At 67.7% G+C, this 110,421-nt stretch carries 107 protein-coding genes, 1 pseudogene and 1 CRISPR repeat array (1 of these 109 only partly in view); of the genes and pseudogenes, 65 read left to right on the top strand and 43 right to left on the bottom strand.

What is annotated here, in order from left to right:
* The first annotated feature begins 243 nt into the window (after positions 1-243).
* Positions 244-2,700, top strand: coding sequence for an FAD-dependent oxidoreductase (locus J0J01_RS21545; RefSeq protein WP_296384417.1), 2,457 nt, complete (start codon positions 244-246; stop codon positions 2,698-2,700).
* Here J0J01_RS21545 and J0J01_RS21550 read toward each other — a convergent pair.
* Positions 2,690-3,556 (bottom strand): LysR substrate-binding domain-containing protein, encoded by an 867-nt coding sequence (locus J0J01_RS21550; protein WP_296384418.1) that lies wholly within the window; start codon positions 3,554-3,556, stop codon positions 2,690-2,692. The two genes, J0J01_RS21545 and J0J01_RS21550, sit on opposite strands and share 11 nt — an antisense overlap.
* A gap of 72 nt (positions 3,557-3,628) precedes the next feature.
* Between J0J01_RS21550 and J0J01_RS21555 the strand changes: the two genes are divergently transcribed.
* The 6 genes from J0J01_RS21555 (at position 3,629) to J0J01_RS21580 (ending at position 11,174) form a co-directional block, all read left to right on the top strand.
* A complete protein-coding gene (locus J0J01_RS21555) occupies positions 3,629-4,813 on the top strand; it encodes a 2-aminoethylphosphonate--pyruvate transaminase (RefSeq protein ID WP_296384419.1) in 1,185 nt (394 codons plus the stop codon).
* 4 nt (positions 4,814-4,817) lie between these two features.
* Entirely contained in the window at positions 4,818-6,059 is a 1,242-nt protein-coding gene (phnA, locus tag J0J01_RS21560; RefSeq protein WP_296384421.1) for a phosphonoacetate hydrolase, read from the top strand.
* A 1-nt stretch (position 6,060) separates the two neighbouring features.
* A complete protein-coding gene (gene phnY, locus J0J01_RS21565) occupies positions 6,061-7,509 on the top strand; it encodes a phosphonoacetaldehyde dehydrogenase (RefSeq protein WP_296384423.1) in 1,449 nt (482 codons plus the stop codon).
* Positions 7,510-7,575: 66 nt separating this feature from the next.
* On the top strand, positions 7,576-8,400 hold the full coding sequence (locus tag J0J01_RS21570) for an isocitrate lyase/phosphoenolpyruvate mutase family protein (RefSeq protein WP_296384425.1): 825 nt from the start codon (positions 7,576-7,578) through the stop codon (positions 8,398-8,400).
* Positions 8,401-8,404: 4 nt separating this feature from the next.
* Positions 8,405-9,610, top strand: a complete 1,206-nt coding sequence (locus J0J01_RS21575; RefSeq protein WP_296384427.1) for an MFS transporter — start codon at positions 8,405-8,407, stop codon at positions 9,608-9,610.
* A gap of 112 nt (positions 9,611-9,722) precedes the next feature.
* Complete coding sequence (locus tag J0J01_RS21580; protein ID WP_296384429.1) at positions 9,723-11,174, top strand: NAD(P)/FAD-dependent oxidoreductase; 1,452 nt, start codon at positions 9,723-9,725, stop codon at positions 11,172-11,174.
* Between the two features lie 210 nt (positions 11,175-11,384).
* Here the strand turns inward: J0J01_RS21580 and J0J01_RS21585 are convergent, their stop codons facing one another.
* Positions 11,385-12,164, bottom strand: coding sequence for a fumarylacetoacetate hydrolase family protein (locus tag J0J01_RS21585; RefSeq protein ID WP_296384431.1), 780 nt, complete (start codon positions 12,162-12,164; stop codon positions 11,385-11,387).
* Positions 12,165-12,209: 45 nt separating this feature from the next.
* Positions 12,210-12,668: an ester cyclase gene (locus J0J01_RS21590; protein ID WP_296384435.1), complete on the bottom strand. Its 459-nt coding sequence runs from the start codon at positions 12,666-12,668 to the stop codon at positions 12,210-12,212.
* A 52-nt stretch (positions 12,669-12,720) separates the two neighbouring features.
* On the opposite strand from J0J01_RS21590, the gene J0J01_RS21595 reads away from it, so the two are divergent.
* Genes J0J01_RS21595 through J0J01_RS21610 form a run of 4 tightly spaced genes read left to right on the top strand, consistent with a single transcriptional unit; the run spans position 12,721 to position 17,010 of the window.
* Positions 12,721-13,197: a MarR family transcriptional regulator gene (locus J0J01_RS21595; RefSeq protein ID WP_296384436.1), complete on the top strand. Its 477-nt coding sequence runs from the start codon at positions 12,721-12,723 to the stop codon at positions 13,195-13,197.
* A gap of 38 nt (positions 13,198-13,235) precedes the next feature.
* Positions 13,236-14,270 (top strand): putative 2-aminoethylphosphonate ABC transporter substrate-binding protein, encoded by a 1,035-nt coding sequence (locus J0J01_RS21600; RefSeq protein ID WP_296384439.1) that lies wholly within the window; start codon positions 13,236-13,238, stop codon positions 14,268-14,270.
* The gene (locus J0J01_RS21605; RefSeq protein ID WP_296384441.1) at positions 14,267-15,325 is read left to right on the top strand and encodes a putative 2-aminoethylphosphonate ABC transporter ATP-binding protein; all 1,059 of its coding nucleotides are present in this window, start codon (positions 14,267-14,269) and stop codon (positions 15,323-15,325) included. Before J0J01_RS21600 ends, J0J01_RS21605 begins: the two co-directional genes overlap by 4 nt.
* The gene (locus J0J01_RS21610) at positions 15,322-17,010 is read left to right on the top strand and encodes a putative 2-aminoethylphosphonate ABC transporter permease subunit (protein WP_296384443.1); all 1,689 of its coding nucleotides are present in this window, start codon (positions 15,322-15,324) and stop codon (positions 17,008-17,010) included. The genes J0J01_RS21605 and J0J01_RS21610 overlap by 4 nt, the downstream gene beginning before the upstream one ends.
* A 69-nt stretch (positions 17,011-17,079) precedes the next feature.
* Here the strand turns inward: J0J01_RS21610 and J0J01_RS21615 are convergent, their stop codons facing one another.
* Complete coding sequence (locus tag J0J01_RS21615; protein ID WP_296384445.1) at positions 17,080-17,271, bottom strand: hypothetical protein; 192 nt, start codon at positions 17,269-17,271, stop codon at positions 17,080-17,082.
* A gap of 57 nt (positions 17,272-17,328) precedes the next feature.
* Between J0J01_RS21615 and J0J01_RS21620 the strand changes: the two genes are divergently transcribed.
* The 6 genes from J0J01_RS21620 to J0J01_RS21645 all read left to right on the top strand — a co-directional run bounded on the left by J0J01_RS21620 (position 17,329) and on the right by J0J01_RS21645 (position 23,475).
* Positions 17,329-18,378, top strand: a complete 1,050-nt coding sequence (locus J0J01_RS21620; protein WP_296384447.1) for an alpha/beta fold hydrolase — start codon at positions 17,329-17,331, stop codon at positions 18,376-18,378.
* Positions 18,379-18,384: 6 nt separating this feature from the next.
* Positions 18,385-19,116, top strand: coding sequence for a methyltransferase domain-containing protein (locus tag J0J01_RS21625; RefSeq protein ID WP_296384449.1), 732 nt, complete (start codon positions 18,385-18,387; stop codon positions 19,114-19,116).
* On the top strand, positions 19,113-20,246 hold the full coding sequence (locus J0J01_RS21630; protein WP_296384451.1) for an FAD-binding oxidoreductase: 1,134 nt from the start codon (positions 19,113-19,115) through the stop codon (positions 20,244-20,246). Before J0J01_RS21625 ends, J0J01_RS21630 begins: the two co-directional genes overlap by 4 nt.
* A gap of 29 nt (positions 20,247-20,275) precedes the next feature.
* Positions 20,276-21,613 (top strand): aminotransferase class III-fold pyridoxal phosphate-dependent enzyme, encoded by a 1,338-nt coding sequence (locus tag J0J01_RS21635; RefSeq protein ID WP_296384452.1) that lies wholly within the window; start codon positions 20,276-20,278, stop codon positions 21,611-21,613.
* Positions 21,614-21,631: 18 nt separating this feature from the next.
* Positions 21,632-22,615 (top strand): agmatinase, encoded by a 984-nt coding sequence (speB, locus tag J0J01_RS21640; protein ID WP_296384453.1) that lies wholly within the window; start codon positions 21,632-21,634, stop codon positions 22,613-22,615.
* A gap of 128 nt (positions 22,616-22,743) precedes the next feature.
* Complete coding sequence (locus J0J01_RS21645) at positions 22,744-23,475, top strand: FkbM family methyltransferase (protein WP_296384454.1); 732 nt, start codon at positions 22,744-22,746, stop codon at positions 23,473-23,475.
* A 30-nt stretch (positions 23,476-23,505) separates the two neighbouring features.
* On the opposite strand, the gene J0J01_RS21650 is transcribed toward J0J01_RS21645, so the two are convergent.
* Positions 23,506-23,886: a VOC family protein gene (locus tag J0J01_RS21650; protein ID WP_296384455.1), complete on the bottom strand. Its 381-nt coding sequence runs from the start codon at positions 23,884-23,886 to the stop codon at positions 23,506-23,508.
* 71 nt (positions 23,887-23,957) lie between these two features.
* On the opposite strand from J0J01_RS21650, the gene soxR reads away from it, so the two are divergent.
* Together soxR and J0J01_RS21660 are read left to right on the top strand one after the other, a co-directional pair.
* The gene (soxR, locus tag J0J01_RS21655) at positions 23,958-24,437 is read left to right on the top strand and encodes a redox-sensitive transcriptional activator SoxR (RefSeq protein ID WP_296384458.1); all 480 of its coding nucleotides are present in this window, start codon (positions 23,958-23,960) and stop codon (positions 24,435-24,437) included.
* 142 nt (positions 24,438-24,579) lie between these two features.
* Positions 24,580-25,758 (top strand): glycosyltransferase family 87 protein, encoded by a 1,179-nt coding sequence (locus J0J01_RS21660; protein WP_296384460.1) that lies wholly within the window; start codon positions 24,580-24,582, stop codon positions 25,756-25,758.
* On the opposite strand, the gene J0J01_RS21665 is transcribed toward J0J01_RS21660, so the two are convergent.
* From J0J01_RS21665 to J0J01_RS21685, 5 genes are all read right to left on the bottom strand, one after another.
* Positions 25,694-26,104 (bottom strand): GtrA family protein, encoded by a 411-nt coding sequence (locus J0J01_RS21665; RefSeq protein ID WP_296384462.1) that lies wholly within the window; start codon positions 26,102-26,104, stop codon positions 25,694-25,696. The two genes, J0J01_RS21660 and J0J01_RS21665, sit on opposite strands and share 65 nt — an antisense overlap.
* On the bottom strand, positions 26,104-26,796 hold the full coding sequence (locus tag J0J01_RS21670; RefSeq protein WP_296384464.1) for an HAD family hydrolase: 693 nt from the start codon (positions 26,794-26,796) through the stop codon (positions 26,104-26,106). The genes J0J01_RS21665 and J0J01_RS21670 overlap by 1 nt, the downstream gene beginning before the upstream one ends.
* Positions 26,793-27,767, bottom strand: a complete 975-nt coding sequence (locus tag J0J01_RS21675) for a UbiA family prenyltransferase (RefSeq protein WP_296384466.1) — start codon at positions 27,765-27,767, stop codon at positions 26,793-26,795. Before J0J01_RS21675 ends, J0J01_RS21670 begins: the two co-directional genes overlap by 4 nt.
* 54 nt (positions 27,768-27,821) lie before the next feature.
* Positions 27,822-28,658: a glycoside hydrolase family 25 protein gene (locus J0J01_RS21680; protein WP_296384467.1), complete on the bottom strand. Its 837-nt coding sequence runs from the start codon at positions 28,656-28,658 to the stop codon at positions 27,822-27,824.
* A gap of 122 nt (positions 28,659-28,780) precedes the next feature.
* Positions 28,781-29,926 (bottom strand): iron-containing alcohol dehydrogenase, encoded by a 1,146-nt coding sequence (locus J0J01_RS21685; RefSeq protein WP_296384469.1) that lies wholly within the window; start codon positions 29,924-29,926, stop codon positions 28,781-28,783.
* 138 nt (positions 29,927-30,064) lie between these two features.
* Between J0J01_RS21685 and J0J01_RS21690 the strand changes: the two genes are divergently transcribed.
* The 6 genes from J0J01_RS21690 (at position 30,065) to J0J01_RS21715 (ending at position 35,593) form a co-directional block, all read left to right on the top strand.
* On the top strand, positions 30,065-31,456 hold the full coding sequence (locus J0J01_RS21690) for a M20 family metallopeptidase (protein ID WP_296384471.1): 1,392 nt from the start codon (positions 30,065-30,067) through the stop codon (positions 31,454-31,456).
* A 107-nt stretch (positions 31,457-31,563) separates the two neighbouring features.
* Positions 31,564-32,013 (top strand): sigma-70 family RNA polymerase sigma factor, encoded by a 450-nt coding sequence (locus tag J0J01_RS21695; RefSeq protein ID WP_296384473.1) that lies wholly within the window; start codon positions 31,564-31,566, stop codon positions 32,011-32,013.
* Positions 32,010-32,672, top strand: a complete 663-nt coding sequence (locus tag J0J01_RS21700) for a ChrR family anti-sigma-E factor (protein ID WP_296384476.1) — start codon at positions 32,010-32,012, stop codon at positions 32,670-32,672. The genes J0J01_RS21695 and J0J01_RS21700 overlap by 4 nt, the downstream gene beginning before the upstream one ends.
* Positions 32,673-32,698: 26 nt before the next feature.
* Entirely contained in the window at positions 32,699-33,247 is a 549-nt protein-coding gene (locus J0J01_RS21705; protein ID WP_296384478.1) for a carboxymuconolactone decarboxylase family protein, read from the top strand.
* A gap of 136 nt (positions 33,248-33,383) precedes the next feature.
* A complete protein-coding gene (locus J0J01_RS21710; RefSeq protein WP_296384480.1) occupies positions 33,384-34,907 on the top strand; it encodes a M81 family metallopeptidase in 1,524 nt (507 codons plus the stop codon).
* Positions 34,904-35,593: a dihydrofolate reductase family protein gene (locus tag J0J01_RS21715; RefSeq protein WP_296384482.1), complete on the top strand. Its 690-nt coding sequence runs from the start codon at positions 34,904-34,906 to the stop codon at positions 35,591-35,593. The genes J0J01_RS21710 and J0J01_RS21715 overlap by 4 nt, the downstream gene beginning before the upstream one ends.
* A 116-nt stretch (positions 35,594-35,709) precedes the next feature.
* Here J0J01_RS21715 and J0J01_RS21720 read toward each other — a convergent pair whose 3' ends face one another.
* Together J0J01_RS21720 and J0J01_RS21725 are read right to left on the bottom strand one after the other, a co-directional pair.
* Complete coding sequence (locus J0J01_RS21720; RefSeq protein ID WP_296384485.1) at positions 35,710-36,186, bottom strand: PaaI family thioesterase; 477 nt, start codon at positions 36,184-36,186, stop codon at positions 35,710-35,712.
* A gap of 21 nt (positions 36,187-36,207) precedes the next feature.
* A complete protein-coding gene (locus J0J01_RS21725) occupies positions 36,208-37,149 on the bottom strand; it encodes an IclR family transcriptional regulator (protein ID WP_296384487.1) in 942 nt (313 codons plus the stop codon).
* Positions 37,150-37,405: 256 nt separating this feature from the next.
* Between J0J01_RS21725 and J0J01_RS21730 the strand changes: the two genes are divergently transcribed.
* The 3 genes from J0J01_RS21730 (at position 37,406) to dxs (ending at position 40,569) form a co-directional block, all read left to right on the top strand.
* Positions 37,406-37,645, top strand: a complete 240-nt coding sequence (locus tag J0J01_RS21730; protein WP_296384683.1) for an exodeoxyribonuclease VII small subunit — start codon at positions 37,406-37,408, stop codon at positions 37,643-37,645.
* Between the two features lie 21 nt (positions 37,646-37,666).
* Positions 37,667-38,587 (top strand): polyprenyl synthetase family protein, encoded by a 921-nt coding sequence (locus J0J01_RS21735; RefSeq protein ID WP_296384489.1) that lies wholly within the window; start codon positions 37,667-37,669, stop codon positions 38,585-38,587.
* Between the two features lie 65 nt (positions 38,588-38,652).
* The gene (gene dxs / locus J0J01_RS21740) at positions 38,653-40,569 is read left to right on the top strand and encodes a 1-deoxy-D-xylulose-5-phosphate synthase (protein ID WP_296384491.1); all 1,917 of its coding nucleotides are present in this window, start codon (positions 38,653-38,655) and stop codon (positions 40,567-40,569) included.
* On the opposite strand, the gene J0J01_RS32745 is transcribed toward dxs, so the two are convergent.
* From J0J01_RS32745 to J0J01_RS21765, 6 genes are all read right to left on the bottom strand, one after another.
* Positions 40,454-40,933, bottom strand: a complete 480-nt coding sequence (locus J0J01_RS32745; RefSeq protein WP_365737874.1) for an HNH endonuclease signature motif containing protein — start codon at positions 40,931-40,933, stop codon at positions 40,454-40,456. The two genes, dxs and J0J01_RS32745, sit on opposite strands and share 116 nt — an antisense overlap.
* Before the next feature lie 376 nt (positions 40,934-41,309).
* Positions 41,310-42,272: a CRISPR direct-repeat array (repeat unit 36 nt; unit sequence GCCGTGGTTTCCCTACCGACTTCCCATTGGTAGGCT).
* 57 nt (positions 42,273-42,329) lie between these two features.
* The gene (gene cas2, locus J0J01_RS21745; RefSeq protein ID WP_296384493.1) at positions 42,330-42,635 is read right to left on the bottom strand and encodes a CRISPR-associated endonuclease Cas2; all 306 of its coding nucleotides are present in this window, start codon (positions 42,633-42,635) and stop codon (positions 42,330-42,332) included.
* 20 nt (positions 42,636-42,655) lie between these two features.
* Positions 42,656-43,549, bottom strand: a complete 894-nt coding sequence (cas1, locus tag J0J01_RS21750) for a type II CRISPR-associated endonuclease Cas1 (RefSeq protein WP_296384495.1) — start codon at positions 43,547-43,549, stop codon at positions 42,656-42,658.
* On the bottom strand, positions 43,525-46,563 hold the full coding sequence (gene cas9 / locus J0J01_RS21755; protein WP_296384497.1) for a type II CRISPR RNA-guided endonuclease Cas9: 3,039 nt from the start codon (positions 46,561-46,563) through the stop codon (positions 43,525-43,527). The genes cas1 and cas9 overlap by 25 nt, the downstream gene beginning before the upstream one ends.
* Positions 46,564-46,947: 384 nt before the next feature.
* Complete coding sequence (locus tag J0J01_RS21760; RefSeq protein WP_296384499.1) at positions 46,948-47,607, bottom strand: peroxiredoxin; 660 nt, start codon at positions 47,605-47,607, stop codon at positions 46,948-46,950.
* Between the two features lie 54 nt (positions 47,608-47,661).
* Positions 47,662-48,402, bottom strand: coding sequence for an SDR family oxidoreductase (locus J0J01_RS21765; protein ID WP_296384501.1), 741 nt, complete (start codon positions 48,400-48,402; stop codon positions 47,662-47,664).
* A gap of 33 nt (positions 48,403-48,435) precedes the next feature.
* Here J0J01_RS21765 and J0J01_RS21770 point away from each other — a divergent pair, with 33 nt between their 5' ends.
* Together J0J01_RS21770 and J0J01_RS21775 are read left to right on the top strand one after the other, a co-directional pair.
* Entirely contained in the window at positions 48,436-48,897 is a 462-nt protein-coding gene (locus J0J01_RS21770; protein WP_296384503.1) for a VOC family protein, read from the top strand.
* Positions 48,898-48,901: 4 nt separating this feature from the next.
* Positions 48,902-49,642 (top strand): TlyA family RNA methyltransferase, encoded by a 741-nt coding sequence (locus J0J01_RS21775; RefSeq protein ID WP_296384505.1) that lies wholly within the window; start codon positions 48,902-48,904, stop codon positions 49,640-49,642.
* 89 nt (positions 49,643-49,731) lie between these two features.
* Here J0J01_RS21775 and J0J01_RS21780 read toward each other — a convergent pair whose 3' ends face one another.
* Positions 49,732-50,703, bottom strand: a complete 972-nt coding sequence (locus J0J01_RS21780) for a class I SAM-dependent methyltransferase (RefSeq protein ID WP_296384506.1) — start codon at positions 50,701-50,703, stop codon at positions 49,732-49,734.
* Positions 50,700-51,752, bottom strand: a complete 1,053-nt coding sequence (locus J0J01_RS21785; RefSeq protein ID WP_296384507.1) for an alcohol dehydrogenase — start codon at positions 51,750-51,752, stop codon at positions 50,700-50,702. The genes J0J01_RS21780 and J0J01_RS21785 overlap by 4 nt, the downstream gene beginning before the upstream one ends.
* Positions 51,753-51,805: 53 nt before the next feature.
* Here J0J01_RS21785 and J0J01_RS21790 point away from each other — a divergent pair, with 53 nt between their 5' ends.
* From J0J01_RS21790 to J0J01_RS21845, 12 genes are all read left to right on the top strand, one after another.
* Positions 51,806-52,972, top strand: a complete 1,167-nt coding sequence (locus J0J01_RS21790; protein WP_296384509.1) for an ABC transporter substrate-binding protein — start codon at positions 51,806-51,808, stop codon at positions 52,970-52,972.
* A 7-nt stretch (positions 52,973-52,979) separates the two neighbouring features.
* Positions 52,980-53,837, top strand: a complete 858-nt coding sequence (locus J0J01_RS21795; RefSeq protein WP_296384511.1) for a branched-chain amino acid ABC transporter permease — start codon at positions 52,980-52,982, stop codon at positions 53,835-53,837.
* Between the two features lie 7 nt (positions 53,838-53,844).
* Complete coding sequence (locus tag J0J01_RS21800; RefSeq protein WP_296384513.1) at positions 53,845-54,813, top strand: branched-chain amino acid ABC transporter permease; 969 nt, start codon at positions 53,845-53,847, stop codon at positions 54,811-54,813.
* Entirely contained in the window at positions 54,810-55,559 is a 750-nt protein-coding gene (locus J0J01_RS21805) for an ABC transporter ATP-binding protein (protein ID WP_296384514.1), read from the top strand. The genes J0J01_RS21800 and J0J01_RS21805 overlap by 4 nt, the downstream gene beginning before the upstream one ends.
* Entirely contained in the window at positions 55,552-56,259 is a 708-nt protein-coding gene (locus J0J01_RS21810) for an ABC transporter ATP-binding protein (protein WP_296384515.1), read from the top strand. The genes J0J01_RS21805 and J0J01_RS21810 overlap by 8 nt, the downstream gene beginning before the upstream one ends.
* Before the next feature lie 157 nt (positions 56,260-56,416).
* Positions 56,417-57,592, top strand: coding sequence for an amino acid ABC transporter substrate-binding protein (locus tag J0J01_RS21815; protein ID WP_296384516.1), 1,176 nt, complete (start codon positions 56,417-56,419; stop codon positions 57,590-57,592).
* A 7-nt stretch (positions 57,593-57,599) separates the two neighbouring features.
* The gene (locus tag J0J01_RS21820) at positions 57,600-58,451 is read left to right on the top strand and encodes a branched-chain amino acid ABC transporter permease (protein ID WP_296384519.1); all 852 of its coding nucleotides are present in this window, start codon (positions 57,600-57,602) and stop codon (positions 58,449-58,451) included.
* Positions 58,448-60,319 (top strand): branched-chain amino acid ABC transporter ATP-binding protein/permease, encoded by a 1,872-nt coding sequence (locus tag J0J01_RS21825; protein WP_296384521.1) that lies wholly within the window; start codon positions 58,448-58,450, stop codon positions 60,317-60,319. The genes J0J01_RS21820 and J0J01_RS21825 overlap by 4 nt, the downstream gene beginning before the upstream one ends.
* Positions 60,309-61,016, top strand: coding sequence for an ABC transporter ATP-binding protein (locus J0J01_RS21830; protein ID WP_296384522.1), 708 nt, complete (start codon positions 60,309-60,311; stop codon positions 61,014-61,016). Before J0J01_RS21825 ends, J0J01_RS21830 begins: the two co-directional genes overlap by 11 nt.
* A 5-nt stretch (positions 61,017-61,021) precedes the next feature.
* Positions 61,022-61,777 carry an FCD domain-containing protein gene (locus tag J0J01_RS21835; RefSeq protein ID WP_296384524.1) on the top strand — a complete coding sequence of 252 codons (756 nt, stop codon included), beginning with the start codon at positions 61,022-61,024 and terminating at the stop codon, positions 61,775-61,777.
* A complete protein-coding gene (locus J0J01_RS21840; protein ID WP_296384525.1) occupies positions 61,774-62,730 on the top strand; it encodes a tripartite tricarboxylate transporter substrate binding protein in 957 nt (318 codons plus the stop codon). Before J0J01_RS21835 ends, J0J01_RS21840 begins: the two co-directional genes overlap by 4 nt.
* Positions 62,731-62,740: 10 nt before the next feature.
* Positions 62,741-65,074, top strand: a complete 2,334-nt coding sequence (locus tag J0J01_RS21845; protein ID WP_296384526.1) for a xanthine dehydrogenase family protein molybdopterin-binding subunit — start codon at positions 62,741-62,743, stop codon at positions 65,072-65,074.
* A gap of 125 nt (positions 65,075-65,199) precedes the next feature.
* Here the strand turns inward: J0J01_RS21845 and J0J01_RS21850 are convergent, their stop codons facing one another.
* Positions 65,200-66,147: a VOC family protein gene (locus J0J01_RS21850; RefSeq protein WP_296384528.1), complete on the bottom strand. Its 948-nt coding sequence runs from the start codon at positions 66,145-66,147 to the stop codon at positions 65,200-65,202.
* A 53-nt stretch (positions 66,148-66,200) separates the two neighbouring features.
* Here J0J01_RS21850 and J0J01_RS21855 point away from each other — a divergent pair, with 53 nt between their 5' ends.
* A complete protein-coding gene (locus tag J0J01_RS21855; RefSeq protein WP_296384530.1) occupies positions 66,201-66,539 on the top strand; it encodes a carboxymuconolactone decarboxylase family protein in 339 nt (112 codons plus the stop codon).
* Complete coding sequence (locus tag J0J01_RS21860) at positions 66,536-67,465, top strand: fumarylacetoacetate hydrolase family protein (RefSeq protein ID WP_296384532.1); 930 nt, start codon at positions 66,536-66,538, stop codon at positions 67,463-67,465. The genes J0J01_RS21855 and J0J01_RS21860 overlap by 4 nt, the downstream gene beginning before the upstream one ends.
* 19 nt (positions 67,466-67,484) lie before the next feature.
* Here the strand turns inward: J0J01_RS21860 and J0J01_RS21865 are convergent, their stop codons facing one another.
* Both J0J01_RS21865 and J0J01_RS21870 read right to left on the bottom strand, forming a co-directional pair.
* Positions 67,485-67,883, bottom strand: a complete 399-nt coding sequence (locus tag J0J01_RS21865; protein WP_296384535.1) for a VOC family protein — start codon at positions 67,881-67,883, stop codon at positions 67,485-67,487.
* 98 nt (positions 67,884-67,981) lie between these two features.
* Positions 67,982-68,428 (bottom strand): Hsp20 family protein, encoded by a 447-nt coding sequence (locus J0J01_RS21870; protein WP_296384537.1) that lies wholly within the window; start codon positions 68,426-68,428, stop codon positions 67,982-67,984.
* A gap of 334 nt (positions 68,429-68,762) precedes the next feature.
* On the opposite strand from J0J01_RS21870, the gene cysG reads away from it, so the two are divergent.
* The 4 genes from cysG to J0J01_RS21890 are packed head-to-tail and all read left to right on the top strand — an operon-like array spanning position 68,763 to position 72,429.
* Positions 68,763-70,061: a siroheme synthase CysG gene (gene cysG, locus J0J01_RS21875; protein WP_296384539.1), complete on the top strand. Its 1,299-nt coding sequence runs from the start codon at positions 68,763-68,765 to the stop codon at positions 70,059-70,061.
* Positions 70,061-70,375: a DUF2849 domain-containing protein gene (locus J0J01_RS21880; RefSeq protein WP_296384541.1), complete on the top strand. Its 315-nt coding sequence runs from the start codon at positions 70,061-70,063 to the stop codon at positions 70,373-70,375. Before cysG ends, J0J01_RS21880 begins: the two co-directional genes overlap by 1 nt.
* The gene (locus J0J01_RS21885) at positions 70,368-72,041 is read left to right on the top strand and encodes a nitrite/sulfite reductase (RefSeq protein WP_296384543.1); all 1,674 of its coding nucleotides are present in this window, start codon (positions 70,368-70,370) and stop codon (positions 72,039-72,041) included. The genes J0J01_RS21880 and J0J01_RS21885 overlap by 8 nt, the downstream gene beginning before the upstream one ends.
* The gene (locus J0J01_RS21890; RefSeq protein WP_296384545.1) at positions 72,028-72,429 is read left to right on the top strand and encodes a DUF934 domain-containing protein; all 402 of its coding nucleotides are present in this window, start codon (positions 72,028-72,030) and stop codon (positions 72,427-72,429) included. The genes J0J01_RS21885 and J0J01_RS21890 overlap by 14 nt, the downstream gene beginning before the upstream one ends.
* Here the strand turns inward: J0J01_RS21890 and J0J01_RS21895 are convergent.
* The 6 genes from J0J01_RS21895 to J0J01_RS21920 all read right to left on the bottom strand — a co-directional run bounded on the left by J0J01_RS21895 (position 72,426) and on the right by J0J01_RS21920 (position 76,630).
* Entirely contained in the window at positions 72,426-72,803 is a 378-nt protein-coding gene (locus J0J01_RS21895; RefSeq protein ID WP_296384546.1) for a hypothetical protein, read from the bottom strand. The genes J0J01_RS21890 and J0J01_RS21895 overlap by 4 nt on opposite strands.
* A 3-nt stretch (positions 72,804-72,806) precedes the next feature.
* Positions 72,807-73,157, bottom strand: coding sequence for a hypothetical protein (locus J0J01_RS21900; RefSeq protein ID WP_296384547.1), 351 nt, complete (start codon positions 73,155-73,157; stop codon positions 72,807-72,809).
* Positions 73,158-73,221: 64 nt separating this feature from the next.
* Positions 73,222-73,575: a nuclear transport factor 2 family protein gene (locus J0J01_RS21905; protein ID WP_296384549.1), complete on the bottom strand. Its 354-nt coding sequence runs from the start codon at positions 73,573-73,575 to the stop codon at positions 73,222-73,224.
* Positions 73,568-74,086 (bottom strand): methylated-DNA--[protein]-cysteine S-methyltransferase, encoded by a 519-nt coding sequence (gene ogt, locus J0J01_RS21910; RefSeq protein WP_296384550.1) that lies wholly within the window; start codon positions 74,084-74,086, stop codon positions 73,568-73,570. The genes J0J01_RS21905 and ogt overlap by 8 nt, the downstream gene beginning before the upstream one ends.
* Positions 74,079-75,191, bottom strand: a complete 1,113-nt coding sequence (locus J0J01_RS21915; RefSeq protein ID WP_296384552.1) for an AlkA N-terminal domain-containing protein — start codon at positions 75,189-75,191, stop codon at positions 74,079-74,081. Before J0J01_RS21915 ends, ogt begins: the two co-directional genes overlap by 8 nt.
* On the bottom strand, positions 75,191-76,630 hold the full coding sequence (locus tag J0J01_RS21920; protein WP_296384554.1) for an amidohydrolase family protein: 1,440 nt from the start codon (positions 76,628-76,630) through the stop codon (positions 75,191-75,193). The genes J0J01_RS21915 and J0J01_RS21920 overlap by 1 nt, the downstream gene beginning before the upstream one ends.
* Before the next feature lie 42 nt (positions 76,631-76,672).
* Between J0J01_RS21920 and J0J01_RS21925 the strand changes: the two genes are divergently transcribed.
* From J0J01_RS21925 to J0J01_RS21955, 7 genes are all read left to right on the top strand, one after another.
* Positions 76,673-78,238 (top strand): ABC transporter substrate-binding protein, encoded by a 1,566-nt coding sequence (locus tag J0J01_RS21925; protein ID WP_296384558.1) that lies wholly within the window; start codon positions 76,673-76,675, stop codon positions 78,236-78,238.
* Between the two features lie 301 nt (positions 78,239-78,539).
* Complete coding sequence (locus J0J01_RS21930) at positions 78,540-78,851, top strand: putative quinol monooxygenase (protein ID WP_296384560.1); 312 nt, start codon at positions 78,540-78,542, stop codon at positions 78,849-78,851.
* A gap of 106 nt (positions 78,852-78,957) precedes the next feature.
* On the top strand, positions 78,958-79,572 hold the full coding sequence (locus J0J01_RS21935; protein WP_296384562.1) for a TRAP transporter small permease: 615 nt from the start codon (positions 78,958-78,960) through the stop codon (positions 79,570-79,572).
* Positions 79,572-80,876, top strand: a complete 1,305-nt coding sequence (locus tag J0J01_RS21940; protein ID WP_296384564.1) for a TRAP transporter large permease — start codon at positions 79,572-79,574, stop codon at positions 80,874-80,876. The genes J0J01_RS21935 and J0J01_RS21940 overlap by 1 nt, the downstream gene beginning before the upstream one ends.
* Positions 80,877-80,894: 18 nt before the next feature.
* The gene (gene dctP, locus J0J01_RS21945) at positions 80,895-81,926 is read left to right on the top strand and encodes a TRAP transporter substrate-binding protein DctP (protein WP_296384566.1); all 1,032 of its coding nucleotides are present in this window, start codon (positions 80,895-80,897) and stop codon (positions 81,924-81,926) included.
* Positions 81,927-82,123: 197 nt separating this feature from the next.
* Positions 82,124-83,317: an ABC transporter substrate-binding protein gene (locus J0J01_RS21950; RefSeq protein ID WP_365737896.1), complete on the top strand. Its 1,194-nt coding sequence runs from the start codon at positions 82,124-82,126 to the stop codon at positions 83,315-83,317.
* Between the two features lie 185 nt (positions 83,318-83,502).
* Entirely contained in the window at positions 83,503-83,907 is a 405-nt protein-coding gene (locus J0J01_RS21955) for a nuclear transport factor 2 family protein (RefSeq protein WP_296384570.1), read from the top strand.
* Here the strand turns inward: J0J01_RS21955 and J0J01_RS21960 are convergent.
* On the bottom strand, positions 83,894-84,553 hold the full coding sequence (locus J0J01_RS21960; RefSeq protein ID WP_296384573.1) for a metalloregulator ArsR/SmtB family transcription factor: 660 nt from the start codon (positions 84,551-84,553) through the stop codon (positions 83,894-83,896). The two genes, J0J01_RS21955 and J0J01_RS21960, sit on opposite strands and share 14 nt — an antisense overlap.
* A gap of 86 nt (positions 84,554-84,639) precedes the next feature.
* Between J0J01_RS21960 and J0J01_RS21965 the strand changes: the two genes are divergently transcribed.
* Positions 84,640-86,034: an MFS transporter gene (locus J0J01_RS21965; protein WP_296384575.1), complete on the top strand. Its 1,395-nt coding sequence runs from the start codon at positions 84,640-84,642 to the stop codon at positions 86,032-86,034.
* Here the strand turns inward: J0J01_RS21965 and J0J01_RS21970 are convergent.
* Together J0J01_RS21970 and rpmE are read right to left on the bottom strand one after the other, a co-directional pair.
* The gene (locus J0J01_RS21970; protein WP_296384577.1) at positions 86,031-88,073 is read right to left on the bottom strand and encodes a molybdopterin-dependent oxidoreductase; all 2,043 of its coding nucleotides are present in this window, start codon (positions 88,071-88,073) and stop codon (positions 86,031-86,033) included. The genes J0J01_RS21965 and J0J01_RS21970 overlap by 4 nt on opposite strands.
* 148 nt (positions 88,074-88,221) lie before the next feature.
* Positions 88,222-88,425: pseudogene (rpmE, locus tag J0J01_RS21975) on the bottom strand (50S ribosomal protein L31); the annotation flags it as partial.
* Between the two features lie 131 nt (positions 88,426-88,556).
* Between rpmE and cyaY the strand changes: the two are divergent.
* The 4 genes from cyaY (at position 88,557) to J0J01_RS21995 (ending at position 91,343) form a co-directional block, all read left to right on the top strand.
* Entirely contained in the window at positions 88,557-88,853 is a 297-nt protein-coding gene (gene cyaY / locus J0J01_RS21980; RefSeq protein WP_296384580.1) for an iron donor protein CyaY, read from the top strand.
* Positions 88,850-90,604: an ABC transporter transmembrane domain-containing protein gene (locus J0J01_RS21985; RefSeq protein WP_296384583.1), complete on the top strand. Its 1,755-nt coding sequence runs from the start codon at positions 88,850-88,852 to the stop codon at positions 90,602-90,604. The genes cyaY and J0J01_RS21985 overlap by 4 nt, the downstream gene beginning before the upstream one ends.
* A gap of 62 nt (positions 90,605-90,666) precedes the next feature.
* Positions 90,667-91,062, top strand: coding sequence for a hypothetical protein (locus J0J01_RS21990; RefSeq protein WP_296384584.1), 396 nt, complete (start codon positions 90,667-90,669; stop codon positions 91,060-91,062).
* Positions 91,063-91,190: 128 nt separating this feature from the next.
* On the top strand, positions 91,191-91,343 hold the full coding sequence (locus J0J01_RS21995; RefSeq protein ID WP_296384586.1) for a hypothetical protein: 153 nt from the start codon (positions 91,191-91,193) through the stop codon (positions 91,341-91,343).
* Here the strand turns inward: J0J01_RS21995 and J0J01_RS22000 are convergent.
* Positions 91,340-92,980, bottom strand: a complete 1,641-nt coding sequence (locus tag J0J01_RS22000; protein ID WP_296384588.1) for an AMP-binding protein — start codon at positions 92,978-92,980, stop codon at positions 91,340-91,342. The two genes, J0J01_RS21995 and J0J01_RS22000, sit on opposite strands and share 4 nt — an antisense overlap.
* Complete coding sequence (locus J0J01_RS22005) at positions 92,977-94,167, bottom strand: hypothetical protein (RefSeq protein WP_296384591.1); 1,191 nt, start codon at positions 94,165-94,167, stop codon at positions 92,977-92,979. The genes J0J01_RS22000 and J0J01_RS22005 overlap by 4 nt, the downstream gene beginning before the upstream one ends.
* A gap of 45 nt (positions 94,168-94,212) precedes the next feature.
* Between J0J01_RS22005 and J0J01_RS22010 the strand changes: the two genes are divergently transcribed.
* Entirely contained in the window at positions 94,213-96,321 is a 2,109-nt protein-coding gene (locus J0J01_RS22010; RefSeq protein WP_296384593.1) for a molybdopterin oxidoreductase family protein, read from the top strand.
* A 405-nt stretch (positions 96,322-96,726) separates the two neighbouring features.
* Positions 96,727-97,650, top strand: a complete 924-nt coding sequence (locus J0J01_RS22015) for a division plane positioning ATPase MipZ (RefSeq protein WP_296384594.1) — start codon at positions 96,727-96,729, stop codon at positions 97,648-97,650.
* On the opposite strand, the gene J0J01_RS22020 is transcribed toward J0J01_RS22015, so the two are convergent.
* Together J0J01_RS22020 and J0J01_RS22025 are read right to left on the bottom strand one after the other, a co-directional pair.
* Entirely contained in the window at positions 97,565-98,806 is a 1,242-nt protein-coding gene (locus J0J01_RS22020; protein ID WP_296384596.1) for an MFS transporter, read from the bottom strand. The two genes, J0J01_RS22015 and J0J01_RS22020, sit on opposite strands and share 86 nt — an antisense overlap.
* Positions 98,807-99,039: 233 nt before the next feature.
* Entirely contained in the window at positions 99,040-100,572 is a 1,533-nt protein-coding gene (locus tag J0J01_RS22025) for a hypothetical protein (protein WP_296384598.1), read from the bottom strand.
* 60 nt (positions 100,573-100,632) lie between these two features.
* On the opposite strand from J0J01_RS22025, the gene J0J01_RS22030 reads away from it, so the two are divergent.
* A complete protein-coding gene (locus tag J0J01_RS22030; RefSeq protein WP_296384600.1) occupies positions 100,633-101,316 on the top strand; it encodes a VWA domain-containing protein in 684 nt (227 codons plus the stop codon).
* On the opposite strand, the gene J0J01_RS22035 is transcribed toward J0J01_RS22030, so the two are convergent.
* Positions 101,309-103,768, bottom strand: coding sequence for a hypothetical protein (locus tag J0J01_RS22035; RefSeq protein WP_296384602.1), 2,460 nt, complete (start codon positions 103,766-103,768; stop codon positions 101,309-101,311). The two genes, J0J01_RS22030 and J0J01_RS22035, sit on opposite strands and share 8 nt — an antisense overlap.
* A 95-nt stretch (positions 103,769-103,863) precedes the next feature.
* Entirely contained in the window at positions 103,864-104,616 is a 753-nt protein-coding gene (locus tag J0J01_RS22040; protein ID WP_296384603.1) for an SDR family NAD(P)-dependent oxidoreductase, read from the bottom strand.
* Positions 104,617-104,678: 62 nt separating this feature from the next.
* Between J0J01_RS22040 and J0J01_RS22045 the strand changes: the two genes are divergently transcribed.
* Both J0J01_RS22045 and gmk read left to right on the top strand, forming a co-directional pair.
* Complete coding sequence (locus J0J01_RS22045) at positions 104,679-105,563, top strand: YicC/YloC family endoribonuclease (RefSeq protein WP_296384604.1); 885 nt, start codon at positions 104,679-104,681, stop codon at positions 105,561-105,563.
* Entirely contained in the window at positions 105,553-106,200 is a 648-nt protein-coding gene (gene gmk, locus J0J01_RS22050) for a guanylate kinase (RefSeq protein ID WP_296384606.1), read from the top strand. The genes J0J01_RS22045 and gmk overlap by 11 nt, the downstream gene beginning before the upstream one ends.
* Here the strand turns inward: gmk and J0J01_RS22055 are convergent.
* The 5 genes in view from J0J01_RS22055 to J0J01_RS22075 are tightly spaced (at most 26 nt apart) and all read right to left on the bottom strand, a layout consistent with a single transcriptional unit that may run on beyond the window.
* Complete coding sequence (locus tag J0J01_RS22055; RefSeq protein WP_296384609.1) at positions 106,183-106,977, bottom strand: lysophospholipid acyltransferase family protein; 795 nt, start codon at positions 106,975-106,977, stop codon at positions 106,183-106,185. The genes gmk and J0J01_RS22055 overlap by 18 nt on opposite strands.
* A 26-nt stretch (positions 106,978-107,003) precedes the next feature.
* Positions 107,004-108,554: a hypothetical protein gene (locus J0J01_RS22060; RefSeq protein ID WP_296384611.1), complete on the bottom strand. Its 1,551-nt coding sequence runs from the start codon at positions 108,552-108,554 to the stop codon at positions 107,004-107,006.
* Positions 108,551-109,378 (bottom strand): 16S rRNA (adenine(1518)-N(6)/adenine(1519)-N(6))-dimethyltransferase RsmA, encoded by an 828-nt coding sequence (gene rsmA, locus J0J01_RS22065; protein WP_296384613.1) that lies wholly within the window; start codon positions 109,376-109,378, stop codon positions 108,551-108,553. Before rsmA ends, J0J01_RS22060 begins: the two co-directional genes overlap by 4 nt.
* A 2-nt stretch (positions 109,379-109,380) precedes the next feature.
* The gene (pdxA, locus tag J0J01_RS22070; RefSeq protein ID WP_296384615.1) at positions 109,381-110,376 is read right to left on the bottom strand and encodes a 4-hydroxythreonine-4-phosphate dehydrogenase PdxA; all 996 of its coding nucleotides are present in this window, start codon (positions 110,374-110,376) and stop codon (positions 109,381-109,383) included.
* Positions 110,373-110,421, bottom strand: the final stretch of a protein-coding gene (locus J0J01_RS22075; RefSeq protein ID WP_296384617.1) for a peptidylprolyl isomerase. It continues 1,223 nt past the right edge of the window; only the last 49 of its 1,272 coding nucleotides appear in the window; the start codon falls outside the window, past its right edge; it ends in the stop codon at positions 110,373-110,375. Before J0J01_RS22075 ends, pdxA begins: the two co-directional genes overlap by 4 nt.

Below are 110,421 nucleotides of genomic sequence, written 5' to 3' on the forward strand. Positions count from 1 at the left end.
CGAAGACAACGGCCGGGGCCCAAGCTCCCCAACGACGTGCAGTCTTGGTGCCAGACGGGCTCTCCTGCCGCGCCAGAGGATCGGGTGCGAGCCGATCCTCTGGCGACCGCAGTCTGCACCCATTCCAAGACACAAGGTGTCAGCGTCTTGCGCTGACCGAGGGGTCATGAGGCTGCGGCGGGGGCTTATGACCCCTCCGTCGCGGTGTGACCGCGCCACCTCCCCATATGAATGGGGAGGAACATGATTCCCTCCCACGCCCGGGTCGTCATCGTCGGTGGCGGCATCATGGGCTGCTCGACGGCCTATCACCTGGCCAAGAACGGCTGGAAGGACGTCGTGCTGCTGGAGCAGGGGCGGCTGAGCGGCGGCACGACCTGGCACGCGGCGGGCCTCGTGGGCCAGCTACGTGGCTTCCAGAACCTCACGCGGCTCATCCAGTACAGCACCCGGCTCTATGCCGGCCTCGAGGCCGAGACCGGCCTGGCGACCGGCTGGAAGCAGTGCGGCTCGATCTCCGTGGCGCGCACGCCCGAGCGCATGACCTATCTGCGCCGCTCGGCGGCGACCGCCAACAAGCAAGGCGTCGTCTGCGAGGAGCTGACGCCGAAGCAGGCCGGCGAGAAGTACCCGATCATGCGCACCGACGACCTGGTCGGTGCGGTCTGGCTGCCGGGCGACGGCAAGGCCAATCCGGCCGACATCACCCAGGCGCTGGCCAAGGGCGCGCGCAACAACGGCGTGCGCATCGTCGAGAAGACGCGCGTGACGGCGATCGACACCAAGGATGGCCCCAAGGGACCGAGAGTCACCGGTGTGCAGACGACCGACGGTCCAATCGCCGCCGAGATCGTCGTCAATTGCGCCGGCCAGTGGGCGCGCCAGGTCGGGCGCATGGTCGGTGTGACGGTGCCGCTCTATTCCTGCGAGCACATGTACATCGTCACCGAGAAGATGGAGGGCGTGCCGCGCGACCTGCCGGTGATGCGCGACCCCGACGGCTACATCTACTTCAAGGAGGAGGTCGGCGGCCTGCTGATGGGCGGCTTCGAGCCCGAGGCCAAGCCGTGGAACAAGGACGTCATTCCCGACGACTTCGAGTTCGGCATGCTGCCGGACGACTGGGACCAGTTCCAGATCCTGATGGACAACGCCCTGATCCGCGTCCCGGCGCTGGAGGAGGCGGGCATCAAGACCTTCATGAACGGGCCGGAGAGCTTCACGCCCGACCTCAACTACATCATGGGCGAGGCGCCGGGTCTGAAGGGCTTCTTCGTCGGCGCCGGATTCAACTCGATGGGCATCGCGAGCTCGGGCGGCGCCGGCATGGCGCTGGCCGAATGGATCATCGCCGGCGAGCCCACCCTCGATCTGTGGCCGGTCGACATCCGCCGCTTCGCCAACTTCCACGGCAACGACGCCTGGCTGCGCGACCGCGTCGCCGAGACGCTCGGCCTGCACTACAAGATGCCGTGGCCGCAGCGCGAGAACGAGAGCGGCCGGCCGTTCCGCCGCTCGCCGCTCTACGATCGCCTCAAGGTGCGCGGCGCCTGGTTCGGCAACAAGATGGGCTGGGACCGGCCCAACTGGTTCGCGGGCGCGGGCAAGACCCCGGACATGCAGTACGCCTGGGGCCGCGGTGCCTGGTTCGACGCGGTTGCCGCCGAGCACAAGGCGACGCGCGAGGCGGTGACGGTCGCCGACGAGACCTCGTTCGGCAAGTTCCTGGTCCAGGGCCGCGACGCTGAACAGGCGCTGCAGCGGCTTTGCACCAACGACATCGCCGTGCCGGTCGGCCGCTCGGTCTATACCGGCCTGCTGAACGAGCGCGGCACTTACGAGAGCGACCTGACGATCGCCCGGCTGGCGCGTGACAGGTTCATGGTGATCACCGGCTCGGCGCAGGTGATGCGCGATGCCGACTGGATCACCCGCAACGTCGCCGAGGATGCGCACGTCACCCTGACCGACGTCACCGGCGCCTGGACCGTGCTGTCGGTGATGGGCCCGAACAGCCGCGCCCTGCTGCAGAAGGTCAGCAAGGCCGACTTCTCGAACGCCGCGTTTCCGTTCGCCACCATCCGCGAGATCGGTGTCGGCTACGCGACCGTGCTGGCCTCGCGCCGCACCTACATGGGCGAGCTGGGCTGGGAGCTCTACGTGCCGGCCGAGTTCGCGGTCACGGTGTTCGAGACGCTGCATGGCGCGGGCGCCGAGATCGGCCTGCGCGACATGGGCTACTACGCCATCGAGGGCCTGCGCATCGAGAAGGCCTATCGCGCCTGGGGCCGCGAGCTCACGCCCGACGACAATCCCTGGCAGGCGGGGCTCGGCTGGGCGGTGAAGCTCGACAAGCCGGGCGGCTTCATCGGCCGGCAGGCGCTGGTCGATGCCAGGGCCAAGCCTCTGTCGCGGCGGCTGGTGTCGGTGGTGCTGCAGGACCGCGAACCGCTGTTGTGGGGCGGCGAGGCGCTGCTGCGCGACGGCAAGCCGGTCGGCGATCTCACCTCGGCCGCCTACGGTCATACGATCGGCGCAGCTGTCGGACTGGGCTACGTGACGCGCGACGACGGCGAGGCGATCGACGCGGCGTGGCTGGAAGCCGGCAAGTTCGAGGTCGATCTGGCCGGCGTACGGCTCGCCGCCAAGGTCAGCTTGAAGGCGCCCTTCGATCCCATGGGAACGCGCATCAAAGGCTGACCTTCGCGGCTTCCTCCATGAAGGCGCGGACCAGCGCCACGCGGCGCCGCTCCTGCAGGCAGACGGCGTACTCCGCAACGTCGAGATCGGTGTCGGCGACGGCGACCGCCCGGAAGCGCCGGTTGTCGCCGAGCTCGCTCTCGAACACCGCGCCGATGCCGAAGCCGGCCGCTACAGCTTCGCGAACGCCCTCGCGGGTCTGGACTTCGACGATGGCGCTGGGGCGGATGTCGGCGGCCGCCATCACCTGCTCGACCACCTCGCGGGTGATCGAGCCGCGCTCGCGCAGCACCAGCTCCTGGTCGCGCAAGGCGGCCAGCGGCACACGGCGGCGCCCCGCCAGCGCATGGCGTGCCGGCACGAACAGCACGACGCGGTCGGTGCGCAAGTGCTGCGCATGCAGCCGAGGGTCGGAGACGGACTTCGCCATCACCGCGACGTCGGCCTCGTGGCGCAGCAGGCGCTCGAGGACGATTGCGGAATTGTCGATCGAGAGCGCGAAGGTGAGCGAGGCGGCGCGCTTGCGCAGCGCCGCCATGATCGGCACGACGTGGTGCGCCGAGTCGGCGGCGATGCGCAGATGGCCGCGCGTCAGCGCCTGCTCGCCGGCCAGCAGCGCCTGCGCCTCTTCCTGGGCGGCGAACAGGCGGCTGGTGATGCTCTGCAGTTGCCGGCCCGTTTCGGTGGGCACGACGGAGCGGCCACGCCTGTCGAACAGACGCAAGCCGTAGGCCTTTTCCAGCGCCGTGACCTGGCCCGACAGGTTGGGCTGGCTGAGGCCGGAATCGCGGGCGGCGGCGGAGAAGGAGCCGGCCTCGGCGACGAGATGGAAGGCGCGGAGCTGGCTGGGCGTCATATCAATGAAACCGATACTTGGTATTCGGAATATATACTGGACGGATAGGGTAAGCGAGACGATCTTCACGCCATGCCGACCTTCACCTCTGCCGCCTCCGAAACCGGCGATCCGTTGCTGCTGACGCCCGGTCCGCTCACCACCTCGGCTACGGTCAAGCAGGCCATGGTGCACGACTGGGGCTCGCGCGATGCGGGCTTCATCGCCATCAACAAGATGGTGCTGGAGAAGATCGTCGAGCTGGCCGGCGCCCCCGATACGGACGGGCAGGGCACCCACGTCACGGTGCCGGTGCAGGGCTCCGGCACCTTCGCCGTCGAGGCGATGATCACCACCTTCGTGCCGAAGAGCGGCAAGCTTCTGGTGCTGATCAACGGCGCCTACGGGCAGCGGGCGAAGAAGATCGCGGAGATCGCCGGCCGCGCCGTATCGGTGCACGAGACGCCGGAGGACCGGCCGCCGGACCTCGCCAAGCTCGACGCGATGCTCGCCGCCGACACCGCGATCACCCATGTCTTCGCGGTCCATTGCGAGACCACGTCGGGCATCCTGAACCCGATCGTCGAGGTGGCGGCGCTGGTGGCCAGGCACGGCCGCCGCCTGCTGGTCGATTCGATGTCGGCCTTCGGCGCGCTGGAGATCGATGCGCGTGCGGTTCCGTACGACGCGCTCGCGGCCTCCTCGAACAAGTGCCTCGAGGGCGTGCCGGGCCTGGGCTTCGTGGTCTGCCGCAAGACGGCGCTGGCCGAGTGCAAGGGCAACGCCACCACCCTGGTGCTTGACCTGCACGACCAGGCCGAAGGCTTCGCCAAGACCGGCCAGTATCGCTTCACGCCGCCGATCCACGTCATCGTCGCGCTGGGCAAGGCGATCGAGGAGCATGCGGCTGAGGGCGGCGTCGCGGGCCGCGGCCTGCGGTATCGCGACAACGCCAAGGTGCTGATCGACGGGATGCGGGCGATGGGCTTCCGCACTTTGCTCGGCGAGAAGCTGCAGGCGCCGATCATCGTCACCTTCCACATGCCGAGCGACCCGCGCTTCGTGTTCCAGACCTTCTATGACGGCTTGAAGGAGCGGGGCTACGTGATCTATCCCGGCAAGCTCACGGTCGCGGATTCCTTCCGCATGGGCTGTATCGGCCGGCTGGACCCCGAAGATATGAAAGGTGCGCTGGCCGCCGTGCGCGAGGTTCTCGATGAGATGCGGGTCAGCAACGGCGGCCCGGCCCTTGTATCGGAGCAGGACGCAGCGGAGTAACCCGATGGACACAATCAGCACGATCGGCGACGTCACGGTCAACGGCCGGACCTATCGCCTGCCGCAACGCCCCACCGTCGTGGTTTGCATCGACGGCTCGGAGCCCGGCTACATCGAGGCCGCGGTCGCCGCCGGCCGCGCGCCGTGGTTCGGCAAGATCCTGAAGGACGGCACCAGCCTGATCGCCGACTGCGTGGTGCCGAGCTTCACCAATCCCAACAACCTGTCGATCGTCACCGGCCGGCCGCCCGAGGTGCACGGCATCAGCGGGAACTACTTCCTCGATCCCGAGTCGGGGAAAGAGGTGATGATGAACGACCCGAGGTTCCTGCGCGTCGAGACGCTGTTCCCGGCCTTCCAGCGCGCCGGCTGCCGCATCGCCGTGGTCACCGCCAAGGACAAGCTGCGCGGCCTGCTCGGCAAGGGCCTCACCCTGGCGCCCGGCAAGGCCTGCAGCTTCTCGTCGGAGAAGTCGGACCAGGCAGGCATCGCCGAGAACGGCATCGACCACGTCAACGAGCTGGTCGGCATGCCGGTGCCGGACGTCTACAGCGCCGGCCTGTCGGAGTTCGTGTTCGCCGCGGGCGTCAAGCTGATGGAGCGCGACCGGCCGGAGATCATGTATCTCTCGACCACCGACTACATCCAGCACAAGCACGCGCCCGGCACGCCGGTCGCCAACGACTTCTACGCCATGATGGACGGCTACATGGCGAAGCTCGACGCCATGGGCTGCACCATCGTCCTGACTGCCGATCACGGCATGAACGCCAAGTTCGGCTCGGACGGCCAGCCCGACGTGATCTACCTGCAGGACGTCTTCGACTGTTGGGTCGGCAAGGACAAGGCCCGGGTCATCCTGCCGATCACCGATCCCTACGTCGTGCATCACGGCGCGCTGGGCTCGTTCGCTGTGGTCTATTGCGACGACGCACCGAAGTGGAAGGCCAAGCTCGAGGCCATGCCGGGCATCGAGGCCGCGCTGACCAAGGAAGAGGCCGCGAAGCGCTTCGAGCTGCCGGCCGATCGGCTGGGCGACCTCGTCGTCGTCTCGACCAGGCACAAGGTGCTGGGCACCTCGGCGGCGCGGCACGACCTGTCCGGTCTGACCGAGCCGTTGCGCAGTCACGGCGGCATCTCCGAGCAGCATGTGCCGCTGATCTGCAATCGCAAGCTCGCGCAGCCGGCAAACCGCCCCTGGCGCAACTTCGATGCTTTCGACCTCGCTCTGAACCTGGTGGCCTGACATGGATACGATGGTCCGCAACGATGTGCGGCATGAGCAGCTGCGCATTGCCGGCAAGAAAGTCGATACGGCCAACCGCCTCGAGGTCCGCTTCCCGTGGGACAACCGGCTGGTCGGCACCGTGCCGCGTGCCACGCCGGGGCTGGTCGCCGAGGCCTTCGCCATCGCGCACGCCTACAGGCCCAAGCTGACGCGCTATCAGCGCCAGCAGATCCTGCTCAAGACCGCCGAGCTGCTGGTCGCGCGCAAGGAGGAGCTGTCGCGGCTGATCACGCTGGAGTCGGGCCTCTGCCTCAAGGACTCGGCGTACGAGGTCGGTCGCGCCTACGACGTCTTCACCTTCGCGGGCCAGCTCTGCCTGATGGATGACGGCCAGACCTTCTCCTGCGACCTCACCCCGCACGGCAAGCCGCGCAAGATCTTCACCTTGCGCCAGCCGCTGAACGCGATCTCGGCGATCACGCCGTTCAACCATCCGCTGAACATGGTGGCGCACAAGCTGGCGCCGGCCTTCGCGACCAACAACTGCGTGGTGCTGAAGCCGACCGAGCTGACTCCGCTGACCGCACTGTTCCTGGCCGATACGCTCTACGAGGCCGGCCTGCCGCCGGAGATGCTGTCGGTGATCACCGGCAATCCGTCGGACATCGGCGACGCCATGATCGTCGATCCGCGCGCCGACCTGATCACCTTCACCGGCTCGGTGCGGGTCGGCAAGTACATCGCCGAGAAGGCGGGCTACAAGCGCATCGTGCTCGAGCTCGGCGGCAACGACCCGCTGATCGTCATGGAAGATGCCGACCTCGACAAGGCGGCCGAACTGGCGGTCGCCGGCGCGACCAAGAACTCGGGCCAGCGCTGCACCGCGGTGAAGCGCATCCTCGTCGTGGAAAAGGTGGCCGATGCCTTCGCCGAGCGCGTGCTCGCGAAGGCAAAGAAGCTCAAGGCCGGCGATCCGCTCGATCCCGAGACCGACGTCGGCACGGTGATCCACGAGCGGGCTGCGACCCTGTTCCAGAACCGGGTCAGCGAGGCGGTGGCCAAGCATGGCGCCAGGCTACTGCACGGCAACGACCGGCGCGGCGCGCTGTTTCCGCCGACCGTCGTCGACCACGTCGACCCGGCCTGCGAGCTGGTGCGCGAGGAGACCTTCGGCCCGGCGATCCCGATCATCCGCGTCAAGGACATCGACGAGGCGATCCGCGTTTCGAACGGCACCGCCTACGGCCTGTCGTCGGGCGTCTGCACTGACCGGCTGGACTACATCACCCGCTTCGTCGACGAGCTGCAGGTCGGCACGGTCAACATCTGGGAAGTGCCGGGCTACCGCATCGAGATGTCGCCGTTCGGCGGGATCAAGGATTCCGGCCTCGGCTACAAGGAAGGCGTGCTCGAGGCCATGAAGAGCTTCACCAACGTCAAGACGTGGTCTTTGCCCTGGCCTGCATAAAATCTCCGTTGCGGTGACGCAGGCGGCGTGGAGAGATTCGCGAACGCCAATGCGACGGAGGAAATCATGACAGTCAGCCAGGCCGACAAGGCAAAGAAGCTGCGCGCCCTGCACGAGGCGCCCGGCGCCTTCGTCATTCCCAATCCCTGGGATGCCGGCTCGGCCCGCCTGCTGCAGGGGCTGGGCTTTCAGGCGCTCGCCACGTCGAGCGGTGCCAAGGCCGGCGTACTCGGCAAGCGCGACGGTCAGGTGACGCGTGAGGAGGCTCTGGCCAACGCGCGGCTGATCGCGGGCGCCGTCGATCTGCCGGTGATCGGCGATCTGGAAAAGGGATTCGGCGACACGCCGGACGCGGCGGCGCTGACGATCAAGGGGGCGGCGGAGGCCGGGCTGGTCGGCGGCTCGATCGAAGACGCCACCGGCAACAAGGACGCGCCGCTGTTCGACGTCGAGACGGCCGCGGTCCGGGTGAAGGCCGCGGTCCAGGCCGCCCACGCGTTGTCGTTCCCGTTCGTCGTGACGGCGCGCGCCGAGGGCTTCCTGCGCGGCAAGCCCGACCTCGACGATGTCATCAAGCGCCTGCAGGCCTACGAGGCGGCCGGTGCCGACGTGCTGATGGCACCGGGCCTGCCCGACCTCGCGGCGGTGAAGAAGGTCACCGGCGCGCTCAAGAAGCCGTTCAACTTCATGGTCGGCATCAAGGGCAAGTCGTTCAGCAAGGCCGAGCTCGAGGCGGCGGGCGTGAAGCGCATCAGCCTGGCGACCTCGCTCTATCGCGCCGCCATGACCGGCCTGCTCGATGCGGCGAAGGAGGTGCAGGACAAAGGCACCTTCGCCTATCTCGACCACTCGATCCCGACACCGGACCTGAATGCCTTCATGAAGGGATAACCGGGTGTTCCACGGCTGGCGGGTGGTGACGGCGTGCTGCGTCATCGCCACCGTCGCCTGGGCGCTGGGAACCTTCGGCGCGAGCGTCTACCTGCAGGCGGTGACGGCGGCGCACGGCTGGCCGATCGCCGACGTCGCCTTCGCCGTCACCCTGTTCTACCTGGTGAGCGCGCTCGTGCAGCGCTCGGTCGGTCGCGCCATCGACCGCTGGGGGCCACGGCCGGTGATGCTGCTCGGCGCGGTGTCGATGATGCTGGGCGTCGCCGGCATCGGCCAGGTCGCGGCGCGCTGGCAGCTCTATCCCTGCTTCATGCTGATCGGCCTCGGCTGGGCGACGCTGTCGACCACCGGCATCGCCGCCGCCGTGGCACCGTGGTTCGAGCGCCATCAGGGCCGCTCGATGGCGCTCGCCATCATGGGCGCCAGCATCGGCGCGATCGTCGGTGTGCCGACGCTGCAATTCGCCATCCGGCAGCTCGGGCTCGGGGAAGGGCTGGCGGTCGTCGCCGTGGCGGCCGCGGCGCTGCTGCTGCCGCTGATCGCCCGCGTGCTGCGGTTCCGGGGGCCGCAGGAGATCGGGTTGCAGCGCGACGGCGGTGCCACCCTCGCCGAGGCCGCGCCGCTGCCGATCAAGCCGATCGCGACGGCCGCGAATCGGCCGCTGCTGCTGTGGAGCGCCGCGCCAGCCTTCGCGCTCGGCCTGGCGATGCAGATCGGCTTCATCACCCATCACGTCACGCTGGCGGAGCCGCTGCTCGGGACGGTTGGCGCCGGCCTGCTGGTCAGCGCGACCGGCGGCTCGGGCTTCGCCGGCCGCCTGATCCTGGCGCGCATCGTCGACCGCACGAACGTGCGGCGGCTGGCCTGCCTGGTGATGATCGCGCAGGCCGCGGCGCTGCTGTCGCTGGCGCTCTGGCCGACCGTGCCGGTGCTGATCGTGGCCTCGCTGGTTTACGGCTACGGCATCGGCCACATCACCACGCTCGGGCCGATCGTCGTGCGGCGCGAGTTCGGCGCCGCCGCGTTCGGCGCGACCTACGGCACGGCGGCGAGCGTGATCCAGCTCACCTCGGCCTTCGGTCCGGCGGTCATCGGTGTGCTGCGCGACAGTTTCGGCGGCTACCGGCCGGGCCTCGCCATTGCCGCGGCCGTCACCCTGGCGGCGTGTGCCATCATGTTCGCCGGCGGCCGTCTGGCGGTGCGAACCTGAGCCGCAGCCGTGCCGGCGGATCGCAATCGGGGCCGTAACCCGCAATTTCGGGCCCTTCCCGCGGGGCGAAATGCGAGTTGCGCGGAGCGGTCGGTTCGGCCATCTACCGCTCATGATTGAGCATTTCGACGTGTTGGTGGTCGGCGCAGGCCTGTCGGGCATCGGCGCCGCCTGGCATCTGCAGGACCGCTGCCCGGGCAAGACCTACGCCATCCTCGAAGGCCGCGCGGCGAGCGGCGGCACCTGGGACCTGTTCCGCTATCCCGGCGTGCGCTCGGATTCGGACATGTACACGTTGGGCTATCGCTTCCGGCCGTGGAAGGAAGCCAAGGCGATCGCCGACGGTCCGGCGATCCTGAAGTACATCCGCGAGGTCGCCGGCGATCACGGCATCGACCGCAGGATCCGCTTCCAGCACCGCGTCGTGGCGGCGTCGTGGTCGAGGCCCGATGCGCGCTGGACGGTCGAGGTCGAGCGTGGCGAGGCGAAGGAGCGGGCGACCTTCACCTGCACCTTCCTGTGGATGTGCAGCGGCTACTATCGCACCGACGAGGGCTACCTGCCGCAGTTCCCCGGGCTGGAGCGCTTCAAGGGCCGCGTCGCCCATCCGCAGAAATGGACCGACGACATCGACTACCAGGGCAAGAAGGTGGTGGTGATCGGCAGCGGCGCGACCGCCGTGACGCTGGTGCCGGCGATGGCCGATTCGGGGGCGGCGCACGTCACCATGCTGCAGCGCTCGCCGACCTACATGGCGGTGCGGCCGTCGCAGGATCCGTTCGCGACCAAGGTGCGCCGGCGGCTGCCGCTCGGGCTCGCCTACGCCGTCACGCGCTGGAAGAACGTGCTGCTCGGCATGTACTTCTACCAGATGTGCAAGCGGAAGCCGGAGAAGGTGAAGAACCTGCTGCTCGGCTACGTGCGGAAGATGCTGGGACCGGATTACGACGTCGGCACCCACTTCACCCCGCGCTACAACCCGTGGGACCAGCGGCTGTGCCTGGTGCCCGACGCCGACTTCTTCCGCGCCATCCGCCGCGGCAAGGTCACGGTCGTCACCGATCACATCGAGACCTTCACCGAGACCGGGATCAAGCTGAAGTCGGGTGCCGAGCTCGACGCCGACCTGGTCGTCACCGCGACCGGGCTTGTGCTGATGCCGGTCGGCGGCGCCGAGCTTTCGGTCGACGGCCAGCCGGTCGATCTCTCCCGGCGCTTCATCTACAAGGGCATGATGTATTCCGACGTGCCGAACCTGGCGTCGGTGTTCGGCTACACCAATGCGTCGTGGACGCTGAAGGCCGACCTGGTCTGCGAGTATGTCTGCCGGCTCCTGAACCACATGGACCGCCACGGCTGGCGCGTGTGCACGCCGCACAACGGCGATCCGACCCTGCAGGAGGAGCCCTGGGTCAACTTCTCCTCGGGCTACATCCAGCGCGCGCTGGCGCACCAGCCCAAGCAGGGTTCCAAGCGGCCGTGGAAGCTCTACCAGAACTACGCGCTCGATCTGCTGAGCCTGCGCTTCGGCCGGTTGCGCGATGCCATGGTGTTTTCGCGCTAACCACCGGCATCACCGGGGCTCCAGAGGCGTCCAGGACTGGCACCGCGATCCGCAGCAGCCGGTCTATTTCCCGCCTCAGGCCGGCGTCTGTGAGTTATCCACAGATTCTCGGAAGGGGGAGCGGGAAAGTGGGAAGAATCTCGGAAAAGCCTTATGCCATTGACATCGGAGGCTTCCCACGGACGTGGGAAGTGCCCGGGAAGTGGGCCTCTAGGTGAAGTCTAGCGTCACCGATCCGAACGGCCCGAAATCGGCGACATAAACCTCGCCGGCTTTGGGCGCGAGCATGCCGGTCAGTGTGCCGGTGCTGACCATCTGTCCTGCTCGCATGCCGACGCCGGTGCGGGAGAGCTCGTTGGCGAGCCAGGTGAGCGGCACCATGGGATGGTCGAGGGCGGCGGCGGCCGTGCCCTTGCGGCGCAGCTTGCCGTTCGACGACAGAGTCACCTCCTGGCCGGCGATGTCGCGCCGCTGCCAGTCGGCGATCGCCGGACCGTAGACGATGGTGCCCGAGCCCGCGCCGTCGGCCAGGATCGCCGGCAGGGGCGGGAAGGCCGCGTCGTGGACGAACCGGCATTCCGCCATCTCGACGCCGGGATGGAGCGAGGCGACGGCATCGGTGACTTCCTCGATCGTGTAGGGCCGGTCGCGCGGCGGCAGGTTGGCGCCGAGCCTCGCCTGGTATTCGACCTCGGGGATCGGGCTCACGAGCTTCGCGTGGGTGAAGGTCGCGGGCGCCTCGCGCAGGAAGAACGTGCGGCCGTAGATCGGCGAGTCGGTGCGCAGCGCCTTCTGCATCTCCTCTTTCGCGGCGGCGATCTTCCAGCCGAGCACCGGCCAGTCCAGCTCCTCGGCCACCATGCCGGCGATGTGATAGGCGATGGCATTGTCCGGCGGCACGAGGCGCGGATCGAGGCCGCTCTGCTGCCGGCCATCGCGGCGCAAGTGCGCGAGCAGGCGCGCGAGTTCCCGCTGAGAAGCTGTGTCCATGCGCGCTGCCATAGCAGAACGCCGCTACAGCGCCGAGCCCGGTGTTCAGGTGGCAGGCCGATGCGGCAGCCCGGCCAGCGCCGGGATCGGATCGGCGCCGATCTGGCGCATTAGCGAGGCGAGGTCGTAGTGGAAGCGCTCGCCCGACATCAGCCCATCGCGGAAGCTCAGGATCACCACGAAGGGCTGCACGAAGGGGCGGCCGCTCGGCGGCAGCCCGAGGAACGGCCCGACATGCTTGCCGTGCCAGGTCGCCTCGGCGACGTAGAACGCGTCGGTGGCGACGTACGGGCGCTGGCCGGGGCCGCGGCGCACCTCGACATCGAAAGTGTTCCACCACTGCCGGTAATGGTCTGATGCGCCGGCATGGCCGCGCCAGCGCTGGCCGGTGGCGAAGTCCTCGAACTCACACTCGGGATGGAGGGTGGCCAGCGTGCCTTCGAGGTCGTGGGCGTTCTCGGCCTCGAGGTGGCGGCGGACGAGGGCGGCAAGGTCTGGGTTCATGAGGGACCGTCCGTGCTATGATCGAGTTCTGACAAGATATAAGAACCCTGATATGTCCCACAAGCCCGTTCCTGCGATCCCCAGGCCCGGCGAGGGCAAGCGTGGCCCCGACGGGTATCTCGGCTACCTGCTGCGCCAGGCGAGCGTCGCCCTGCGTACGGCGATGGACCGCGCCCTGGTCGACCAGGGGCTGACCTCGCCGCAGTTCGCGGTGCTGACCATGATCGTCGCCTACCCCGGGGCGTCTGGCGCGGACCTTGCACGCCTCGCCTTCCTGACGCCGCAGACGATCAACGTCATCGTGCGCAACCTCGAGCGCGACGGCGCGATCGAGAAGACCGCGCATGCCACGCACGGCCGCATCCTGCGGCTGAGCGCGACGGCCAAGGGCCACGCCCTGCTCAAGCGCTGCCGGGCGCGGGTCGCCGAGCTGGAGGCCGAGCTGGCCGGGCTGCTGGGCAGGGACGAGCAGCGGACCGTGCGACGGTGGCTGAGTTCCGTCGCGGAGAAGCTGGCGGAGGACCGCTGACGCCGCTAGGCTTTTGGAAGTCGAAGGGGGATAAAAACATGACGTTTGGAAGACTGATCCGGCGGGCTGCCCTGGCGGGCCTTGCGGCTGCCGCCGTTGCCACGCCTGCGTTGGCGCAGAAGACCAAGCTCACCGTCTACACCGCGCTGGAGAACGACCAGCTCGATCCGTTCAAGAAGGCGTTCGAAGCCGACAACCCGACGATCGAGATCGCCTGGGTGCGCGACTCGACCGGCGTCGTGGCGGCCAAGCTGATGGCCGAGAAGGACAACCCGCGCGCCGACATCATCTGGGGTCTCGCCGCGTCGAATGTCGGCCTGATGGCCTCGGTGGGCATGCTCGAGCCCTATACGCCCAAGGGTGCAGAGGCGCTGAAGCCTTCCTTCCGCAGCGGCAAGTCGCCGGACACCTGGGCCGGCATGGACGCCTATCTCTCGGTCGTCTGTTTCAACACCGCCGAGGCAGCCAAGGGCAAGAAGGCCAAGCCCGCGAGCTGGGCCGATCTCACCAAGCCCGAGTACAAGGACTCCATCGTGATGCCGAACCCTGCCTCGTCGGGCACCGGCTATCTGACCGTCGCCGCCTGGCTGCAAAGCATGGGCGAGGAGGCGGGTTGGAAGTTCATGGACGGGCTGCACCAGAACATCGCGCAGTACATCCATTCCGGCTCGGCGCCCTGCGTGCAGGCGGCCAAGGGCGAGCGGCTGATCGGCATCGGCCTCGACACCCGCGGCGCCTCGGAGAAGACCAAGGGCGCGCCGATCGAGCTGATCCTGCCGAAGGAGGGCCTGGGCTCGGAGCTCGAGGTCACGGCGATCGTCAAGGGCACCAAGAACCTCGAGGCGGCCAAGAAGCTCGCCGACTGGGCGGTGACCAGGAAGGCCAACGAGCTCTACGCCAAGACCTATCCGATCGTGGCGCTGCCGGGCATCGTCAACCTGCCGCCCAACTATCCGGCGGACATCGAGAAGGCGGCGGTCAAGAACGACGTCGAGTGGATGGCCAAGAACCGCGACCGCATCCTGGCGGAGTGGACCAAGCGCTACGACGGCAAGTCCGCGCCGAAGAAATGAGCTACCTGGAGGTCCGTAACCTCCACAAGCGGTTCGGCGATTTCACCGCCCTCGGCGACGTCTCGCTCGATGTCGGCGAGGGCGAGTTCGTCTGCTTCCTGGGACCGTCGGGCTGCGGCAAGACCACCCTGCTGCGCGCCATCGCGGGCCTCGATCCGCAGACCTCGGGCACGATCCGCCAGAAGGGACGGGACGTGTCGGCGCTGCCGCCTGCCGCGCGCGACTTCGGTATCGTCTTCCAGTCCTACGCGCTGTTCCCCAACCTGACGGTTGGCGACAATGTCGGCTACGGGCTGGTGAGCCGGCGCCAGAAGAAGGCCGAGATCGCCAAACGCGTCAGCGAGCTGCTGGCGCTGGTCGGCCTGCCCGACGCCGGCCCGCGCTATCCGGCGCAGCTTTCGGGCGGCCAGCAGCAGCGCGTCGCCCTGGCCCGGGCGCTCGCGACCTCGCCGGGGCTGCTGCTGCTCGACGAGCCTCTGTCGGCGCTCGACGCGCGCGTGCGGCTGCGCCTGCGCCACGAGATCAAGGCGCTGCAGCGGCGGCTTGGCGTCACCACCATCATGGTGACGCACGACCAGGAGGAGGCGCTGACCATGGCCGATCGCATCGTGGTGATGAACCAGGGCGAGATCGAGCAAGTGGGAGCGCCGCAGGAAATCTATCGCCAGCCGATGACGGCGTTCGTCGCGGACTTCGTCGGTGCCATGAACTTCCTCGACGGCGTCTTCGCCGCGCCTGACCGGGTCCAGGTCGGCAGCGTGTCCCTCGCCTGCCCGCCGCAGGACGGGCTCGCGCCGGGAAACAAGGTCCGCCTTTGCATCCGGCCGGAGGATGTGCGCGTGCGCGACCTGCCGGCCGACGTGCCGAACCGACTGACGGTGGAGGTCGGCGAGCTCGATTTCGTCGGCGCCTTCTGCCGCGCCATCCTGCAGGCGAACGGGGTGGCGTTGACCGCCGATTTCTCCAGCAACCTGATGCGCGATCTCGGCGTCGAGCGCGGCCGCACGCTCGACATCGCCCTGCCGATCGACCGGCTGCGGGTATTCGCCGCGTGAGCCTCGCGGCGCCGATCCAGCGGGTGCGGCTGTCGCGCGACGACCTGCTGATGCGGATCGGCGTTTGCGTCGTCGCGGTTGCGCTCCTGGTCATTGTCGGCCTGCCGCTGTGGTCGCTGCTGGTCAAGGGCTTCGAGGACCGCGACGGCAAGTTCGTCGGACTGGCCAACTACATCGCCTACTTCTCGACGCCGGCATTGTTCGCCTCGGCCTTCAACAGTCTGTACGTCGCGCTGGTCTGCACCCTGATCGTGGTGCCGATCGCCTTCCTCTACGCCTATGCCCTGACCCGTGCCGTGCTGCCGCTGCGCTGGCTGTTCCAAGGTGTGGCGCTGATCCCGATCTTCGCGCCGTCGCTGCTGCCCGGCCTGGCGCTGATCTACCTGTTCGGCACCCAGGGCTTCTTCAAGTCGTGGCTGGGTGGGGGACAGATCTACGGCTTCGAGGGCATCGTCATTGCCCAGGTCTTCTATTGCCTGCCGCACGCCATGCTGATCCTGGTGACGGCGCTGGCGACCGCCGACGCGCGGCTCTACGAGGCCGCCGATGCTCTGGGCGCGTCCAAGCTCCGCGTCTTCTTCACCGTCACCTTGCCGGGCGCCAAGTACGGCGTGATCAGCGCCGCGCTGGTCGTGTTCACCCTGGTGATCACCGACTTCGGCATCGCCAAGGTGATCGGCGGCAACTTCAATGTGCTGGCGACCGACGTCTACAAGCAAGTAATCGGCCAGCAGAACTTCTCGATGGGCGCGGTGGTCGGCATGGTGCTGCTGGCGCCGGCCGCGCTCGCCTTCGCGGTCGACCGCTTCGTGCAGCGCAAGCAGGTGGCGCTGCTCACCGCCCATGCCGTGCCGCTGGTGCCGCGGCCCAAGCTCGGCCGAGACGTCTTCTACACCCTGCTCTGCGCCGTCGTGGCGGCCGGCATCCTGCTGATCCTCGGCATGGCGGTGTGGGGCTCGTTCATCAAGTACTGGCCGTACAACCTCGAGCTGACCTGGGCGAACTACAAGTTCGAGGCTTTCGATGCCAACGGCTGGGACAGCTACTGGAATTCGATCGTCATGGCGCTGGGGGCGGCGGCGTTCGGCACGGCGCTCACCTTCACCGGCGCCTGGCTCGCCGAGAAGACCCGGGGCTTCTTCCTGCTGCGCGACCTGGTGCGGCTGCTCGCCTTCCTGCCGATGGCGGTGCCGGGGCTGGTGCTGGGCCTGGGCTACATCTTCTTCTTCAATGCCGCGGCCAACCCGCTGAACGTCATCTACGGCACCATGGCGATCCTGGTGGTCAACACCGTGGCGCATTTCTACACGGTCGGCCATCTCACCGCGACGACGGCGCTGAAACAGATCGACCCCGAGTTCGAAGCGGTGTCGGCCTCGCTCAAGGTGCCGATCTGGCGCACCTTCGCCCGCGTCACCGCGCCGATCTGCCTGCCGTCGATCCTCGACGTCGCGATCTACCTGTTCGTCAACGCCATGACGACGGTGTCCTCGGTGATCTTCCTCTACTCGCCCGACACCAAGCTTGCCTCGGTGGCGGCGGTGAACATCGAGGAGGCCGGCACCACGGCGGCGGCGACGGCGCTGTGCGTGGTGATCGTGGCGACCTCGGCCGCGGTGAAGGCGCTGCATCTGCTGTCCGACCGCTTCCTGCTCGGCCGCCTGCAGGCCTGGCGTCGGCGCTAGAGCATATTCCATCCGGCCGGAATCGGCCGGACGGAATATGCCTGCTGCAACAGGCAACACCCGTGCGCTCTAGCGGTCTCTGTACCAGAAGCCGAGCAGGAAGCGGTCGTCCCTGCGGCCGCCACCCTTGCGGCCCTGTGCCTGAACCTCGTTCAGGTGCTCTCCGTGCCGCGCCATCCATCTGTCGAGCAGGCGCTTGGCCACGTAGCCTATGGACAGGAACGTGCCGAAGTAGACGACGGCCGTCACCAGTGCGCGCATGACCGGCGGATTTTACCGCGTTTTGCGCTAGGGTGCGACCGGACAGGGAGGACGAAAATGCGCCGACTTCTCGCCGTGCTGGCGATCCTGCTCGCGGCTCCCGCGGCGGCGGCCGACTATCCCAAGCCGCAGGAAGGCAACTGGGTCGCCAAGGACTTCAAGTTCCACACCGGCGAGGTGATGCCCGAGCTGAAGCTGCATTACCGCACGATCGGCGATCCCAGGAACCCGGTCGTGCTGATGCTGCACGGCACCGCCGGCTCGGGCGCCAGCCTGCTGACGGCGGGCTTCGCGGGCGAGCTGTTCGGCGCCGGCCAGCCGCTCGATGCCACGAAGTACTTCATCGTGCTGCCCGATGGCATCGGCCACGGCAAGTCGAGCAAGCCGTCGGACGGCCTCAAGACCAAGTTCCCGAAGTACGACTATGCCGACATGGTCGACGCGCACCACCGCCTGCTGACCGAGGGCCTCGGCATCAAGCGTGTGCGGCTGGTAATGGGCAATTCGATGGGCGGCATGCACGCCTGGCTGTGGGCCGGCATGTATCCCGGCTTCATGGATGCCGCCGTGCCGATGGCCTCGCAGCCGACGCCGATGGCGGCGCGCAACTGGATGATGCGCCGGCTGATCATCGACACCATCAAGAACGATCCCGACTGGCACGGCGGCAACTACACCAGCCAGCCCAGGAGCGTGCAGCGCGCCGCGGTGTTCTATGCCACCGCCACGTCCGGCGGCACGCTGGCCTATGCCAAGCTGGCGCCGACGCGCGAAGCGGCCGACAAGATGCTCGACGAGCGGCTGGCCGCGCCGTTCACCGCCGACGCCAACGACTATCTCTATCAGTGGCAATCGTCGGGCGACTATGACCCGACGCCGCTTCTGCCGCGCATCACTGCAAAGGTGCTGCTGATCAACTCGGCGGACGACGAACGCAACCCGCCCGAGACCGGCGCGGCCGAGCAGGCGATGAGGCAGGTGAAGAACGGCAGCGTGTATCTCATCCCGGCGAGCACCGAGACGCGCGGCCACGGCACCACCGGCAACGCGACGTTCTACACCAAGCCGCTGGCGGAGTTCCTGCAGGGCCTGCCGGCGGTGCGCTGACGCAAGATGGAACAGCGCCTCGCGCCAATGCCGCTCTACACCAACCTCGATCGCATCGAGCTGGGACTGGCGGCGCAGGGCATCGGGCCGCGGGCCGCGATCCGACCCGAGCAGCTCTTCGCGCTCGACCAGTGGCACTATCACGGCACCGAGGCGATCGCGGCGGCTGCGCGTGCCCTCGGCCTGACCGCGCGCAGCCGCGTCCTCGACGTCGGGGCGGGGGTGGGCGGCCCGGCGCGCTATCTTGCCCATACGGTCGGCTGTCATGTGACGGCGCTCGAGCTGCAGCCGGAGCTGCATGCGATCGGTGCCGATCTGACGCGGCGGACGGGGCTCGGCGATCGCGTCACGCATGTCTGCGGCGATGCGCTGACCTACGTTTTTCCCGACGGCTGCTTCGACGCGGCAGTGAGCTTCCTCGCCATCGTGCACATGTCCGACCGGCCAAAGCTGTTCGGCCGGCTGGCCAATGCGCTGCGCCGCGGCGGCGGCTACATCGAGGATCTCTGCCAGCGTGCGCCCTTCGCACCGAGCGATCTCGCCGACCTGCGCGATGTCGTCTGCGCCAACACCATCACCAGCCAGGACGACTACGGATGCGATCTTCGGGATGCGCGCTTCGGCGATATCTCGGTGACCGATCTCACGCCGGACTGGGCGCCGTTCGCCATCGAGCGTCTCGACGGCGCAACCCTCGCCTGCCTGGGCGGCGTCAGGCTCCTGGCACACCTCGCATGAGGCCTATCGTCATCGTCGGCGGCGGCGTGATGGGATCGTCGATCGCCTGGCATCTCGCCGGCCTGGGCGAGAGCAACGTGGCCGTCGTCGAGCGGGACCCGACCTATGCGCAGGCGTCATCGGCACTATCGGCCAGCTCGATCCGGCAGCAGTTCTCGACGCCGCTCAACATCCATCTGTCGCGCTACGGCATCGGCTTTCTGCGCCAGGCGAAGGAGCTGCTGGACGTCGATCTCGGCCTCAAGGAGCCGGGCTATCTGTTCCTGGCCAGCCCGGCGGGGGAGGCGGTGCTGCGGGCGAACCACGCCGTCCAGAAAGGCGAGGGTTGCGCCGTCGAGCTGCTCGATCCGGCGACTCTGGGCCGGCAGTTTCCGGCTATTTCGAGCGAGGGCGTGGCGCTGGCCTCGTACGGTACGGCCAACGAGGGCTGGTTCGACGGGCCGGCGCTGATGCAGGCGTTCCGGCGCAAGGCGCGGGAGCGGGGCGTCGAGTATGTCCATGACGAGGTCGTAGGCTTGGCGCCGCACAAGGTGACGCTGCGCTCCGGCCGCACGATCGAGGCGCGCACCATCGTCATCGCCGCCGGACCTTGGTCGGGCGAGGTCGCGGCACGGGGGGACATCGCGCTGCCGGTCGAACCGCGGCGGCGCTCGGTGTTCGTGTTCGACTGCCGAGAAAGTGTGCCGCCGCTGCCGCTCACCATCGATCCGTCAGGCGCATGGTTCCGGCCCGAGGGCCGGTTCTGGATCGGCGGCACGACGCCGGCCGAGGGCAACGACCCCTCCGGCGCCCCGCTCGAGGTCCAGCACCAGGAATGGGAGGAGATGGTATGGCCGGTGCTGGCCGAACGCGTGCCGGCCTTCGAGGCGGCCAAGGTGGTGAACGCCTGGGCCGGCTATTACGAGTACAATACCTTCGACCAGAACGGCATCGTCGGCCGCCATCCGGAAATCGACAGCATTGTCTTCGCCACCGGCTTCTCGGGCCACGGCATCCAGCAGTCGCCGGCGGTCGGCCGCGCCGTGGCCGAGCTGATCGTCCACGGCGACTACAGGACCCTGAATCTTTCTCCGTTCGGCTATGAGCGGATATCCGCAGGACGGCCGGTACGGGAGCTGAACGTGGTGTGATAGGCTCTGGGCTCGTCAGGGAGTACGCCGTGCCCGATTCGCCGCTCGTCAATTCGGACCTGCAATCCGCGCTCGCCGAGGCGCGCCAGGCCTATACCGATCGCAACCCCAAGAGCCTCGCCCGCCAGCACGAGGCGGTGGAGGCGATGCCCGGCGGCAATACCCGCACCACGCTGCACAACGCGCCGTTCCCGCTCACCGTGGTGCGCGGCGAGGGCTGCCGGCTGTGGGATGCCGACGGCCACGAATACATCGACGTGCTGGGCGAATACACCGCCGGCATCTACGGCCATTCCCACCCGGTGATCCGAGCCGCCATCGACAAGGCGCTGAACCACGGCTGGAACTACGCCGGCCGCAATCCGAACGAGGCGAGGCTCGCCAAGCTGATCGTCGACCGCATCCCGTCGATCGACCTGGTGCGCTTCACCAACTCCGGCACCGAGGGCAACGTCATGGCGCTCGCCGGCGCCCGCGTCTTCGCGCAACGCAAGGGCCGCAAGAAGGCGACCAAGGTGATGGTCTTCCACGGCGGCTATCACGGCGGCGTGCTGTACTTCGTGTCGGGCGGCAGCCCGGTGAACATGCCGTACGAGTACATCGTCGGGACCTACAACGACGTCGAGGGCACGCGCGCGCTGCTGCGCCAGCACGCCCAGGAGATCTTCGCCGTCCTGCTCGAGCCGATGCAGGGCAGCCACGGCTGCCTGCCGGGCGATCCGGCGTTCCTCCACATGCTGCGCGAGGAGACCTGGTCGCACGACATCACGCTGATCTTCGACGAGGTCATGACCTCGCGCCTGTCGCCGGGCGGCCTGCAGGCCAAGCTCGGCGTCACGCCCGACATGACGACTCTCGGCAAGTATATCGGCGGCGGCATGTCGTTCGGCGCCTTCGGCGGCCGGCGCGAGATCATGGAGCTGTTCGACCCGACCAAGCCCGACCACCTGCCGCACGCTGGCACCTTCAACAACAACGTGCTGACCATGGCGGCGGGCGCCGCGGGCTATGGCGAGGTCTACACGCCCGAGGCCGCCAATGCGCTCAATGCCCGCGGCGAGAAGATCCGCGAGCGGCTGAACGCGATCTGCCGGAAGGCGGGCGTGGCGTTCCAGTTCTCCGGCATCGGCTCGATGATGACGGCGCACGCCACCACCCGGCCGATCAAGAGCGCCGCCGACATCGCGACCTCCAACCAGGATGCCAAGGAGCTGTTCTATTTCGACATGGTCGCGGCCGGCATCTGGATCGCCCGCCGCGGCTTCGTCGCCCTCAACATCATGATCGGCGACGACGAGGCCGACCGCTTCGTCGCCGCGGTCGACGAATTCGTCTCGGCGCGAAAGGCCCTGTTACGGCCACAATGAATATTAGATAGGTAGGGCATGAACGACTCTTCCTCGAAGAGCTTCCCCCAGCCCGTCTCCGGCACGGTGACGCCGCGCTTCGGCGATGTCGCGACCTTCATGCGGCTGCCGCTGTTCCGGAACCCGGCGGAGGTCGAGATCGGCATGGTCGGCGTGCCGTGGGACGGCGGCACCACCAACCGCCCGGGCGCCCGCCACGGCCCGCGCCAGATGCGCGACCTGTCGACCATGATGCGCCGCGTCCATCACGTGACCGGCATCGCGCCCTACGAGCTCTCCAGGTGCGGCGACCTCGGTGACGCCCCGGTCAACCCGGCGAGCCTCGAGGATTCGCTGGAGCGCATCGAGCACTTCTATTCCAAGATCCACGCCGCCGGTGTGGTGCCGCTGTCGGCCGGCGGCGACCATCTGATCACGCTGCCGATCATGCGCGGCATCCGCAAAGGCCTGCCGCCGCTCGGCATGGTGCATTTCGACGCCCACAGCGACACCTGGGACAGCTATTTCGGCGGCTACAAGTACACCCACGGCACGCCGTTCCGCCGCGCCGTCGAGGAGGGGCTGCTCGATCCCAGGCGGGTGGTGCAGATCGGCATCCGCGGCTCGCTCTACAAGCGCGACGACAACGACTGGGCGGTCGAGCAGGGCATGCGGGTGATCACCATCGAGGAGTATTTCGACCTCGGCGTCGACAAAGTGATCGCCGAGGCCCGCCGCGTGGTCGGCGACGGCCCGACCTATGTCAGCTTCGACGTCGACGGCCTCGATCCGGCCTATGCGCCGGGCACCGGCACGCCGGAGATCGGCGGCTACACCCCGCACGAGGCGCAGCGCATGCTGCGCGGGCTGCGGGGGCTGGACCTGGTCGGCGGCGACGTCGTCGAGGTCTCGCCGCCGTTCGACCAGAGCGGCAACACCGCGTTGGTCGGCGTCACGATGATGTGGGAAATTCTCTGCCTGCTGTCCGAGGCGGTGGCCAAGCGTAAAGGCCGCGTTGCCTAGTTGGCGACGGTAGTTTGCGTTATCTATGGAAATATATCCGCTCGCCGGGCCATTTTCATGCACGTTTGATGTAAGGCACGGGTAAGGAGGCGAAACTACATCGGATCGACATTGCTCATGAAGATTAAGTGACCCTTCGCACGTTCACGAAACGGCTGCTGACCTTTACTCCGTATCGACTTTCGCGAACGGCCTCCAATCGGTTCGACGGAATCGAGGAGTGCTTGCGACAGTTGGCCAGGGGCGGCTACCGGCCCCGGTGCATCATCGACGGGGGTGCTCATCTCGGCTGGTTCGCCCGGTGCGCCCGCGCTGTCTTTCCGGGGGCCGAGATCCACCTGGTCGACCCCCAACCTGCCTGTGCGCCCACCCTCCAGAGATTGGCGGAGACGCCCGGCTTCCATTTTCATCCTGTTGCGCTCACGTCGGAGCGAAAGATCGCCCGCATGGTTTGCGATTCCGGACCCGACACGGGGGCGCACGTGGCGTGGGACGGCAATTTGCATCGCGCCAACACCGACGTGCAGGGCGAGACGCTGGACTCGCTGTTCGCCTCCCACGTCGATGCCGATAGCCGCGCTTTGCTGAAGCTCGACCTTCAGGGGCACGAGTTGCTTGCCCTCGCGGGCGGGCGCCAGATCCTCAAGCATGTCGAGGTCGTGCTGGCCGAGTTCTCGTTCTTCGGTCAACTCGGCGAGGCCCCGGTCAGCGATCTGGTGCGTTTCATGGACGAAGCCGGGTTCGACCTGTTCGACATCGCGAGCGTCGCCGGACGCCGCCGCGACGGCCGTGCGCGCCACGGTGACTTCGTCTTCGCCCGTCGCAATACGCCGCTGTGGACGGACCGCGGCTGGGAGTGACGGCGGCAGGGTGTCGCCGCAGAGGCTGCCTCAGCGGTAGCTCACGACCTCGTACTCGATGCCATCGGGATCGAGGAAATAGAACCGGTGGCCTGGATCGTAGTCGCCGTGATTGAACGGCCGGAGGCCCGCCGCCACCACCTTGGCTTCGACGGCTGCGAGATCGTCGACCTCGACGCCGATGTGGTTGAGTGGCCGCCCCTTGGCGAAATCGTCGGCAGCGTAGGAGACTCCGCGGCCGGTGTAGAGCGCCAGATAGTGGCGTTCCGAGCCGATATGGATGGTGCGGCCGCCGTCGCGCGCCGGACCGCGCCAGCGCACATGCCAGCCGAACAGCGTTTCCATGAGCTTCGCGGCACGTTCGGGGTCGCTGACGGTGACGTTGACGTGTTCGATCCGAGGTTCGGACATGGCTGAACTCCTGTCTTGATCGTCCCAGGCTAAAATCTCAACCTCACTTGAGGTCAAGCATGGAGAAGGTCATGGCGTTGCCGCCCCTGCTGTCGATCGGCGAGCTGTCCCGCCGCACCGGGCTGTCGGTCTCCGCCATCCGCTTCTACGAGGCTCAGGGGCTGGTGCGGGCGGTCCGCTCCGGCGGTAACCAGCGACGCTTCGCGCGCGCCGACATCCGGCGGCTGTCCTTTGCGCAGATTGCCCAGACGCTCGGCCTGTCGATCGCCGAGATCGCGGCCGAGCTCGCCAGCTTGCCGCTGGGCCGCGCGCCGACCCGTCAGGATTGGCAGGCGATCAGCCGGCGCATCCGCGGCAGGCTGCAGCAGCGCATCGCGATGCTCGAGCGCACGCGCGACAAGCTCGACGGCTGCATTGGCTGCGGCTGCCTGTCGCTCGACCGTTGCGCCCTCTACAATCCCGGCGACCGCGCCGGCCGGGCGGGCGCCGGTCCGCGCTTCCTCTTGGGGGATCGGCCGCCGATGAAGGGGCGGGCAACAACGCCCCACTAGCCGCATCCGCCGTGTCGATGTAGATCGGAGGCGGGATGGGGCGTTACATCGATACCAGTCGCGCATCTGACTGGACGCGGGAGCAGTGGCGTCGCGCGTGCGGCCGCGAAGCTCACGCCGGCATGAGCTTTCCACCATGGTGATGTCGCGGCGCCTTTATTCCTGGCTTGCGATCCTGTTCTGCGGCCTGATCGGTCTCTACGAGGTGCTGTACGTCGCCTCGTTGCTGCTGGGCGGCCCGAGGTTGGGGCCGGCGCAGTGGGTGATGTTCCCGGATTTCCTCACCCCATACGCCGCCGTGCGCGCCTTCTTCGATGGCAAGCTGGCGACGGTCTACGGCAATATCGACCTGTTCACCGAATACCAGAACGGGCTCTTCGCCGACCGCTTCCCGACCGCCGTCTACCACCGGCCGTTCCTCTATCCGCCGTTCTGGCTGATGCTGCTGTTGCCGCTCGGCCTGCTCGCCGTCGACAAGGCGGCCGCCGTCTTCTTTGCCGTGACGGCCGGCGCCTCGGCCGTCGAAAGTCGGCGCGACCCGTGGGTTTGGCTGGCGATGGCGACCTCGCCAGCGGCGGTGCATACGATCGTCTCGGGCCAGGCGACGTTCCTCGCGGTCGCGCTGGCCTACGGCGGACTGCGGCTGCTCGACCGCGCGCCGGCGGTGGCCGGCATCCTGTTCGGCCTGCTCGCCTACAAGCCGCAGATCTGCCTGCTGATCCCGGTGGCGCTGATCGCCGCGAAGCAATGGCGTGCCTTGATCTCGGCGGCCCTCACCGGCGCGGTGCTGGCGCTGGCCAGCCTCGCCGTGTTCGGGCTGCAGACCTGGCTCGACTTCATCGAGATGACTCAGGCGATCCGCGGCGAGCGCATGCACGCCTACGTGACCGAGGTGCTGATCAACTACATGATCACGCCCTATGCCTCGGGGCTGGGCATCGGGCTGCCGCGCAGCGCCGCGAGCCTGCTGCAACTCGGCTGCGCGGCGCTCGCCGTCGCGGCGACGTGGTACGCCTTCCGCCATTTCCGCACCGGCGCGGCGCGCACGGCGGTGCTGCTGTCGGCCACCTTCTTCGTCTCACCCTACCTGTTGAACTACGACCTGCTGCTGCTGATGCCGGCGGCGCTGGTGCTCTATCGTCGCGGCGCCAAGACCGGCTTCTATCCGCTCGAGCCGTTGGTCTATGCCGCGCTCTGGGTGATCCCGACCCTGACGCTCGGCCTGTCGCGCCACCACTTGCCGGTGGCGCCGCTGGTCATCGCGGCGTTCCTTGTTGCGGCGCTGCTGCGCCTGAAGGACGAAACACGATCCGCAGGTTGAGCGCGAAGTTGACCAGGAAGGCGACGCCGATGCCGGCGATCTTGGCCGCCAGCGGCGGCAGGCCGAGCCAATAGACGCCCGCCAGGGTGACGCCGAGATTGACCGCCAGTCCGATCAGCGCGACCACGAAGAACAGGGCGAAGCCCTGCGCCGATGCGCGGCCGGCGAAGACGAAGCAGCTGGACAGGGCATAGTTCACGACCGCCGCGGCGCAGAAGCTCACGGCGCCCGCCGCCGCGACGCCGAGCCCCGTGTGCAGGAGCAGGGCGAAACCGCCGGCGTCGACGATGGCAGCGATGCCGCCCGTCACGCCGTAGCCCATCAGTTTCGCCAATAGCGCGCGCATCAGGCGAGCATCGGCGCGAACAGCGCCTCGTCATAGCGTGCGATCGTCTGCCAGTCGTCGATCGGTCGCGAGGCGCGCAGCAGGACCCGGGCGCCCGCCGCGCGCGCCGCCAGCCCGTCGCGCTCGGCCCGGTCGCCGATCAGCAGGGTGGTGGCGGGCGTGGTGCCGGCCTGTCGGATCAGCGTTTCGAGGCCGCGCGGGTGCGGCTTCAGGATGCCGATGCCGGGATCGTCGGCCGTGATGACATGGTCAGCCGTGAGCTCCAGGGCGGCGAGCTTGGCCGCCGCCGGGTAGTCGGACAGCACGCCGATCGTCTTACCGTGGCGGCGCAGCCCGGCGAACAGCTCGCCCAAGCCGTCGTAGCGGCAGGCGCGCAGGTAGGGCAGCGGATGGCGGTCGATCCACTGGCTGACGATCGCCCGCACCCGCTCCGGTGGGCATCCAATCGCGGCCGCTGTCCGGGCGACCAGCGGCCCGGCGAAGTCCTCGACCCGCTCATCGCCCATCTGCTCGCGCAGACGGCGGTACTTGCGCAGCACCAGGAGGGTGGCGAGGTCGCGCCGCAGCAGCGCGTGCAGCAGCAGGTCGCGCGCCATGCGCAGCCGGAGCGGGCGCTGGCGGTAGAGCGTGCCGTCGACGTCGAACACGACCAGACGGAGGCCGTGCCAGTCGGACGGGCCGAAGGCGGTCATCGGATCGAGATGTAGCGCTGACTGGCCAAGGGCTCGAGCAACGGGATGTCGACGAAGGTCAACAGCAGGAACAACACGCCGAGCAGAGCCACCAGCACCATCAGGCCGCGCTCGCGGAACAGCTTCTCGGGCTTCTGCGCCGTCGAGCCCGGCCGCATCGACAGGCCCAGGTACCAGCCGAACAGCAGGATCACCACCGGGACGGTCAGCAGATACTCGATGCGGTACTTCATCAGGAACACCGCCAGCACGAAGGTGGAGGCGAGCGCATACGCGAAGCAGCACACCGTGAGCCTGATCTCGGAATAGCCGGCGAAGCTCGCGCGATAGCGCGCCAGCAGCTCGTGGCCGTGGCTGGCCGTGATCTCGCGATACTCCGACAGGCGTTTGGCGGTCATCAGGAAGGCGCCGCCCGCCCAGTACAGCAGGATGATCGACGACGGCGGCAGGGTCGTCGGATCGAGCATCGCCCAGCCGATCATCAGCCGCACCGGGTTGTTGATCGATTCGGAGATGACGTCGAGGTAGGGCTTGTCCTTGGTGCGCAGCGGCGGAACGTTGTAGAAGATGCCCTGCAGGCCGAAGATGACGGCGGCCAGCAACATGAGCGGGCCGCCTGCGGCGGCGAAGGCGAGACCGGCGACGATCAGGATCGCCCATTCGAGGAAGACGAAGCCCGCCTTGAGGTCCTTGCGGACGGCGGAGCGCTGCGACTTGGTCGGGTGGAATTTGTCGAACTCGCGGTCGAGGAACTCGTTGATGACGTAGTTGGCCGAGGCGATGCAGACCGCGGTCGCCAGCCCGAGCACCACGCTCAGCGCCAGCATGTCGGTGTGGACGCTGCGCAGCAGATAGGCGAACACCGCGCCGGGAACGATCAGGACATGCTTGGTGACGTGATCGAGGCGCGCGATCGCTACATAGTCAGCGAAGGTCGCAGCGGTGCGCGGCCCACTTTCGGACCGGTCCATTCCCCTACCGTTTGCCATACCCCAAACCCCGCTGGCACACCCGCAGGGGCACTATCACGCCCTCGTCCGGCCCGCACCCCAGAATCGGTAGAGTTCCGTCGAGTCGCCCGCGAATAGGTTGCGATCACAATGGGTTACGCCGGGGACCGCCCGCGACACAGTGCCGTAGGCGGCATTGGCGTCGGTCTCGTCGGCGAGGTACTGCCAAAGCTTCCAGCCGCGATTGGCCCAGGCGTAGGGCAATTCCGGCTCCTCGCGGTGGTCGGCCAGCCACAGATCGCAGCGCGCCAGGATCGAGTTGGGGCCGACCGGCTCCTTCAGGCGGAGGCCGCGCCGACCGGACTTCTCGCCGTTGGCCCAGCGGGCATGGGTGTAGACCATCGGCAGCCGGCCGGTCGCCTGCTGGACGACGCGCACGAATTCCTCGGCCTGCGCCAGGGTCATGGTGTTGTTGGGATTGGGATCGTTGTACTCGAAGTCGAGCGCGATGAGGGTTCGCGATGTGGGCCGGACCACGTTGAGGAAGGACTGGGCCTGCCGGGCGCCGGAATACTGCCGGGTGCCGAAGTGATAGGCGCCCCACAGCAGGCCCGCCGACTCGGCCTGCACGCGGCGCTCCGAGTAGGAGGGATCGATCCAGTCGCCGCCCTCGGTGGCTTTGTGGATCACCGCAAGGATCTCGTTCCTGCGCACCAGGTTGAAGTCGCTGACGCGCACGTTGTGGCTGATGTCGATCACCGCATCGAGGCCGTTGGCCGAGGGTTTCCAACTGCCACCGCCGGGCGGCGCATAGGCGAAGGAGGGAGCGGGAGGGTGGCGACTGCCGCATCCGGCGAGCGACAGGCCCGATAGTCCGGTGAAACCACCGAGCAGACCGCGACGAGAAATCATCCAGCCTCCTGTAGGGGGAGGCCCACCATACCGCAACCGGTTGAAGCGTGCGACCTTTCGGTGACAAAAAACGGTGCGTAATCAACGGGCTGTGACGATTTCCTCAATCTCTTTCCGCAACTCTATATGGCGAGTTCGAGAATCTCCTTCACCTGCTCGGGGCCGGGAATAGGGCGCGGATTGCGCGGCACCCACGGCGTGCCCATCGCCTGCTTGGCGATGCGATCGAAATGGTCGCGGCCGATCTTCACCTCGTGCAGGCTGCGCGGCATGTCGAGGCCGCGGATGAAGGCGTCGAGCACGTCGCCCGCATCCTTGCCGGGCTGGCCCATTGCCGCCGCGACCAGCGTCTGGCGCGGCGCGTTGACCGATTTGTTCCAGCGCATCACCGACGGCAGCATGATGCACGAAGTGTGGCCGTGCGGGATGTCGAACACCGCGCCCAGCACGTAGCCGATGCCGTGGCTCGCGCCCATCGGCACGCCGGCGACCAGCGGCGCCATCGAGAGCCACGAGCCGAGCTGGCAGTCGAGCCGTGCGTCCAGGTCACTGGGATCGGCCTTTACCTTGGGCAGGCCGCGCGCCAGCAGCGACAGGCCGTGCAGCGCCGAGGCGTCGCCGTAGGCGGTGGCTTCGTTGGAACAAGTTCCTTCTACGCAGTGATCGACCGCGCGGATGCCTGTCGACAGCCATAACCATTGTGGCGTGTGACGAGTAACTGCTGGATCGAGGGCCACTGCGCGCGGCACGATGTCGGGATGGCGGAACAGTTCCTTCACCTTGGTGCGCTCGTCGGTGACGCCGGCGATCGGCGAGAATTCGCCGGCCGACAGCGTGGTCGGGATCGAGATCTGCGACACCGTCGGCGGCTTCACGGGATGAGGCGCGCGCACGGCGTCCATCGCTTCCGGTGTGCGGATGTCGTTGGCGAGGCAGAGCTGCACCGCCTTGGCGCCGTCGGTGATCGAGCCGCCGCCCAGCGTGACGATCAGGTCGGCGCGTGCCGCGCGGGCCTGCTCGCTGGCCGCGATCACCGCCGCCCGCGGCGTGTGCGGCGGCATTTTGTCGAAGGTGCCGACGCACTTGTTGCCCAGCGCCCGGCGCAGCTTGTCGATCTCGTCGGTGGTGCGGTTGAGCGTGCCGCTCACCATCAGGAACACCCGCTCGGCGCCGCGCTTCTGCGCCAGCGCGGCGACCGTTTCGGCAGCCGGCTTGCCCCAGACGACTTCTTCCATCCTGCTGAAGACAACCTGGCCGGCCTGCGTCATGACGCTCCTCCCTCTTCCTCCTCCCCCGGTCATCCGGGGAAGGCCGGGAGGGGGAAAGCCAAGGCATGTCTCGTTGCCTTCCCCCACCTGTATCCTCCCCCGTATGACGGGGGAGGATGTTGAGGTAGCCTAGACGCCATGAGCGGATCACGGAACGGCGCCATCGCGCGCGCAGAGAAATATTTCGACGACGGCGGCTTCCTGGCGGACCTGCAGCGCCGCGTCGCCATTCCCACCACCAGCCAGGAGCAGGGCTCGATGCCTGCCCTGCAGCAGTACGTCTCGGACGAGATGACCGAGTCGCTGAGCAAGCTCGGCTACGATTGTACCGTGCTGCCCAATCCGCGGCCCGAGTACGGCCCGTTCCTGATCGCCCGCCGGGTCGAGGACGAGAAGAAGCCGACCGTGCTGACCTACGGCCATGGCGACGTGATCCGCGGCCAGGAGGATCAATGGCGGCAGGGCCTGTCGCCGTGGAACATCGTGATCGAAGGCGAGAAGATGTATGGCCGCGGCACCGCCGACAACAAGGGCCAGCACACGATCAACATCGCCGCCCTTGCCTGCGTGCTCGAGGAGCGCGGTGCGCTGGGCTTCAACTCGACCATCCTGATCGAGACCGGCGAGGAGACCGGCTCGCCGGGCCTCGCCGAGTTCTGCAAGGCCAACAAGGCGGCGCTCAAGGCCGACGCGCTGATCGGCTCGGACGGCCCGCGGCTCGACCATCGCCGGCCGTGCATCTTCGGCGGCACGCGCGGCACGATGAACTTCAACCTCAAGCTCAGCTATCGCGAGGGCGGCCACCACTCGGGCAACTGGGGCGGCTTGCTCGCCAATCCCGGCATCGTCATGGCGCACGCGCTGGCGACCATCACCGACGAGCGCGGCCAGATCAAGGTGCCGGAATGGCGTCCGAAGACGCTGACCAACTCGGTGCGTGCGGCACTCGCCGACGTCTCCATCGATGCCGGCGAGGGCGCGCCGAAGATCCATGAGGACTGGGGCGAGAAAGGCCTGACGCCGATCGAGCGCGTGTTCGGCTGGAATTCCTTTGAAGTCCTGGCATTCAAGACAGGCAATCCCGACCGGCCGGTCAACGCCATCCCGCCGTCGGCGATCGCCTATTGCCAGCTCCGCTTCGTGGTCGGCACCGATCCGCACGACATCGTGCCGGCGCTGCGCCGTCATCTCGAGAAGCACGGCTTCGGCGACATCGCGGTCGAGCCGGCGCGCGAGGTGATCATGAACGCCACCCGCCTCGATCCCGACAGCCCGTGGGCCAAGTTCGCCGCGAAGTCGCTGGAGCAGACCGCCGGCGCCAAGCCGCACATCCTGCCCAACCTCGGCGGTTCGCTGCCGAACGAGGTGTTCACCGACATCCTGGGCCTGCCGACCGTCTGGGTGCCGCATTCCTACGCCGCCTGCTCGCAGCATGCGCCGAACGAGCATCTGCTGGCCCCGGTGGCGCGCGAGGGCCTGCGCCTGATGACCGGGCTGTTCTGGGACCTCGGCGAGGGACGGCCCGCCTGACCGCGGACGAAGCCGCCGACCTCATCCAGGCGATCGCCGACCGACAGGATCGCGCGGCCTTCGCCAACCTCTTCCGGCACTACGCCCCTCGCATCAAGGCCTTCATGATGAAGGGTGGCGCCGACCCTGAATCCGCGCAGGAGATCGCGCAGGAGGCTCTGATCATGGTGTGGCGCAAGGCGGCGAGCTTCGACCGCACCAAGGCCTCGGCCGCGACCTGGATCTACACCATCGCGCGCAACAAGCGGATCGACCTGATGCGCCGCAGCGGGCGGCCGGGCCTCTCGGAGGAGGATTGGCTCACGGTCTATGCCCCGGACGAGGTCGACGCCGACCAATCCGTCCTCGCCGGGCAAACGTACATGCGGATGAAGGAGCTGATGGAAGGTCTCTCTGCCGACCAGCGGGTCGTTCTCCAGAAGGCATTCTTCGAGGACAGGACGCACACGGCCATCGCCGAGGACCTGGGGTTGCCGCTCGGCACGGTGAAGTCACGGATTCGCCTCGCGCTCGCCAAGCTGCGCGAAGCAATGGAACGGGAAGAGAAGGAGACATGAGCCGCCATCGCGCGCCCGACGAGCTGCTGCTCGACTACGCCGCCGGCCTGCTGGCCGAAGGGCCGGCGCTGGCGGTGGCGCTGCATGTCGCGCTCGATGCCGAGGCGTGGCGCGCCGTCCGCCGGCTGCGCGGGCTGGGTGGTGCGCTGCTCGAGAGCGAGGTCGGCGCCGAGATGGGCGAGGCGGCGCTCGAACAGGCGCTGGCGCGACTGGACGACGTGCCGGTCGACGACCCGCGGCCGACTGCGGCGCGGCAGCCGGACTTCACCCCTGGCTTCGACTGGGCGCCGGCGCCGTTGCGGCCCTACCTCGCAGGCAAGAGCTGGCGGCGCGCCTTCGGCGGCTTCGAGGAGATCCGGCTCGACCTGCATGGCGACCACCATCGCGTCGCGCTCTTGAAGCTCGAGCCAGGGCGCGGCCTGCCGGTCCATCTTCATGTTGCCGACGAGTACACGGTCGTGCTGCAGGGCGGTTACACCGACAACACCGGCAACTACGTCGTCGGCGATTTCGCGGTCGGGCCGGGGCCCGTCGCGCACGAGCCGATCGCCGATCCGGGCGAGCCCTGCATCGCGCTGATCGTGCTCGAGAAGCCGATCGTGCTGACCGGCTTCTGGGCGCGGCTGTTCAACCCATTATTGCGCCGCGGCTGGATGTAATTCAGGCTCGGGTCAGAGGGAGACCCATGCCGCGCATTCCATATTTCGACGTCGATCAGGCTTCGGGCAAGCACGCCGAGTTCCTGGACAAGCTCAAGCCGCATCTCAACATCTATCGCATGCTCGCCAACTCCGAGGCCGGCCTGAAAGGCTTCATCCGGATGGGCAACGCGCTGCTCTACCGCTGCGAGCTCGATGCGGGCCTGCGTGAGCTCGCGATCGTCCGGGTCGGGCGGCTGAGCCGCGCCGCCTACGAAGTGTTCCAGCACGAGCGCATCGGCCGAGAAGCCGGCGTCGACGAGGCCAAGATCGCGGCGCTGCGCGAGGCGACGATCGAGGCGCCGGTCTTCGCCGACAACGAGAAGGCCGTGCTGCGCTTCACCGACGACGTGGTGCGCAACGTCAAGGCGTCGGACAGGAACCTGAAGGCCGTGCAGGCCTTCCTGTCGCCGGGCGCGGTGGTCGAGCTCACGCTGACCGTCGGCTACTACATGATGGTCTGCCGCTTCCTCGAAACCACTGGCGTCGAGGGCGAGGAGGGGCAGGCGGAGTGGCTGAAGACGGCGAAGCTGTAAAATTCCTCCCCATTCATATGGGGAGGTGTCCCCGAAGGGGACGGAGGGGTCAGGGCAACAGTCGCGATGCTTTTGACCCCTCCGCCCCGTATGACGGGGCACCTCCCCCGATGACGGGGGAGGAGAAGGAGAGGCAATGGCGTACCGCGTCCTGATCGCGCAGTTCATGCACGAGACGAACACCTTCAGCAAACTCAAGACCACGCTCGACGACTACCGCCGCCGCTGGCTGATCGACGGCGAGGAGATGGTTCCGCGTTTCAAGGGAACGCGGAACGAGGTCGGTGGCTACATCGATTCGGCAGACAAGTACGGCTGGACGCCGGTCTATGCGGCGGCGGCGAACGCGACGCCGTCTGGCGCGCTGACCAGGGAGACCTGGGAGACGATCCGCGACAAGATCCTCGATGCGGCGAAGAAGGCGGGCAAGCTCGACGCGGTGTGCCTGTCGCTGCATGGCGCGATGGTGACGGAGACCGAGGACGACGCCGAGGGCGCGCTGCTCGAGGCGCTGCGGAGGATCGTCGGGCCCGACGTGCCGATGGTCGCGACGCTCGACTTGCACGCCAATGCCACGGTGAAGATGGCGAAGAACGCCAATGCGCTGGTGAGCTTCCGCACCTATCCGCACATCGACGGCTACGAGCGCGCGGTGCAGGCGGCGGCACTGGTGCAGGAGGCGCTGACCGGCAAGAAGAAGCCGCGCTGCCTGCTCAGCCAGCCGGCGATGCTCGAGGGCGCCGACCATGGTCGCACGACGCAGCCCGGCGAGATGCGCGACCTGCTGGCCAAGGCCGACGTCTACGAGAAGGAGCCGGGGATCAACGTGGTCAGCATCCAGGTCGGCTTCACCTGGTCGGACATTCCCTACACTGGCCCCTCGATCGCCGTCAGCCATGAGCCGGAAGCCGCCGGGCGGGCCGGCGAGATTTGCCGGGCGCTGATCGACGAGATCTGGCGGCGACGCGACGAGACCTTGTCGGCTCGCAAGAATGGTTATCGCAGCGTCGCCGACGGCATCGCCGCGGCGCGCGCCAAGACCGACAAGCAGGGGCCGCTGGTGCTGGCCGACGGCACCGACAATCCGGGCGGTGGCGGCTACAACGACACCACGCCGGTGCTGCGGGCGCTGCTCGACGCCGGCATCCGGAACGCCGCGGTCGGCACGATCTACGATCCGGACACGGTGCAGCAGGCGATGAAAGCCGGCGTCGGCGCCGAGATCGACGTCGAGCTGGGCGGGCACACCGACGAATCGATGGGCAAGCCGGTCAAGGCGAAGGCCGTCGTGAAGATGCTGTCCGACGGCGTGTTCAGGAACGACGGACCGATGAATGCCGGCGTCGAGAGCAACATGGGTCCGACCGCGGTGCTGCGCATCGGCGGTATCGATGTCGTCACCATCTCCAACCGCATCCAGACCATCGACCTGCAGACCTTCCTGAGCCAGGGCATCGACCCGCGCGCCAGGGACGTGCTGGTGGTGAAGAGCGTGCAGCACTTCCGCGCCGCCTACGCGCCGATCGCGCGCGAGATCGTGCTGGTCGATTCAGGCGGCATCTGCTCGCCCGACATCTCGCGGCTGAAGTTCAGGAAGCTGCGCCGCCCGATCTGGCCGCTCGACGGCGTCAACGATCCCTATGCCGGAGCGCGCGCATGAGGCCCTACGTCATCTGCCATATGGTCAGCAGCGTCGACGGCCGCATCTGGGGCAGCCGCTGGCGGCCGAAGGCCAACGTCGTGCCCAACCTGTTCGAGACGCTGCACGACCGGATGGGCGGCGGCTCGTGGCTGTGCGGCCGGGTGACAGCGGAGGAGTTCGCCAAGGGCAAGGGGCAGGTCTATCCGCCGACCGACCAGAAGCTCCCGCGCGAGAACTGGTACGCCACGCGCGACGCCAGGACCTGGGGCATCTTTCTCGACGCGCACGGCAAGGCGGTGTGGCAGCGCGCCGACATCGGCGGTGATGCGATCCTCGTGATCCTGACCGAGCAGGTGCCGGATTCGCACCTCGCGGGGCTCAGGAGCGACGGCGTCTCCTACATCTTCGCCGGCAAGACCGAGATCGACCTCGCGGCGGCGCTCGAGACGCTGAACCGCGAGCTCGGGATCGAGCGGCTGATGCTGGAGGGCGGCGGCGGGGCCAACGGCGCGCTGCTGCGGGCGAGCCTGGTCGACGAGCTGAGCCTGGTGATCACCGCCGCAATCGACGGCAGTTCGGGGGCGCCGACCGTGTTCAACTCCGGCGATACCGATCTTGGCCCGGCGCCGATCGAGAGCATGACCCTGATCGGCCACGAGGTCCTGGAGAAGGGCGCGGTCTGGCTGCGATACAAACTGGGTTAGTCGTCCATTGCACATCGTCTTGTCGATCGCGACCGCCATTAACGAGGCCCGCCAGAAATGGAGAAAATGGGCGAAAATGGTCGGACATGTCAGACGCGCTTCCGACCGCGCGGCAATCAGTCGGCGGCTTCCCTGTCGAGGAAGTGGAGCACGCCGTCGCTGCGCTCGCCCTTGAGGTAGCGGAACGTGCCGGCGCCTGTCGCGATGAGGTCGCCGTGCTGGTCGTAGATCTCGGTCTCGGCCGCGAAGGTGCTCTGGCTGGTCGACGGCCGCCAGGCGCCGAGGATGCTGAGCACGTCGCCGTCGCGCGCCGCCTTGATGAACTGCGTGGTGAAGGCCAGCGTGACGCTGAGCCGCCGCGCCGTTCCCGTCTCGTTGAAGGTGCAGGCGAAGCCCGAGGCGCTGTCGAGCAAGGTCATCAGCACGCCGCCATGCAGCAGGCCGTTGGCGTTGCACAGCTCGGGCCGAATTTTCAGTCGCATCTCGACGAAGCCGTGGCGCCACGCCACGACCTCGTGCCCGATCAGTCCGTTGAAACCGCGGAACTCGTGAGACGCGACCGGCCGAGCATCGGCCGGTCGTTGGATTGCCATCTGTCGGTCGTCGCCGTGGCTTTAGCGGCGGGCCATGGCGGACATCGGCGGGCGATGGCCGTTGCCGTTGCCGTTGGTCATCGGACGGCCGGCCGGCGCGACGGCAGCGCCGGCCGACGGCTGCGCCGCCATGCCGGTGCGGATGTCGCGCGCCACCTTGACCAGGCGCGGGCCCCAGTCGGCCTCGAGCCGGTCGCGGCTGATCTGGTAGATCGGCGCCGAAGCGTTCACGGCATAGGCCGCGGTGCCGTCGGTGTTGCGCAGCGGCACGCCGACGCCGCACAGCTCGGGCAGCCACTCGCCCCAGGTGACGCAGAAGCCGCGGTCGGCCAGCTCCTTGAACGAGCGCTCGAGGCCGGTCTTCACCTTGGTCCAGTCGTCGCGCCAGCGGCGGCGGATCGCATCGATCTGCTTGTTGCGGTCGACGTCGGGCAGCGAGAACAGATAGGCGCGGCCCATCGCCGTGCTCGCCATCGGCACGCGGGTGCCGACGTCATGGGTGATCGCCACCACCGACGGACCACGGCAGGCCTCGAGGTAGATCATCGAATGACGGTCGCGGCCGCCCAGCGCGGTCGAGGCGTTGAGCGCATGCGCGAGGGTCTCGAGCGGCTGGCGCGAGGCGCGGCGCACGTCCATCGACGAGATCGCGGCATAGCCGAGCGCCAGAACCGAGGCGCCGAGCTCGTACTTGCGGAAGCGGCGGATGTAGTTGAGGTAGCCCAGCTCGGTCAGCGTGTGGGTGAGGCGCGCCACCGTCGGCTTCGGCAGGCCTGTGCGATGGGCGATCTCCTGGTTGCCGAGCATGCCCTCGCCGGCGTGGAACGCGCGGAGGATATCGAGGCCGCGGGCCAGGGCCGTGACGAACTGGCGATCCTTGGCCGGGATGCCCTCAGCAAGCCCGTTTTCGACGGAGCTCTGCAGGGCCGCGGTTCGCGTGACGAGGTGGCTGACATTACCCATGGGTCGTTCTCTCCTATGAATGGCTGTTCATTTCTGCGGGCCGAAAGCTGCCATCCACAGGAGAGCCCCGCAATGCGAGCAGGGGCATTTTGGTATGCGAACGTGCAAGGCCGCCATGTCACAATGGCGGGATTCGCTGTCAGGAGTTGTGCAAGCTCTAAGGCCTTCGCGCAAATGGACGATTTCCACTTCCCCCGGCCGGCTGTGCTACCATTGGCCTTCCCCCTGAAAGAGGCGCCCTGTGGCCAAAGAACCTATCGTCCCTAAGGACATCGCCAGCCTGTCTTTCGAAGACGCCCTGAAGGAGCTCGAGGGCATCGTCCAGCAGCTCGAGCGCGGCCAGGTGAAGCTAGACGAGGCGATCACGGCCTATGAGCGTGGTGCATTGCTCAAGCGCCACTGCGAGCAAAAACTTGCCGAGGCCAAGATGAAGGTCGAGAAGATCGTGTTCTCCGCCGACGGCACCGTCAGCAGCCAACCCGCCGAAACAGCCTGACGTAACGTACGCTTTCGTCCCATGCCCCTATCGTCGTTCAGTGCGTTCGAGCCGGCTTTGGCCTATGCGGCCTCGTCGACCGAGCAGACCATGGATCGCCTGCTGCCACGCCGCTACCCGGAAGGGGGCGACGCCGGCGAGGCGCGCGTCTTCGACGCCATGCGCTATTCCAGCCTCGGCGGCGGCAAGCGGCTGCGCGCGTTCTTCGTGCTGGCCAGCGCCACGTTGTTCAAGGTCGGTGCAACGCCGGCGCTGCGCACCGCCAGCGCCATCGAGTTCCTGCACGCCTATTCGTTGATCCACGACGATCTGCCGGCGATGGACGACGACGATCTGCGCCGCGGCAAGCCGACCTGCCACAAGCAATTCGACGAAGCGACGGCGATCCTGGCCGGCGATGCGCTGCAGGCGCTGGCCTTCGAGGTGCTGGCGCACGAGGGCACGCACGGCGATCCGGCGGTGCGCACGGCGCTGGTGTCGGAGCTTGCCAAGGCCGCCGGCGCGCAGGGTATGGTCGGCGGCCAGATGCTCGACCTGATGGCCGAGACTCAAGCCCAGACGTCGATCGGCGCCATCACGCGGCTGCAGCGGCTGAAGACCGGGGCGCTGATCTCGTTTTCCTGCATGGCCGGGGCGATCCTCGGCAAGGCGGCCGAGCCGCTCAGGGTTGCACTTGCGGCCTATGCGCACGATCTTGGGTTGGCGTTCCAGATCGTCGACGATCTGCTCGACGTCGAAGGCGACGCGGCCACGCTCGGCAAGGCGACCAACAAGGATGCCGCTGCCGGCAAGGCGACGTTTGTGTCGATCCTCGGGCTGGAGCGGGCGCGGTCACAGGCTGCACTGCTTGCGCAACAAGCGGCCGACCATCTCGAGCCCTTCGGGCCCAAGGCTGAGCTGCTGAAGCAGGCCGCCAAATTCGTGGTGACGCGTCGTGCGTGAACATTCGGCTCCACAACTTCTCAACATCGTATGGTCTAACCTCGTATGGTCTATAGTGTGACGCCATGACCGGTCAGAGTTCGACACCACTGCTCGATACCGTCAACGTGCCGGCCGACATCCGTCGGCTGCGGCCCGAGCAGCTGCGCCAGCTTGCCGACGAACTGCGCCAGGAGACGGTCTCGGCCGTCTCGGTCACCGGCGGCCATCTCGGCGCGGGACTGGGCGTGGTCGAGCTCACCGTCGCGCTGCACTACATCTTCGACACGCCGCGCGATCGTTTGATCTGGGACGTCGGCCACCAGGCCTATCCGCACAAGATCGTCACCGGCCGCCGCAGCCGGATCCGCACGCTGCGGCAGGAGAACGGACTCTCGGGCTTCACCAAGCGCAGCGAGAGCGAATACGACCCGTTCGGCGCGGCGCACTCCTCGACCTCGATCTCGGCGGGGCTCGGCATGGCGGTGGCGCGCGACCTCGCCGGCAACAACAACAACGTGATCGCGGTGATCGGCGACGGCGCGATGAGCGCCGGCATGGCCTACGAGGCGATGAACAACGCCGGCCACCTGCGCAGCCGGCTGATCGTGATCCTGAACGACAACGACATGTCGATCGCGCCGCCGGTCGGTGCGATGTCGGCGCACCTGTCGCGCCTGCTGTCGGGGCAGCCCTACGTCACGCTGCGCAATCTCGGCCGCTCGGTCGCCGAGGTGCTGCCGCGGCCGCTCGAGATGGCGGCGCGCCGCGCCGAGGAGTTTGCGCGCGGCTTCGTCGCCGGCGGCACGCTGTTCGACGAGATGGGCTTCTATTACGTCGGCCCGGTCGACGGCCACAATCTCGACCATCTGCTGCCGGTGCTGCGCAACGCCCGCGACAGCCGGCTCGACAAGCCGATCCTGGTCCATGCCGTCACCAAGAAGGGCAAGGGCTATCCGCCGGCCGAGGCCAGCGCCGACAAGTACCACGGCGTGGTCAAGTTCGACGTCATCACCGGCAAGCAGGCCAAGCCGGTGGCCAATGCGCCGGCTTTCCAGGCGGTGTTCGCCAAGGCGCTGATCGCCGAGGCCGAGGTCGACAAGAAGATCGTCGCCATCACCGCCGCGATGCCGTCGGGCACCAGCCTCGACAAGTTCGCCGAGCGCTTCCCCGAGCGGACGTTCGACGTCGGCATCGCCGAGCAGCATGGCGTCACCTTCGCCGCGGGGCTCGCCACCGAGGGCTTCAAGCCGTTCGCGGCGATCTACTCGACCTTCCTGCAGCGCGCCTTCGACCAGGTGGTGCACGACGTCGCCATCCAGAGGCTGCCGGTGCGCTTCGCCATCGATCGCGCCGGCCTGGTCGGCGCCGACGGCGCGACCCATGCCGGCTCGTTCGACGTCGCCTATCTCTCGTGCCTGCCGGACTTCGTGGTGATGGCCGCGGCCGACGAGCTCGACCTGATGCACATGGTGGCGACGGCGGCGGCGATCGACGACCGGCCCTCGGCCTTCCGCTATCCGCGCGGCGAGGGCGTCGGCATCGAGCTGCCGGCCAAGGGCACGCCGCTGGAGATCGGCAAGGGCCGCATCCTGCGCGAGGGCACCAAGATCGCGATCCTGAACCTGGGCGCGCGGCTCGCCGAATGCCTGACCGCCGCCGAGGATCTCGCGGCCAAGGGGCTCAGCACGACGGTGGCCGATGCGCGCTTCGCCAAGCCGCTCGACACCAAGCTGGTCGAACGCCTGGCGCGCGAGCACGAGGTGCTGATCACCATCGAGGAGGGCTCGGTCGGCGGCTTCGCCAGCCACGTGCTGCAGCATCTGGCGACCACCGGCATGCTCGACCACGGCCTCAAGGTCCGCCCGATGGTGCTGCCCGACCGCTTCATCGACCACGCCTCGCCGGCCCGCCAGTACGCCGAGGCGGGCCTCGACGCGCCGCACATCGTGGCGACGGCGCTGGCGGCGCTCGGCCAGCGGGCGGAGCGGGCGCGGGGATAGGCGGCTTCACGCCTGGATCGAGCGGCCGAAGAACGACGTCGCCCAACAATTCGAAGCCGTCGCAGACGATGCGGATGGGGGCGATTTCCGCAGGATGCGCATCAGGCGGCAGGCCTCCCTGGATCTTGTAGTTCCTGATGCCGAGGCTGCGTCGCCTTCGCCATTTGCTTCTCATGTCGGCCAGGTTGGCGGCTTGAGATGCGAGGAAGAGATGATCCGGATTGACGCAGCGGCGTTGATCGCAGCGATGACAAACGACCATGCCGCGGCGAATCGGACCATGCTTGATGGACCAGGACCAGCGGTGAGCAAAGAGTGTGCGGCCGCCGTAGTTGTACGCGGCCGTATCCGCTTTGCGAGGCATGGCCTTGCCAGATCAGGCAACCCGAAAGCGGGTCGGGCTTCGTCCAGAAGGCAAGGCGCCGTTGGGCTGTCCAGGAAGGGTGACTGTAGCGTCGTCGGGTATGCGCGCGCGGATGTGTCTTCTTCATCGGCGCATTTTATGCGTGCAGCCACTTGGCACCTATTATGGGCAATGGCTTTTGCTATTCCTTAGGAACGCGCACCCCAAAAACGCGGTCCATTGGCCAAAAAGCGGCGCTCGCGCGCCGCTTATCCACAGGATCTTGTGGGCCGAAAGAAGATCGTTCGGGTGTGTACTCGGGATGAGTGTGGCGCAATCGCATCATCAACGAGGCGCGGCGGAATCATCCGGATGTGGCGAGGGCGTCAGCATCGCCGCCGTGGTTTCTCCCTACCGACTTCCCATTGGTAGGCTCGCCTCGGCCGAGGCCATCACCGCATCGGGGCCGTGGTTTCCCTACCGACTTCCCATTGGTAGGCTTCTGGTACTCGGTGAAGGGCTGGGGCCGCGGCCGTGGTTTCCCTACCGACTTCCCATTGGTAGGCTACACCCATGGCGCGGGTCGCCCAGCGGGCGGCCGTGGTTTCCCTACCGACTTCCCATTGGTAGGCTACGGCCGGCCGATGGGACTCGCCGCCGCGAGCCGTGGTTTCCCTACCGACTTCCCATTGGTAGGCTAACGCCGACACCGGCAGCGCCGACCTGGTGGCCGTGGTTTCCCTACCGACTTCCCATTGGTAGGCTGTCTCCGAGGTCGAGGGCTTCAAGCGGGCGGCCGTGGTTTCCCTACCGACTTCCCATTGGTAGGCTTTTGAGCATGTCCGAGGGACGCTATGCGGGAGCCGTGGTTTCCCTACCGACTTCCCATTGGTAGGCTTTTCCCTGTCGAACTGGCGGAAGTGACGAAGCCGTGGTTTCCCTACCGACTTCCCATTGGTAGGCTTATGGCATTGTAGGCGGGAGCATGGTATTCGCCGTGGTTTCCCTACCGACTTCCCATTGGTAGGCTTTGACCGAAGAACGAGAACTCGGCCAGCACGCCGTGGTTTCCCTACCGACTTCCCATTGGTAGGCTTCACCGTCCCGGCCACCGCTACCGAGCTGGGCCGTGGTTTCCCTACCGACTTCCCATTGGTAGGCTTTCGGCCAACGACTTCAGCGCGCCGCGCGAGCCGTGGTTTCCCTACCGACTTCCCATTGGTAGGCTGCTGGGGATGGTGTGATGCTGGCTTACTGCGCCGTGGTTTCCCTACCGACTTCCCATTGGTAGGCTCCTTCGGTCGCGCCGTGCGCCTCCATATTGGCCGTGGTTTCCCTACCGACTTCCCATTGGTAGGCTTGCTTCGCGGCAAGAACTTGAAACTGCTCTGATTTCTGCTCTCCCCGAGAGCTGAAATCAGAGCAGGACCATCTGCTGAGACGCGACGCGCTCATTTTTTTTCGCCTCGCCGAGTAGCAGACGCATTCTCGCATATTGCTTGTCCGTCACCTGAAGCGCGCGCACGCTACCTTTCGGGGGCAGGTTCTTTGTTACGCGCTGGACATGTTTGGAGGCTGCATCCTCTCCCCGTGCCACGCGCGCGTAAACCGAATACTGCAGCATCATATAGCCGTCGTCCTTCAGAAAGTTGCGGAAACGCGTCGCCGAGCGGCGCTCGGCCGTCGTGCCCACGGGCAAATCGAAGAAGACGAACAGCCACAAGATCCGAGTCTCCTCCGCCTTCATGGCAGCATCGTCGGGAGCTCCAGTACTTCGCTCGTCCCGCTCTCGATCGCGCGCACGAGAGAGGCGGCGGTCTTCTCGCTCGCTGCGAGAAGCGTCATCGCTTCTTGCGCCATGACGCAGTCGGTCAGCATGACGCCGGCCATTGCGCGCCTATGATCGAGTGTCAGCGCCTCGCGTGAGGAGCGACCTTCCCCGATCGTTCGCCATGCCAACACGTCGACGAAGGGCCGAAACGGCTCGACGATATCGTCGGCCAGGTTGAAGGCATTGGTTGCGCTCGCGTGATTGATGCCTAATGCCGGCAGAAGCCCGGCGGCTACCAGCGCCCGCGCCACACACGATCGGATGACGGCGTAGCCGTAATTCAGCATCTTATTGCGCGTATCGCTCTCGTCTTCTCGCCGGAATGCTGTGAATAGGCAACTCCAATATTCGCGCGCCGCTCGTGCTTCTACATTGTCGGGATCTCCGCTGCTGACTAATCGCGCCATGGCTCGCAGGCTCGTTGCGCCCTCGCAACTCACCGCGTCCAATGCCGAAGCCTGATTTACGATCTTCGCCCTCACCGTCGCCTGCCACAGACGCTTTTTGAGCGGCGTGCCCATGCCAGTCTGTGCCAGCGCTATCGCGCCCTGTCGGAAATGGCGATGGAAGGGCAGGGCGACACCCAAAGGCGTGTGGGTCGCGTCGGTCACGATGAGCGCGATGCCGTTGTCCATGCAGGCCGACAACAGGGTGGAGGTCAGTGTCATGTGCGGCGCATCGAGTACGATCCAGGCGATGTCTTCCAAGGCCAGACGCACTTCGCCATCGTCCTGCGCAACGACAACTTGCCCATCGGCGAGATTCAGCCGTGCGGCCTTGCTTATGTGCAGGCCACGCCACGCCATGTGCGGGTCTCGCTCTGTACTTCGTTGCGCGTCCCGAGACGGTCAACCTGATATTTCTTCATGAACTTCAGACCGCGTACGCCGATACCTGTGATCATCGTCTGCAGCGTGTTGTGTGGAGAGACTTTGATTGCGCCTGTATTCCGGTCGAGTGCGCGAAAGTATCCGTCAATGAAGGTGCCGTCCTGCTTCTCGATCTCGAGGAACGACAACTGATTCAAACTGAATATGAACTCATGGCCAGTGGTAAGAGGCTCTTCTGTACCGCCATTGCGCACGTACGCAGCCGGGGCTTGCGGATATTCGTGCTTATTTGCCACCTGATGGGGGTAGATCGGCACCAGGAAATATTCGTGCGCGCCCTTTCTGTTCTTTTTTCGGAACACATCTACACGCACCATTTCACCCCGATCGGCTGCTCCGTCGCGGATCAGGACATCCACCTTCTTATTGGTCGCAACGCTCACTTTGCGGATCGGGTCACCCTTGGGCGATAGCGGCGGCTTGTCCTTGGGTTTGCCGGCAGCGATCCACGCCCGCAATGCAGTCACTACGCGGTGATTGCGCTCGGCGTCCTTGATGCGGTCGAGATCCTGCTCGCCAAGGGCGTCCACCGCCTTGCGCTCATAGACGACCGAGCCGTCGTCGCCGATGCTGCGGAGCGTCGCCGCATGAGATTCGCCGCGCACGCGTCCGCGCTCGGCTCGGCTGACAAAGATCTTCGGGAAATGCGTGTCCACATCCTGCTGGAAGATCGGCCACGGCATCTTGAAGTTTGCGATGAAGCGGCTCGTTCCGCGTTCCTCCTCGATCTTGGCGGCGCCAGTCAGCCGGTTGAGCGCCCCCTCGGTCGTCGCTGCGACGATGAGCGCATCCAGCGCGTGATGCCGGTCGTCGGGAACGCGCTTGCCGTCCTTGTCCTTCTTCAGGCCCTGTATGCCCCATGCCCGTCGCAGCCGGTCGGTCAGAGCGCCGGGGCGCGTGAAGACCCGGCGCGAGCCGTCCTGCGGGTACATGGCTTTCAGCGTCTCGGCGAAGACCCTCGTCGCGTATTGCGTGTCGGTTAGGTTGCGCGGCCGGAATTTCTCCTCCAGCACGCTTGCATCGCGCAGCAGATAGTTGCGCTTCTTGCGTCCCTTGAACGTCTTGCTGCTCTCCACGCGTGCACCGAATTCTTCCCATTCCTTTTCGGTCTTCTCCTGCTTGAACCACTCGAAAGGCGTGCGTCCCTTCTTCTCGCGGTTCGCCTTGGCGGTGCATAGGGTCTTGTTGATGAAGCTGTCGTCGCCCGAACGGCTCCACGGCAGGATGTGGTCGACTTCCGCGAGGTTCCGGTCCCCGGCGACCCAGTCGATCGGAATGTGATCGCCGGAATAGATGCATTTGCTGTTCTGCTCCTTCCAGAGCTCGTAGCGCAGCAGGTCCTCGGCCGTCGCCCGTGCCCGGCCGGTCGCAGCCGTGAATTCCTCACGCAGCCTGTCCTTGGCCTTGTTGCGTCTCTCGATGCCGCGCGTGATCTCCTCGCGCTCCTCCTTGCTCTTGCCCACATCACGCGCCAGCTCGACATGGATCGCGCCGGGCATGCCGTATTCGCGAACGATGGCGCGCACCTGTTTCAAGGCTTCGCCCAACGCTTTGCGCGCGATGGGATTGTTGATGGAGGAAAGGTCCGTTTCGGGTCGTCGCGCGTGGTCATAGCGGACCGCCTTGCAGGCGTCGTGATAGCCGAGGCCCTTCATCAGATGGGGCAGGAGCTTGCGCGCCGCCTTGGCCGAGATGTGGCCGGCGCCCTTGAAATGCGCGAACTCTCCCTCCTGCACGCCCTTCGTCAGCGCTTCGAGCACGAGGGGCTCGAAGCCGATCTCCTCCAGACCTCTGCGGATCGAGTCCAGTGATTCGCGAAAGGTGATGATCGCCGCGGCATGGTCGATCTTCTCCGGATGGCCGGCCAGCGTCTTCCATGCATCGCCCAACACGTTGCGGAAGGCTTTCGTGCCTGCGGCCTGATCACCCGAGCGCGAGGCGATCTCGCGTTTGCGTTCATCTTCCTGCGGCACGTCAAAACGCGCTCCGTCCTCGAGGTCGAGCAGGTTGCGCAAGCGCTTGTAGGTCAGCTTGACGCCCGGCGCCCCGAAATCAGCCATTGCCCGGGAGATTTCCTCGGCCGTGAGCGGCCGTTCGCCGCCGAAGGAACGAATGCGCAGCGCGCACAAGCGCGACGCAAGGCGAAACAGCTCGAACGCAGGGCTGTGCTTTGCCGCGCGACGCTCATTCGGCTCGAAGGGGCAGAACCCGACCCGGTCGTCGCTGTCCTGCAGCGGCCTCTGATAAAAGGCCTTGCCGATGAATTCGCGTTCCAGATCTGAGCTGGCGATCGCGTTGCCCATCTTCCGCTGACGATCGAAGATCAGGCGCACTTCGCGCTCTTGATCGTCACGCAGCACGGAACGGTCGAAATTGCCGTCGCGATTGCGCCTGCGGACGGCATAGGTCTCGTCCTTGGCGAACATCTCGCCGATGGTGCGCCAGTCCCCCAGGCGCTCTCGTGTCTTCTCGATCGCCCCGAGCATCTTGGACGACTCGTCGGCAGCGTTCTTGCCCCGGTCGCGCTTGCTGTTCGACTTGAAGCCTCGATGTTTCGCGATATGGCCCAACGCCACCGCCAATTCCTGCCCGTTGAGCGGCCGATCCAGCGCGGCGGCACGCAAGGACCAGGGGCTCAGACCCGTCGCCAGCGCTTTCTTGCCATCACCGCTCAGAAGCCCGTGAGCCTTGAACAGCGCCCGTACCTCGTTCATCCGCTGCCGCCGTCGCTTGATGACTCGGCGCATGAGGCGGTTCTGCCGTCTGATCTGGTTGGTCGGGACGCGCTCCTTGGCCGTCTCCGGCACATCGAAGCAACGGACCCCCATCGCAACGATGTGTCCGCCGCCGCTGTCGGCGTTCTCGATCAGCGCCCACCCGCATGAACCGATGCCGAGATCGACTCCTAGCGTCAGACTTTCCCGCACCACGAGCCCGGAAGATATCCCCATGAGTTCCCCAACCCTTGCGGGAACATCTTGACGCACATACGGGGGGATGCTCAAGTCATTATGGGAAGTCGGTTGGGAAACCACGGTAAAGTGGTTTAACCACTGAAGGTTCAGACCCTGGACGCGGAAACGCGCTCCGGGGTCTTCCTCTTCTACCGCTGCATTCGATCGCGATCGCGCCGGACCAAAGCGGTGGTTTCAAGTGAGGACTCAACGGCATGATTTGAGGCCGAGGGCCAACCGCTCCGACAAATAGCGCCGAAAAGAAAAGCGGCGCTCACGCGCCGCTTTTCCACAGGTCTTTCTGCGCCGATCCGAAGAAGAAAGATCCCGCGACGACGCTCGGGATAGCCGCTTACGCGGTCACTTCGGCATCGGCACGATGCGCAGGTAGGGCTTCGGCGCCTTCCAGCCGTTGGGATACTTGGCCTTGGCCTGCTCGTCGGAGACGGCCGGGACGATGATCACGTCCTCGCCGTTCTTCCAGTTCACCGGCGTCGCGACCTGGTGCTTGGCGGTGAGCTGGCAGCTCTCGAGCAGCCGCAACACCTCGTCGAAGTTGCGGCCGGTGCTCATCGGGTAGGTGAGCATCGCCTTGATCTTCTTGTCCGGGCCGACGATGAACACCGAGCGCACCGTGGCATTGTCCGCCGCCGTGCGGCCCTCGGAAGTCGAGCCCGCGCCCTCGGGCAGCATGTCGTAGGCCTTGGCGACCTCGAGCTCGGGATCGCCGATCATCGGATAGGTGACGGCGTGGCCTTGCGTCTCCTCGATGTCCTTCGCCCACTTCGCGTGGTTGGTCACCGGATCGACCGACAGGCCGAGGATCTTGGTGTTCAGGGCGTCGAACTTGGGCTTCAGGCCGGCCATGTAGCCGAGCTCGGTGGTGCAGACCGGCGTGAAGTCCTTCGGATGGGAGAACAGGATCGCCCAGCCGTCGCCGATCCACTTGTGGAACTCGATCGGCCCCTGGGTCGTCTCGGCCGTGAAATCCGGCGCGGTTGAGTTGATGCGCAGTGTCATTGTCGTAAGCCCCCTGTGGCTGATCGCCTACATCTAGACCTCCGGCGAGGTCCGTCAAGCCTTGGCGGGAATCCAGCTGATCAGGCCGAGGCCGCCGTCGACTTCCAGCGTGGTCCCCACGACATAGCGACCAAATCTTTCCGACAGAACGGCGACCGCCATTTGTGCGATGTCGTCCGGCGTACCGGGTCGGCCGAGCGGGATCTGGGCGATCAACACACCGAGATTGTCGGCGACGAAGCCGCCGCCCGGGATGGCGCCCGGCGCGATCGCGTTGACCCGGATACCGGAGGGCGCCAGCACGCGGGCCAGCTCCTTCATCACCATGGTCATGCCGGCCTTCGAGGCGCTGTAATGCAGGTTGCGCGCCATCTCGCGGTGTTGCGACGTGATCAACAGGATGCGGCCCCTGGTGCCGCGCTCCACCATATGGCGGCCGATCTCACGTGCAAGAAAGAAACCCGTGCGCAAGTTGATGCCGGTCATGGCGTCCCATGTCTCTTCGCTGACCGACAGCGGCGTGTCGGCCTCGAGCCGGCGCGGGCTTGCGGCGTGGACGAACAGGCTGATCGAGCCCAGTTTGGTCACAGCCGCCTCGAGCAGGGTGCGCCAGCCGTCGCGCCGGCCGAGATCGGCGGCGAGGAAGTCGATGCCGTCGTCGGCCGGCGGGGCGACGATGTCGCTGCCGAGGACGGTGGCGCCTTCGGCCTTCAGGGCCTTGGCGATGCCGCGGCCGATGCCGCCGCCGCAGCCGGTAACCAGGGCGCGCTCGCCCTCGAGCAATTTCGTGTCCATATATGAGCCGTCTTTCCCGTGAGGAGCGCGACGATGGCCGGTCCGCAGCCGGTGTTCAACCAGATCAATATCGTCTGCAGCGATGTCGATGCGTCGCTGGTGTTCTATCGCCGCCTCGGGGTGACGATCCCGGAAGGCAGGGTCTGGCGCACGGCGACCGGTGCGCACCATGTCGGGCCGATACCGGGCGATGCCGCCGACACGCCGTCGATCGATCTCGACAGCGCGACCTTCGCGCGCTTATGGAACATCGGATGGAAGGATCGTGACGGCATCGCCGGCCGCGTCGTGGTCGGCTTCGGCGTGGCGGCGCGCGAGGACGTCGACTGCATCCATGCCGACATGACCGGGGCCGGCTACCGGAGCCTGCAGGCGCCGTACGACGCCTTCTTCGGCGCGCGCTATGCCGTGCTCGAGGATCCCGGCGGGCTCGCGGTCGGCCTCATGAGCCCGATCTCGGACGAGCATCGCTCTCCGGAGACGCCGCAGGTTTAGGCAGATGGCGAAGACGCGGCTCGACGTGGCGCTGGTGGAGCGCGGGCTGGCGGAGACGCGCGCCGCTGCCCAGCGCCTGATCATGGCCGGGCTGGTCTTCTCCAACGACCGGCGGCTCGACAAGCCCGGCACCGGCGTGGCCGACGACCTGCCGCTCGAGGTGCGCGGCCAGCCGCATCCCTATGTCTCGCGCGGCGGGCTGAAGCTCGAGAAGGCGCTCGACCATTTCGCGATTCCGGTGGCGGGCCGCGTCGCGCTCGATGTCGGCGCCTCGACCGGCGGCTTCACCGACTGCCTGCTGCAGCGCGGTGCCGCCAAGGTCTATGCGGTCGATGTCGGCACCAACCAGCTCGCCTGGAAGCTGCGCAGCGATCCGCGCGTGGTGTCGATGGAGAAGACCAACATCCGCGACGTCGCGCGGGCGCAGATCCCCGAACCGATCGACCTGATCGTGTGCGACGCCTCGTTCATCGGCCTGCGCACCGCGCTGCCCAATGCGCTGGCGCTGGCCGCATCGGGCGCGCATCTGGCGGCGCTGATCAAGCCGCAGTTCGAGGTCGGCAAGGGCCGGGTGGGGAAGGGCGGCATCGTGCGCGAGCCGGAACTTCACCAGGAGGTCGTCGACACCATCGCAGCCTGGCTGGCGGAACAACCGGGCTGGACGGTGCTCGGCGTCACCGACAGCCCGATCACCGGCGCCGACGGCAACAAGGAGTTCCTCGTTGCCGCTCTTCTGTCATCCTGAGTCGGCGCATTCACATGCGCCTTCAGCGAAGGATCTCATGCCGATTGCAAGCGGCGATGAGGTCCTTCGCTGCGCTCAGGACGACAAAGCTAGCGAACGGCCCTCGTCACCCGGAACTTGTTGTTGTCGGCGAGCGTCTCGAAGCCGGCGAAGTGCTGCTTCAGCACCGGCTCGTAGGGCAGGCCGCGGTTGGCGACCATGTAGAGGCAGCCGCCGGGCTTGAGCGCCCGCGCCGCGGCCTCGATCACCGCCTGGCCCAGCGCCGGCGTCGAGGCGCGGCCGGTATGGAAGGGCGGATTGCAGACGATGGCATCGTAGGTCGCCGGCGCCGGCTCGCGCGCAAGGTCGAGCCAATGGAACGAGGCGCGCGAATCGGTGACGTTGGCCTGCGCCGCATCGAGCGCCAGGTGCTCGGCATCGATCAGGTCGAGCCGCGTCACCGCAGGCTGCAGCATCTGCCGTGCGAGATAGCCCCAACCACAGCCGTAGTCGGCGGCATGGCCGGCGAAGTCATCCGGCAGGTGCTGCGCCAGCAGCGCCGAACCGTCGTCGATGCGATCCCAGGAGAAGATGCCGGGCTTGCTGAGCCAGCGGCTGTCGCTCACCGGCTGCAGTCCGGCGAGGCCCGTCCAGTAGCTCGGCGGCTCGGCGTCGCCCTTGGTGAGCCAGAACACCCGGCAATGGAACTTGGACAGCGAGCTTTCGAGGCCGAACACCTTGCCGACCTGCTTCTCGAGGCTCGCCGCGCCATCATCGTTGGCACCGGCGCAGACCAGCGTGCCGCCCGGCTCGAGCAGGCTCCAGCCGCGGGCGATGTTGGCGAAGTTCTCTTCCTTGTGCTTGGTCAGCAGCAGCAGGCCGAGCGGCCACGACCCACCCGAGAGCCGCGGCGTCGCCTGCTTGAGCTTCAGGAAATCCGGGCGGTACGACTGCTCGCAGCAGATGTCGGCGAACGGCGGCTCCTCGGCACGCAGGAAGAACGCCCGCCGCCCTTCGGATTGTGGGGCGGCGAGCGCTCCGGTTTCGAACGCATGCGCTAAAGCGCGGCTGGCCTGGCTCACGGAACGAGAACGGCGCGTCCCATGACCAGGCCCTGGCGCAGATCCTGCAGCGCGGCGTCGGCGTCGTCGAGCTTGCGCCTGACGATCGGCACCGGCTCGGCCTTGCCCGATGTGACGAGGTCCATCATCTCCTTCATCTCGGCCGGCGTGCCGGTGACCGAGCCCATGATGGTGTTGCCGGTGAAAGCGAACATCGGCATCGGCGTCGCGAAGGTGCCGCCGAACAGGCCGACCACGATCAGCCGTCCGCCGCGGCCCAGCGCACGCCAGCCGAACTGCGCCGAGGCCTCGGCGCCGACGAAGTCGATCGCCGCGGCGACGCCGGTGCCGCCGGTCAGGTCCATGACCGTCTTGCGCGCTTCCTTGTCGCGCGGATCGACCACCGCCGAGGCGCCGTTCTTGAGCGCGAGCTGGCGCTTGTTCTCGTCGATGTCGGCAACGATCGGCTCGCGGCCCAGCACCGCCTTGGCGAAGCGTACGCCCATTAAGCCGACGCCGCCCGCGCCGATCACCAGGATCGGCTTGCCGGCATCGTGGCCGACCGCCTTCTTGACCGCGCCGAAGGCGGTGATGCCCGAGCAGGAATAGAGGCAGGCCAGCTCGACCGGCAGGTTGCCGTACGAGTAGAGATATTTTGCATGCGGCACGAGCACATGGTCGGCATAGCCGCCGTCGTCGTTGACGCCCAGCGCATGCGGAGTCGGGCAAAGATTCTCGGTGCCGTTCTGGCAGTACCAGCACTTGCCGCAGCCGATCCAGGGATAGACGACGGCCTTGTCGCCGACCCTCGCACCCTTCGAGTCGGGGCCGACCGCGACGACGTCGCCCACGATCTCATGGCCCATGGTGCGCGGCGGGTTCATGGTCTTGGCGGTCGAGTACTTGTTGCCGCCGCCCATGTCGAAGAAGCCTTCCCACAGATGCACGTCACTGTGGCAGACGCCGGCCGCCGTGATTCGCAGCAGCACCTCGGTGCCCTTGGGGACCGGGTTGGCTTCCTCGACCTTCTGCAGAGGCTGACCGAACTCGACGACCTTATAACTCTTCATCGGGCGTTTCCTTGTGTGCTAGAAGGATTCCAAATTAGTTGGGAGGACTAACAATGTTAAGGCGCGAATTGCTGGCGATTGCCGCGTTGTCCGTGCTGCCGAGCGTCGCGTCGGCGCAGGACTCCGTCAAGATCGGCCTGATCCTGCCGATGACCGGCCAGCAGGCCTCGACCGGAAAGCAGATCGACGCCGCGGTCAAGCTCTACCTCGCGCAAAAGGGCACCACCGTCGCCGGCAAGAAGATCGAGGTGATCCTGAAGGACGACACCTCGGTGCCCGACGTGACCAAGCGGCTCGCCCAGGAGCTCGTGGTCAACGACAAGGTCGCCGTGCTGGCGGGCTTCGGCATCACGCCGTCGGCCATGGCCACCGCGCCGATCGCTACCCAGGCCAAGGTGCCGGAAGTGGTGATGGCGGCCGGCACCTCGTCGATCACCGAGGCCTCGCCCTTCGTCGTGCGCACCTCGTTCACGCTGGCGCAGTCGTCGGTGCCGATGGCCGAATGGGCGGCCAGGAACGGCATCAAGAAAGTCATCACGCTGGTGTCCGACTACGGCCCCGGCATCGACGCCGAGAAGTCGTTCTCCGACAAGTTCAAGGCCGACGGCGGCACGATCGTCGAGAACCTGCGCATCCCGATGCGCTCGCCCGATTTCGCGCCGGTGCTGCAGAAGGCGGCCGACGCCAAACCCGACGCGCTGTTTGTCTTCGTGCCCTCCGGCACCGGTGCGCAGTTCGTCAAGCAGTTCATCGAGCGAGGACTGGACAAGAGCGGCGTCAAGCTGATCGCCACCGGCGACGTCACCGACGACGACCAGCTGAACGGCATGGGCGACGCCGTGGTCGGCGTCATCAACGCCCATAATTACTCGGCGGCGCACGACAGCGCAGCCAACAAGGCCTATGTCGAGGCCTTCAAGAAGGCCAATGGAGGCTTGAGGCCGAACTTCATGTCGGTCGGCGGCTGGGACGGCATGGAGCTGATCTACGGCGCGCTGAAGAAGACCAACGGCGACACCAACGGCGAGAAGCTGGTGGCGGCGATGAAGGGCATGGCCTGGGAGAGCCCGCGCGGGCCGATCTCGATCGACCCCGACACCCGTGACATTGTGCAGAACATCTACATCCGCAAGGTCGAGAAGAAGGACGGCGAGCTCTACAACGTCGAGTTCGCCACCATCCCGAACGTCAAGGATCCGGTGAAGGCGGCGAAGAAGTAACTTCCGCATGGCCACCATCCTGTTCGATGGCGTGGCCTACGGCATGCTGATGTTCGTGCTGGCCTGCGGGCTGGCCGTGACCCTGGGCCTGATGAACTTCGTCAATCTGGCCCACGGCGCGTTCGCGATGGCCGGCGGCTACGTCACCGTGATCCTGATGGGCCAGTGGAACGTGCCGTTCCTGGCCTGCCTGCCGATCGCCTTCGTCGTCGCCGCGGCGCTCGGGCTGGTGCTCGAGCGCACGCTCTATGTCCACATGTACGGCCGCAGCCATCTCGAGCAGGTGATGTTCTCGATCGGGCTGGTGTTCATCGCCGTGGCGGCGGCGGACTTCTTCATGGGCTCGAGCCAGCGCAACATCCAGCTGCCGGCCTGGCTGCAGGGCCGGCGCGAGGTGCTGGGCGTCAATCTCGGCATCTACCGTACGTTCCTGATCGTGATCTGCGGCGCGCTGGCGCTCGCCCTGCAGCTCGGCCTGATGCGTACCCGCTTCGGCAGCCGCCTGCGCGCCGCCGTCGATGATGCGCGCGTGGCACGCGGGCTCGGCATCCCGGTGGGCTTCGTGTTCGCCGCGACCTTCGCCGTCGGCTCGGGCCTCGCCGGATTGGGCGGCGCGCTCGGCGTCGAGCTGCTCGGGCTCGATCCCTACTTCCCGCTCAGGTTCATGATCTTCTTCCTGATCGTGGTGACGGTCGGCGGGACGTCGGGGATCCTCGGGCCGTTCCTCGCCGCGCTGATGCTCGGCGTCGCGGACGTGGCCGGCAAATACTACCTGTCGACGGCGCTGGGCAGCTTCGTGATCTATGTCGTGCTGATCGTCGTGCTGGTGCTCAGGCCGAACGGCCTGTTCGCCAGAGCTCGATGAGGGCCCGATGAAGGCGGCCGACGGTCTCGCGCGCCGCGCCCGCTGGCGCCTGGTCGAGATCGTGTTCTGGCTGGTCGCGTTCGCCGCCCTCTTTGCGCCGGCGGGCAAGCATCTGCTGCTGAACGAGGTGGCGATACTCGCGCTGTTCGCGCTCTCGCTCGACCTGATCCTGGGCTATGCCGGCATCGTGTCGCTGGGCCACGCGGCGTTCTTCGGCGCAGGCGCCTATGCCGCCGGCATCTTCTGCAAGCTGGTGATGCCCGATCCGCTGGCCGGCCTCGCGGTGGCGATCGCGGCCGGTGGCGTGCTCGGCTTCGCCACCAGCTTCCTGGTGCTGCGCGGCAGCGACCTCACCCGGCTGATGGTGACGCTTGCCGTCGCGCTGGTGCTGCACGAGGTGGCCAACGCCCTGCCGCAGTGGACCGGCGGCGCCGACGGCCTGCAAGGCATGACGGTCGGGCCGTTGCTCGGCCGGTTCGAGTTCGACCTCTACGGCCGCACCGCCTACGCCTACAGCCTGGTCACGCTGTTCGTGCTGTTCCTGCTGGCGCGCATCATCGTGCACTCGCCGTTCGGCCTGTCGCTGATGGCGACCCGGCGCAACGCGTTGCGCGCCTCGGCACTGGGTGTGCCGGTCCACCGCCGGCTGATCGCGATCTACACCCTGGCCGCGGCCTATGCCGGCGCGGCAGGCGCGTTGCTGGCGCAGACCACGGGCTACGTCTCGCTCGAGGTGCTGGAGTTCCAGCGCTCGGCCGACGTGCTGCTGGCGCTGATCATCGGCGGCGTCGGCTGGCTCTATGGCGGCATTGCCGGCGCGATCGCCTTCAAGATCCTGCAGGACGTGCTGTCGACCAGCTCGCCGCAGTTCTGGATGCTGTGGATGGGAATATTCCTGGTGGCGCTGGCGCTGGTCGGCCGCGAGCGGCTGGCGGCCGCCGTGCGCGGCCTGGTCGCCAGGGTGGTGCGCTCATGACCGCCGCGCTGGAGACGCAGGGCCTCGCCAAGCGCTTCGGCGGCATCGTCGCGACCAACGACGTCACCTTCCGCCTCGAAAAGGGCGCGCGCCATGCCCTGATCGGCCCCAACGGCGCCGGCAAGACCACCTTCGTGAACCTGCTGACCGGCGTGCTGCCGCCCTCGGCCGGCCGCGTGCTGCTCGGCGGCGAGGACGTGACGCGGCTGCGGCCCGAGGCCCGCGTTCGCCGCGGCCTGGTGCGCACCTTCCAGATCAATCAGCTCTTCGCCGACCTGACGCCGCTCGAGACGCTGTCGCTCGCGGTCAGCGAACGGCTGGGGCAGGGTGCGCGCTGGCGGCGGCCGGTCGGGGGTGACGCCCTCGCGCGCGACGTCGATGAAGTCGCCGAACGCTTCGGTCTTGCCGACGCGCTCGATGTCCGCACCGACACTTTGCCCTATGGCAAGCAGCGCCTGCTGGAGATCGCCGTCGCCTTCGCCTGTGCGCCGCGTGTGCTGCTGCTCGACGAGCCGGCCGCCGGCGTGCCCGCCGCCGAGCGCAAAGGCATTCTGGATGCGATCGCCACGCTGCCTGCCGACGTCTCGGTGCTGCTGATCGAGCACGACATGGGGCTGGTCTTCGACTTCGCGCAGCGCATCTCGGTGCTGGTCGAGGGCGCGTTGCTGACGGAAGGCACGCCTGGGGAGATCGCCGCCGATCCGCGGGTGAAGGCCGTCTATCTCGACGAGGCCGAGCATGGCTGAGCTGCTGTCCGTCAGCGGCCTCAGCGCCGGCTACGGCCGCGCGGTGGTGCTGTCCGACATCGCCTTCCGGCTGCAGGAGGGCGAGGCGCTGGCGGTGCTGGGCCGCAACGGCGTCGGCAAGACGACGCTGATCGACAGCATCGTCGGCGTGACGCAGCGGTTCGGCGGTTCGCTGAGCCTCGCCGGGCGCGAGATCGCCGCGATGGCGCCGGAGGGGCGGGCGGCGGCAGGCATCGGCTGGGTGCCGCAGGAGCGCAACATCTTTCGCTCGCTCACGGTCGAGGAGAACATCACCGCGGTGGCACGGCCGGGCTCGTGGACGCTCGATCGCATCTATGGTCTGTTCCCGCGCCTCAAGGAGCGGCGCGGGCAGTCCGGCGGCTCGCTGTCGGGCGGCGAGCAGCAGATGCTGGCGATCGGCCGGGCGCTGGCGCTCAACCCGCGCCTGCTGCTGCTCGACGAGCCGACCGAGGGCCTGGCGCCGATCATCATCGAAGAGCTGCTGCGCGCGCTGAGGAAGCTGTTTCGCGAAGAGAAGATGGCCGGCATCGTGGTCGAACAGCACGCGCGCAAAGTCCTGCCGATCACCGATCGAGCCATCGTGCTCGACCGCGGCCGCATCGTGTTCGAAGCGTCGAGCGCCGCGCTGCTCGCCGATGGTGCGCCGCTGGAGCGCCATCTCGGCGTCACGGGCGGCTGAATTTCGAAAACTTCCGAAAGTTTCGAAAAAGCGTTTACAGGCCATCACCCGTATTCCAACATCCGCACAACGGCGCACTCCACAACAATGGCGCCAGGCGGAGGAAACGATGGTCGATCGGGTGGGCGCGTGGCGCCGTCGTCGTGTCTTGGCCGGAATGATGGGAGGAGCCGCGACGCTCGCGGCACCGGGCCTCTTGCGAGCGGCGCCGTCGGGAAAGCCGGTGCGGGTCGGCGGAACCTTGTCGCTGACGGGCTTCCTTGCCCAGACGGCGATGCTGCACAAGATCGCCTCGGAGATCATGATCGAGGAGATCAACGGCCGGAACGGCTTGCTCGGCCGGCCGGTCGAGTACGTGCTGCTCGACGACCAGTCCAAGCCCGAGGTGGCCCGCAGCCTCTACGAGAAGCTGATCACCGTCGACAAGGTCGACCTGATCCAGGGCCCGTACGCGACGGCGCCGATCCTGGCGGCGATGGGCGTGGCCCAGCGCTACGGCAAAGTGATGATCCAGAGCAGCATGGGCATCCCCAAGCTGCAGACCTACGACCGCGCCTTTCCGGCGACGCCGTTCGGCTCCGAACCGGACGTCACCTATCCCAACGTCATCCTCGACGCGATGGCGACGTTCCCGGCGCCGCCCAAGTCGATGGTCATCCTGACCTCGAAGTTCCCGTCGGCGCAGTTCATGGCGCTCGGCATGAAGGCGCAGGCTGAGAAGCGCGGCGTCAAGGTGCCGCTCTATCTCGAGTACGAATCGGGCAACCGCGATTTCGGGGCGATCGCCGCGCGCATCAAGGAGGCCAATGCCGACTTCCTGTGGGTCGGCTCGCTCGGCCTGGAGAGCAATCTCCTGCTTGAGGCGCTGCGCAAGCTCGACTACAAGCCGAAGAACCACTTCCATCTGTATCCGGCGCCGGGGCCGCTGGCGGTGTCGGCGGACGGCGACAAGGCGCTGTGCTCGACCTTCATCGAGCCGGACGAGCCGTTCATGAGCCGGCCCGGGATGAAGCGCATCGCCGCCGAGTACAAGGAGAAGGCGGCCAAGGCCAACCTGCCGTACCCGACGATCGACGCCCAGGCCTGCGGCATGGTCGCGGAATGGCAGATCCTCGAGGCCGCGGTGAACGGTGCGGGCAGCCTGGAGGACGAGAAAATCGCGGCCTGGCTCAGGAAGAACCGGGTCGACACGATCTATGGCAAGGCGCGGTTCGACGGCCCGTACAATCACGGCGACGCCGCCCAGCTGATCAAGCAGGTGCAGAACAAGGAGTGGAAGGTCGTCTGGCCGAAGGAGCTCGCGGCACCGGGCGTCAAGCTGATCGCGTCGTAACCCTCGGATGCCGAGTGCGACGCTTCTCGGCCAGGCGCTGATCTCCGGCGTCCTGGCGGGTGGGCTGTATGGCCTGCTGGCGATGGGCCTCAGCCTGAGCTGGGGCCTGTTGCGGCTGGTCAATCTCAGCCACTTCGCGTTGGCCTTCCTGGCCGCCTATCTCGTCTACGAGCTCGGCACCAATTATCACGTCGAGCCGTGGTGGTCGGCGGCGCTGATCGTGCCGGCGATGTTCGCCATAGGCGTCGCCCAGCACTGGCTGTTCGACAAGTTCAAGGTCAATGAGCTCGCCTCGCTGCTGATCACCTTCAGCTTCGCGATCATCCTCGAGGTCGGCATCCAGCTCTACTGGACCGCCGACTTCCGCCGCTACGAGACCGAGTACGCCACGCGCTCGCTCAAGGCCGGGCCGTTCTACATCCCGATCCTCGACCTGACGCTCTGCCTGGTCGCCGGCGCGCTGGCCTGGGGCACCTGGCTGTGGCTGCGCTGCACCTATGTCGGCAAGGCCCTGCGCGCCGCCGCCGAGGACCCCGGCATCGCCGCGGCCTATGGCGTCGATCACAAGAAGCTCGCCTACCTGCTGTCGGGTATCGGCGCGGCCTACGCCGGCATCGCCGGCACCTTCATCGCCCTGATCGCCACCCTCGCGCCGGCGCAGATCTGGGCCTATCTCGGCGTCGTCTTCGCGGTGGTCATCATCGGCCGGCTGGGCAACCCGCTGGGCGCGCTGCTGGCAGGCCTGCTGATCGGCGCCAGCGAATCGATCGCCATGGCGGTCCTCGCCCCGGCCTGGGCGCCGGTGGTGTCGTTCTCGGTGCTGATCGCGATCCTGCTGTGGGATCCGGAGTGGCTATGAACGCCAACGGCCTGTCCCGGCTCGGCGCCGTCGTCGCGATCGGCGTGCTCGGCTTCCTGCCGATGGCGCGGCTGCCGGCGTTCTACGATTCCTTCCTGTACCTTGTGTTCTTCTGGGTCTCGCTGTCGACGAGCTGGGCGCTGCTGAGCGGCTTTGCGGGCTATTTCAGCCTCGGCCATGCCGCCTTCTTCGGCGTCGGCGTCTACGTCACCGCCGACCTGACGACCAAGTTCGGCTGGCCGTTCCTGGCGACCCTGCCGGTCGCGGCGGCGCTGCCGGCTCTATTGGCGCTGGGCGTCGGCGCCATCGTCTTCCGCCTGCGCCGGCTGCGCGGCGAGCTGTTCGCGCTGCTGACGCTTTCCGTCACCTTCGTGATCGCCACCATCATCCTCAACACGCCGATCGACGGCGGCGGCGGCATCTTCATGAGCGCCGTGCCGCTGCCCAACCTGATGCCGACGCCGACCGGCACGATCTACCTGCTGGGCTTCATCCTCTGCGTCGCGAGCCTGGGCATCGCCTGGAAAGTCGTGCATTCCCGGCTCGGCATGGGCCTGTTCGCCATCCACGACGACGAGGACGTGGCCGAGGCCAAGGGCGTGCCGACCCTGCGCTACAAGCTGATCGCTTTCGCCTTGTCGGCCGCGATCGCCGGCGCGGTCGGCGGCGTGCATGCGATGTATGTCGGCTTCATCACCGTCTCAGGGACCTTCGAGCTCACGGTGCCGCTCTACGTCGTGCTGATGAGCGTGCTGGGCGGCGCGCGGAGCTGGTTCGGCCCGGCGATCGGCGCCGCGGCCATCACCGCGCTGCTCTACGCCTTCATCAGCGGCGGCGAGGCGATGGTCGGCCGCGCCATCGTCGGCGTCATCCTGATCGCCGCCATCCTGTGGCTGCCCGACGGCTTCGTGCCCGCGGTCAAGCAGTGGCTGGCGAAACGCCGTCGCGCCACGCCGCCGCCGGCCATCGCCGAGGTCGCACCGGTCATGCCGGCGATAAAGCCGGTGAGTGACAAAGTGCTGCTGGAGGTGCGCGGCGCTACCAAGCGCTTCGGCGGCCTGCAGGCGCTGGGCGGCGTCGATCTCGATGTGCGCGAGGGTGAGATTCTGGGGCTGGTCGGGCCCAACGGCTCGGGCAAGACGACGCTGATCAACGTCGTCTCGGGATTCTATCCGCTGACCTCGGGCTCGGTGAAGGTGGACGGCATCGAGATCGGCAATCTGCCGGCGCACCAGATCGCCCGCCGCGGCGTGGCGCGCACCTACCAGATCCCGCGGCCGTTCGTGAACATGACGGTGCTGGAGAACGTCGTGCTGGCCGCGACCTTCGGCATGGAGCATTCCTCCCCATTCAAATGGGGAGGTGGCTCGGTAATCCGCGATGGAGGGGTCATGAGCGACACCTTCGATGCGGCCCACGACCCCTCCGTCGGCGTAAGACGCCGACACCTCCCCCGCAGACGGGGGAGGAGTGCTTCCGAGATTCGCGACGAGGCGCTGCACTGGATCGGCTTCACCGGCCTTGCCGGCAAGGAGGAGGCGTTGCCGGCCGCCCTGAACCTGCACGAGCGCAAGTTCCTCGAGCTGGCGCGCGCCCTGGCGGCCAAGCCCCGGCTGCTGCTGCTCGACGAGGTGCTGTCGGGCCTCAATCCGGCCGAGGTCGACAACGCCATCCGCCTGGTGCGCGCGATCCGCGCCCAGGGCGCCACCATCGTGTTCGTCGAGCACCTGATGCGCGCGGTCGTCGAGCTCTCCGACCGGGTCGCGGTGCTGAACGAGGGCAAGCTGTTCGCCTTAGGTGCACCGCGCGAGGTCATGCGCGATCCGCGCGTGGTCAGCATCTACCTGGGCAAAGCCTATGCTGCTTGAGGCGCGCAACCTGCATATCGGCTATGGCGATGCGCCCGCGGTGTGGGACGTCTCGCTCGACGTCGACGGCGGCGAGATCGTCTCGGTGATCGGCCCCAACGGCGCCGGCAAGACGACGCTGATCAACGCCATCGCCGGCATGCTGCGCAGCCGCCGCGGCACCTTGCGCTTCGACGGCGCCGACATGACCCGGGTCAGCGCCCATGCCTATTGCGGCCACGGCATCGCCCTGGTGCCGGAGGGCCGCCGTCTGTTCGCCAAGATGTCGGTCGAGGAGAACCTCGAGCTTGGCTGCTATCTGCCCGCGGCGCGCGTGGCGCGAGCGCAGTCGCTGGACCGGGTCTACGGCCTGTTCCCGATCCTGCGCGACAAGCGCCGCCAGCTGGCCGGCGAGCTGTCGGGCGGCCAGCAGCAGATGGTGGCGATCGGACGCGCCCTGATGGCGCGGCCGCGCATCGTGCTGTTCGACGAGCCGTCGCTCGGCCTGGCGCCGACCATCGTCGACGACATGTTCGAGATCATCGCTCGCGTGCGCGCCGAGGGCGCCGCCGTCCTGCTGGTCGAGCAGAACGTCCTGAAGGCGCTCGAAATCGCCGACCGCGCCTACGTGCTGGAGCAGGGACGGATCGTCGCCCAGGGTCTGCCCGCCGACCTGCTGAAGCAGCCGCAAATCCGCGAAGCCTATCTCGGAGTCTGACCATCATGGCCAAGATCCTGCAAATGCCGGCCGCGACCACCGCGCCCCAGGATGTGCTCAAGGAGGACGCCGCCACCTTCGAGGTGCTGCGCCAGATGCGCGAGGACATCCTGTGCTGCGTGCTGAAGCCCGACCAGCGCCTGCGCTTCGGCGAATTGCGCCAGCGCTACGACACCTCGGTCGGCACCCTGCGCGAGGCTTTATCGCACCTGGTGTCGGAGGGCCTGGCGCGCACCGAGGCGGGAAGGGGCTTCTCGGTGGCGCCGGTGTCGCTCGCCGACTTCCTCGATCTCTCCGAGCTGCGCGTCTATCTCGAGACCCGCACTCTGGCCGACGCCATCCGCCACGGCACCGACGCCTGGGAGGCGGAGATCGTCAGCTCCTACTTCCTGCTCAACAAGCTCGGCGCCCCCAAGCCGGACGATCCGGTCAGCCTCAAGCGCGAATGGGGCAAGCGGCACAAGCGTTTCCACGATTCGCTGGTCGCCACCTGCACCTCGCCGTGGTCGCTGCATTTCCGCAGCGAGCTGTTCGACCAGGCGCGGCGCTACCACTGGCTGACCATGATCCATGCCCGCTCGCGGCGCCGCAACGAGCACCTCGACTTGCGTGACGCCGTGCTGGCGCGCGACGTCGACACAGCCTGCGGCCTGATCGAGAAGCACATCCGCACGACCGTCGAGCAGGCGGCGTCTGAGGTTCCGGGCCTCACGCTCGACATGCAACGCGCCACCAAGCGGCGCAAGGGAGTGGGGGGATGAAGCGCAGGCATTTCCTCGCGGCGACGGCCGCGCTGGCACCGTCGCTGGCGCGCGGCCAGGCGCTGCCGGCCGGGCCGATCCGGCTGATCCACGGCTACGACGCCGGCTCCAACCCCGACACCATCGCCCGCCACCTCGCGCCGGTGCTGACCGAGATCACCGGCGTGCAGATCGTGATCGAACCCAAGCCCGGCGCGGCCGAGCGGCTGGCGGCGACGCAGGTAGCGCGGCTCAAGCCCGACGGCAGCACGCTCTATCTCATGACCGGCGGCCAGGCGGTGGTCTCGGCGACCGACAAGACGTTGAGCTACGACGTGCTGAAGGACTTCGACTTCATCGCCATCGTCACGCGCTTCCCGTTCGTCTTCACGGTGGCGCCCGAGTCGCGCTTCAAGACGCTGGAGGCCTATCTCGACGCCGCGCGGGTCGAGCCGGGCAAGATCACCTACGGCACGTCGGGCGTCGGCTCGACCCTGCACATGGCGATGGAGCTGCTGCTGTCGAGGCTCGACATCGAGATGACCCACGTGCCGTACAAGGGCGGCATCGGTGCGCCGTACAACGACCTGGTCGGCGGCCGGCTCGACATGCAGGTCATCACCTTCTCCAATGCCCAGCCGCTGCTCAAGACGGCCAAGCTCCGGGCGCTGGCGGTGACCTCGAAGGAGCGCCATCCCGGCTTCCCCGACGTGCCGACGGTCGCCGAGAAGCTGGTGCCGGACTACGACGTCGTCTCGTGGCTGGGCTTCGCCGCGCCGGCTGGCCTCTCACCGGCGGTGCGCGATCGCTGGAACGAGGCGTTCCGGCAGGCGATGACCCGTCCGGCCGTCAAGGACAAGCTCGAGGAGCTGGGCAACGACACCCGCGTCAGCACACCCGCTGAATTCCGCGCGCGCGTAGAGGCGGACATGGGCCGCTGGCGGCCGCTCGCGCATGTCATCAACCAATCGTAAAGTGAGCGTCATGAGCAAATACGGAATCGGCCAGCCTGTCCTGCGCTTCGAGGATCCCAAGCTGCTGCGCGGCCAGGGACGCTACATCAACGACGTCAACCTGCCGGGCCAGGCCTACGCGGTGTTCGTGCGCTCGCCGCACGCGCACGCCAAGATCAAGTCGATCGATGTCGAGGCGGCCAAGGCCGCGCCCGGCGTGCTGGCCGCCTATACCGGCCACGACGTGAGGGCCGACGGGCTCGGCATGCCCAAGGCCAACATGCCGCGCAAGCGGCCCGACGGTAAGCCGATGTACGCCCCGCAACGGCCGCCGCTGGTCACCGACCGGGTGCGCTATGTCGGCGACCCGGTGGTGATGGTGATCGCCGAGACGCTGGCGCAGGCGAAGGACGCCGCCGAGCTGGTCGAGATCGACTACGAGCCGCTGCGCTCGGTGACGCTCACCGAGGACACCGTGAAGCCCGGCGCGCCGGCGGTGTGGGACGATTGCCCCGACAACATCTCCAACCATGTGCCGCGCGGCAAGAAGGACGAGACCGAGGAAGCGATCAAGGGCGCCGCCCGGGTGATCAAGCGGCGCTACGTCATCACCCGCGTGCACGCCCAGTACATGGAGCCGCGCGGCACGCTCGGCTACTACGACCAGGGCGAGGACCGGCTGATCCTCTACGCCGACGTCCAGTATCCCCATCGCGTGCGCAACATGCTGGCGCAGAACGTCTTCAAGGTGCCCGAGAGCAAGATGCGGGTGATCGCCCAGGACGTGGGCGGCGGCTTCGGCACCAAGGGCTGGCAGTATATCGAGCACCGGCTGACCCTGTGGGCGGCGCGCAAGCTGCTGCGGCCGGTCAAGTGGACCTGCGAGCGCTCCGAGGCGGTGATGGCCGACGAGCACGGCCGCGACAATGTCGGCGAGATCGAGCTGGCGCTCGACAAGGACAACAAGTTCGTCGCGCTCAAGCTCGAGATGCTGGCCAACATCGGCGCCTATGTCGGTTCGGACCGCAACCTGCTGTCGCCGTTCGGCATGATCGGCACGGTGCTGGGCGTCTACAGGATCCCCAAGGCCTACATCAACGTGGTCGGCGTGCTCAGCAACACCAACCCGACGGCGCCCTATCGCGGCGCCGGGCGGCCGGAGGCGATCTACCTGATCGAGCGGCTGATCGACGACGCGGCGCGCGAGCTGGGCGTCGACCGGGTCGAGCTCCGGCGCAAGAACATGCTGCCGGTCTCGGCGCTGCCCTACCAGAGCCCGGTCGGGCCATACTACGACTGCGGCGAGTTCGAGAAGAACATGGACATGGCGCTGCAGCTCGCCGACGTGGCGGGCTTCGAGGCGCGCAAGGCCGAGTCGAAGAAGCGCGGCCGGCTGCGCGGCCTCGGCATCGTCAATGCGATCGAGCAGGCGGCGGGCCCGGCGCAGCCCGAATACGCCGAGATCCGCTTCAATCCGAGCGGCACCGCGGCGCTGCTGATGGGCACCAAGAACCAGGGCCAGGGCCACGAGACGATGTTCAAGCAGATCCTGCACGAGAAGCTCGGCATCGACCCGAACGAGGTGCAGTACATCGACGGCGACACCGATCGCGTCGCCTTCGGCATGGGCACCAACGGCTCGCGCTCGACGGTGCTGGGCGGCTCGGCGGTGTTCGTCGCGGCCGACAAGGTGATCGAGAAGGGCAAGCTGATCGCCGGCCACCTGCTCGAGGCGGACAAGCAGGACATCGAGTTCGCCGAGGGCAACTTCAAGGTCAAGGGCACCGACAAGTCGGTGCCTCTCAAGGAGGTCGCCAAGGCGGCGTTCAACCCGACCAAGTGGCCGAAGGGCTTCGAGGGCGGCCTCTACGAGAACGCGACCTTCAAGGCCGAGCGCGACACCTATCCCAACGGCTGCCACATCTGCGAGCTCGAGGTCGACCCCGACACCGGCGACGTCACGATGGACCGTTACTTCGTGGTCGACGATGTCGGCACGGTGATGAACCCGATCGGGCTCAAGGGCCAGATCCATGGCGGCGTGGCGCAGGGCATCGGCCAGATCCTGAGCGAGCAGGTGGTATGGGACCGCGAATCGGGCCAGCTCCTGACCGCGAGCTTCCTCGACTACGCCATGCCGCGGGCGCAGATGGTCCCGAACATGGAAGTCAAGAGCAACCCGGTGCCGACCAAGTTCAATCCGCTGGGCGCCAAGGGCGCGGGCGAGGCGGGCACGGTCGGCGCCATGCCGGTGGTGATGAACGCCATCATGGATGCGCTGGCGCCGCTCGGCGTGACCGACGTCGCGATGCCGGCGACGCCGTTGAACGTCTGGAGAGCGATCGAAGCCGCTCAGCGAAGCTGAGCGGCTTCGCCGGGCAGAAAGAATCAAAATGCAGCAACAACGTGCCCAAGCGGCACCGCGCGGGCTCTCGCGCTTGATTACAAGCGCTGCCGCCCGCCGCGCGCTAGTCCGTAGCCGCTTTGCGGCTACGGACTAGCGCGCCCGATGAACTTCTCGGGCGGGCGCTCGCCCCATTGCGACTGGAAGCCTTCCTCGGCGCTGACCAGGTTGCCGCCGTTGGCGGCGTTGAGGCGGTCGGTGTCGGCCCAGCGCTCGTGCACGCGGCCCCACGGGTCTTCCCAGTAATCGTAGACCTGGCTGCCGAGCAGGTGGCGGCCGATGCCCCACATATGCTCGTACTTGCCGAGCTTCTTGATGTGCTCGTGGTCCTGGAACACCGCATCGATGTCCTGCGCCTCGTAGGAGACGTGATTCAACCCGGTCTTCTCGTTGTGCACGCAGAACAGCACGTGGTGGTCGACATAGTCGGCGCCGCGATCGAGCCGGCTGAAGGCGCCGATCACGTTATCCCTGTCGCCGGCATAGACGTCGTCGGAACGGATCATGCCCAGCGTCTCGCGGAACCACGCCACCGTCTCCTTGACCCTGGGCGTCGACAGCACGCCGTGGCCGATGCGCTGAAGAGTGGTCGGCGACTTGGCGAGGCGCATCACCCGGCCGGCGCGACGATGCGGATCGCTGCCGGTGTTGACCAGGTCGCGCTCGACCTTGATCGGCGTCACCGCCTGCATGCCGGCGATCACCTCGATCTGGTAGCCGTTGGGCTCGGTCAGGCGCACCCGCTTGCCGCCGCCCGGCTCGTTCAGGGTCTCGATCCCCGAGGCGCCCGGCAGCCTGGCGATCCGCTTGAGGTCGTCCTCGTCGGCGGCGTGGTAGGCGAAGCCGATGAACTTGGTCCCGGCCTTGTGCGTGACATGCAGGTGATGGTGGCTGTCGGCGCCCCGCATGTAGAGCGCATCGGGTGTGCGTTCGGCGCGCACCAGGCCGAAATGCGTGAGAAACTCCTCCATCTGGTCGAGGTCCGGCGCTTCCATGCGCGGATAGGCGAAATCGGCGACCTTGATCGCGGGCATCATTTCCTCCGAAACTTGTCCGGTCACGCTAACGTCCCGAAGGGAGAGAAACAATGTCCAAGCCACCGGCAAACTCGTCGGCTGCGCGCGAGGCGCTACGGGCCTTTGCGCCCAAGCTGGTCGATCTTACAGACAATGTGCTGTTCGGCGACGTCTGGGAGCGCAAGGGGCTCTCCAAGCGCGACCGCAGCCTGATCACCTGCGCCGCCCTGGTCGCGCTCAACCGCACCGAGCAGCAGGTCGGCCATTTCCAGCGCGCCCTCAACAACGGCGTGACCAAGGACGAGCTGCTCGAGGTGATCACGCATCTGGCATTCTACGGCGGCTGGCCGGTCGCCATGTCGGCGGCCCAGACCGCCAAGAAGGTGTTCGAAGGAGGAGACAACAAGTGAAGCTCTGCTATTTCAACGACTATCGCCTCGGCGTGGTCAAAGGCGACCAGGTGGTCGACATCACCGATGCGGTGAAGGACATCCCGCACCTCCATGCTGCCGACCTGATCATCGGGCTGATCAAGCGGTGGGACAGCTACAGGGCCAAGGTCGCGAAGGCGGCCGAGGGCAAGGGCGTGGCGCTGTCGGGCGTGCGCCTGCGCGCACCGGTGCCGCGGCCGGGCAACATCGACTGCATGGCGGTCAACTACATGGAGGACGGCACGCTCAAGGAGAAGCCGATGATCAACGCCTTCCACAAGGCGTCGAACGCGATCATCGGCGACGGCGACACCATGATGCTGCCCGACGTGCCGGCGGGCGTGTTCGAGGGCGAGGCGGAGCTCGCGCTGGTGATCGGCAAGCGCGCCACGCGCGTGCCGGCAGCCGACGCGATGACTTACATCTTCGGCTATACCGGCTTCATCGACGGCTCGGCGCGCGGCCTGCCGCCGCCGGGCAACGTCTTCTTCCAGATGAAGTCGCGCGACAGCTTCGCGCCGACCGGGCCGTGGATCGTCACCGCCGACGAGATCGCCGATCCGCAGAACCTCGGCATCACCCTGACCAACAACGGCGCGGTGATGCAGAAGTTCAACACCAACGACATGGCGCACCAGATCCCGCGCTGCATCGAATGGCTGAGCTCGATCCATACCCTGGAGCCCGGCGACATCGTCGCCACCGGCACCAACCATCGCGGCCTCAACCCGTTCATGGACGGCGACAAGATCGAGCTCACGATCGAGAAGGTCGGCACGCTGCACTTCAACGTGAAGGACGAGCACAAGCGGACCTGGGCGCGCATCACCCGGCTGCAGCACAAGGACAGCGGCAAGGATGGCCCGCACACGCCGCAGACCGCCGGCAAGTACGCGGCGAAGTGACGGCCGCCAGGCTGTCCCTTCAGGGACGAGCGCTCAACTTGGCCTGGATGCTCTGCATCCAGGCCTCGCGGATCATGAAGCGCGGCCGGCTGCGGCACATCGCTTCGGTGCGCTTCACGATCTCGTCGTTCGGCAGGTCTATATCGAACGGCTCGCCGCAGGGCTGCGGCGTGTAGAACGGCGAATCGACGTAGAGCTCGACCGGATTGCCCTCGGGATCCTTGAAGTAGATCGACCAGGCATTGCCGTGATCGGTGACGCGCTGCTCGGTGATGCCTTCCTTCAGCAGGGCGGCGCGATAGCCGCGCAGCGTGTCGAGCGACTCGAGCCGGAAGGAGACCTGGTTCACCGGGTTGTAAGGCAGCTCGTCCGGCCGGCCGTCGAACAGCACGAACTGGTGATGGCACTCGAGAGCCATGGCGGTCAGTCTACGCCCAAAAGAAAAAGGCGTCGCGGACTCCGCGACGCCCTCTCCCCAGGAGCAGCCTGGCTGCAGGCCGCATCACTGCATCTCGGTTAGTTGGTCAGGGCCGGCTTGGCTGCCTGCGCCTCGATCTGGATCGCCCGGGCCTTCTTCTCCTCCGGGATCGCGCGCTCCAGCTCGATGGTGAGCAGGCCGTTGGTAAGCGTCGCGCCCACGACCTTCACATGGTCGGCGAGCTGGAAGCGGCGCTCGAAGTTGCGGCCGGCGATGCCGCGATAGAGGTACTGCTTGCCCTCATCCGCGTTCGGCGCGCTCTGGGCGGTGACCAGGAGCTCGTTCTCCTTCTGGGTCACGTTCAGCTCGGCATCGGCGAAGCCCGCAACCGCCATGACGATCCGGTAGGCGTTGTCGGCGGTCTTCTCGATGTTGTACGGGGGGTAGCCGTTGGCGGTCTGGCCAGCCACGTTGTCGAGCAGGTCGAACACACGGTCGAAGCCGACGCTGGCGCGATAGAACGGCGAATAATCGAATCCACGCATCTTAGTCATCCTCCTAGAAGCGATGTCTGATGTCGCCGCCCCGGGATGGGCGCGGCCGACAGGAGATGATTTAGGACGGTCTCCCGACCCTTCAAGGGGTGGGGAAAAGGGGCCGAAAAGCGAAAAATTTCCCGCCGGCGGGCTGGCGCAAAAGGATTTGCCGAATTGGCGAAAACCTTCGGCAAACCCGCTTATGGCGGATGTGCGATGAGTGGCCAAATCGATTGAGACCCGGTCCGGAGACCCTCATGTCCCAAGCCACCCTCTGGCTTTATGCCGTCGCCCAAGGTCTGGGCGTGCTGGCGCTCAACGTCGCCCTGCGCGTGCTGGTGTCGTGAAGCATCTGCCGCTGTTCTTCGATCTTGCCGGACGGCGGGTAGTCGTGGTCGGCAGGGGTGCTGCTGCTGAGCGGCGCGCGGACTTGGCGCGCTCGGCCGGCGCTGCCGTCTACCAGCTTGAGTCTGTCTCCACCGCCGATCTCAAGGGTACGGCAGCCGTCTTCGTCGCCACGGGCGATCTCGAGTCGGATACCGAAGCGCAGCGCGCCGCCAAGGTGGCCAGCGTGCCGGTCAACGTGGCCGACCGGCCGCAGCTCAGTGATTTCATCCTGCCGGCGATCGTCGATCGTGACGAGGTCGTGGTCGCGATCTCGACCGGCGGCGCTTCGCCGACCCTGGCGACGCTGCTGCGTGGCCGCATCGAAGCGATGCTGCCCGGCCGCTTTGGCGCGGTGGCACGTCTTGCGCAGACATTTCGCGCCCAGGCCAATGCGCTGCTCGAGCCCCGCCAGCGCCGCGCCTTCTGGCGCCGGCTGATCGAGGGCCCGGCCGGCCGGCTGGCGCTGCGCGGCGACGAGGCCGGCGCGCGCCGCATTGCCCTGACCGAGCTCGACGCTGCGCGCCGGGCGCACAAGCCGCTCGGCATCGCCCATATCGTTGGGGCGGGGCCGGGTGATCCCGACCTGCTGACTCTCAAGGCCGCGCAGCTCCTGCAGCAGGCCGACGCCATCCTGCACGATGCGCTGGTGCCCGAGGCGATCCTGGGCCGCGCCCGCCGCGAGGCCGAGCTCGTCTGCGTCGGCAAGCGTAAGGGCCGGCCGAGCTGGGCGCAGGCCGACATCGAGGCCGAGCTGATTTCCCGCGTGCGCGCCGGTCAGACCGTGGTGCGCCTGAAGGCCGGCGATCCCTTCGTGTTCGGCCGCGGCGCCGAGGAAGTCGATGCGCTGCAGGCCGCCGGCTTGCCGGTGACGGTGGTGCCGGGCATCACCGCGGCGCTGGGCTGCGCGGCCTCGGCCGGCATTTCCCTGACCGACCGGCGCGTCGCCTCCGCGGTGACCTTGCTGTCCGGCCATGCCGCGCACGATGCCGCCGGCGGCCATACCCGCGTGATCTACATGGCGGCGAGCGAGGCCGCTTCCGTCCGCGACCGTCTGCTGGCCGACGGCGTCGATCCGGCAACGCCGGTCGCCATCATCGAGAACGGCACGCGGCCCGACGAGCGGATCTCGACCGGCCGCCTGGCCGATCTTGCCCGCCTCGCGGTCCGCCATGTCGGCGGCCCCAGCCTCATCATCGTCGGTGACGTCGCAGCGCGCGCCGCCGTCCAGCCCGAATCCCTCGTACAGGTGTCCTGATGGCCAAGAATCTCAGCGGCGAGCTGCATGTCGCTTCCGCCAACCGTCTGCGCGACGGCATGGTGGTGTTCCTCGACGAGGCCGGCGAATGGACCACGCGCCTCGACCGCGCGGCGGTGGCCCGCGACGAGCGCAGCGCCGAGATCCTGCTGGCGCGCGCCCAGGCCGAGGCCTTCGGCGTCGTCGATTCCTTCCTGGTGGCGGTGGCGGAAAGCAACGACGGCACGCTCGAGCCGCTGTCGCTGCGCGAGAAGATCCGCGCCTCGGGCCTCACCTTCGACGCCATCGCGGCCGAGGCCGTGCGTTATGCCTGACACTCATTTTTACCGCTACGACGACTACGACCGCGCGCTGGTCAGCGAGCGGGTCGCACAGTTCCGCGACCAGGTGCGCCGGCGGCTGGCGGGCGAGCTGACCGAGGAGCAGTTCAAGCCGCTCAGGCTCACCAACGGCCTCTACCTGCAGCTCCACGCCTACATGCTGCGCATCGCCATCCCGTACGGCACGCTGTCGACGCGGCAGCTGCGCCAGCTCGCGGCGATCGCCCGCAAGTACGATCGCGGCTACGGCCATTTCACGACCCGCCAGAACCTGCAGCTCAACTGGATCAAGCTCGAGGGCGCGCCGGACGCCTTGGCCATGCTGGCCGAGGTCGACATGCATGCGATCCAGACCAGCGGCAACCTGATCCGCAACGTCACGGCCGATCATTTCGCCGGCGCCGCGATCGACGAGATCGAGGACCCACGCATCTGGTGCGAGATCGTGCGCCAGTGGTCGACGCTGCATCCCGAGTTCAGCTTCCTGCCGCGCAAGTTCAAGATCGCCATCACCGGCTCGCCCAACGACCGCGCCGCCGTGCGCGTGCACGACGTCGGCCTCCGGCTGTGGCGCAACGAGGCGGGCGAGACGGGCTTCGAGGTCATCGTGGGCGGTGGCCTCGGCCGCACGCCGATGATCGGCAAGACGATCCGCGAGTTCCTGCCGAAGGATGACCTGCTCGCCTATCTCGAGGCCACGCTCCGCGTCTACAACCGCTACGGCCGGCGCGACAACCTTTACAAGTCGCGCATCAAGATCCTGGTGCACGAGATCGGGCCTGAGAAGATGCGCGAGGACGTCGAGGCCGAGTACGCCGCGATGAAGGACAGCGCGCTCAAGCTCACGCCAGAGACCATCGAGGCGATCGCTCGGCAGTTCGCGCCGCCGGCCCTGCGGTCCAAGCGCACCAAGGTGCCGGAGGTCGAGGCGCTGAAGCTCGAGAACCGCGCCTTCGCGCTGTGGCTCAAGTCCAACGTCGCGCCACACCGCGTGCCGGGCCATGCGATCGTGACGGCGTCGCTGAAGCCCGCCGGCGCGCCGCCGGGCGATGCGAGCTCAGCGCAGATGGAGGGCGTGGCCGACATCGCCGACGCCTGGAGCCAGGGCGAGGTGCGGGTCAGCCACGAGCAGAACCTGGTCTTACCGCATGTCGCGATCGAGGCGCTGCCCGAGGTCTACCGCGCGCTCGAGCGGCTGGGCTTCGCCGAGGCCAATGTCGGCAAGATCACCGACATCATCGCCTGTCCGGGGCTCGACTATTGCGCGCTGGCCAACGCGCGCTCGATCCCGGTGGCGCAGCGCATCTCGACGCACTTCGCCGAGCTGTCGCGCCAGCACGATATCGGCGACCTCAAGATCAAGATCTCGGGCTGCATCAATGCCTGCGGCCATCACCATGTCGGCCACATCGGCATCCTCGGCGTCGACAAGAACGGCGTCGAGCTCTACCAGATCAGCCTGGGCGGCGACGTCGACTTCGGCAAGACGGCGCTCGGCACGATCCTCGGCCCCGCGGTCGAGGCCGACAAGGTGGTCGAGGCGGTCGATGCCTTGGTCGCGACCTATCTCGAGGCTCGCCAGGCGGACGAGCGCTTCGTCGACACCTATCGCCGTATCGGGGCGCAGCCCTTCAAGGAGCGGGTCTATGGCGCTGTTTAGGCTCAACCCGCAGGCGGTGCAGGAACCGGCGCTGACGCTCGCCAACACTGACGACGTGCTGGCGCTGGGCGATAGGCTCGACGGCGTGAAGCTGATCGTGCTGCACTTCCCCAAGTTCACCGACGGCCGCGCCTACAGCCAGGCGCGCCTGTTGCGCGAGCGGCTGGGCTATGCCGGCGAGCTGCGGGCGACCGGCGCGGTGTTCCTCGACCAGCTGCCGTTCCTGCTGCGCTGCGGCTTCGACTCCTTCGAGAGCGAGCAGAAGGGCTTCGCCGAGGCGCTGGCCAGGGCGCGCACGCTGTTCAGCGTCGTCTACCAGCCGACCGGCGACGGCCGCGTCACCGCGGGCCAGCTGCGTCTCAGGCAGCGCAGCGCCGTCGCCGCCTAGACTCGGGGCTCGGGCTGCTCCTCGAGCCAGCGCTGGGCCATGTCGACGTCGAGGAAGACGCGCACCAGCCGGTCCGACTTGCCGAGATTGACGAAGCGGCTCGCCAGCTCGAAGTACGCGAACGCCGGCACGATCGCCAGCGCGCCGCGCCGCTCGAAGCTGGCATAGGCGCTGACCCGCGCCGCCAGCCGCATCACCTCCTCGTCGGTGTACTTGCCGTAGGCGGTGCGGCCGTCGAATAGCTTGCGATAGGGCAGGGCGTCCGCGACCACCACGGCATCGGTGAACGTCTCGATGTCCTCGAGCGTGATCTGGCCCTCGGCGCGCGCGACGACGAGCCGCCGCGCATGGTCGATCTTGAACTGAATCGGCATCGCTCAATCCAGCTTGAGCCAGGCGCGTGCTTCCTCGACCGACGTGAACAGCCGCATCGGCCGGTCCGCGTTGCCGAGATTCATGTATCGCTGCAGGATCGCGCTCGCGGCCGCCGTCGTCGCGACCGCGGCGACGGGCCCGCGCGGATCGAACGCCGCATAGGCGGAGATCCGCGCGCCGAGCACCATGACGTCGTCGTCGCTCAGATGCGGCACGGCTTCGCGCGCATCGAACAGCTTCGGATAGCCCATCGCGTCCTGCACGACGAGGGCGTCGAAGTAGTCCAGCAATTCCTCGAGAACGACGGCCCCATGGGCCCTGACAGTGACGACTTTCCTCTCGTGATTGATCACGTACTCGACAGACAACTCCCCAGCTCCCACACCACACAACCCCCGGGAGCAAGCTAGCTCAACTTCACGAGCGTGCAACCTGTGCAGCGACGCATACCCACTGTGCATTACGTCGCGCCCAGATGTCGGTGTAGCGGCCGCTGCCGGGCCGGCCGTCGAGATACGCGTAGCTGGTGCGCGCGTGGATGATCGCGAAGTCGCCCATGACCCGCACGGTCACGTCGTGACAGGCAAGGTTACGAATCTTCGCTGGGGGCGCGATCTGCTTGAGGAATCCCGCCTTGTCCACGAGCGAGCCGTCGGGATTGGTGTTGAGAAAGTCCTCTGAAAGGATTTGCTCGAAACGCTTGACGTCCGATCCTTGCACCGACGCGATGTAGTCGTGATTGAGCCCCTCGAGAGTCTCGCGATCACTCATGTCTCACTCCTTCGTGAGCAAGCAGCCACTGCTTGCGCTCGAGCCCGCCGCCGTAGCCGGTGAGGCTGCCGTCCGAGCCGATCACGCGATGGCAGGGCACGACGATGCTGATCGGGTTCTGGCCGTTGGCCAGGCCGGCGGCGCGCACGGCCTTCGGCTTGCCGATGCGGCGCGCCAGCTCGGCATAGCTGATAGTGCTGCCGTCCTTGATCCGGCGCAGCGCCTTCCAGACGCTTTCCTGGAACGGCGTGCCGGCGGTGGCGACGGCCAGGTCCTTGAGCACACCGATCTCGCCCTTGAAGTAGCGCCGCATCGCGCTGGTCAGCCCGCCCGGATCGCGCCTCGGCGTGAGCGTGTAGCGGCCCTTGCCGTAGTAGCGGTCGAGCAGATGCTTCATGCGCGCCTCGTGGTCGGTCCAGTCGACGGTGCGCAGCTTGCCGTCGCCGTCGGCGATGACGATCAGCTCGCCGATCGGCGTCGCCATGCGGTCGATGAAGAAATCGTTAGCCATGGTTCGCCATCCTGAGATGCTGTGCGGCATAGGCGTGCCAGGGCCGCCAGGCCGGCGGCACGTTGGCGTCGATCGAGGCCACGGTCTCGCGGTCCCATTCGCCGGGCGCCCGCAGGCCGGGCCGCTTGGCGATCAGCGGCGCCAGCTTGGGATCCTGGGCGAGGTGGCTGCCGATGGTGGCGATGTCGGCGCCGAGATCGAACACCCGCTTGGCCCGCGCCACGATGGCGGGGAGCGCGCGCACCTCGGGGAAGCGGATGGTCACGGCGACGGCATTGCGTTCCGCGAGATGGGCGACCGCGACGCTGCCCCTCTTGCCGTCGAGCTCGATCTTGCGATGCCAGACTCCGGCTTCGATCCATTCCAGCCGCTTGTTGGCGCGCGTGCCGAGCGCGTCGAGCATGCCCGGCCAGTCGTAGGGCGGTCGGTAGGAGAGCCGCAGCGTGACGCCGTCGCGCGCCGAGGTGTCGGGTCCCCCTTTTTTCCGTTGGGCCCGGCGCAGCGCGCTGGGCGGCCGGCCGAACATCGTGAGGAAGATCTCGTTGAAGCGGCGCACGCTGCCGAAGCCCGCTGACAGCGCCACCTCGGTCATGGGGAGCTGGGTGTCGTGGATCAGGTGCTTGGCGAACAGCACGCGCCGGGTCTGCGCCACCGCGATCGGCGAGGCGCCGAGATGCTGCTGGAACAGCCGCCGCAACTGGCGGCCGCCGACGCCCAGCCGCTCGGCCAGCGCCTCGACGCCGGCCTCGCTCTCGTCGAGCGCGCCCTCGGCGATCAGCTTCATCGCCCGCGACACGGTGTTGGACGAGCCGCGCCAGAAGGCGAGCTCGGGCGCCGTCTCCGGCCGGCAGCGCAGGCAGGGGCGGAAGCCCGCCTCCTGCGCCGCCGCGGCCGAGGCGAAGTAGCGGCAGTTCTCGAACTTCGGGGTCCGCGCCGGGCAGATCGGCCGGCAGTAGATGCGGGTCGAGGTGACGCCCACGAAGATGCGGCCGTCGAACCGCGCGTCGTGGGTCTGGAAGACCCGGTAGCAGGCTTCGCGATCCAGTATTTCCATGCCGTGGATCATCACGCCGCCGGCCGGGTCGCGCTGGCGGTTTTCGGACATCAATGGATCTCGAGCGATAGCGGCGAAATCGTGTCGCCGGGCCGCTGGGCGTAATCGATCCTGGGCGTGTCGCGGATCATCCGCGCCTGCGCCTCGGCGACCTTTTCCATCGCCGCCTTGGGGTCGAGATGCACCGGCTCGCCGTCCTTCAGCACCACCTCGCCATCGACCAGAACCGTGCGCACCGCCCTGTCGGCGGCGTGGAACACGAAGGAGCGCAGCGGATCGCGAACCGGCTGCATCAACGGATGATTGAGATCGACCAGCACGATGTCGGCCGCCATGCCCGGCGCCAGCGCGCCGATGTCGTCGCGGCCGAGCGCCGCCGCGCCGCAGAATGTCGCCGCCTCGAAGGCGCCGGCGGTGTCGAGGCTGCGGATGTCCTCGCTCATCAGCCGGCCGGCGACGATCGCGAGCCGCATCTCCTCGATCAGGTTGTGCGGCGCGCAGTCCGTCCCGAGCCCGACAGTGACGCCGCGCGTGCGATAGCGGCCGATATGATCCATGGCGAGGCCATAGCGCGCAAAGGGCTGCGGACAATGCGCCACCGAGGCGCCGGCCTCGGCGATCAGGTCGAGGTCCTTGGCGGTGTGCCAGCCGATCTGCGGATGGTCGTCGAGCAGGATGCAATGCGCCAGCACGGTGTCGTTCTTGAGCAACCCGTTCTCGGCCGCCCATTGCACCGGCGTGAGATTGTGCCGTCGGATCATCTCGCGCACCTCGACCACCGACTGGCCGATATGGGTCGAGAAGCGGCGGCCCGACTCGTCGGCGTGCTTGCGGCCCGCGGCGAACAGCTCGGGCGTCACCGTGTCGATCTGCGCCGGGAAGACCATGGCGTCGAGCCGCCGCGAATTGTGCGCCTCGGCGTCGGCCATCACCCGCCTGGCCTTCTCGAACTCGGCGAGCCCGCGCGCCTCGTCCCATTTCCAGGTCACGGTCTGCGGCGCGCTCATGCCCCAGCGCGCCGAGGCGAAGGTCGGCGCTGCATAGAAGCGCATGCCCGATAGAGCCATGGTCTCGAGCCAGCCGTCGAACGGAACGGTGACGTCGGTCGCCGTCGTCGTGGCGGCGCGCAGCATCTCGGAGTAGGCGAGGGTGGCCGCGCCCTGGCGCCCGTCGTCCGGCAGACGGAAGGCCTGCAGCCGCTCCATCAGCCCGGTCATCTGCTGCTCGGGGACTCCGTGATCCTCGCGCACGCCGCGATAGCCGGGTTCGGTAGACGGATGCGAATGGATGTTGATCAGGCCGGGCAGCGCCAGCAGGCCGGTGCCGTCGATGACATCTTCGCCGGGGCCGGTGGCGCGCGCGCCGGCGGGCGTGATCTCGGTGATCTTGCCGTCCTTCAGGTGAAGGTCGACAGTGCGGCGATAGACATGGCGCCGATTGTTGCCGTCGCGCACGACGGCCCAGGAAAGATTGCGGATCGAGTTGGGCATGGCTGTTGCATAGTTGCCGACCGACCGAGGGAGGACAAGCGCATGCGGACGTTGTTTCGGCTCCTGGCCGCGGGAGCGGCGCTGCTGACGGCAAGCGTCGCGTCGGCGCAGACGACGCTCAAGGTCGTCATGCTGTCGGACCTCAAGATCCTCGATCCGATCTGGACCACCGCCTACATCGTCCGCGACCACGGCTACATGGTCTACGACACCCTGCTGGCGATGGACACCAGGCTCGAGGTCAAGCCGCAGATGGCCGAGTCGTGGAAGGTGAGCGACGACAAGCTCACCTACACCTTCGTGCTGCGCGACGGGCTCAGGTTCCACGACGGTGCGCCGGTCACCGCCGAGGACTGCGTCGCCTCGCTCAAGCGCTGGGGCGCCCGCGACGCGATGGGCCAGAAGCTCATGCAGTTCACCAAGGAGCTGGCGGTCGTCGATGCCAAGACCTTCACGCTGACGCTGAAGGAGCCCTACGGCATGGTGCTGGAATCGCTCGGCAAGCCCTCCTCCTCGGTGCCCTTCATCATGCCCAAGCGCATCGCCGAGACGCCGCCGGACAAGCAGGTCTCGGAGTTCATCGGCTCGGGCCCGTTCGTCTTCAGGAAGGACCAGTGGCGGCCGGGCGAGAAGGTGGTCTACGAGAAGTTCGCCGACTACAAGCCGCGGCCGGAGCCGCCGTCGGGTCTCGCCGGCGGCAAGCAGGTCTTCGTCGACCGGGTCGAATGGGTCGTTCTGCCCGACGCGCAGACGGCGGTGAACGCGCTGATCGCGGGCGAGATCGACATGATCCAGCAGCCGCCGTTCGACATGCTGCCGCTGCTCGAGGGGAGCAAGGGCATCAAGGTGATCGACCTCAACATCCTCGGCACCCACTTCGCCTTCCGCTTCAACACCCTGCACAAGCCGTTCGACGACCCGCGCATCCGCGTCGCCGCGCTCTATGCGCTCAGCCAGAAGGATTCGCTGGCCGCCGGTGTCGGCAATCCGAAATACGAGAAGGTGTGCAAGGATCTGTTCGGCTGCGGCACGCCGCTCTCCACGGCGAAAGGCTGGGAGGACAAGCTGAACGGCGATTCGGCCAAGTCGAAGGAGCTCCTGAAGGCGGCAGGCTACGACGGCACGCCGGTGCTGCTGATGCATGCCAGCGACACCGCGGCCGGCGTGACGGCGCCGGTCGCCAAGGCGATGCTCGAGCGCGGCGGCTTCAAGGTCGACATGGTGTCGACCGACTGGCAGACCGTGCTGGCCCGGCGCTCGCGCAAGGAGCCGCCCTCGGCCGGCGGCTGGTCGGCCTTCACGACGACGCTGGCAACGACCGACATCCTCGATCCCGTCGTGTCGTTCTTCACCGGCGCGGCCTGCGAGAAGGCGTCGATCGGCTGGCCGTGCGACACCCAGATCGAGAAGCTGCGCGACGACTACGCGCGCACCACCGATCCGGCCAGGCGCAAGGAACTGGCCGAAGCGCTGCAGGTGCGGCTGAGCGAATTCCCGACCTACGCGCCGCTCGGCCAATTCAACATGCCGGTGGCGATGCGCTCGAACGTCAGCGGCAACATGGAAGCGCCGGCTACCGTGTTCTGGAACGTGAAGAAGGGGAACTAGACCCCTGTGGGGCGCCTGCCATCGACTGCCAAGCCCCGTGGCAGTGCTTCGTTGCAGGCGGGCCAACGTTTTACGCCATCATGCGCGCACACCGCCTCAGGGGCGCGCCAGACACCTATTATGGGCATTGGCCCGCGATTCGACGCCTGATTTTGGCCCTTCGATTCGCGTTCCATTGCCCATAATGAGCCTCCGACACGAAGCGTTATCCACAGGCTTCGGGAGGGGCGCGCTTCGGCTCCGGCCGAAGCGACGGCGGCCGCGCGCGCCTTACATCCCTCCCGTCACAACGGAGGACCCCATGGCCGATATCAATACCCTCAAGCAGGGCCTGATCGTCACCGCGTTCTGGGAAGCGAGGCCCGAGGAGGTCGACACGCTGAAGGCCATCATCAGGAAATTCCTGCCGCAGGCCCAGGCCGAGCCCGGCGTGCTCGCCTTCCAGATCCACCAGTCGCTGACCGAACCGACCAAGTTCTTCTTCTACGAAGTCTTCAGGGACGAGGCGGCCTTCGCCGAGCACTCCAACGCCCCGCACTTCAAGAGCCTGATCCTCGAACAGGCGGTGCCTCGGCTCGCCAAGCGGGAGCGCACGCAGCACAAGTTCGTCTAAAGGGTTGATCGCCCGACGCGGCTTCCTCTAAGTTGCTCTCGGAGTGAATCGATGGCGGTCCATTAGAGAGACCCCACACCGCTCCGGGATGGGAGGAAGCCGCCAAATGCCGGCCGACGCAGGCGCTGATGCGCCACCTTTTTTGCTGCGCTGGGCCGACAGGACCCTGTCGCGCGCCGAGGACGGCCTCAACCTGATCGCGGCGCTGGCCGTGTTCTTCCTGATGTTCGTCGGCGTGGCGCAGATCGTCGGCCGCACCGTCTTCGATTTCGCGATCTACGGCTATATCGACTGGATCGAGCAGGCCTCGTCGCTGTTCGCGTTCCTGGGCATCGCCTATGCCCAGCGGCTGGGCAGCCACATCGGCATGGACCTGACGATGGACTGGAAGCCGATCAACCGCTGGCGGGTCGAGCTGTTCGCCGTGGTCATGGCGCTGCTGATCGCCAGCCTGCTGATCTGGGCGAGCTTCACCAACTTCCTGCGCGCCTACGCGATCGGCGATTCGACCATGGACATCCAGCTTCCGACCTGGCCGGCCAAGCTGATGGTGCCGCTGGCGCTGAGCGTCCTGTGGCTGCGGCTCGGCCTGCAGATCTGCGGCTACGTGCGCATGATCCGCCATCCCGATGCGGTGCCCATCGCGGTGCCGAAGCTGGTCACCATCGACAGCCAGGTCCAGGACGAGATCGCCGACGCCCTCGGCAAGGAGGCGCGGTAATGGAATTCGGTCCCGTCACCATCGGCTGCATCGGCGTGGTCGCGCTGCTGGCGCTGTGCTTCGTCGGCGTGCGCTTCGCCTTCGCCGGCGCGATCGTCGGTACGGTCGGGCTGATGGCCCTGATCGGCGTCGATGCCGGCATCCGTACCGCCGGCATCGTGCCTTACGCCTCGGGCGCCAACTACACGCTGTCCGTGCTGCCGATGTTCATCCTGATCGGCTACCTGGCCTATTACGCCGGCATCACCCAGAGCGCCTTCGAGGCGGCGCGGCGGTGGTTCGGCTGGCTGCCCGGCGGCCTCGCCACCGGCACGGTGTTCGCCGTCGCCGGCTTCTCGGCGGTGTCGGGCGCGAGCAGCGCCGCCGCCGCGGTGTTCGCCAAGGTGGCGATCCCCGAGATGCTGCGCGCCAAGTACGACAAGAAGCTGGCGGCCGGCGTCTGCGCCGCCGGCGCCACGCTCGATTCGCTGATCCCGCCCAGCACCTTGCTCGTCGTCTACGGCATCGTCACCGAGCAGTCGATAGGCAAGCTGCTGGTCGCGGGCTTCGTGCCCGGCATCGTCTCGGCGTTCGTCTATGCGATAATCATCACCTGGCGCTGCTGGCGCCAGCCCGAGCTCGGCCCGCGCATCACCGGCTACAACTGGGGCCAGCGCTTCGAATCGCTGCCGTCGACCACGCCGATCTTCCTGGTCATCCTGATCATCTTCTTCAGCATGTATTTCGGCTGGGCGACGCCGACCGAGGCCGGTGCGCTCGGTGCCTTCTCGGTGTTCGCCTTCGCGCTGCGCAACGGCATCAAGCGCGGCGAGCTGCGCCAGTGCCTGCTCGATTCGGCCAAGCTCACGGTGATGATCTTCACGGTGATCTGGGGCGTGCTGATCTTCGTGCGCTTCCTGGGCTTTTCCGGCATGCCGGAGGAGGTGTCGCGCCTGGTTACCGACCTCCCGGTGCCGCCGCTGGTGGTGCTGCTGGCGATCTACCTGCTGTACTTCGTGCTCGGCACGGTGCTCGAGGGCATCGGCATGTTCCTGCTGACGCTGCCGGTGATCTTCCCGGTGATCAAGGCGCTGGGCTACGACCCGATCTGGTTCGGCATCGTGCTGGTCAAGCTCTCGGGCATCGCCTCGCTGTCGCCGCCGGTCGGGCTGGTGGTGTTCGTGGTCAACGGCGTGCGGCCCGACATCTCGGTGCGCGACATCTTCCGCGGCGTCTGGCCGTTCATCTTCGCCGACATCATCACCTTGGGCGTGCTCACCGCGTTCCCGGAGATCGTCACCTTCATCGTCGAAATATCGGACTGAGCAGGGAGGAACAGGATCATGCGTCGCGTATCGCTGCTTTCGATGGCCGTCGGTTTCGGCCTGCTGGCCGCCATCCCGGCCGAAGCCAACGACAAGGTCACCTGGAACATCGCGGTCTACGGGCCGCCGCGCTCGGTCAGCGTCCACATGGAGTACCTTTCCAAGATCGCCAAGGAGAAGACCGGCGGCAACTTCGTCATCAACCTCAAGTACAACGAGCAGCTCAGCGACGCCAAGGACGTGCTCGACGGGCTCAAGGTCGACGCCTTCCAGGGTGCGTTGCTCGCCTATTCCTACGCGCCGGCCAAGACGCCGATCCAGAGCGTGCTCGACATGCCGTTCCTGCCGATCCCCGGCCTGGTCGAGCAGGAGAAGGTGCATGACGCCTTCCAGGCCTGGAAGCCGGCGCAGGACGAGCTGGCGAAGTGGAACGCCATGCATTTCATGGTGGCGCTGCTGCCGCAGTACGAGTTCATGGGCACCGGCAAGCCGCCGCGCAACCTCGAGGACTGGAAGGGCATGCGGGTACGGGCGCTGGGCGGTTTGGGCGATGCGATGAAGGCCTTGGGCGCGGTGCCGACCTCGGTATCGGCGCCGGAAGTCTACACCGCGCTGGAGCGCGGCACGTTCCAGGCGGCGTCGTTCCCTTTCACCTACAGCTTCACCGCCTACAAGCTGCACGAGGTGTCGAAGTGGTACACGCTCGGCATGCAGCTCGGCGTAGTGCACAATTCGCTGGTGTTCAGCCAGACCGCGTGGAAGGCGCTGCCCGCCGAGTACCGGAAGATCCTCGAGGACGCCAAGCCCGAGGCCTACCGGCTGCAGCGCGAGGCCTACGATGAAGCCGACAAGAAGTCGTTCCCGCTGTTCGAGAAGCGCAAGCTCGAGGTCATCAAGGTGACGCCGGAGATGCGTGCCAAGCTGATACAGACCGCCGCCCAGCCGGTGTGGGACCATTGGGTCGCCGAGGCCGAGAAGAAGGGCCTGCCGGGCAAGGAGGCGCTCGAGCTGACGCTGTCGCTGGCCAAGAAGCACCAGCCGACGAACTGAGATCAGAACTCCTCCCCTTCGCGGAAGCTGCGAAGGGGAGGTGCCCCCGTCATCGGGGGCGGAGGGGTCATAGGCCACAGTTTCGTTGGTCGCTCATGACCCCTCCGTCAGCGTAAGACGCTGACACCTCCCCATCTGAATGGGGAGGGATTGAACCGCGTAGCGTACCGACCAACCGGGAGGAAACGATGCGATGCATGAAGGCCGCCGTCGCGGCGCTGGCGTTGTGTTGCGTGCTGAGCGTTCCCGCGGTGGCCCAGAACGGAGCCGTCAAGATCGGCGTGCTGGACGACATGTCCGGGCCCTATGCCGAGAACACCGGTCCGGGCGACGTCGCCGCGGTCAAGTTCGCGATCGCCGACTTCGGCGGCTCGGTGCTCGGCAAGCCGATCGAGATGGTGAGCGCCGACTTCCAGAGCAAGGTCGATGTCGGAGTCTCGATCGCCAAGCGCTGGTACGACGACGAGAACGTCGACATGGTGATCGGCATTCCCAACTCGGCGATCGCGCTGGCGCTGGTCAAGGTCGCGCAGGAGAAGAACAGGATCGTGATGCCGACCGCGGCGGCGACCTCGGCGCTGACCGGCAAGGGCTGCGGCCCCAACAGCGTCCACTTCATCTACGACACCTACGGCCAGACCAAGACCATCGTGAACGCGCTGGCCAAGCAGGGCGGCGGCGACTGGTACTTCATCACCGTCGACTACGCCTTTGGCCTCGCGATCGAGCAGGACGCCACGCAGTTCATCAAGGCGGCAGGCGGCAAGGTGGTGGGTTCGGTGCGTCATCCGCTCAACACCCAGGACTTCTCGTCCTACGTGCTGCAGGCCGACGCCTCGAAGGCCAAGAACCTGATGGTCGCCAACGGCGGCGGCGACATCATCAACGCCGTCAAGCAGGCGGCCGAGTTCGGGCTGATCAAGAAGGGCGTGCGCATCAGCATTCCGCTGGCGCAGCTCCCCGACATCCACGGCATCGGGCTGAAGATCGGCCAGGGCCTGCTGATCTCGAGCCCGTTCTACTACGACATGACGCCGGAGGCGCGCGCCTACACCGAGCGCTTCACCAAGGAGATCGGCCGGCCGCCGTCGTTCATCCAGGCCGGCACCTACGGCGCGGTGACGCATTACCTCAAGGCGGTGAAGGCCGCCGGCACCGACGAGGCCAAGGCGGTGATGGCCAAGATGAAGGAGCTGCCGGTCAACGACTTCATGACCAGGAACGGCAAGGTCCGGCCCGACGGCCGCGTCGTGCGCGACATGTACCTGATGCAGGCCAAGACGCCCGAGGAGTCCAAGGGCGAATGGGACCTGGTGAAGATGGTCGCCACGGTGCCGGGCGACGAGGCCTTCCGGCCGATGAGCGAAGGCGAGTGCCCGCTGGCGAAGTAGTGGACGTCCTCTCCGCCGCGTAGCGGGGAGAGGAAGGGGATCCACGCGTAGCGTGGGGGAGGTGTGGTGGTCATGCCGTGCGCTGCCCCCTCACCCGACCTCTCCCCCTAACGGGGAGAGGAGGAAGACACGTAGAGTCCGAAAGCCGCGAGTCGACGGCGGCGTCGCCCGCTATCGATGCGCGCATGACCGATACAGACATCCAGGACTTCGTCACCCGCTTCGCCGCGGCGTGGGCTGCGCGCGACGGCGCGGCTTTCCTCGCGCTGTGGCATCCCGACGGCGTGCTGCATTCGCCGCTCTACGACCGCCCGGTGCTGGGCAAGGAGCTCGGCCGGCTGACCGAGCTGGTGAAGGAGCGCGCGTCGGACAGCGTCTGGCAGTTGCTCGACTGGACGCCGCGCGGCGACACGGTGATCGTCGAATGGCAGACCACGCGCACCGCGGGCGGCAGGCGCTTCGACTGGCGCGGCGTCGACAAGTTCCGCCTGCGCGACGGCCGGATCGCCGAGGAGCGCGTCTACATGGACACCGCGCCGCTGCGCGCCGCCGCCGAAGGCCTCGCCTTGCGTCCGGTCATCGCGCTTTAGTCTGGCGTCGCGGCGCGATGCGATAGGCGCAGCGGCGGGCGCCGGCGAGGATGTGGTCGGTGCGCTCCACGATGACGTCGGCGCCGAGGACCGCGCGGAAGACCGCGAGCTCCGAGCGGCAGAGGCCCTGGCAGCTCGCCGCGGCGGCGCAGATCGGGCAGTGATCCTCGACCAGCAGGAACGCACCGCCGCCTTCCGCCTGCACGCTCGCCATGTAGCCCTCGCCGCTGCGGATCTCGGCCAGCGCATCCAGCGTCCGGCGCAGCGACCGGCGCGTGCCGAGTCGCCGGCGATAGTCGGCGACGCTGGCCCGCTCGCGATGCGCGATCAGCCGGTCCAGCCCCGCGTCGCCGAACAGCGTGCGCGTCGATCGCAGGAGCTCGAGCGTGAGCTCGGCGTGACGGTCGGGGAAGCGGGCATGGCCGCGCTCGGTGAGCTGCCAGCGCTTCTTCGGCCGGCCGCGGCCCTCGCGGCTGTCGGCGCTCTCCACCAGGGCGGCGTCGAGCAGCTTGACCAGGTGCTGCCGGGCGCCGGCCACGGTCATGCCGAGGCGCGCGGCGACGTCGGCCGCGGTCTGCGGCCCGCGGCTCTTGAGATGGAACAGGATGCGGTCCCGGTTGCGTTCCGGCGGTTGATCCCGGCTCATGGTGCCGTTAATTTAGATAGAGAATACTTTCTAAAATAGACCGGCCGCCGGGAGTCTGCAACCGTCGCCCGGTGTCGGAGGAAACCTTGGACACGGATCGGGCGCCGCGGGACGGCTGGAGCATGCTGCTGCGGCGCGAGTGGCTGGCGCCGCTGGCGGTGCTGCTGGGCGGCATCCTGCTGCATTCGATGAACGTGCTGATGCTGGCGACCGTGCTGCCGACCATCGTCGGCGAGCTGGGCGGCGCGGCGCTGATGAGCCTGCCGAGCACGGCGTTCCTCGCCTCGTCGATCATCGCCGCGACCTGCGCGGGCCTCGGCACCGCGACGTTCGGCGCGCGCAACACCTACGCTGCGGGCGCGGCGGTGTTCACGGCGGGCGCGATCGCGATCGCGCTGGCGCCGGCGATGGAATGGGTGATCGCCGGCCGCTTCGTGCAGGGCTTCGGCGGCGGCCTGATCGCGGGCGTGGCCTACGTGCTGGTGCGCTCGACCTTCCCCGAGGCGGCGTGGGCGCGGGTGATCGCGCTGCTCTCGGGCATGTGGAGCGTCGCCATCCTGGTCGGGCCGCTGGCCGGCGGCGTGTTCGCCAAATACGACCAGTGGCGCGGCTCGTTCGTCATGGTCGCGGCCATCGCCGCGGTGCTGGCGCTCGGCGCCTTCCGCGTGCTGCCGTCCGCGCGCACCGCGACCGCCAGGCGCAGCGCGTTCCCCGGGGCGCGGCTGGCGCTGGTCTGCGCGGCGATCGCCAGCTCATCGTCGGCCGCCGTCGTGGCCGCGCCGGTCGCCAAGGCGCTGCTGATCGCGTTGGCCGTTGCTTTCCTGGCGGCGATGCTGCGGGTCGACCGCAAGACGCCGACGCCCTTGCTGCCGAGCGACGCCTTCGCCTTCACCACGCCGAGCGGCCTCGGCCTGTGGCTGCTGCTGCTGGTCGCGGTGGCCTACAGCCCGTTGCAGATCTTCATCCCGGTCTTCCTGCAGAGCCTGCACGGCCTCGATCCGCTGACCGCGGGCTACGGCGTCGCCTGCGCCTCGCTCGGCTGGACGGCGGCGTCGCTGCTGGTGGCGGGCGCGGTCGAGGACTGGCGCAAGCGCTGCATCGTGCTCGGCCCGCTCGCCATGCTGGTGTCGCTGGTCGCCGCCGGCCTGCTCGCCGACACCCATGCGCTGCTGCTGTGCCTGGCCATTATCGGCATCGGCACGGGAATCGGTACCTGCTGGGCCTTCGTTGCGCAGCGCATCATGAGCGGCGCGCGCAAGGGCGAGGAGGCGGTGACCGCCGCCTCGGTGCCGACGGTGCAGCAGATGGGGTTCGCCCTGGGCGCGGCGCTCAGCGGCCTCGCCGCCAACTCGGCCGGCTTCGCTGTCGACCTGCCGCACGAGGCGATGGCCTGGGTGGCGTTCGTCGTGCCGGTTTGCTTCGCCGCCTCGGCAGCCATCGCCTGCATCGTAGCGCTGCGGCTCAACCGGACGGCGCACTAACTCTTTCGCGGGCCTTTCCACGGGCCGACGTCGAGGAAGGTACTCTGGTAAGTGGCGCCTTCGCCGATGTCGGTGTAGCGGTCCGAGCAGAGCATGTTGATGGTGCCGCCGAGCGATTCGCCGCTCGGGCGCTGGCCGGGCACCAGCACGACGCCGGGCCGCACCTCGTCGCTCACCTTCAGCATCAGGCCGACCTCGCCGCGATCGTTGAACAGGCGCACTTCGGCGCCGTCCTTGAGACCGCGCCTGGCCGCATCGTCCGGATGCAGGATGCAGAACGGCTTGCCCTCGCGATCGCGCAGGAACTTCACGCCGGAGAAGGCGGTGTGCGCCTGGAAGTAGCCGGGCGCGGTCAGCAGGCGCAGCGGCCACTTGGCGGCATCGGCGACCTCGATCGGGTCGGGGTTCCAGTCGGGCAGGGCGGACAGGCCGTGCTTGGCCGCCTGCTCGGAGTAGAACTCGAGCTTGCCCGACGGCGTGCCGAACGGCTGGCCCTGCCAGTCGTGCTTGATGTGGATCGGCTCGCCGGCGAACAGCTTGGCGGGCTCCGCCTTCGACGCGGGGCCGGTCGCACCCTTGAACAGCTCTTGCGCGGCGTCCTGCGGCGCCAGGGTGAAGATCCGGTCGGCGAGGCCCATGCGCTTGGCGAGCGCCTGCGCCACGTCGAAGTTCGAGCGCGCCTCGCCGCGCGGCTTGGCGGCCTGCCGGCCCCATTGCATCCAGTAGGCGCCGTAGGCGCGGTAGAGATCGTCGGTCTCGAGATAGTTCGCCGCCGGCAGCACGATGTCGGCGTACTTCGCCGTATCGGTCATGAAGGGATCGTGCACGACGGTGAACAGGTCCTCGCGCGCCAGGCCCTTCTGCACCTTGTGCGCCTCGGGGCAGGTCACCGCCGGGTTGTTGGCCGAGACATAGAGCGCGCGGATCGGCGGGTCCTGCATGTTGAGCAGCTCCTCGCCCAGCCGCAGGTGATTGACCATGCGCGCCGTCGCCGGACCCGACGGCTTGCGCACTGCCGCGTAGTTGAGGTCGCACGACGCCGCGGTCAGCAGCAGCGAGCCGCCGCCCTTCACGCCGTAATGGCCCGACACGCCCGGCAGCAGCGCCACCGTGCGCAGCGCCTGGCCGCCCGCGGCGAGGCGGGTCATGCCTTCGCCCAGCCGGATCATCGCGGCCCTGGCCTTGCCGTACATCGCCGCGAGCTTCTCGATGTCGGCCACGGGAAGGCCCGTGATCTCCGCGACCTTGGCCGGCGGGAACTTCGGCAGGATCTCCGTCTCGACCTTGTCGAAGCCCAGCGTGTGCTTGGCGAGATAATCTCGGTTGGAGAGCCCGTCGCGCACCAGGATGTGCATGACGCCGAGCGCAAGGGCTGCATCGGTGCCAATCTTGATGGGGAGGTAGAGGTCAGCTGCGCGGGCGCTGCGGGTGCGGCGCGGATCGATGACGATGACCGGCAGGTCGCGCTGCTTCTTGGTGTGCTCGACCAGCGACCAGTAGTGCACGTTGGTCGCCGCGAGATCGGCGCCCCACGAGATTACCAGGTCGGAATGCACCACGTCCTCGGGATCGGCGCCGCCGACCGGGCCGACCGTGACGTTCCAGGCTTCCTCGCAGCAGGTGTCGCACACCGTGCCGGCCTGCAGCCGCGAGCTGCCCAGCGCATGGAACAGCCCGTTGACCAAGCCGCGATTCATCAGGCCCTGGTGGGCCGAGTAGGCGTAGCCGAGCAGGGCGAGCGGCCCGCTCTCGGCGATGATCGCCTTCCACCTGGCCGTGATCTCGTCGAGCGCCTCGTCCCAGGTGATCGCCTTGAACTGGCCGCTGCCCTTCGCGCCGACACGCTTGAGCGGCGTCGCGACGCGCTCCGGCGAGTTCACCAGGTCGGCGTCGCGGTTCACTTTTCCGCAGGCGAAGCCCGCGGTGTAGGGATGATCGGGGTCGCCCTGGACGCGCACGACCTTGCCGTCGTCGACATGCGCGATGAGCGAGCACATGTCGGGACAGTCGTGCGCACAAACGACTCGTACGGATTTCACCTGACCGTCTCCCCAGAACCAGAAAACGGCCGGACTTTAACAGAAGGCGAGGCCGGGGACGGCCTTACTTCTTCTTGGCGGCGCCCTTAGCTGCCGTCGCGGGGCCGGCCGCTGCCGGCTTGCCGCTCGACTTGGTGCCGGCGCCGGCGCCGAAGCGGTCCTTGAAGCGCTGCACGCGGCCGCCGCGATCGATGGTCTGGCGCACGCCGGTCCATGCCGGATGGGTCTTGGGGTCGATATCCAGCCGCATCTGCTGGCCTTCCTTGCCCCAGGTCGACTTGGTCTCGAACGACGTGCCGTCGGTCATCACAACGGTGATCTTGTGATAATCCGGGTGGATCTTCTCTTTCATGAACCTCTCCAGCGCAGTTTAAGGCCGATTCCGACCGGCCGGCGCGACAAGGCGGCGGGTATACAGGCACGAAGCTGTGTCCACAAGCCCGGTTGTCCGGCCTTTCCGTGGCCTGCTAGACCCCAAGGACGATGAGCGAGCAAGCTTTCGAAATCCTGGCCGACAGCCTCCTCGAGAGCCTCGAGGAGGAGATCGACGATGCCGAGCTGCAGGGTGGCGTCCTGACGGTCGACGCCGACGCCGGCACCTGGGTGGTCAACAAACATGCACCCACCCGGCAGATCTGGCTGAGCTCGCCCAAGTCCGGCGCCCGGCACTACGCCTTCGACCAGGTCACCGGCCTGTGGAAGGACACCCGCGGCAGCGGCGACCTGCTGTCCACGCTCTCGGGCGAGCTGGGCGTTCCCCTGGCATGGCAACCCGAATGAACCGTTTCGCCGGCCTCCGCCTGCTCGCGCCCTACCTGCGGCCCTATCGCGGCCGGGTGGCGCTGGCGCTGCTGTCGCTGCTGGTTGCGGCCGGCACGGTGCTGGCGTTCGGCGCCTGCCTCCGGGCGCTGATCGACCGCGGCTTCGCCCAGGGCCGGCCGGATGTCCTGAACTACGCGCTGGCCTCGCTGCTGGCGGTGGCCGTCGTGCTCGCGATCGCCTCGGGCGCCCGCTACTACCTCGTGTCCTGGCTGGGCGAGCGGGTGGTCGGCACCCTGCGGCGCGATCTGTTCGCCCATGTCGTACGCCTGGGGCCGGCCTGGTTCGAGATCAAGCGCTCGGGTGACGTCATGAGCCGCATCTCCTCCGACGCCCAGCTGATCGAGCAGGTGATCGGTTCGTCGGCCTCGGTGGCGCTGCGCAATGCCCTGATGTGCCTGGGCGGCATCGTCATGCTGGTGGTCACCAATCCCAAGCTCGCGTTGTGGGTGCTGGCGGTGGTGCCGGTCGTGGTGGCGCCGATCGTCCTGTTCGGCCGCAAGGTGCGCACGCTCTCGCGCGAGGCGCAGGCGCGGGTCGCCGACATGGTGTCGGAGGGCGGCGAGACCCTCGACGCGGTGCGCACGGTGCAGGCCTTCGCCCAGGAAGACAGCGCCGGCGCCCGCTTCGCGCGGGCCACCGAACGGGCCTTCGATGCCGCCGTCGCGCGCATCGGCCGGCGCGCGATCATGACCACGCTGGTGATCTTCATCGTGTTCGCCGCGGTCGGCTTCCTGCTGTGGATGGGCGGCCACGACGTGATCTCCGGCCGCATCTCGGCCGGCGACCTGTCGGCCTTCGTCTTCTACGCCGTGCTGGTGGCGAGCTCGGGCGGCGCGATCAGCGAGACCATCGGCGACCTGCAGCGCGCCTCTGGCGCCGCCGAGCGGCTGGCCGAATTGCGCGCCGAGCAGCCGGTGATCCGCGAGCCCGCCCAGCCGAAGGCGCTGCCCCAGCCGGCGCGCGGCGCGCTCGCCTTCGAGAACCTCTCCTTCCGCTACCCCACGCGGCCCGATTCGCTGGCGCTGGCCCATCTCAACCTGCGCATCGCGCCGGGCGAGACGATCGCGATCGTCGGACCTTCAGGTGCCGGCAAGACGACGGTCTTCAACCTGCTGATGCGCTTCTACGACCCGGAGCAGGGAGCGATCCGCCTCGACGGCGTCGACGTCCGCGACCTGCGGCTCAGCGACCTGCGCCGGTCGCTGGCCATCGTGCCGCAGGAGCCGGTGCTGTTCACCGCCTCGGTCGCCGAGAACATCCGCTACGGCCGCCCCGACGCCAGCGCCGAGGAGGTCCGAGAGGCCGCCCGCGCCGCCTCGGCCCTCGACTTCATCGAGGCGCTGCCGCAAGGCTTCGAGACCGACCTCGGCACCCGCGGCGTGCGGCTGTCGGGCGGCCAGCGCCAGCGTATCGCCGTCGCCCGGGCGCTGCTGTGCGACCCGGCCGTGCTGCTGCTCGACGAGGCGACCAGCGCCCTCGACGCCGAGAGCGAGCTCGCGGTCCAGCAGGCGCTCGACCGGATCATGCACAGGAAGACCACCCTGGTGATCGCCCATCGCCTGGCGACGGTGCAGAAGGCCGACCGCATCGTGGTACTGGAGGCGGGGGAAGTGGTCGATGTCGGCAGCCACGCCGAGCTGGTCCGCCGCGGCGGCCTCTACGCCCGGCTGGCCCAACTGCAATTCAATATCTCGGCCGCGGCCGAGTAGCGGGCGAATTCGCAGACCGCTCGTCAGGCCGGCGTAAGGCCTGATTGCAACAGTTGTGAATCATGAAATTCAGGATCAAGGCGACCTGGCCGACCTCCGACATCCTCCCGCAGGTGCGAGAGGTCGGCTCCGCCAGCGCGGCGCTGCGAGCCTGCGCCAGCTTTCTCCGGTCGGGCTGCCGGATCGACTCCATCACGGTCTTCCGGGACGACGGATCGGTGTCCCGCATGGCCGAAGGCCGGCTGGTCCGGCTGGCGAGAGACGAGGGCTGCGGCATCCGCTATCCGCCGCACCGGCGGCGCAAGGCTCGCCAGACAATGGGCAGCGTCGCCTTCGCCATCCTGTGCTCGATATTGCCCAATAGCTGGGGCGACTTCGCGACCCTTCTGGATTTTGGCACGAACCGGGTGGCCATTCGGCGCAGCCAAGGCAGCCGCCCCGACGCTCGCCGGCGCTGACGGGAATGCCTGCCGCAGCGCAACAAAGGCATAGTCGAGGCTTTCTGCTTGATTCACAGCCTATTACGGCGTATTCCTCGACCATAGTACAAACTCAATTTTGTCACTGGCCAAATAGGCATTTCCCCATGTTCGCCCGATTCCCGCTCCACGCGACGCAGCAGACCGACCATCGCGCCATGCGCCTGGCTGACTGGTGGCCGGCGGCCCTGATCGGCCTGCTGGCGCTGATGGGTGCTGCTCCCGAAAGCAATGCGCAGACGTTCCTGAGCCTGTTCTAGGCCTTTGCTGCCGCCTTCTTGTCGGCGTCAAGACGGCGCAATTCGCGCCGCATGATCTTGCCCGTGGTGGTGAGCGGCAGCTCGGCCACGAACTCGACTTCCCGTGGATACTCGTGGGCGGCCAGCCGGGTCTTCACGTAGGCGGCCAGATCGGTCTTCAGGGCGTCGCTGGGTGCCATCTCGGGCCGGAGCTGCACGAAGGCCTTCACGATCTCCGTCCGAACCTTGTCCGGCACGCCGACCACCCCGACCATGGCCACGGCCGGGTGCTTCATCAGGCACTCCTCGATCTCGCCCGGCCCGATGCGATAGCCGCCTGACGTGATCACGTCGTCGTCGCGGCTCTTGAAGAAGACGTAGCCGTCCTCGTCGATTCGCCCGAGGTCGCCGGTGAGCAGCCAGTCGCCGGCATATTTCCGGGCCGTGGCCTCGGGGTTCTTCCAGTACTCCAGCATGACGATCGGATCGTGCCGCCAGCCGGCGATCTGGCCCTCCTGGCCCGACCGCAGGACGTTGCCCTCGTTGTCGACGATGGCCACCCTGCGGCCGGGGCAGGCGCGGCCGCAAGAGCCCGGCCGGACCTCGAACCATTCCGGCGAATTCAACACCATCAGGTTCATCTCGGTCTGGCCATAGCCCTCCGAGATGATGGCGCCGAATGTCTCGCGTCCCCAGGCCAGCAGCTCCTCGCCCATCGCCTCGCCGCCCGTGAAGACGGCGCGCAGGGCGTAGTCCCAGCGCTTCCGGGGCTCGTCCACCTGGCGCATCATCTTGAGCGCGGTCGGCGGGATGAACGTCACGCCGACCTTGTGCTTGGCCAGCATGGCGAAGGCGCGCTCGGGATCGAATTTGGCGAAGCGGTGGGCGAGCACCGGCGTGCCGTAGTACCAGGCCGGGAACAGGGCGTCGTAGAGCCCCGCGATCCACGCCCATTCCGCCGGCGTCCACATGATCTCGTTGCCGCGCGGCCAGTGGCTGAGCATCTGCTCGACCGCCGGGATGCAGCCGATCATCATGCGATGGGCATGCAGCGCGCCCTTCGGCTGCCCCGTGGTGCCCGAGGTGTAGATCAGCAGCGCCGGATCCTCGGCATGGGTGTCGACGGTCGCGAACCGGTCGGATGCCGTGTCCAGCAGCCTGTCCCAGTCGAGGAACTCGGCGCCATCCTTGCCGGCGCCGATGACGATGATGGTCTTCAGATGCGGCAGCCGCTCGCGCACGGCCAGCACCTTGGGGAGCTGGCTCGCATCGGTGATGATCGCCGAGGCCTCGGCGTTGTTCATGCGGTATTCGACCGCTTCCTCGCCGAACAAAGTGAATAGCGGCAATACGACCGCGCCCATCCGGTAGCCGGCGAGATGGCAGATGGTGAGCTCGGCGCTCTGGCTCAGGAACACACCGACGCGGTCGCCTTTCCTGATGCCGCGCGCGGCGAGCGCATTGGCCAGACGCGAGCTGGCCGCCAGCAACTGGCCGAAGGTCCAGTGCCGGACGCTGCCGTCGGCATTCTCGACGATCATGGCGAGCGTGTTCGGCTCGTGGCGCTCGCAGACCGCGCGGCCGATGTTGAAGCGCTCGGGGATGGTCCATCGGAAGCGCTCGATCGCCTCGTCGTAGGGCAGGCCGCGCGGGATCATCGGGTGATCACCTTGCCGGCCAGCAGCTCCTCGTGCGTCGGCACCCAGATCGATTCGGCCGGCGTCTCGATCACCTTGCGCGCGAACTCGGGCGTGAGCCGCGCGCTGTAGACCATGAAGTTGCGGATGCCGCGATTGGCGTCGTGCATGTCGCCCTCTCCCATGCCGGGAAAGCTGGCGGCATGGAAGCCGAGCCGACCGCTTGGCGATACGGTCCGCTCGACGCCGCCCAGGAAAGCGATGGTGCAGGCCGAGGCGCAGCCGGTCTCGACTCGCGTCGCAAGTTTGCGCTCGCGGAACATCTGGAACAGCGCGAAGCCCACCGAGGCGCGGCCGCCCGGTCCTTCGAGCACGACCTCGCGCACGCCGTTGTTCTCGGCCAGCGCGCGGCGCACCACCTCCTCGCTGTGCGTGCCGTAGGCGCCGGCGACGTAGAGCATGCGGCTGTCCGGGCTCACGTTGGCCTCGAGATCGCCCAGCGCGGTGTCGCCGGCGCGGATCGCCCACAGCTCGCTGAGCGCCGGCACGGCGCGGTCACGCACGGTGATGCCGACCAGCCCGACGGTCGCCAGCGCGACCGCCGCCGAGAGCGCGAATACCCAGGGGCTCGACCGCCGCGACGCCTGTAAGATCAGCAGGATCTGCCAGAACGCGAACAGCGTGCCGACGACGCACAGGATGGCCGGCAGGAAGATGTGCGCCAGCGTGAGCTGGCCGCCGCTGAACACGGCGAGCGAGACGCTGCCCAGCCCGGTCAGCAGCGCCAGCGACGCCCAGACGCCGCGATAGTAGAGCGACTGGCTGAAGCCGGCGGTGCCGTCGCGCCACAGCGGCACGCCGGCGGGCCGCACGCGCATGGCGCCGCCGACATAGCCGAGCACCGCCGCCTGGGCCTCGTCCATGGCGCCGGGCGCCAACCTGATCTCGCTCGCGTGCAGCGCCCGTGCCGCCGCCTCGGCGAAGCCCTGCAGGAGCTGGGCATGCGCGAGGTCGGGCGCGCGCAAATGAAGCAGGTCGAGATGGCGCTCGCCCTGCAGCAAGTCGAGCACGGCGATCGGACCGGCCGGCCCGTCGATCACGAAGGTGGCGTGGTGCTCGTCGGTGCCCGACGGCACGACGCCGGGCACCAATGTGGCAAGAGCGCCCGAATCTTCCTCAGTGGCGCGGCGGATGTGGGGTGTTCCCATGGGCGGTTGGCCTATATGCTGCGGCACTTCTCGCGGAGCGTCCATATGTCCCCCGACGATCATGCCTATGCGCCCCTGAAAGTGGGGCGCAGTGCCGAGGAAGGCATCAAGACCATGCCGTCGGTCTGCCCGCACGACTGCACCAGCACCTGCGCGCTGGAGGTCGAGCGGCTCGCGCCCGACCGGATCGGCCGGGTCCGCGGCTCGATGCGCAACGACTACACCGCCGGCGTGATCTGCGAGAAGGTCGCCCGCTACGCCGAACGCATCCACCATCCCGACCGGCTGACGAAGCCGCTGCGCCGGGTCGGGCCGAAGGGCAGCAAGCAGTTCGCCGAGATCTCGTGGGCCGACGCGCTCGACATCGTTGCCGAGCAGTTCATCGCCAAGGCGCGCCAGCACGGCAGCGAGACGATCTGGCCGTACTACTATGCCGGCACGATGGGCCTGGTGCAGCGCGACGGCATCAATCGGCTGCGCCATGCGATGAAGTACTCGCGCTGGTTCTCGACCATCTGCGTGACCCTGGCGGATACCGGCTGGATCGCCGGCACCGGCGTGAAGCGCGGCGCCGACGTGCGCGAGGTCGACGAGCATTCGGACCTGGTCGTGATCTGGGGCGGCAACCCCGTGAACACCCAGGTCAACGTCATGACCCACGCCATGAAGGCCAAGAAGCGTGGGGCGAAGATCGTCGTGGTCGATCCCTATCGCACCGGCACGGCCGAGCAGGCCGACATGCATCTGGCGGTGCGTCCCGGCACCGACGGTGCGCTGGCGGTCGGCGTCATGCATGTCCTCATCAAGGAGGGCTATGCCGACTGGGACTACATGCGGAAGTACACCGACGCGCCGGACGAGCTGGCCGCGCACGTCGCCAGCCGCACGCCGGAGTGGGCGTCGAAGATCACCGGCCTTTCGGTCGAGGAGATCGTCTCCTTCGCGCGGATGTACGGCCAGGCGAAGGCCGCTTTCATTCGCTGCCATCACGGCTTCAGCCGCAGCCGCAACGGCGCGCACAACATGCATGCCGTGACCTGCCTGCCGGCCGTGACCGGTGCGTGGAAGGCCAAGGGCGGCGGCGCGCTCTACGGCCACACCGGCATGTACCCGATCAGCAAGAGGCTGATCGAGGGCACCGACATGGTCGACACCTCGATCCGCGACCTCGACCAGTCGCGGCTGGGCCCGATCCTGGTCGGCGAGACCGACGCCCTGAAGAACGGCCCGCCGGTCACCGGGCTGCTGATCCAGAACACCAACCCGGCGATGGTCTGTCCCGAGCTCGAGAAGGTGCACAAAGGCTTCGCGCGCGAGGACCTGTTCACCTGCGTGCACGAGCAGTTCCTGACCGAGACGGCGGCCTATGCCGACATCGTGCTGCCGGCGACCATGTTCCTGGAGCATGACGACTTCTACACGGCGAGCGGTCACACCTTCTTCCAGGTGACCAAGAAGGTCGTCGAGGCGCCGGGCGAATGCCGCGAGAACCACTACGTCATCTCGGAGCTGGCGAAGCGCCTCGGCGCCAAGCATCGCGGCTTCGACATGACCGCTTGGGAGATCATGGACGAGGCGCTCGAGGTCTCGAACATGTGGGACGCCGAGACCAACTGGCAGAAGGGCGGCCAGGATTTCCATCTCGGCTTCGAGACCTCGCACTTCCTCGACGGCTTCGCCTGGCCCGACAAGAAGTTCCGTTTCAAGCCCGACTGGGCGGCCTTCGGCGTGCGCGGCAAGGAGATGCCGGCGCTGCCCGACCATTTCGACGTGATCGACAATGCGACCGACGAGAAGCCGTTCCGGCTGGTCGCGGCGCCGGCGCGCACCTTCCTCAATTCGACCTTCACCGAGACGCCGTCGTCGCAGAAGCGCGAGGTGCGGCCGACGGCGATGATGAACCCCGAGGACATGTCCGCGATGGCCATCGCCGAGGGCGATCGCGTCGAGGTCGGCAACCAGCGCGGCAAGACGATCGTTCATGCCAAGCCGAAAAAGGGCCAGCAGCGCGGCGTCGTGATCGTCGAGGGCATCTGGCCGAATCGCAACTTCGAGACCGGCATCGGCATCAATGCCGTGACCTCGGCCGATCCCGGCTGGCCCAACGGCGGCGCCGTGTTCCACGATACCGCGGTCTGGATCAGGAAGGCCTAGCCGCTGCGGTTTCCGCGGTTTTCGGCCGTTTTTGCCGTTTTTGACGAAAGCGAAGACGGCCTGAACGCCAAGCCTTTGACATGGCGATACTTTTCGCCGTGGCCCGGCTCGGGGAAACGGCGATGAACGGTCGAAAACGGTTGGAGACGACCGGCGTGCCGATCGACATTCAACGGGCGGCATCTCTGCTTCCTGCGTGCGGTATCGAAGGTGCAAGCAGGATAAGCGACTCACATTTCGGCACCTATTATGGGCAATGGAACGCGATTCGAGGCCCGATTTTGGCTCCTCGATTCGCGGTCCAATGCCCATAAAGAGCTTCCGAGTCGCGACTTATCCCAAGACTTGCGCACAGCCTTCGGCCGACCTTTTCCACACAGATCAATGGCATTGTGCGACGACAGGATGACCGACACCTTCCAACCCGCCGTCAACCCCAGCATCGTGCAGGTGCAGTCCGTGCGCGAGCCCGGTCGCGCGCATGTGCTGGTGATCGGCAACGAGAAGGGCGGTTCGGGCAAGTCGACGACGGCGCTGCACATCGCCGTGTCGCTGATGAGCGACCGCGCCAAGGTCGCGACCATCGACCTCGATGCCCGGCAGGGCACGCTGACGCGCTACATCGAGAATCGCGCCGCCTACCTGAGGCGCAAGGGCGTCGAGCTGGCGATGCCGATGCACGCCGCGGTGATGGCTTCCGGCGATTCGGCCGACGAGAAGGCACGCTTCGAGGCGGCGCTGGAGCCCGCGGTGCTCGGCACCGACTTCGTGGTGATCGACACGCCGGGCAGCGACACGCATCTGTCGCGGCTGGCGCATACTTGGGCGGACACCTTGCTGACGCCGCTCAACGACAGCTTCATCGATCTCGACCTCCTGGCGCGGATCGATCCGGAAACGCTCAAGGTCGTGCGGCCGTCGGTCTATGCCGAGGCGGTGTGGAAGCAGCGGCAGATCCGCTCGATGCAGGGCGCGCGCCCCGTGGACTGGATCGTGATGCGCAACCGCCTGTCGTCGCTGGCGGCGCGCAACAAGCGCGACATGGGCACGGTGATCGCGGCGCTGGCCAAGCGCATCGGCTTCCGCGTCGCGGCGGGCCTCAGCGAGCGGGTGATCTATCGCGAGCTGTTCCTCAACGGATTGACCCTGCTCGACCTGAAGAGAGGCGGCGGCGGCATCGGTCCGTCGCTCACCATGAGCCACGTGGCCGCGCGCCAGGAGGTGCGCGACCTCGTGGCGGCGCTCAATCTGCCGCCGCCAGATGCGGCCGCGCCATCGGCCGTCCCCGAGACAGCAGCAGCCACGCCAGACCGGCCAACTGCAGGATGAACAGGGCGCCGAACGCCCAGCTATAGCCGTCGGGCGAATAGCCGGCAGCGGTGCGCGGCCACAGGTCGACGACTTTGCCCATCGCCCATTGGCCGGCGAAGATCACCAGGAAGACCACGAGGTTGCTGCTGGTGCTGACCCGGCCGGCATAGTCGGGCGGGAACGACGCCACCATCACCGGCATGTACTGGATCGGGCAGGCGCCCAGGAAGCCGAACAGGATCCACGGCAGCACCGGATGCGCCGCCGCACCGAAGGCGATCCAGCCGCAGACCAGCGCGAACAGGAAGCTGGTGACGCCGGCCGAGGCGAAGTCGCTGACGCCGATGCGCCGGCAGGCGGTGGCGATGATGCCGCTCGAGGCGAAGCCCAGCGCCGTCGCGGCGGTGGCGTAGAGCTGGATGTCGGCGCGCAGCTCCTTGTCGGCGACGCCGCCGACGTCGCGCAGCCACGGCCCGATCCACAGGCTGATGCAGCCGATGAAGGCGAGCTGCTGCACCGCGAGCAGGGGCTGGATGCGCCAGTAGAAGCCGTCGGTCAGCACGATGCCGGTGACCCGGAACTGTTCGCGCAAGGTCCCGGGCCGCGCGCTCGGGGGCTTGTCCGGCACGACGGCGAACAGGATCGCCGCGGTGGCGAGGCAGATGCCGGCCAGCCAGAAGAACAGGCCCTGCCAGCTCACGATCGACAGCGACCACTGGATTGGCAGCGTCGCCGCCATCGAGCCGGCGCCGCCCGCCATCATGTGGAAGCCGGTGACGATCCCCCATTGGCGCGGCGGATACCACAGGGTGAAGACCTTGATCGCCGCCATCAGCCCGCCGGCGAAACCGATGCCGATCAGGATGCGCGCCACGATCAGCTCGCCGAACGACGTGCAGAAGCCGAACAGCGCCGCGCCCAGCGCCGCGATCGCGATCAGCGCGGTCTGGACGCGGCGTGGTCCGTAGCGATCGAGCGCCACGCCGAGCACCGGCTGGATCAGCGCGAAGAACAGGAAGAAGGCCGAGGTCAGCAAGCCGAGATCGGCCGCGGTGATGCCGATGTCGCGCTCGAGATGGGGGAAGATGACCGCGTTGACGCCGCGGAAGATGTACGAAAGGAAGTAAGCGAACGCGAACGGCAGGAAGACCCGCAGCAGGAGCATCGTTCGCATCAACGTCAACTTTTCCTCCCCATTCATATGGGGAGGTGCCCGCGTCTGACGCGGGGCGGAGGGGTCATTGCTGGGAGCGCGCGACAAGCGCGGAGCAACCTCCGCGCCTAGTCGCGCTCATGAGCGGCACGGAGTGCCGCGTTTCCAGCCATGACCCCTCCGTCGGCGTATGACGCCGACACCTCCCCCGATGACGGGGGAGGAATATCACAATCCAGGGACGGAAAAACCGCTCAGGCCGCCTTGCAACTCAGGATGATATGGCGCGGCGTGAAGGTCGGCAGCGGCGGCTGCGGATCGGGCATTGGCCGCGGCCACGACTTGTCGGCGAGATGCCTCTCGATCAGCGGAACGAGTTGGTTGAAGGTGATCCAGCCGCGCATGCGCGTGCCGGCGTGGCTCGCATGCACCGCATCGAGGAAGAGATCGGGATCGAGCGGCAGCTGGCCCGCGACGTCGATGAAGGCGACGTTGTTGACGCGCGCGTACTTGGCGAACAGCCGGTTCTGGAACTTGGCCAGCCGCTCGAGGTCGCGATAGCGGTAGGGATAGTTCGAGATGTTGAGCTGCTCGAGGATGTAGCGATGGCGGATCGGATCGAGCACGAGCCCGTCCTTCACCATCCAGGCGAAGGAGGAGAGCGCGAAGTCGCTGCCGATCGCGCCGAGATCGGCCCGGATGCGGTCGAGGTCGCGCTGGATCTTGTTCAGGTCGACCGGCAGGTTGGGATAGTTGAGGTCGGGATCCTGCTCGTCGAGCCCGGTCGGCCACACGACCTTGTAGTCGGGCTTGGGCCATTCCTTGCCGTCGAGGTCGGATGCCGCGAAGCCGATCGCCGCCTGCACGCGGCCGAGCAGCGCCGACCAGCGCGACGCCGCGCGCAGCCAGTCCGGCGTGAGGCTGGCGCCGGTGCCGGGCGGGCGCACCGCCGCGCCCTTGGGCACGTCCTCGACGATCGAATCGAGGCGAAACTGGTTGCCGCCCTCGTAGTAGACGACGAGATCGGGCCGGAGCGGCAGGACCTCGCTGTGGACGATGTTGGCGATGTCGGTCGAGGCGTTGCTCTCGCGCGCCGAGTTGAGCACCTCGAAGCGCACGTCGAGCTTCTTGGCCTCAGCCCACTTGTTCAGCCAGTGGCCGACATATTCCGGGTACGACCACGGCGCGAAGTGTCCGTCGACCACGGTCGAGGAGCCGGTGAAGACGATGCGGATGGTGCGCGGGCCCCGCGGCACCTCGATCGGCGCGCCGCGCCAGCCCATCTGGTTGGTCACCAGCCGGTCGGGCAGGGTGACGTTGGGATAGAAGCGGTAGGGCGGCGAGGCCTTTCCGTCGGCCGGATCGTAGAGATAGAGCTGGCCGGGCGCCTGCTTGAGGAACGGATGCTGGCAGGGATCGCTGCCGGCGAACGCCGTGTTCCAGGCCTTGAAGACGTCGTTGGGCTGGAACGACGAATTGCGCGACAGCTTCTCGCGCAGGTCCATGAACAGGCTTTGCCAGCCGTCGGGCGGCGGCTGGCGGTTGGGCAGCGGCGCCGGGTCGGTGAAGAACCAGGCGCGGTCGACGCCCGGTGCGCGCGCGATCGCGTCGACCTGCCCGGGCTTCAGCACGCCCTCGTCGTGGGCGTCGGGCAGCGGGAAGGCGAGCAGCGGCTGGCCGTTCAGCACGCGCACCACCGCCTCGGCGACGGCAACGCTCACCACGATTGACACCAGCATCAGCAGGGCGTCGCCCCACCAGGAGGAACGCCGTTTGGACCCGCCCATGAGGCGCGCCTTATAGCGGATGAGATTGCGCGCGCAAAGAAACCGCACCATATCGGTGGCATGACCAAAGCGGTCACGACCACCTCGGTGGACACCTTCGTGCAGGAAGTTTCCCGCCTGCCGGCACGGCCCGCCGGCACCCGCGGCCGGTTGCTGTTCGCCATGGATGCGACCGCAAGCCGCGAGCCGACCTGGGACCATGCCTGCAGCATCCAGGGCGAGATGTTCATCGCCGCCGAAGGATTGGGCGGGCTCGACGTGCGGCTCGCCTTCTATCGCGGCTTCGACGAGTTCAAGGTCAGCCGCTGGACCTCCGACGGCCGCGAGCTCGCACGCCTGATGAGCGCGGTGCGCTGCCTCGCCGGCCGCACCCAGATCGGCCGCGTGCTGCGCTATGCCGCCGAGCAGCGGCAGGAGAGCCGGATCGATGCCGTCGTGTTCGTCGGCGATTGCTGCGAGGAGGATGTCGACGAGATCGGCCACCTCGCGGGCCAGCTCGGGCTGATCGGCCTGCCGGTGTTCGTCTTCCACGAGGGCGACGACCGCGTCGCGTCGCGCCTCTTCCCGCAGATCGCCAGGCTGACGCGCGGCGCCTACTGCAAGTTCGACCGCAACAGTCCCGACCAGCTCCGCAAGCTCCTGGGTGCGGTCGCGGCCTATGCCGCCGGCGGCCGAGCGGCGCTCCTGAAGTACGGCCGCGAGCAGGGTGGCGCGGCGGCGCTGCTGACGCACCAGCTCAAGTGAGGCACGCGACGCGCGCCAGCATCTCGCGGTAGGCGTTCTCCAGGGTCCGCGCGAACGCCGTCGAATCGCCGAGGCCGTGGTCGATCGACATTTGCCGCAGCGCGGGGCGCAGCTTCTGCCGGCGCGGCAGGTCGGCGGCGAGGCCGGCGGCGATCTCGATGTATTGCTCGGGCGTCTCGGCGACGAGGTCGGCGCAGCCGGCCGCCGTCACCAGCGAAGCGCCGTAGCGCGCGCTGAACCGGTCGCCTTTCAAGGTGACGACCGGAACGCCCATCCAGAACGATTCGGCGATGGTGTTGCCGCCGCAGTACGGCCAGGTGTCGAGGCTGACATCGATCTGGCCGAAGGCTTGCTGAAGCCGGTCGCGCGGCGCGCCTTGCCGCAGGATCAGGCGCCGGCAGTCGATGCCTAGATGCTCGAAGCGAGACGCGATGAGCCGACGGTTGCTCGGGCTGGCGAGTTGCGGGTTCTGCAGCCATAGCCGGGAGTCCGGCACGGCGTGCAGCAGGCGCGCCCACAGCTCGAGCAGCGGGCGATTGAGCTTGCTGCCGCTGCCGAAGCAGCCGAACGTGACGTAGGGACGGCTGGCTGACGGCGGCGCGACGATGTCCGGCGCGTGCGAGTCGCGGTAATCGAAGCAGAAGAAGCAGTTCGGCAGGCGCCAGATGCGCTCCGAATAATGCGCCTCGTCCGGACTGCCGGTGGGCAGCGAGATCTCGTCGGCCAGGATGTAGTCGACGTTGGGCACATGGCTCGAGCCGGTGTGATTGAGGAAGCTCACCTGCACCGGCGCGCAGCGGTGCGCCATCGCCGCGAAGCGGTGACCCGGCGAGAAGCCGGAGAGCTCGACGAAAACGTCGATTCCCCGGCTGCGGACCAGCGCGGCGAACAGCTCGCTGTCGGTGGCGTTCGACGTGTCGTGCACCACGTCGTAAGCGCCGCGGATGTCTTCCACCACCGGGCCGGCGGCATAGCCATGGATCTCGAATCCGCCCCGGTCATGCGCCCGCAGGACGTCGCGCATCTGGTAGCGGATGGTGTCGGAGTTCATGAACGAGCAATGGTAGCCGATGCGGATCTTGCGGCCGGCCGTCGAGCGCCTCGCCGACGCCGGCGCGACGGCGACGCGATGGGCGACGTGGCGGTCCACCCATTTCTTCTGGTGGTCGGCGATCAGGGCGTCGGTCACCTCGGGCAGGCGGAGCAGCTCCTGGTTCGCGCGGCTGTCGCCGGTCTCGTCGGCGTGCGGCCGCGCGCGCTCCCACATCGCGAGCGCAAGGTCGGTCTGACCGCGCGCGGCGTAGAGCTCCGCGACATGGGCATAGAGGTCGGCGAACATCTCCTCCCGTGTCGGCGCCAACCTGTGGAAGTCGGCTTTCGGCACGGTACGAAGGATTATCTTGCTGCGCAGCCACGGGCCGTAGAGCGGCGCGTTCCAAAGAGCGCGCGCCATGCGCCCGGACAAGGGTCGGTTCGCCCGCGCCGCGGCCGCGAGCAGCCGCTGGATCGGCGCCTCGAGGAGTCCGAGATTCTCGCTGCGGGCGCACAGCAGCCGGTGAAGGCTGCGCTGATGCTGCGAGTGCGGTTCCGCCGGCGGCTGGAACTCCCGGACGGCGGCGTTGAGCGGCACCGTCACGAGCCACTCGATCTCCTCGACGCCGAGCGCGCGGAAGTGCTGCCACAGAAGAGCCGCCTGATTGGCCGTGCTCTCGGCTGCAAGCACGGGGTCGCGGCCGAAGAAACCTTCGCTGGAAAAGAGCCGCGCAACGACGGCGATCCGATCGGCCAGGTCCGTCCTGGCATCGCCGCCGAGCCAATCCCAGGACGGGATGCGGCCCGTGTCGTCGAGCACGTCGTCGTCCAGGTGGCCGATGCCATGATCGATCGCCAGGCTCGACCACAGATCCAGATCGAGGGCGCTCTCGAACCATCCATCCTCCTGCAGGCCGGAGGCGGACAAGGCGCGGCGGTCGATGAAGCCTGCCGGCAGGAACGGCCGGTACAGGGTGAACAGCAACGTGACGATGTCGACGTTCGGCAGCGCCTTCCCGTCGGCGGCGACCAGGAAGTTCCTGGCGCAGAGGCCGCCGATGCCCGGCATCTGCCGGAACTTCTGCACGGCCAGATCGAAGGCTTGCGGCCGGAGCCGACCTTCGGATGGCTGGAAGGCGATGTAGTCGCCCTGGCAATGCCTCAGCAGATCCAGAAGTCGTTCGCCCTTGCTGCCGGCGCCGCCCGGCACCAGCCGCAACGACCAGTTGCGTTGCCTTGTCGCGCCGACGAGCCCGGCCGCGCCCTCCGAGGACTCGCCATCGTGAAGGACCAGTTCGAAATCGGAGCAGGGCTGCGCTTCGAGCGAGGAAATGCAGTGCGACGCAGCCTTGAGGCTGCCGCCATGGGGCCAGATGACCGAGAATCTAGGTGACGACGGATCGCTGGGGCTCGCCGGCATCTCACCTCTGGGAACGATACAAACCTCGGGTGGCGCCGCTCGGCGGTAAGCAACTGCGGCAGCTCTCTATAGCATTCGTCTGTATCGTTTCTGTTTCATGCCCCCAGAAGCCGCGCCGTCCAGCCACCGGGCAGCAGGCCGCCGAACCAGACGCCGGCCTTGGTCGGCAGCGGGAAGGCGATGCGCGCCTTGTCGCGCGCGAGGCCGCGCCGGATGATCGCGGAGGCCCGCGCCGCGGTCATCAGGAAGGGCATCTTGAACGTCGATTCAGCATTTATGCGAGTTGCCACGAAGCCCGGGCAGATCACGCTGACGCCGATGCCATTCTTCTTCAGCACGTAGCGCAGGCTCTCGGCCCAGACGCGCACGCAGGCCTTGCTGGCATTGTACGACGCCGAGTAGGGCAGGCCGATGAAGCCCGCGAGCGAGGACACCACCGCGATCTGCCCACGCTTGCGCGCGATCATGCGGCCGACCAGCGGCTCGACGGTGTTCAAAACGCCATCGACATTGACCGCCATGGTCTGGCGGATGCGGCCGAAATCGCCGAGCGAGGAACGGCCATCGTCGATCGAGATGCCGGCATTGGCAATCAGCAGGTCGACCGGATGGGCATCGTCGAAGCGGGTCAGCCAGGCGGCGAGCGCGGCGCGGTCGGTGACGTCGAGGACCGAGTCATCCACAGCCGCCCCCTTGGCGCGGCATGCGTCCGCGACGGCGGTCACGCGCGTGGCATCGCGGCCGCACAGCGCCAGGGCGATGCCAGGTGCGGCATAGTCGAGCGCCAGCGCCTCGCCGATGCCGCTCGAAGCGCCGGTGATGACGATGCTCGCGAATGACTTTGTCATGCGATAATAGTAAGGGGCCTCGCCACGACGGGGCCAGTGGAGCGGATCGTTTGATTTCGAGCATGACGGGATATGCCCGGGCGCAGGGCGCGGATGAGCGGCGGCGCTGGGTCTGGGAAGCACGCAGCGTCAATGGACGCAATCTCGAGGTCCGCTGCCGGGTGCCGCAAGGCTTCGACCGCCTGGAGAACCCCGCCCGCACCGCCGCCGGCACGCGGCTGAAGCGCGGCAACGTGGCGCTTTCCCTCACCATGACCAGCGAGGCCAAGGCCAAGCCGCTGCGCATCAACCGCGCGCTGCTGGCCGAGCTCGGCGCGCTGGTCGAGGAAGTCCGCAAGGGCACCGGCGCCGCGGCGCCGACCGCCGACGGCCTGTTGCGCGTGCGCGGCGTGATCGAGGAGGAAGACGAGGGTGCCGAGAACGAGGAGCAACTGGCATCGCTCGACGCGGCGGTCATGCGCACCCTCGGCGAGGCGCTGCAGGGGCTGGCCAATGCCCGCGCCGGCGAGGGCAAGGCGCTGGCCGGCGTGCTCGAGGGCCATGTCGACGAGATCGACGGGCTGTGCCGCCGCGCCGCCGAGCGCGCCCAGGCGCAGATCGGCGTGGTGCGTCAGCGTTTCGAGGCCCAGCTCAACGAGCTCCTGGGCCGCGTCCCGGCGCTCAGCGAGGAGCGCTTCGCGCAGGAGACGGCGCTGCTGGTCGGCAAGGCCGACGTGCGCGAGGAGCTCGATCGCCTCACTGCCCACATCGCCCAGGCGCGCAGCCTGCTGCACGAGGCGCGGCCGGACAATCCGGTCGGCCGCAAGTTCGACTTCCTCTGCCAGGAGTTCAATCGCGAGGCCAACACGCTGTGCTCGAAGTCGGCCGACATCGAGCTGACGCGCATCGGCATCGATCTCAAGGGCGCCGTCGAGCGCATGCGGGAGCAGGTCCAGAATGTCGAATGACGAGGCGCCGGTGATCCAGCGGCGCGGCCTGATGCTGGTGCTGTCCTCGCCCTCGGGCGCGGGCAAGACCACGCTATCGCGCCAGCTGCTGGACAACGACAAGCAGATCCAGCTCAGCGTCTCGGCCACGACGCGCGCCCGCCGTCCGGGTGAGAAGGACGGCGTCGACTACCGCTTCGTCGATACCGCGACCTTCAGCGGCATGAGAGACCGCGGCGAGTTCCTCGAGCATGCGCGGGTGTTCGACCACTACTACGGCACGCCAAAGGCGCCGGTCGAGGCGGCGCTCAGCGCCGGCCGCGACGTGCTGTTCGATATCGACTGGCAGGGCACGCAGCAGCTCCAGGAGAAGGGCCGCGACGATCTGGTCACGGTGTTCATCCTGCCGCCCTCGACCCGCGATCTGGAGAAGCGCCTGCGGACGCGTGCCCAGGATTCGCCCGACGTCGTTGCCAAGCGCATGGGCAAGGCGGCCGACGAGATGAGCCATTACGCCGAGTACGACTACACCATCATCAATCGCGACATCGCCACCAGCCTGATGGAGCTGAAATCGATCCTGACCGCCGAGCGGCTGAAACGCGAGCGGCAGATCGGCCTGTCGAACTTCGTGAAGGCCCTACGCGAGGGACGCTGAGCCGCCGGAGATCGGCGCAGTCTGGCCGCGCGAGCGCAGCACCAGCTGCGAGGGCTTGTAGGGGCGGCCCGAGAATTCGGCGATCAGGCGGTCGCTGCCCTGCTCGATGGCGTCTTCCAGCCGGTGCATGAAGGTCTCCTTGTCGAGCCCGGCCGCCGCGATCGGCGGCAGGAACTCGACCGCGGCCCGGCCGGGCTTCTTGCGCCAGTCGCGGCGGTTCCACAGCAGGCCGACCGAAGTTGCGACCGGGGTCACGGGAAGCCCGAGATCGCGCGACAGGTAGTAGATGCCGGAGCGGTAGCGCTCGCGTTCGCCCGGCGCCATCAGGTAGCCCTCGGGATAGATCGCGATGGTGCGGCCGCTGTCGCAGGCGCGCTTGGCATAGCGGGCGAGGTTGCTGCGCTCGCGGGCGCCGCCGCCGGTATCGACCCGGATCATCTGCAGGCGGTGCAGGATCTTGCCGATCAGCGGCAATCGGAACAGCTCCTCCATGGCGACGAAGGCGATGCCGGGGAACTGGGCGGCCAGCAGGAAGCCATCGATCTCGCTGTGATGCTTGCAGGCGAGCAGGGCGGGCCCCTGGGCCGGCGGATGGCCGCGCATCTCGACGATCATTCCGCCGATCCAGCGCATGCCCCAGCGGATCGCCCGGGCATAGCCCTGCAGCAGCGACCGCAGCGGGCGGGGGCTGGGGATCGGCGACAGCACGATGCCGACCAGCGCCGCCAGCAGGGTGAGGATGTAGGCATAGAGGTTGAAGGCAGTGGACCGGATCATGGACTCTGATACTAGTGAGCGCTCACTTATTTTGTCAAGTGACCTCCCCGGTCGGAACAGTCGTCCAGGGAGTAGATCTGCGGTTGGAAGAACAGGCCCGGGGGCGCGGCCGGTTCGGCCTTCGGCCGGGTGGGCCAGACGTGCGCGGCGATCCGCCGTTCGATCAGGGGCACCAGGGACTGCAGGGCGATCCAGGCATGCAGGCGGACGCCGCCGTAGCTGAAGTGGATCGCGTCCGTGGCGAGATCGGGATTGTCCGGTGTCTGGCCGGCGATATCGATGAATGGCAGCCCGTGCTGGGTGGCATACCGGGCAAGGACCCGGTTCTGGAACGCCGCCATGCGCGCAAGATCGCGGTAGGTGAACGGCCATTTCCCGAGATTGAGGTGTTGCCACAGCGCCTGATGTCGCACTGGATCGAGGACGAGGCCGTCGTGAACGATCCACTTGAACGAGCTCACGGCCAGCTCCGAGCCGGCGGCCTCCAGCGTGGCGCGGTTGCTTTCGAGGTCCGGGAGGATTGTCGACAGATTGATCGGCAAATCGGTCCGCGTGAGGTCGGGCTCGCTTTCACTGAGCCCCGCCGGCCATGTCATTTGGTAGTCAGGCTTGGGAAGTTCCTCGCCGCCCGGACGGCGCACACGACCAATCGCCGCCCGCAGCCTGCGTGCGAGAGCGGACCGGTGGGCAACGTCGCGAAGTGCGGCGGCCAACGGTCCCTCGGACGTGCCGGGCGGCGTCGCGGCCGGTGCCGAGCTGGGGGCGTCCTTCAGCATCTTGGACAGGATGAACTGATTGGCTCCCTCGTAGTAGACGACCAGGTCCGGTGCGAGCGGCAGGACCTCCTTGCGGATCACCGCGGCGATGTCTGTCGACATCAGCCCTTCGCGGCCGGCATTGAGAGTTTCGAACCGCACGTCCAGTCCGCGTTCCGCAGCCCACAGATTGAGCCAATGGCCGACGAACTCCGGATAGGAGAAGGGATAGTAGTGGCTGTTGACCGTCGTTGAGGCGCCGACGAACACGATCCTGATGGTTGCCGGGGGTTTCTCGACGGTTGTCGGTGGGCCGCGCCAGCCGAGCTGGTTGGTCACGAGGCCGAGGGGCGTGGTCGCATGGGGCAAGAATCGATAGAGCGGATAGCGGTCGTTGTCGGCAGGCTGGTACAGGTAGACCCAATGCGGCGCTTGCCGCAGGAACGTGTTGCGGCAGGGCGGGCCGACCGCTACGGCGTTCCACGCCTTGTAAAGCTCCGCCGGCCGGAACGTGTGCGTGGCTAAATCTGGAACTGCGGGAAACGCCCGATAGGCCTCTGTCCACTCGCGGGGCGGCGCATGACGGTTGGGCAGCGGCGGCGGATCGCTTCGGAACCAGTCCGGCGAGACGTGTGGCGCCCGCGCGATGGTCTTCATGATCGAGATGCTTGCATCGCGATCAACCGTGTCGGGAAGCCAGTCCGTCGCCAGCGGCAGGCCATCCACGGCCCGCACGACGAACTCCGCGGCGAAGAGCGTCAACGCGCACGACACCAGCAGGAGGGCAGCCTTTCCCGCCTTGTCGATCCATCCGGTCGTCATTTAGAGGGCATCTCCGCTAGCGTTATGAAATCGGCGACCGACAACTCCTCCGCTCGCGCGGTCGGCGAAAGGCCGATGCCTTCGAGCGTGGCGACGGGGTCGGCGAAGATGCCGGCCAGCGCCCCGCGCAGCATCTTGCGGCGCTGCCCGAAGGCGGCGGCCGTGACCTTCTCCAACGGCGCGAGGTCGGCCAGGCGTTGGTTCGATGGGCGCGGGGTGAGGCGGGCGACCGACGAGGTCACCTTGGGCGGCGGCACGAAGGCGGCGGCCGGGATATCGAACAGCCGGCGGATCTCGCAGACATGCTGGGCCAGCACCGACAGCCGCCCGTAGTCCTTGGTGCGCGGCGTGGCGACCAGGCGGTCGACCACCTCCTTCTGGAACATCAGCACCATGTCGGCGATCGCATCGGCCTGTTGCAGCCAGCGCACCAGCAGGGGCGTGGAGATGTTGTAGGGCAGGTTGGCGACGATGCGGCGCGGCGCCGGACCGAGGCTCGCCGGATCAATCTTGAGCGCGTCGGCCTCAATCACCTGCAGCCGTTCGCCCGACGCCGCCTGCAGCTCGGCGAGCGCAGCCAGTGCGCGCGGATCGACCTCGATCGCCACGACCTTCGCGGCGCCTTCGAGGAGCAGGGCACGGGTCAGCCCGCCGGGGCCGGGGCCGATCTCGATGACGGTGCCCTGGTCGAGCGGCTGGGCGGCGCGGGCGATGCGGCGGGTCAGGTTGAGGTCGAGCAGGAAGTGCTGGCCGAAGCGCTTGCGGGCATCGAGCCCGTGCTTGGCGATGGTCTCGCGCAGCGGCGGCAGGGCCGCCACGTCCATCGTCAGGTCCCGCGCCGGCGCGCCATGTCGTCGGCCATCGCGAGTGCCGCGATCAGGCTCGCCGGGTCGGCGCGGCCGGTGCCGGCGATGTCGAGCGCCGTGCCATGGTCGGGCGAGGTGCGCACGAAGGGCAAGCCGAGCGTGACGTTGACGCCGCCGGAGAAGTCGATGGTCTTGATCGGGATCAGCGCCTGGTCGTGATACATGCACAGCGCCGCGTCGTAGGTCGCGCGCGCCGCCGGATGGAACAGCGTGTCGGCGGGGGCGGGCCCGCGCACGTCGAGGCCGTCCCTGCGCAGCGCCTCGATCGCCGGCGCGATGATGCGGCTTTCCTCGTCGCCCATCGCACCCTGCTCGCCGGCATGCGGATTGAGCGCGGCGACGGCCAGCCGCGGCCGCTCGATGCCGAACAGCGACTTCAGCCCCGCCGCGGTGATGCGCCCGGCGCGCACGATCGCCTCGGGCGTCAACGCCTCGACCGCGTCGGCCAGCGACAGATGGATGGTGACCGGCACGACCCTGAGCGCGGGGCAGGCCAGCATCATGGCGACGTCGGTGCCGCCCGCCAGCTCGGCCAGGAACTCGGTGTGGCCGGGATGCCTGAAGCCCGCGTCGTGCAGCGTCTTCTTCTGGATCGGGTTGGTCGCGAAGCCCGCGATCTCGCCGGCCTGCGCAAACCGGGTCGCGCGCTCGATCGCCTCGAGGGTCGGCGCGGCGTTGGCCGGATCGGGCCGGCCCGGCATGGCCGCGGCCTTGAGCTTCACGCGCAGCACCGGCAGCGCCGTCGCGAACACGGCGGCCGCTTCGGCCGGCTGGACGATCTCGCGCACGGGCACGGCGAGGCCGAGCTTGCCGGCCAGCGCCGCCAGTCGCGCCGGATCATCGATCGCGAAGAACGGCCGCGTGCCTTCGTCGCGTGCCAGCCAGGCTTTCAGGCTGAGTTCGCCGCCGACTCCGGCCGGCTCGCCCATGGTGACGGCGAGCGGCAGTCGGCTCATTGCTGCTGCTTGATGTCGATGGTGGCGACGCGCCGCAGCTCGCGC

Source organism: Reyranella sp. (assembly GCF_017305915.1).
Lineage (GTDB): Bacteria > Pseudomonadota > Alphaproteobacteria > Reyranellales > Reyranellaceae > Reyranella.

Excerpts from the sequence above, each read along its gene's own strand:
- J0J01_RS21545 (WP_296384417.1), top strand. The coding sequence starts at position 244 with ATGATTCCCTCCCACGCCCGGGTCGTCATCGTCGGTGGCGGCATCATG.
- J0J01_RS21550 (WP_296384418.1), bottom strand. The coding sequence starts at position 3,556 with ATGACGCCCAGCCAGCTCCGCGCCTTCCATCTCGTCGCCGAGGCCGGC.
- J0J01_RS21555 (WP_296384419.1), top strand. The coding sequence starts at position 3,629 with ATGCCGACCTTCACCTCTGCCGCCTCCGAAACCGGCGATCCGTTGCTG.
- phnA (WP_296384421.1), top strand. The coding sequence starts at position 4,818 with ATGGACACAATCAGCACGATCGGCGACGTCACGGTCAACGGCCGGACC.
- phnY (WP_296384423.1), top strand. The coding sequence starts at position 6,061 with ATGGATACGATGGTCCGCAACGATGTGCGGCATGAGCAGCTGCGCATT.
- J0J01_RS21570 (WP_296384425.1), top strand. The coding sequence starts at position 7,576 with ATGACAGTCAGCCAGGCCGACAAGGCAAAGAAGCTGCGCGCCCTGCAC.
- J0J01_RS21580 (WP_296384429.1), top strand. The coding sequence starts at position 9,723 with ATGATTGAGCATTTCGACGTGTTGGTGGTCGGCGCAGGCCTGTCGGGC.
- J0J01_RS21585 (WP_296384431.1), bottom strand. The coding sequence starts at position 12,164 with ATGGACACAGCTTCTCAGCGGGAACTCGCGCGCCTGCTCGCGCACTTG.
- J0J01_RS21590 (WP_296384435.1), bottom strand. The coding sequence starts at position 12,668 with ATGAACCCAGACCTTGCCGCCCTCGTCCGCCGCCACCTCGAGGCCGAG.
- J0J01_RS21595 (WP_296384436.1), top strand. The coding sequence starts at position 12,721 with ATGTCCCACAAGCCCGTTCCTGCGATCCCCAGGCCCGGCGAGGGCAAG.
- J0J01_RS21600 (WP_296384439.1), top strand. The coding sequence starts at position 13,236 with ATGACGTTTGGAAGACTGATCCGGCGGGCTGCCCTGGCGGGCCTTGCG.
- J0J01_RS21605 (WP_296384441.1), top strand. The coding sequence starts at position 14,267 with ATGAGCTACCTGGAGGTCCGTAACCTCCACAAGCGGTTCGGCGATTTC.
- J0J01_RS21615 (WP_296384445.1), bottom strand. The coding sequence starts at position 17,271 with ATGCGCGCACTGGTGACGGCCGTCGTCTACTTCGGCACGTTCCTGTCC.
- J0J01_RS21620 (WP_296384447.1), top strand. The coding sequence starts at position 17,329 with ATGCGCCGACTTCTCGCCGTGCTGGCGATCCTGCTCGCGGCTCCCGCG.
- J0J01_RS21625 (WP_296384449.1), top strand. The coding sequence starts at position 18,385 with ATGGAACAGCGCCTCGCGCCAATGCCGCTCTACACCAACCTCGATCGC.
- J0J01_RS21630 (WP_296384451.1), top strand. The coding sequence starts at position 19,113 with ATGAGGCCTATCGTCATCGTCGGCGGCGGCGTGATGGGATCGTCGATC.
- speB (WP_296384453.1), top strand. The coding sequence starts at position 21,632 with ATGAACGACTCTTCCTCGAAGAGCTTCCCCCAGCCCGTCTCCGGCACG.
- J0J01_RS21650 (WP_296384455.1), bottom strand. The coding sequence starts at position 23,886 with ATGTCCGAACCTCGGATCGAACACGTCAACGTCACCGTCAGCGACCCC.
- soxR (WP_296384458.1), top strand. The coding sequence starts at position 23,958 with ATGGCGTTGCCGCCCCTGCTGTCGATCGGCGAGCTGTCCCGCCGCACC.
- J0J01_RS21660 (WP_296384460.1), top strand. The coding sequence starts at position 24,580 with ATGTCGCGGCGCCTTTATTCCTGGCTTGCGATCCTGTTCTGCGGCCTG.
- J0J01_RS21665 (WP_296384462.1), bottom strand. The coding sequence starts at position 26,104 with ATGCGCGCGCTATTGGCGAAACTGATGGGCTACGGCGTGACGGGCGGC.
- J0J01_RS21670 (WP_296384464.1), bottom strand. The coding sequence starts at position 26,796 with ATGACCGCCTTCGGCCCGTCCGACTGGCACGGCCTCCGTCTGGTCGTG.
- J0J01_RS21675 (WP_296384466.1), bottom strand. The coding sequence starts at position 27,767 with ATGGACCGGTCCGAAAGTGGGCCGCGCACCGCTGCGACCTTCGCTGAC.
- J0J01_RS21680 (WP_296384467.1), bottom strand. The coding sequence starts at position 28,658 with ATGATTTCTCGTCGCGGTCTGCTCGGTGGTTTCACCGGACTATCGGGC.
- J0J01_RS21685 (WP_296384469.1), bottom strand. The coding sequence starts at position 29,926 with ATGACGCAGGCCGGCCAGGTTGTCTTCAGCAGGATGGAAGAAGTCGTC.
- J0J01_RS21690 (WP_296384471.1), top strand. The coding sequence starts at position 30,065 with ATGAGCGGATCACGGAACGGCGCCATCGCGCGCGCAGAGAAATATTTC.
- J0J01_RS21695 (WP_296384473.1), top strand. The coding sequence starts at position 31,564 with ATGAAGGGTGGCGCCGACCCTGAATCCGCGCAGGAGATCGCGCAGGAG.
- J0J01_RS21700 (WP_296384476.1), top strand. The coding sequence starts at position 32,010 with ATGAGCCGCCATCGCGCGCCCGACGAGCTGCTGCTCGACTACGCCGCC.
- J0J01_RS21705 (WP_296384478.1), top strand. The coding sequence starts at position 32,699 with ATGCCGCGCATTCCATATTTCGACGTCGATCAGGCTTCGGGCAAGCAC.
- J0J01_RS21710 (WP_296384480.1), top strand. The coding sequence starts at position 33,384 with ATGGCGTACCGCGTCCTGATCGCGCAGTTCATGCACGAGACGAACACC.
- J0J01_RS21715 (WP_296384482.1), top strand. The coding sequence starts at position 34,904 with ATGAGGCCCTACGTCATCTGCCATATGGTCAGCAGCGTCGACGGCCGC.
- J0J01_RS21720 (WP_296384485.1), bottom strand. The coding sequence starts at position 36,186 with ATGGCAATCCAACGACCGGCCGATGCTCGGCCGGTCGCGTCTCACGAG.
- J0J01_RS21725 (WP_296384487.1), bottom strand. The coding sequence starts at position 37,149 with ATGGGTAATGTCAGCCACCTCGTCACGCGAACCGCGGCCCTGCAGAGC.
- J0J01_RS21735 (WP_296384489.1), top strand. The coding sequence starts at position 37,667 with ATGCCCCTATCGTCGTTCAGTGCGTTCGAGCCGGCTTTGGCCTATGCG.
- dxs (WP_296384491.1), top strand. The coding sequence starts at position 38,653 with ATGACCGGTCAGAGTTCGACACCACTGCTCGATACCGTCAACGTGCCG.
- J0J01_RS32745 (WP_365737874.1), bottom strand. The coding sequence starts at position 40,933 with ATGCCTCGCAAAGCGGATACGGCCGCGTACAACTACGGCGGCCGCACA.
- cas1 (WP_296384495.1), bottom strand. The coding sequence starts at position 43,549 with ATGGCGTGGCGTGGCCTGCACATAAGCAAGGCCGCACGGCTGAATCTC.
- J0J01_RS21760 (WP_296384499.1), bottom strand. The coding sequence starts at position 47,607 with ATGACACTGCGCATCAACTCAACCGCGCCGGATTTCACGGCCGAGACG.
- J0J01_RS21765 (WP_296384501.1), bottom strand. The coding sequence starts at position 48,402 with ATGGACACGAAATTGCTCGAGGGCGAGCGCGCCCTGGTTACCGGCTGC.
- J0J01_RS21770 (WP_296384503.1), top strand. The coding sequence starts at position 48,436 with ATGGCCGGTCCGCAGCCGGTGTTCAACCAGATCAATATCGTCTGCAGC.
- J0J01_RS21775 (WP_296384505.1), top strand. The coding sequence starts at position 48,902 with ATGGCGAAGACGCGGCTCGACGTGGCGCTGGTGGAGCGCGGGCTGGCG.
- J0J01_RS21785 (WP_296384507.1), bottom strand. The coding sequence starts at position 51,752 with ATGAAGAGTTATAAGGTCGTCGAGTTCGGTCAGCCTCTGCAGAAGGTC.
- J0J01_RS21790 (WP_296384509.1), top strand. The coding sequence starts at position 51,806 with ATGTTAAGGCGCGAATTGCTGGCGATTGCCGCGTTGTCCGTGCTGCCG.
- J0J01_RS21795 (WP_296384511.1), top strand. The coding sequence starts at position 52,980 with ATGGCCACCATCCTGTTCGATGGCGTGGCCTACGGCATGCTGATGTTC.
- J0J01_RS21800 (WP_296384513.1), top strand. The coding sequence starts at position 53,845 with ATGAAGGCGGCCGACGGTCTCGCGCGCCGCGCCCGCTGGCGCCTGGTC.
- J0J01_RS21805 (WP_296384514.1), top strand. The coding sequence starts at position 54,810 with ATGACCGCCGCGCTGGAGACGCAGGGCCTCGCCAAGCGCTTCGGCGGC.
- J0J01_RS21810 (WP_296384515.1), top strand. The coding sequence starts at position 55,552 with ATGGCTGAGCTGCTGTCCGTCAGCGGCCTCAGCGCCGGCTACGGCCGC.
- J0J01_RS21815 (WP_296384516.1), top strand. The coding sequence starts at position 56,417 with ATGATGGGAGGAGCCGCGACGCTCGCGGCACCGGGCCTCTTGCGAGCG.
- J0J01_RS21820 (WP_296384519.1), top strand. The coding sequence starts at position 57,600 with ATGCCGAGTGCGACGCTTCTCGGCCAGGCGCTGATCTCCGGCGTCCTG.
- J0J01_RS21825 (WP_296384521.1), top strand. The coding sequence starts at position 58,448 with ATGAACGCCAACGGCCTGTCCCGGCTCGGCGCCGTCGTCGCGATCGGC.
- J0J01_RS21830 (WP_296384522.1), top strand. The coding sequence starts at position 60,309 with ATGCTGCTTGAGGCGCGCAACCTGCATATCGGCTATGGCGATGCGCCC.
- J0J01_RS21835 (WP_296384524.1), top strand. The coding sequence starts at position 61,022 with ATGGCCAAGATCCTGCAAATGCCGGCCGCGACCACCGCGCCCCAGGAT.
- J0J01_RS21840 (WP_296384525.1), top strand. The coding sequence starts at position 61,774 with ATGAAGCGCAGGCATTTCCTCGCGGCGACGGCCGCGCTGGCACCGTCG.
- J0J01_RS21845 (WP_296384526.1), top strand. The coding sequence starts at position 62,741 with ATGAGCAAATACGGAATCGGCCAGCCTGTCCTGCGCTTCGAGGATCCC.
- J0J01_RS21850 (WP_296384528.1), bottom strand. The coding sequence starts at position 66,147 with ATGCCCGCGATCAAGGTCGCCGATTTCGCCTATCCGCGCATGGAAGCG.
- J0J01_RS21855 (WP_296384530.1), top strand. The coding sequence starts at position 66,201 with ATGTCCAAGCCACCGGCAAACTCGTCGGCTGCGCGCGAGGCGCTACGG.
- J0J01_RS21865 (WP_296384535.1), bottom strand. The coding sequence starts at position 67,883 with ATGGCTCTCGAGTGCCATCACCAGTTCGTGCTGTTCGACGGCCGGCCG.
- J0J01_RS21870 (WP_296384537.1), bottom strand. The coding sequence starts at position 68,428 with ATGCGTGGATTCGATTATTCGCCGTTCTATCGCGCCAGCGTCGGCTTC.
- J0J01_RS21880 (WP_296384541.1), top strand. The coding sequence starts at position 70,061 with ATGGCCAAGAATCTCAGCGGCGAGCTGCATGTCGCTTCCGCCAACCGT.
- J0J01_RS21885 (WP_296384543.1), top strand. The coding sequence starts at position 70,368 with ATGCCTGACACTCATTTTTACCGCTACGACGACTACGACCGCGCGCTG.
- J0J01_RS21890 (WP_296384545.1), top strand. The coding sequence starts at position 72,028 with ATGGCGCTGTTTAGGCTCAACCCGCAGGCGGTGCAGGAACCGGCGCTG.
- J0J01_RS21895 (WP_296384546.1), bottom strand. The coding sequence starts at position 72,803 with ATGCCGATTCAGTTCAAGATCGACCATGCGCGGCGGCTCGTCGTCGCG.
- J0J01_RS21905 (WP_296384549.1), bottom strand. The coding sequence starts at position 73,575 with ATGAGTGATCGCGAGACTCTCGAGGGGCTCAATCACGACTACATCGCG.
- ogt (WP_296384550.1), bottom strand. The coding sequence starts at position 74,086 with ATGGCTAACGATTTCTTCATCGACCGCATGGCGACGCCGATCGGCGAG.
- J0J01_RS21915 (WP_296384552.1), bottom strand. The coding sequence starts at position 75,191 with ATGTCCGAAAACCGCCAGCGCGACCCGGCCGGCGGCGTGATGATCCAC.
- J0J01_RS21920 (WP_296384554.1), bottom strand. The coding sequence starts at position 76,630 with ATGCCCAACTCGATCCGCAATCTTTCCTGGGCCGTCGTGCGCGACGGC.
- J0J01_RS21925 (WP_296384558.1), top strand. The coding sequence starts at position 76,673 with ATGCGGACGTTGTTTCGGCTCCTGGCCGCGGGAGCGGCGCTGCTGACG.
- J0J01_RS21930 (WP_296384560.1), top strand. The coding sequence starts at position 78,540 with ATGGCCGATATCAATACCCTCAAGCAGGGCCTGATCGTCACCGCGTTC.
- J0J01_RS21935 (WP_296384562.1), top strand. The coding sequence starts at position 78,958 with ATGCCGGCCGACGCAGGCGCTGATGCGCCACCTTTTTTGCTGCGCTGG.
- J0J01_RS21940 (WP_296384564.1), top strand. The coding sequence starts at position 79,572 with ATGGAATTCGGTCCCGTCACCATCGGCTGCATCGGCGTGGTCGCGCTG.
- dctP (WP_296384566.1), top strand. The coding sequence starts at position 80,895 with ATGCGTCGCGTATCGCTGCTTTCGATGGCCGTCGGTTTCGGCCTGCTG.
- J0J01_RS21950 (WP_365737896.1), top strand. The coding sequence starts at position 82,124 with ATGAAGGCCGCCGTCGCGGCGCTGGCGTTGTGTTGCGTGCTGAGCGTT.
- J0J01_RS21955 (WP_296384570.1), top strand. The coding sequence starts at position 83,503 with ATGACCGATACAGACATCCAGGACTTCGTCACCCGCTTCGCCGCGGCG.
- J0J01_RS21960 (WP_296384573.1), bottom strand. The coding sequence starts at position 84,553 with ATGAGCCGGGATCAACCGCCGGAACGCAACCGGGACCGCATCCTGTTC.
- cyaY (WP_296384580.1), top strand. The coding sequence starts at position 88,557 with ATGAGCGAGCAAGCTTTCGAAATCCTGGCCGACAGCCTCCTCGAGAGC.
- J0J01_RS21985 (WP_296384583.1), top strand. The coding sequence starts at position 88,850 with ATGAACCGTTTCGCCGGCCTCCGCCTGCTCGCGCCCTACCTGCGGCCC.
- J0J01_RS21990 (WP_296384584.1), top strand. The coding sequence starts at position 90,667 with ATGAAATTCAGGATCAAGGCGACCTGGCCGACCTCCGACATCCTCCCG.
- J0J01_RS21995 (WP_296384586.1), top strand. The coding sequence starts at position 91,191 with ATGTTCGCCCGATTCCCGCTCCACGCGACGCAGCAGACCGACCATCGC.
- J0J01_RS22000 (WP_296384588.1), bottom strand. The coding sequence starts at position 92,980 with ATGATCCCGCGCGGCCTGCCCTACGACGAGGCGATCGAGCGCTTCCGA.
- J0J01_RS22005 (WP_296384591.1), bottom strand. The coding sequence starts at position 94,167 with ATGGGAACACCCCACATCCGCCGCGCCACTGAGGAAGATTCGGGCGCT.
- J0J01_RS22010 (WP_296384593.1), top strand. The coding sequence starts at position 94,213 with ATGTCCCCCGACGATCATGCCTATGCGCCCCTGAAAGTGGGGCGCAGT.
- J0J01_RS22015 (WP_296384594.1), top strand. The coding sequence starts at position 96,727 with ATGACCGACACCTTCCAACCCGCCGTCAACCCCAGCATCGTGCAGGTG.
- J0J01_RS22020 (WP_296384596.1), bottom strand. The coding sequence starts at position 98,806 with ATGCGAACGATGCTCCTGCTGCGGGTCTTCCTGCCGTTCGCGTTCGCT.
- J0J01_RS22025 (WP_296384598.1), bottom strand. The coding sequence starts at position 100,572 with ATGGGCGGGTCCAAACGGCGTTCCTCCTGGTGGGGCGACGCCCTGCTG.
- J0J01_RS22030 (WP_296384600.1), top strand. The coding sequence starts at position 100,633 with ATGACCAAAGCGGTCACGACCACCTCGGTGGACACCTTCGTGCAGGAA.
- J0J01_RS22035 (WP_296384602.1), bottom strand. The coding sequence starts at position 103,768 with ATGCCGGCGAGCCCCAGCGATCCGTCGTCACCTAGATTCTCGGTCATC.
- J0J01_RS22040 (WP_296384603.1), bottom strand. The coding sequence starts at position 104,616 with ATGACAAAGTCATTCGCGAGCATCGTCATCACCGGCGCTTCGAGCGGC.
- J0J01_RS22045 (WP_296384604.1), top strand. The coding sequence starts at position 104,679 with ATGACGGGATATGCCCGGGCGCAGGGCGCGGATGAGCGGCGGCGCTGG.
- gmk (WP_296384606.1), top strand. The coding sequence starts at position 105,553 with ATGTCGAATGACGAGGCGCCGGTGATCCAGCGGCGCGGCCTGATGCTG.
- J0J01_RS22055 (WP_296384609.1), bottom strand. The coding sequence starts at position 106,977 with ATGATCCGGTCCACTGCCTTCAACCTCTATGCCTACATCCTCACCCTG.
- J0J01_RS22060 (WP_296384611.1), bottom strand. The coding sequence starts at position 108,554 with ATGACGACCGGATGGATCGACAAGGCGGGAAAGGCTGCCCTCCTGCTG.
- rsmA (WP_296384613.1), bottom strand. The coding sequence starts at position 109,378 with ATGGACGTGGCGGCCCTGCCGCCGCTGCGCGAGACCATCGCCAAGCAC.
- pdxA (WP_296384615.1), bottom strand. The coding sequence starts at position 110,376 with ATGAGCCGACTGCCGCTCGCCGTCACCATGGGCGAGCCGGCCGGAGTC.